This is a genomic window from Nonomuraea sp. NPDC049758, from assembly GCF_040674635.1.
In the GTDB taxonomy this organism is placed as follows: domain Bacteria; phylum Actinomycetota; class Actinomycetes; order Streptosporangiales; family Streptosporangiaceae; genus Nonomuraea.
On the sequence record NZ_JBFAMZ010000020.1, the window covers coordinates 110,426 to 201,629 of the forward strand.

Genomic DNA, 91,204 nt, shown 5'->3' on the forward strand with positions numbered 1-91,204 from the left:
GTCCGATAAGCGGACAACATGGAGGGCGGATGCCGTACTACCGCGTCGTTGGGGAAGTGCCACGCAAGCGGCACACGCAGTTCAGGCGGCCGGACGGCGGCCTCTACGCCGAGGAGCTGATGGGCGAGGAGGGCTTCTCGTCCGACTCCTCGCTGCTCTACCACCGCCACCTGCCCACCGCGATCATCAAGGCCGAGGCGGTCACGCCCGCGTCCGCGACGCGGCTGGAGCCCAACCTGCCGCTCTCCCCGCGCCATTTCCGCACGCAGGAGCTGTCCAGCGCCGGTGACCTGGTCGACGGCCGCATCCTGCTCGCCGGCAACGCCGACGTCCGGTTGTCGTACGCCACCAGCGACCGCCCCAGCGAGCTGTACCGCAACTCCATGGGCGACGAGTGCGTCTACGTGCAGCGCGGCTCGGTCCGCTTCGAGTCCACGTACGGCGTCATCGAGGCCGGCGAGGGCGACTACGTCGTCGTCCCGACCGGCACGATCCACCGCTGGGTGCCCGACGGGCAGGTCAACGTGCTGGCCATCGAGGCGTCCGGGCACATCAGGCCGCCCAAGCGCTACCTGTCGCAGTACGGGCAGTTCCTGGAGCACGCGCCGTACTGCGAGCGCGACCTGCGCGCCCCCACGCAGACCCTGCTCGCCGAGGGCGAGGAGGTGCCCGTCCTGGTCCGCACGCGGGGCGGCCTGACCAGGCTGGTCTACCGCAACCACCCCTTCGACGTGGTCGGCTGGGACGGCTACCTCTATCCGTACGCCTTCAACATCGACGACTTCGAGCCGATCGTGAAGAAGACGCACGCGCCGCCGCCGGTGCACCAGACGTTCGAGGGGCCCGGGTTCGTGGTCTGCTCGTTCTGCCCGCGGCCGCTCGACTACCACCCCGAGGCCATCCCGATCCCGTACAACCACCACAACGTGGACTCCGACGAGTTCATGTTCTACGTGGGCGGCGACTACACCGCCCGCAAGGGCTCGGGCATCGACGTCGGCTCGGTCTCGCTGCACCCGGCCGGGTTCACGCACGGCCCGCAGCCCGGCGCGGTCGAGGCGGTGATCGACGCGGTCGCCCGCGGCGTCACCACCACGAGCGAGATGGCCGTGATGGTCGACACCTTCCGCCCGCTCGACCTCGGGCCGGGCGCGCTGTCCTGTGAGGATCCCGGCTACGCATGGACCTGGGCACGATGAATCTCTTCAGCGAACTGGTCGACGACGCGGGCCTGTTCCCGCCGACGTCGCTGCACATGGACGAGGCGCTGGCCCGCAACCAGCGCGACCTGGAGCACGGCAACGGCGTGCTCACCCACCGCTTCCTCTGTCCGGCCAGCCGGCTCGACCGGCTGCGCGGGCACGCCTACCGGCCGCGGCGCATCGGGTTGATCGTGGACACGCCCGAGCTCCCCGACTTCGGCGACCTGCCGGTGGACTTCGTCGAGATCCCGCTCGGGGCCGACGAGTCCGTCGCCGAGCTGGCCCGGCGCCTCGGCCTGCCCGCGCACGTGCGGCTGTTCGTCGAGGTCCCGCCGGACCGGAAGGTCGCCGGGGTGCCCGACGGGGTGGGGCTGAAGGTGCGCTGCGGCGGGCTGAAGGCCGAGGCGTTCCCGTCGGTGGAGCACCTCGCGGCGTTCGTCCGGGCCTGCGTCGAAGCCGACGTCCCGTTCAAGGCCACGGCCGGGCTGCACCACGCGGTGCGGCACTTCGACCCGAGCCTCGGCGTCGACCGGCACGGCTTTCTCAACCTGCTGCTGTCGGTCTGCGAGGCCGTGGAAGGCCGCGACCCCGCGCCCGTGCTGCGCACCACCGACGTCGGCCATCTCGTGCGGCTGGCCGGCGCCGTGACCGAGGAGACCGCGAAGCGGGCGCGGCGGCTGCTGGTCAGCTACGGCTCCTGCAGCACCGGCACGCCCATAGAGGACCTGCAGACGCTAGGAGTGATTCAGTGAGCTGGGGAGTGGACAACCTGCCCTACGGCGTGTTCTCCCGTCAGGGGGAATCGCCCAGAGTGGGCGTCAGGTACGGCGACAAGGTGCTCGACCTGGCCGCCGCGCTGCACGACGAGGTGTTCGCCGCCCCCTCGCTCAACCCGTTCATGGCGAGGGGCCGCTCGGCCTGGCGCGACACCAGGACCCTCATCCAGAACAAGCTGACCGGCGACTCCTCGGTCACCGAGAGCCACCTGATCCCGCTCGACCAGGTGCGGCTGCACATGCCGTTCGAGGTGGCCGACTACGTCGACTTCTACTGCTCGCTCGACCACGCCGGCAACATCGGCCGGATCTTCCGTCCCGACGCCGAGCCGCTGCTGCCCAACTGGCGTCACCTGCCCGTCGGCTACCACGGCAGGTCGGGCACGGTCGTCGTGTCCGGCACGCCGGTCCGGCGTCCGCACGGCCAGCTCAGGGCCGGGGTCTACGGGCCGTGCGCCAAGCTCGACATCGAGGCCGAGCTGGGATTCGTGGTCGGCGTGCCGTCGGAGCTGGGCTCGCCGGCCGGGGCGTTCGAGGACCACGTGTTCGGGGTGACGCTGGTCAACGACTGGAGCGCGCGCGACATCCAGGCGTGGGAGTACGTGCCGCTCGGGCCGTTCCTGGGCAAGTCGTTCGCGACCTCGGTCTCGCCGTGGGTCACGCCACTGGAGGCGCTGCCCCGGATCCCGGGCCGCCCGCAGGACCCAGAGCCGCTCGACTACCTGCGCAGGCAGGGCGACTGGGGCCTGGACATCGCCGTCGAGGTCGTGCTCAACGGCGACGTGATCTCGCGCCCGCCGTACCCGAGCATGTACTGGACGCCCGACCAGATGCTCGCCCACATGACCGTGAACGGCGCCTCCCTGCGCACCGGAGACCTGTTCGCCAGCGGCACGATCTCCGGCCCGGAACGCGACGAGCGCGGCTCGCTCATCGAGCTGACCTGGAACGGCGCCGAACCGATCAAGCTGTCCGGCGGCGACACCCGCACCTTCCTCCAGGACGGCGACACGGTGACGATCCGGGCCACCGCGGGCGGCCTGACATTGGGCGAGGTGTCCGGAACCATCGGATAAGTAACTCAAGGTGCTTCGACCGTCACTCACCGCTAACCTGGTAAGTCCCCTTCCCTCGGAAAGCCCTCGGAGAGTGACGTGCGGCGTGCCGCGATCCTGTGTGTCGCCTTCCTCCTGGCCTGCTGCGGCTGCGGTCCCGTCGGCGACTCCCCGGCCGCGCCCGCGGTCGTGCACGTCTCCCCCGCCTTCGACGCCAAGCGGGCCCGTCCCGACAAGGGGCTGGTCATCACGGCGCAGGGCGGCCGGCTGACCCAGGTCCTGGTCTACGAGGGAGGCGAGCACGTCCCGGGCCGGCTCGACGCCTCGCACACCAGGTGGCGCTCCGACTGGACGCTCAAACCCGCGACCGAGTACACCGTCACCGCCACGGCCGCGGGCGAGAACGGCCCGTCCACGGTCTCCATGGGCCGCTTCCGCACCCGCGCCGCCGAGCACACGTTCGGGGTGGCCGCCACCGCGCCGCTGCCCGGCGAGACCGTCGGCGTGGGCATGCCGGTCGTCATCGACTTCGACACCCCGATCCAGGACAAGGCGGCCGTCGAGCGGTCGCTGGAGGTCACCACGAAGACCCCGGCCGAGGGCGCCTGGCGCTGGACCAGCGACACGCAGGTGGTCTACCGCACCCGCCGGTTCTGGGCCTCGGGGCAGCAGGTGATGGTCAGCGCCCACCTGGCCGGGGTGCGCCCGGCCCCCGGCGTCTACGGCACCCTCGACTCCACCTTCGCCTTCACCGTGGGCCGCAGGCAGACCAGCACGGTCGACGCCCGCACCCACCAGATGGTCGTGCGCCGCGACGGCCGGGTGGTGCAGCAGATGGCCATCAGCGCCGGCATGGCCACCACGCGGGAATACACCACCACCAGCGGCATGCACCTGACCATGGACAAGGGCAACCCGGTCCGGATGATCTCCCCCGGCCGCGCCAAGGGCGACCCCGGCTACTACGACCTGCTGATCGAGCACGCCGTGCGCATCTCCAACAGCGGCGAGTACGTGCACGCGAAGGACAACGTCTGGGCCCAGGGAAGGGAAAACGTCAGCCACGGCTGCATCAACGCCCGCCCCGACCAGGCGGCCTGGTTCTACGCCGGTTCGCTGCGCGGCGACCCGGTGCTGATCACCGGCACCGCCCGCCAGCTGGAATGGGACAACGGGTGGGGCTTCTGGCAACTTCCGTGGGAGAAGTGGATCCTGGGAAGCGCTCTGACCGCCCCGGCGACCGGCCGGTGACGGGTGCCCTGCGGACGAATGGGGGATTACGGTGGTAAGGGGGAACCAGTCACACACACAGGCCCGTTATAGGTTCAGGAGGGCCGGAGCATGGATGAATGGGTCATCTGGATAATCCTCGCAGTCGTCCTCGGTGTGGCCGAACTGTTCACTCTCACGGCGGCCCTCGGGCTCCTGGGCGTGGCCGCTCTCCTGACCGCCGTGACGGCCGCCGTCGGGCTGCCCGTCCCCTTGCAGATCCTCGTGTTCGCCCTGTCGTCCGCGGCGGGAATGGTGGTCATCCGGCCGCTCGCCGTCCGCCATCTTCAGCAGCCGCCGTTGCAGCGTTTCGGCGTGGAGGCGCTGGTCGGCAAGCCCGCGTACGTGGTCTCCGAGGTCACGGGCCGCGACGGGCGGGTCCGCATCGGGGGTGAGGAGTGGTCCGCACGCGCTTATGACGAGACCCTGGTGATCCCCACTGGGGCAACCGTCGACATCATCGAGATCGAGGGCGCCACGGCCCTCGTGTATCCACGGGAGTGACCACATGGACCCGTTGCTGATAGCCGGACTGCTGATCATCCTTTTCGCCGCGTTCACCGTGCTCAAGGCCGTGCGGATCGTGCCCCAGGCACGGGCCCGCAACGTGGAGCGGCTCGGCCGCTACCACCGCACGCTCAAGCCGGGTCTCAACTTCGTCATCCCCTACGTCGACCGCGTCTATCCGATGATCGACCTGCGCGAGCAGGTGGTGACCTTCCGCCCGCAGCCGGTCATCACCGAGGACAACCTGGTCGTCGAGATCGACAACGTCCTGTACTTCCAGGTCACCGACCCGCGGGCGGCGGCGTACGAGATCGCCAACTACATCACGGCCATAGAGCAGCTCACCGTCACCACCATGCGTAACGTGATCGGCTCGATGGACCTGGAGAAGACGCTCACCTCACGCGACACCATCAACAGCCAGCTGCGCGGCGTGCTCGACGAGGCCACCGGCAAGTGGGGCATCCGGGTCAACCGCGTCGAGGTCAAGGCCATCGACCCGCCCAAGACCATCAAGGACGCGATGGAGAAGCAGATGCGGGCCGAGCGCGACAAGCGGGCCGCGATCCTCAACGCCGAGGGCCAGCGCCAGTCGCAGATCCTCACGGCCGAGGGCGACAAGCAGAGCCGCATCCTGCGGGCCGAGGGCCAGCGCTCGGCCGCCATCCTGGAGGCCGAGGGCCAGTCGCGCGCCATCGACCAGGTCTTCCAGGCCGTCCACCGCAACGACCCCGACCCCAAGCTGCTGGCCTACCAGTACCTTCAGGTGCTGCCGCAGCTCGCCCAGGGCAGCGGCAACACGTTCTGGGTCATCCCGAGCGAGGTCACCTCGGCGTTGCAGGGCGTCTCGAAGGCGTTCACCGAGGCGCTGCCGAAGTCGGCCGCCACCCGCGAGGAGCAGCCCCGGCCGTCGGAGGAGCTGGACCGGGAGATCGCGGCGGCCTCGGAGGCGGCGGCCGAGGCGGTCGCCGACGCGCAGGAGGCCGAGAGCCCCAAGGGTCCCCGCCAGATCGCCCAGGCCGTGAACGAGCCGTCCCCGTTCCCCGACCTGGAGCGCGAGCGCGACCCCAAGGACACCGGCCGCTGACGTCCGCCGGAGCCGCGCGGGTTCCCCCGCCCGGCCCCGGCGCCGCTCAGCGCTGGCCGTTGTCGAAGTACGCGGCCAGCTCCGGGTCCAGCGGCGGCACGTCGTACGGCATGCCACCGTCGCGCAGCGACATCGTGGCCATGTATCCGGCGGCGACGCTCATCCTGGCCGCCACGGGTGAGGTGTCGGTCGCCCCGCCCTCCGTGACGAACCGGCAGAACTCGGCCATGATCTGCGGGTCGGCCCCGCCGTGCGAGCCCTGCGCGGCCGGTACCCGGTAGGCGATGTCGCAGTCGTCCCGGTAGGAGGTGGGGCCGGTGTTCCACACCTTGACCGTGTCACCCGGGCCGTCGCCGAAGTTCTCCAGCCGGCCCTCGGTCCCGATGACCGTGTAGTTGCGCACGTAGTCGGGGCTGAAGTGGCACTGCTGGTAGGCGGCGATGACGCCGTTGTCCAGGCGCATGTTCATGACCGACACGTCCTCGACGTCGATCACGTGGTGCAGGTCGCGCCGCTGCGTGGGCGGCCACTCGAACTCCCGCAGCCAGCCCTCCGGCCGGGGCGTCCCGGGCTCGCGGCGCGGCAGGTCGCCGTAGACCATCAGGTCGCCGAGGGCGTTCACGCGGGTGGTGTAGCCGCCGGCCAGCCAGTGGATCACGTCGAGGTCGTGCGCCGCCTTCTGCAGCAGCAGGCCCGTGGTACGGGTGCGGTCGGCGTGCCAGTCCTTGAAGTAGTAGTCGCCGCCGTAGGACACGAAGTGGCGTACCCACACGGTCTTGGGCTCACCGATCACACCCTTGCGGATGATGTCCCGCATCAGGCGCACCACGCCCATGTGGCGCATGTTGTGCCCCACGTACAGGCGGCTGCCCGTCTCGCGGGCGGCCCGCAGGATGTTGTCGCAGCCCTCGACGGTGATGGCCATCGGCTTCTCCAGGTAGACGGCCTTGCCGGCCTGGAGGGCGTCGATGGCGATGCGCTCGTGCGTGTCGTCGGGGGTGTTGACGACGATCGCGTCGAGATCCGGCCGGTCGAGCAGCTCGCGGTACTCCCCGGTCAGGAACTCCGCCTCGAACCGCTCCGACTGCTTCTTGAGCACTGCCGGGTCGGAGTCGCACAGCGCCGCCACGACCGAGCCCCCGCCCGGCCGGTGGGCGGCCAGGGCGAGACTCGTCCGCAGGCCGAGCCCGATGACTCCGATGCGCAGGTCTTCCACAAGTGTCCTTTCAAACGGTAGAACGATCAGCCCTTGGCGATGGAGGCCTCGTACTCGGCCCGCATCGCCTCGCCGCCCCTGCCCAGCCACTTCTTGACGAAGGCGGGCCAGTCCGACATCGACTTACGCCCGGTGACGATGTCCACGACCATGTCGGAGGCCATGGTGCTCAGCTCGCCGTTCTTCTGGGTGTAGGTGTCGGAGAAGTGGCCGGTGGTGACGCGCTCCTGAAGCATAGGAGCGATCTTGGTCTCGAAGTCGTGGATGAGCTTGGTGCGCTCGGGCTGGCCGGGCAGGAACAGCGCGGACGGCGACCCGATCACGAACGAGAGCGGCTGCTGCGTGGTGGGCACCTCGGCCTTGCCCTTGTCGGTGAAGGCGAGGTCGCCGTCCTTCTTGGTGAAGTGGGTGCCCTCGACGCCGAAGTTGACGCGCTCGTACTCCTCCGTGCCGAACGGGGCGGCCAGGTAGTTGAGCACGCCGAGCAGGGTCTCGATGCGCTTGGCGGCCACCTTCTTGCTGATCGAGGTGAAGCCCACCGAGCCGAGCCCCGCGTTGTAGACCGGCTTGGACGACGGCGTCGCCGCGAACGGCACGATCGCGCCCAGGTTGTACTTCTGGGTCTTGGCGTCGTTGAGGAAGCCGGGGAACGACTCGACGTACGCGCCGATCTGGCCGTTGGCGACCTTGTCCTTGATGGTGGCCAGGGCGGGGTCGGGCCAGAACAGGTTGGCCTTGAAGCACTTGACCGCCAGCTCCAGCGCCGCCTGGTACTCGGGCGTCTCGAACTGGTGGATCAGCTTGCCGCCGGTCAGCTTCCAGGTGTTGGGGGCGCCGTACCAGTGGCTGAACATGTGCACGTGGTTGTAGTAGCTCGGTTCGAGCGGGTACTTGTTCTTCTTCACGTCGAGCAGCTGCTTGGCCTTGGCCAGGAAGTCGTCGGCGCCGGTGAACTCGGTGCCGCCGACCGGCTGCCAGTAGTCCTGGTTGACCAGGAACACCTGGCCGAAGCGGCTGTAGGCGACCGCCACGCCGTACAGCTTCCCGTCGGTGACCGCGGACTTCCACGTCACGTCGCCCAGGTTGGCCAGGTTCGGGTACTTCTTGATCGCGTCGCCGCTGAGGTACGACGTCAGGTCGTGGAACTTGGCCGCCAGCAGCTCGGGCACCCGCTGCAGGCCCTGGTTCGGCGGGAACCAGACCAGGTCGGGCAGGTCGTCGCTGGCGATGATGGCGTTGAACTTGTCGGGGTAGCCGTCACCCACGACGATGTTCATGCTCCACTCGGAGCCCAGGGCCTTGCTCAGCTCCTGCAGGTAGGTGTTCTGGCCGGGGGCGGGCGGCGCGACGTCCCACGTCTGGGTGAGCGAGGTGATCTTCTGGCCGTCGCCCGGGGCGGTGGCGACCGACTTGACCAGCTCGCTCGGGTACTTCAGGTACGCGGGGTCCTGGCCGGCGTCGATCGGCAGGTCGGGCGTGGGGATCTTGGCGGCGGTGTACGTCGGCAGCGTCAGCTTCTTGGACAGATCCGCGCCGCCCTTCTTCACGCCTGCGGGGCCGCTCTCGCCGCCGCAGGCCGCGAGCCCGGCGACCGTGGCGCCGGCGAGCGCGAGTCCGAGGAATCCACGACGGGACATGATGGATGACATGGTTGCTCCCGGGTTCTCAGCCCTTGATGGCGCCGGTGAGGACGCCCTTGGTGAAGTACTTCTGGAGGAAGGGGTAGGCGAGCAGGATCGGCACGAGCGCGATGATGAGCACCGCCATCTGCACCGACGAGGCGGGCAGGTCACGCACGATCGCGACGTCTGAGCCCGTGGCCGAGGTGCCGCGGAAGATGAACTGCCGCAGCACGACCTGGATGGGGTGCTTGGTCTGGTCGTTGATGTAGAGGATCGCGTTGAAGAACGTGTTCCAGTACGAGACCGCGTAGAACAGGCCGACGACGGCGATCACCGCCTTGGACAGCGGGATCGCGATCCGCCACATCATCCGGAACTCGCCGCACCCGTCCATGCGGGCCGCCTCGAACAGCTCCTCGGGCAGGTTCTGGAAGAACGACCTGACCACGACCACGTTGAACGCGTTGACCAGCACCGGCACGATGAGCGACTGGTAGGTGTCGATCATGCCGAGTTCCTTGACCATGAGGTAGCTCGGGATCATGCCCGGCGTGAACAGGAACGTGGCCAGCACCATGAGCAGGATCGGCTTGCCGCCGAGCATGCCGCGCCGCGACAGCGCGTAGCCGAGGAAGACCGTGCAGATCAGGCTGAGCGCGGTGCCGGTGAGCGTGATGCCGATGCTGATCAGCACCGACCGGGTGACCGCGCCGCCGGACAGGATCAGCGAGTACGCCTCGAAGGTCGGGTGCGAGGGCCAGAGCACGTAGCTGCCGCCGTTGGCGATGCTCTCGGCGCGGCCCATCAGGCTCGTGCCGACGGCCAGCCCGAACGGGTACAGCACGGCCACGGTGATCGCGGTCAGCACGACGAACTTGAGCGTGCGCCCGGCGATGGTCGGGCGTTCCATCCACGGCGGCCTCATCGATAGATCCCCTGCTCTCCGAAGCGGTGCGCGAGCTTGTTGGCCGCGTAGATGAGCGCCGCGCCGATGAGGCCCTTCATGAGGCCGGCGGCGGTGCTCATGCCCCAGTCGCCGTCACGGATGCCGTGGTAGTAGACGTAGGTGTCGATGACCTCGGCCGCTCCGGCGCCCACGGCCTCCCGTTGCAGGACCATCTGCTCGAAGCCGACGGACAGGATGTCGCCCAGGCGCAGGATGAGCATCATGAGGATGACCGAGCGGATGCCGGGCAGCGTGACGTGCCACAGGCGGCGCTTCCAGTCGGCGCCGTCGATGGCGGCGGCCTCGTACTGGCTCATGTCGATCGCGGTGATCGCGGCCAGGAAGATGATCGTGCCCCAGCCGCAGTCCTTCCAGATGACCTGGGCCGTCACGAGCAGCTTGAACGTGTCCGCGTTCGACATCAGGTTGCCGATGGTGATGCCGTGCGAGTTCAGGAACGAGCTGACCGTGCCGGCGCCGCCGATGACCTGCTGGAACATCGCCACCACGACCACCCACGACAGGAAGTGCGGCAGGTAGACGACGGTCTGGATGAACCGCTTGACGCGGTGGCCGATCAGGGAGTTCAGCAGGAGCGCGAGCGCGATCGGGGCCGGGAAGTACAGGACGAGCTGGAGCGCCGTGATCTGCAGGGTGTTGCCGACCGCGCTCCAGAACTCCGGCTCCTCCAGCAGCATCACGAAGTTGTCCAGGCCCACCCAGGGGCTGCCCGCGATGCCGAGGAACGGTGCGTAGTCCTTGAAGGCGATGACATTGCCGAGCAGCGGCACGTAGAAGAAGGCCACGAAGTACAGGACGCCGGGCAGGCACAGGGCCAGCAGCGTCCAGTCGCGCTTCAGCCGCTCAAGCAGGGTGACAGCGGCCACACGCTCACCTCCAGTCGGTCGGGATGGCTGGAGGCTAGTACCGATTTATGCAAATAACTAGGTTAAAGCGATCAGATCTGAGCATGCTTGCTGGATCGATGTCGCACAGCGACATGTCTGTGACAGAACGGTTATCTAATTAGCCAAGTTGGCTACGTAAAGAGCAAGCGATCTGCCTGATCGAGGGCAAACCGGACGGCGCCCAGCGTGATGCACTCGCTGCCAAGCCCCGACGCCACGACCTCCGGCGGGTAGAGGCAGTACTCCTCGAACAGCTCGCGTACCGGCTCGACCAGCAGGTCTCCGGCCGAGGACAGGCTGCCGCCGATGACCACCATGTCCGGGTCGAGCGGGTTGACCACCGTGACGAGCCCGGCGGCCAGACCGCGCGCGAACTCCCTGACCGCCTGGCCCGCCCGCTCGTCGCCGGCGCGGGCCCGGGCGATCGCGAACTCGGCGCACTGCCGGCTGGAGCGCAGCTCGCCCGGCTCGACGGACATCGCGTAGTCGAGGACGTACCGGAAGGCGGTCCAGTTGTCGTTCGGCTGGGCCCCGATCTCGCCGCCCGCCGCGTGCGCCCCCCGGTACGGCCGGCCGCCGATGAGCAGGCCCATGCCGATGCGGTCGCCGGTGAACAGGTAGACGACGTCGTCGCGGCCCTGCGCGGCGCCCCGCCAGTGTTCGGCCAGGACGGCCAGGCGCATGTCGTTCTCGACCAGCACCGGCGCGGGGATCCGGGCCGACAGCTCGCCCTGCAGGTCGAGGCCGGTCCAGTCGGACAGGGCGATGCTCTTGACGACGCGCCCTGAGCCGTCGACCGTGCCGGTGGTGCCCACGCCGACGACGGTGACGTCCGCCAGCGCCAGCCCGGCCTGGGCGGCGGTCTCCGTGGCCAGCCCGACGATCTGGTCGAGCCGCTCGGCGGCGGGCATGTCGCGGTGGTTGGGCGCGCGGCGGGTGACGGCGATCGTGCCGTTCAGGTCGGCCAGCATGGCGCGCAGGCTGGAACCGCCGATGCCGACGCCCAGCACGTGCCCCGCGGAGGCGCGGAACCGGAAGCGTTTGGCCGGGCGTCCCCTCTGGCGGTCGCCGGCCTCCTCCTCGCACTCCTCCGCCCAGCCCTCGGTGACCAGGTCGTCGACGATGACCTCGGCCGTCGGCCTGGACACCCGGGCGGACCTGGCCAGCTCCGACAGCGTGGCCACGTCGGCCTCGCGCAGCACGCGCAGGATGGCCGCCGAGTTGAGCTTGCGCAGAAGCGAGGCGTCGCCGCTCTGCTGTCGCACCGATACCTCCGAGTCGCCGGGCGGGTCATCTTCAAGCTTATTTCGTAATTGTGCCTGGTCCCGCTGCCGCGTGAAGCTGAGCTGTGGGGGCACTTAAGAATCCCTCGATGGACATGTTCCGAGGGGAGCGGGCACAGTGCGTTAGGTTCGGAACAGGGGGAAGTGAAGCGATGAAAGCGCTGGTCAAGCAGAAGGCCGAGCCCGGCCTTTGGCTGGTGGACGTGCCGGAGCCCGAGGTCGGGCCGGGCGAGGTGAAGATCCGGGTGCTGCGTACCGGCATCTGTGGCACCGACCTGCACATCCGCAAATATGACGACTGGGCGCGGCACACGCTGAAGCTCCCGCTCGTCGTCGGGCACGAGTTCTCCGGCCACGTGGTCGAGGTCGCGCCCGGCGTGGAGGACATCGCCGTCGGCGACCTGGTGAGCGGCGAGGGCCACATCGTCTGCGGCAAGTGCCGCAACTGCATGGCCGGACGCCGTCACCTGTGCCGCAACACGGTCGGCCTCGGCGTCAACAGGGACGGCGCCTTCGCCGAGTTCGTCACGCTGCCCGCCTCGAACGTGTGGGTGCACCGGGTTCCCGTTCATCCCGACGTGGCGGCCATCTTCGACCCGTTCGGCAACGCCGTGCACACCGCGCTGTCCTTCCCCCTGGTCGGTGAGGACGTGCTGATCACCGGCGCCGGCCCGATCGGGCTGATGGCGGCGGCCGTGGCCGCGCACGTCGGCGCGCGCAACGTGATGATCACCGACGTCAGCGACGAGCGCCTCGACCTGGCCGGCAAGCTCGGCGTCACGCTCGCGCTCAACGTCTCCAGGGCGACGATCGACGAAGGCATGCGCCAGCTCCACCTGCGGGAGGGCTTCGACGTCGGGCTTGAGATGTCCGGTAACCCTGGGGCCATGCGTGACATGATCGCGAACATGACGCACGGAGGGAAGATCGCGATGCTCGGTCTCCCCGCCGAGGAGTTCGCCGTCGACTGGGCCACCGTGGTGACCTCGATGCTCACCATCAAGGGCATTTACGGCCGGGAGATGTACGAGACCTGGTACAACATGTCAGTCCTGCTGGAAAAGGGTCTCGACCTCTCCCCCGTGATCACCGATCGGTTCCCGTACCACGACTTCGACGCCGCCTTCGACACGGCCGCGAGCGGCCGTACGGGCAAGGTCATCCTCGATTGGAGCGCTTGATGTTCACGAACGTGCGCGAGCAGCTGCGTGCGACGCTCGACGAGATCACCGAGGCCGGGCTGCTCAAGCCCGAGCGGGTGATCACCACCCCGCAGAGCTCCCAGGTCGGCGTGGCCGGGCGCGAGGTGCTGAACTTCTGCGCCAACAACTACCTGGGCCTGGCCGACCACCCCGAGGTGGTCGAGGCGGCCAAGCAGGCGCTCGACCGCTGGGGCTTCGGCATGGCCTCCGTACGGTTCATCTGCGGCACCCAGGAGGTGCACAAGGAGCTCGAATCCCGCCTGTCGGACTTCCTGGGCATGGAGGACACCGTCCTCTACAGCTCGTGCTTCGACGCCAACGGCGGCGTGTTCGAGACCCTGCTCGACGCCCAGGACGCGGTCATCTCCGACGCCCTCAACCACGCGAGCATCATCGACGGCATCCGCCTGTCCAAGGCCCAGCGCTTCCGCTACGCCAACCGCGACATGGCCGAGCTGGAGGCCAGGCTCAAGGAGGCGTCCGACGCCCGGCGGCGGCTGATCGTCACCGACGGCGTCTTCTCCATGGACGGCTACCTCGCCCCGCTGCGCGAGATCTGCGACCTGGCCGACCGCTACGACGCCATGGTCATGGTGGACGACTCCCACGCCGTCGGCTTCGTCGGCCCCACCGGCCGCGGCACGCCCGAGCTGCACGGCGTCACCGACCGGGTCGACATCATCACCGGCACCCTGGGCAAGGCGCTCGGCGGGGCCAGCGGCGGCTACGTCTCGGCCCGCAAGGAGGTCTGCGAGCTGCTGCGCCAGCGGTCGCGGCCGTACCTGTTCTCCAACTCCCTGGCCCCGGTCATCGCCTCGGCCTCACTGCGCATCCTCGACCTGCTGGAGACCTCCGGCGAGGCCCGTGAGCAGCTGCGTTCGAACACCGCGCGCTTCCGCAGCGAGATGACCAAGGCCGGGTTCGACATCCTGCCGGGCGAGCACCCGATCGTGCCCGTGATGATCGGCGACGCCGCCGAGGCGGGGGCCATGGCCGAACGCCTCCTCGACCTGGGCGTCTACGTGATCGGCTTCTCCTACCCGGTCGTGCCGCACGGCCAGGCCAGGATCCGGGTGCAGCTCTCGGCCGCCCATTCCACCGAGGACGTCGACCGGGCCGTGGCGGCTTTCGTCCAAGCACGCCAGGGTTGAGTATCCTCGCTGCGTGATTGACACGCGGCGGCTGCGCACACTGCGGGCGGTGGCCGACCACGGCACGGTCACCGCCGCCGCGGCGGCGCTCCACCTGACCCCGTCGGCGGTCTCCCAGCAGCTCGTGGCGCTGGAGCACGAGGTGGGCCACCGGCTGTTCACGCGTGACGGCCGGGGCGTGCACCTCACCGCCGTGGGCAAGATCATGCTGGGGCACGCCAACGTGGTCCTGGCCCAGCTCGAACGCGCCGAGGCCGAGGTGGCCGCGTACACCACCGGCGAGGCCGGCGAGGTGACCGTGGCCTGCTTCGCCACCGCCATCAGCGCCGTGCTCTCCCCCGCCATCGCCGCCCTGCGCGCCACCGCGCCGGGCCTGCAGGTCCGGGTGCTCGACGCCGAGGGCGACCACAGCCTGGCCATGCTGCTCGACGGCGGGGCCGACCTGGCGGTGACGGTCGAGTACCGGGGCGGCCCCGACGCCGCCGACCGCCGGCTGTCGCGCATCCCGCTGTACGCCGAGCCGTTCGACCTGGTGCTGCCCGAGGGGCATGCGGAGGCGGGGTCGGCCACGCTGGTGTCGCTCGCCGCCGACACCTGGATCGGCCCTTATCCGGGCAATCCCGTGCACGACGTCATCACGTTCGCGTGCCAGCAGGTGGGGTTCACGCCCAACGTCGTCCACTGCTCCGACGACTTCCGGGCCGTGGTGGCGCTGGTGGGGGCCGGCGCGGGGGTGGCACTCGTGCCGCGGCTCGCGTTGCGGGACATGGCGCTGTCCGGGGTGGTGGTGCGCCAGACGCCGGGGCCCGACCGCCGCGTCTTCGCCGCGATCCGCCGCGGGGCCGACGCCCATCCCCTGCTCCGGCCGCTGTTGTCGACGTTGCGCACGGTCGCCGCCTCCCTCACCTCCGACTGACCGCCCCTCCCGAACCCGAGCGCCGCTGGAAGGCGATCTTGCGGGTTAGCGTGGGCGTATGGGGAGGGACATGCCGTATCGGGACCTGTTCCGGCTGCCCGGGGTCGGGGCGCAGGCCGGGTCCGGCTTCCTCTCCCAGCTCACCCAGCAGGTCGCGCCCGTGGGGATGGTGCTGGTCGTGCAGGACGCGACCGGGTCGCTGGCGCTCGCGGGCACGTGCGCGGCGGCGTTCTCGGTGGGCGCGGGCATGGGCAGGCCCGTCCAGGGGCGGCTCATGGACCGGCGCGGGCCTCGGCCGGTGCTCGCGGCGACGGCGGCCGGGTGGCCGGTGTGGACGTCCGTGGTGCTGGCCTGGGTCGCCGGGGCCGGGCTGCCGCCGATCTCGGTGAGCATGCGCGTCGAGTGGGGGCGGCGGGTGTCCGACGGCGCCCGTACGGCCGTCCACAGCCTGGTCTACCTGGTGCAGGAGCTGGCCATGCTGGCCGGGCCGCTGCTGTTCGGGCTGGTGATCGCGGTGGCCTCGGCCTCGCTGGCGCTGGGGGCGGTGGCGGTGGCGGCGGGGGCGGGCACGCTGGCGTTCTCGCGGGCGTTGCGGGCCGGCGGGGCGGCGTCCGTACGGGAGGGCGGGCGGGTCTTCGCGGACCGCCGGATGCCGGTGCTGCTGGCCGTGGTGCTGCTGCTCGGCGGGACCATCGGGGCGTTGCAGGTGGGCGTGCCCGCGCTGTCGGCCGCCCGTGGCGTGCCCGCCGCCACCGGGGTGCTGGTGGCGGCGCTCTCGCTGGGCGGCATCGCGGGGGCGGCCGGGTACGGGGCCCGCACATGGCGTCCTCGCCGGCGGCGCGGCTGGTGGACCGGTTCGCGCCCGGGGCGCAAGGGGAGGCGTTCGGGTGGTTGTCCACGGCCGTGGGGGTGGGGGGCGCGGCCGGGTCGGGGGTGGCGGGGGTGGCCGGGCAGTGGTTCGGGGCGCCCGCGCCGTTCCTGGTGGGCGCGGCGTCCGCCCTGCTGGGCGCCCTGCTAGCGGTCCCCCTGCTCGGCCGGAGGAGGGCGTGACGGCGGTCCCCCTGCTCGGCCGGAGGAGGGCGTGACGGCGGTCAGGAGCGTGCCGTGGTGACGGCCTCGGTGAAGCGGGCGTAGCGGTCGAGCTCGGCCGCCACGGGGTCCAGCACGTAGTTCCCGGCGACCTCGCCGATGGCGGCGCGCAGGGCGCGGGCCGTCCGTCCGGCCCGGCGCCGCCCGCCCGCCCACGCGGCCAGCCTGGACAACAAGGCGATCACCACCCCGGCCAGCGCGCCGCCCGCCAGCAGCACGGTCGGCCACGGCACCGCGCCCACGGTCGGGAGCGGCGGCTGCGGCAGGCGCAGGTAGTCCATCCCGAACAGCACGCCCAGCCACAACGCGCCCGCCACCATGACGGCGAAGACCAGCCACTGCAGCACGTTCACCATCCGCCACCACCGCGGCCTGCGGGTCGTGCCCGCGGTGGTGCGGCCCACGGCCCGGTCCACCGCGTCGGCCAGCTCCGGGGAGCGCGAGCGCGCGGCCTGCCGCACCGCCGCCGCCCACGGGCCGGGCAGCTCCGCGGCGGCCGCCTCGCCGACGTCCCTGATCGCCGTCTCGACCTGCGCCCGCTGTACGGCCGACGCCGCCGGCACGGACGTACGCCCCACGATCTCCTTGCCCGGCTTCCCCACCCCGATCCTGAGCCTGCGCAACGGGTCGGGACGGAACCTGCGCAACCAGCGGGTGACCGGCCAGCCGGTGGCGACCACGGCCCGGTGCCGGTGCCCCTTGGCCACGGCCTCCAGGACCAGCGGCACCCCGGCGGCCTGGGAGAGCGCGCCCGTGAGCCGCCGGTCCAGCCCGGCCGCCCGCCGGTCGCCGGGGTCCGGCCGCGCACCGTCCGCGGCCAGGTGACCGGCGGCGGCGGTGACGTCGGCGGCCAGGCGGGCGGCCCACGACTCGCGCTCGGCGACCCGGTCGGCGAGCACCGAGCGCAGCTCCGGCAGGCCCGCCCCGGTCCTGGCGGAGACCGGCAGCACCGGCACGCCCGCCAGCCCGTCCTCCTCCAGGAGGCGGCGCAGGTCGGCCACGCAGCGGTCCACAGCCTGTGGAGGCAGGCGGTCCACCTGGTTGAGCACCACCAGCATCACGTCGCGGTGCCCGGCCAGCGGGCGCAGGTAGCGTTCGTGCAGCGCGGCGTCGGCGTACTTCTGCGGGTCCACGACCCAGACGAGCAGGTCCACCAGCGCCACCAGGCGGTCCACCTCAAGGCGGTGGGAGAGCCGGATGGAGTCGTGGTCGGGAAGGTCGAGGAGGACGAGACCCGACATCCCGGGCGCCTCGGCGGCGGAGTGGCGGCGCGGGACGTCCAGCCAGTCCAGCAGCGGGCCGGCTCCCTCGCCGTCCCACAGGGCGGCCTGGGCGGTGGACGTCGTCGGCCTGGTGACGCCCACGGCGGCCAGGTCCTCGCCGGCCAGGGCGTTGTAGAGCGAGGACTTGCCGCTGCCGGTCGCGCCGGCGAGCGCGGCCACGGTGTGGTCGACGGAGAGGCTGCGGCGGGCGCCGGCCCGTTCGGCGACGGACCGCGCGGCGGACACGTCCTGCTCCGGGAGGCGTCCTTCGGCCAGCTCGGCGGCCTCCAGCAGGGCGGCCAGCCGGGAGTCGAGCGAGGGGCCCTCCTTGCGGCGCAGCAGCTTCACGGCCCCTCCGAGCGGTCGCGAGCGGGCAACTCGGCCGTGGGAGCGGGAGGAACGGGGAGTTCCGCCGTCGGGGCGGAGGCGGCGGGGAGTTCGGCGCGGTGGTCGCGGACCGCGCGGGCCGCCGCGCGCAGGGCGTCGGCCGTGCCCCTGGGCGGTTCGACGGTCTCCAGCCGGTCGGTGAAGCGGGCTGCCTCCTCCGCCAGCAGCACCCGCACCCGTTCGCGCAGGTCCTCGCGGGCCCGCGTGGTCAGCGAGCGCACGGCCTGGTCGCCGAAGACGGCCTCCAGCAGCTTCTGCGACAACACGCTCGTGCCGCCCGCGATGCCGACCTCGATCCCGGTGAGCCCGCCGGTCGAGGCGAACACGGCCAGCATGAGCAGCAGCCCCGCCCCGTTGACCCCGAACGAGGCCAGCCGGGCGGTGGTGCGTTTCTCCGCCCCCTCCTCGCGTACGAGGTCGAGGACGAACTCCTGCCAGCCGCGCACCGCCGCCTCGGCCCGTCCGGCGAGGTCGGGTGAGGCCCGGCCGAGCCGCGCGGCCTCCATGGCGCCGAGCCGGTCGAGCAGCCCGCCACCGCCCGGCGCGGCCGACCACCCTTCGAGCGCGCGTTCGGCGGCGCCGTCGGCCGCGCCCCTGATCAGCGACTCGACGCCGCTCTCCAGGGCGTCCTTGAGCTCGACGGCGGGGGCGCGGCCGGTGAAGAAGCCGACGATCCGGTCACGCAGCCACCCCACCCGGCTCTCCAGGGAACGCATGAGGTCGCCGGTGCCGATGAAGTCCTGCCAGCGGGCCAGCACCTCGCCGCGCAGCAGGGAGCCGTCGCGCATGCCCTCGTCGAAGTCGGCCATGCCGCCCGCGTACGCGCCGGTCACGATCGTCCGCAGCCCGTCGAAGGCGGCCTGCTGGCGTTCGACGGCCGTGGCCAGCGCGGGGACGCGGGTGTCCAGGCTGTCCAGGGCGCCCGACAACGTCTGGCGGACGACCCGGGACCGCTCGGCGGCGTCGGCGGCCAGCCCCGTGAGCCAGCGGACGATGGGCCGCACCGACTCCTCCGGCAGCCGCGCCTTCTCGTCGGGCAGCGCGGCCTCGGGCACGGTGAACAGCCGGGTGCCCGGCAGGCCGTTCTCCACCAGGAGCCGGTCGAGGTCGCGCGAGACGGGCTCGACGGCCTCGGGTGCGATCCGGTCGAGGACGACGGCCAGGGCCGTGCTGCGTTCGCGGGCCGAGCGCAGGAAGCTCCAGGGCACCTCGTCGGCGTACCGGGCGGCGGTGGTGACGAACAGCCACAGGTCGGCGGCGGCGAGGAGCTGCGCGGCCAGCTCCCGGTTGGAGGTCACCACGGAGTCGATGTCGGGGGCGTCGAGCAGCGCCAGCCCGGCGCCCAGCGCGTCGGAGGCGACCACGCGCAACGCGCCCGCGCCGCCGCCGCCGGAGTCGCCGGTGGCGCGGGACAGGCCGGGCAGCACGTTCTGGCCCGTGAACCAGTCGCGGTCGGCCGGATTGACGACGAGCGTGGGCACCAGCGTGGTGGGCCGCAACACGCCGGGCTCGGCCACGTCGGCCCCCACCAGCGAGTTGACCAGCGTGGACTTGCCCGCCCCGGTGGACCCGCCGACGACGGCGAGCAGCGGCGCGTCGATCGCCCGCAGCCGCGGCAGCAGGTAGTCGTCGAGCTGCCCGGCCAGCTCGCGCAGGGCACGCCGGTCCGCCGCGGCCTCGCCGATCGCCAGCGGGAACAGCTCGCGGTCGAGCGGGCGGCGCAACGACTCCAACGCCCCCAGCAGATCCATAGGTGCCAACCCCGCTTCCCGCGGTACGCCGCTCGACACCTCGCGCCCGCAGGTCCACGCTACGGTGAGTGCCCGGGACGGTCCACCGGCCGGGGCCGCGCGGCGGGGATCAACCGGCGGGCGGCGGCTCCCTGAGCACGTACCCGACGCTGCGCAGCGTGTGGATCAGGCGGGGCTCGACGTCGTCCACCTTGCGCCGCAGGTAGGAGACGTACGACTCGACGACGCCGGCGTCGCCGCCGAAGTCGTAGTTCCACACGTGGTCGAGGATCTGCGCCTTCGACAACACGCGGCCGGCGTTGACCATGAAGTAGTGCAGCAGCTTGAACTCCGTCGGGGACAGCCGCACCTGGCGGCCGGCCCGCCAGACCTCGCGGGCGTCCTCGTCCAGCTCCAGGTCGGCCACCTTCAGCCGGCTGGCCGGCGCCCCCTCCGTCCTGGTACGGCGCAGCACCGCCCGGATCCTGGCCTGCACCTCCTCCAGGCTGAACGGCTTGGTGACGTAGTCGTCGCCCACCCGGAGACCGGCGATCTTGTCCTCGGTGGCGTCCCGGGCGGTGAGGAACAACACGGGCGCGTCGATCCGCCTGGCCACCTCGAACCCGTCCAGGTCGGGCAGCATGACGTCGAGCACCACCAGGTCGGGCGCGGCGCGTTCGGCGACCTCGACGGCCTCCTGCCCGTCGGCCGCGGTCAGCACCTCGAATCCGGAGAAGCGCAGGCTGGCGGAGAGCAGGTCCCTGATGCTGGGCTCGTCGTCCACCACCATGATCAACGCCTCGCGGAGCTCGGGTTTTGTCACGATTCCAGGGTGACCCAGGCACCTGAGGGTTAGCTGAAGGCTCACTCCAAGGCGAGTGGGAGTTCGACCCGGAAGGTGGAGCCCTCCTCGGGCGAGCTGGTCAGCGTCACGGTCCCGCCGTGGGCCTGGACGAGCGCCTGCACGATGGCCAGACCGAGCCCGCTGCCGCGGTCCTCGGAGGAACGGCGGCGGCTGCGCGCGGAGTCGGCGCGGTAGAAGCGTTCGAAGACCCGCTCGACCTGCTCGGGCGGCAGGCCGGGGCCGCTGTCGGCGACCTCGGTGAAGACGGTGTCGTCGGTCGCCCCGGCCCGGACGACGATGGGCGTGCCGGGCTCGGTGTGCACGATGGCGTTGGTCATGAGGTTGCTGATGACCTGCCGCAGGCGCACCTCGTCGCCGGAGACGATGAGCGCAGCGCCGCCGACCACGTCCAGCTTCACCGTCCGGTCGGGGGCGAGGATCCTGGCGTCGTGCACGGCGTCGGCGACCAGGGCCAGCATGTCCACCGGGCGCATCTGGAGCGGGCGCTGCTGGTCCACCCTGGCCAGCAGCAGCAGGTCGTCCACCAGCAGGCTCATGCGCCCGGCGGCCTTCTCCACGCGCTGCATCAGCTCGGCGGGGTCGGCGCCGGGGTTCTGGCGGGCGTACTCGGCGAAGCCGCGGATGGAGGTGAGCGGGGTGCGCAGCTCGTGGGAGGCGTCGCCGACGAACTGGCGCATGCGGTCCTCGGAGCGGCGGGCCGCCGCCTCCGACGCCGAGCGCGCGGCGAAGGCGGTCTCGATCTGCGCCAGCATGCCGTTGAGCGACCTGGCCAGGCGGCCCACCTCCGTGCGGGGGTCGGCGTCCGGCACCCGGCGGCCGAGCTCGCCGCCCGCGATGGCCTCGGCCGTGCGCTCGATCTGGCCGAGCGGGCGCATGCTGCGGCGCACGATCGTGACGCCCGCGACCGCCAGGATGAGCAGGATGCCGCCGCCGCCGAGCAGCTCGATCAGCACGAGCCGCCGGGTGATGGCGTCCACCTCCTCCAGGTCCACCGCGACGACCAGCGTGCGCCGCTGGATCTCGCTCTGCAGCACCCGCCACTCGCCGTCGCCGCCGGCGGCGGGCGCGGTGTAGGCGTCCACGCCGGGCGACTCGCGCAGGACGGGCTTGGGCTTGGCGTCCACGTCGCGGTCGCGCAGCATCGGGACGAACGCCTCACCCGGCTCCTTGACCAGCGCGATCGCGTCGGACTCGATGAGGATCGGGCGGTCGGGGGTCTCCCTGTCCCGCCGCCAGTCGCTGACGACCTTCTTGTGCATGCGCACGCTGAGCAGGTTGAGCTGGCTGTCCACCCGGTCCATGAGGTAACCGTGCAGGACCGAGACGCTCACCAGGCCGACGAAGGTCATGCCGCAGCCCAGCAGGGCCAGCATCGCCGCGATCAGCTTGACCCTCAGCGGCAGGGCTCTCATCAGGGGCTCGGCGGCAGGCGCAGCACGTATCCGACGCCCCGCAGGGTGTGGATGAGCCGGGGGCTACGGTTGTCGATCTTCCGGCGCAGGACGGACACGTACGACTCCACGATGCCCACCTCGCCCCTGAAGTCGTAGTCCCAGACGTGGTCGAGGATCTGCGGCTTGGACAGCACTCGGCCGGCGTTGGTCATGAAGTAGCGCAGCAGCTTGAACTCGGTCGGCGAGAGCGAGACGGCGTTGCCGCCGCGCCAGACCTCGTGGCTCTCCTCGTCCAGCTCGATGTCGGCGAAGGTCAGCCTGGGCGGCGCGGCCTGCGCGTCCCCGCTCGTGCGCCGGAGCACCGCGTGGATCCTGGCCACGACCTCCTCCAGGCTGAACGGCTTGGTGACGTAGTCGTCGCCGCCGATCGTGAGCCCGCGGATCTTGTCCTCGGTCTCGTCGCGGGCGGTCAGGAACACCACGGGCGTGTGCAGCCCGCCGCTCCGCATCCGCCGGACGATCTCGAACCCGTCCAGGTCGGGCAGCATGACGTCGAGCACGACGAGGTCGGGCCGGTGCCGTTGCACGGCGTTGACGGCGTCGAGGCCGCTCTTGGCCGTGGTCACGTCGAAGCCCGCGAACCTCAGGCTCGCGGCGAGGAGTTCGAGGATGTTGGGGTCGTCCTCGACTATCAGCAGGCGTGATTCCATCACCTCCAAGGATGCCCTCATCGGGAGAGTGCTGGGACAATTCCGGCAATATGCCGGGCAATTGCCAGGCTTGACGTCGCCGCGGGCGAGGGCGCGTTGCGGACCAGCACCACGCTCCCGTGGACGTCGACCACGAAGTCGTCCACCAGCCGGCCGTCCCTGGCGACGGCCTGGGCGCGTACGCCGCCGCCGGTCCTGACGAGGTCGGCGGCGGTGAGCTCGGGCACGTACCGCCGGGCGGCCCGGACGAAGGCGCTCTTGACGAGCGAGCCGTAGACCTCCTTGATCCCGGTACGCCAGTGGGTGCGAGCCATGCGAAGTGTCCCCGGCCAACGCATAATTTGACCGAAATTTCGTACATCTCGCCATCGGTAGCCTTCGTAGGCCAGGGCCAGCACCGCGTTCGGCCCCACCAGGACCTCGTCGTCGATGTGCCTGGTCAGATGCACGCCAAGGAACGGGTACCGCGGGTCGGGCACCGGGTAGATCAGCCCGCGCACCAGCTCCCTGGCCGCCCCGGCCAGCGCGTAGTACTCGCCCCGGAACGGCACGATCCGCACGTCCCCCTCCGCCCCGGCCATCCTGGCGACCGCGTCCGTGCCGAGACCGCCGCAGACCACCAGCCGGTCGAAGGCGAACCGCCGCCCCCCGGCCAGCACCTCGACGCCCCTCGACGTCTCGCGGATCGCCCGGACGGGGTGCGACAGGCGGACCGAGCCGCCCGTCCCGGCCACGTCGAGGGCGAGCGCGCGGGCGACGGCGGGGAAGTCGGCGATGGCGGTGTGCGGCGAGTGGATCGCGGCGACGCCGACCGCGTGCGGCTCGATCTCGCGCAGGCCGAGGCCGTCCAGCTCGGTAACGCCCGGCACGCCGTTGGCCCGCGCCCGCTCGGCCAGCGCGCGCAGCGGCGCGCGCTCGGCCCGGGTGCTCGCCACGACCAGCTTGCCGACCTCCCGGTAGGGCAGCTCGTGCTCGGCGCAGTACGCCTTGAGCAGCGCCACGCCCTCCCGGCACAGCCTGGCCTTGAGCGAGCCCGGCGGGTAGTAGATCCCGGCGTGCACGACGCCGCTGTTGTGCCCGGTCTGGTGGTCGCCGACGCGCGGCTCCTTGTCCAGCACGGTCACCTCGGCGCCGCGGGCGGCGGCCAGCTCGCGCGCCACGGCCAGTCCGACGATCCCGGCGCCGACGACACCGATCTTTTCCGTCACACACCTGATTTTCCTGGTAAAGGCCACCCTGCCGCCATACCTGGGCGAATCGAACATGAGTACGATGGCCTCCATGTACGTCCCGCCAGAGTGGCCCGCCGAGGTCCGCCCGCCGAGCGTCCCCGACTGGGAGACCTCGGCGGTGGCCTGGCTGCTCGACGCGGTGCCGCCCGACTACCGGGCCCACGAAGTGCTGAGGCGGCACCCGGTGGCCCTGGCCAGCATGGCCAGGCATCACGTCCGGTCGGCGGTCGAGGCCGCCCGCGCGGGCTATCGTGGCGCGGCCGTCGATCTCAAGGGCCACCTGCCGCCGCACGCCATCGAGGCCGTGCTCGACACCTACCGCGAGGAGGGGCCGCGGCTGGTGCGCCTGTCACGCTCGATCGAGGTGGTCGAGCGCGCGCTGCGCGGCGACATGTTCACCGCGACCATGCGCCGCCCCTGACGGCTCACCGGGTGCGGCGCGCGATGAAGGTGATCACCCCGGTCGCGCCCGCGGCCGCGGCCAGCCAGATCAGCACGTCTTTGGCGGTCAGGCCGCTCGGCTCGCCGGTGTCGGACGGCCGCGCGCTCTCCTGGGCGGCGACGGGCTTCGGCGTGGGGGTGCTGGTGGCCTGGGCGCCCTCGGGCAGCGGCACCCGGTAGACCGGGCTGTTCGGGCCCTCCGAGCCGACCAGCAGGGCCTTGCCGTCGGCGGTGTAGGCGATCGACTCGGCCTGCCGCAGCTCCGGCATGGGCACCCTGGCCAGGGTCTCCCCCGACGGGCGGTAGAGGGTGGCCGAGAAGTACGTGCGGATGACGTAGGAGGAGCCGTCGGGGGCGTAGGCGGCGTCCGTGGCCATGATCGGGGCCGCGGCGACCCGGCGCAGGATGTTGACCTTGTCGGTGCGGAGCTTCTTCGGCGCGGCGTAGACGGACCCGGAGAACTCCTTGGACACGACGTACAGGCGGCCGGTGCGCGGGTTGATCATGATGCCCTCGGCGTTGCGGCCGCCGCCGGCGTAGCGGAAGCGGTAGCGGGTGGCCGGCAGCGTGGCGTCCCGGAGCGTGCGCGGCTCGGCGACCTTGTAGATCGACACGTCGGGCCAGGCGCCGTCGAGGTTGTCGCCGATGTCGGCGAACCAGAGCGTGCCCTGCCCGGTGTCCGGGTCCCTGGTCGCGGCCATGGCCTCCCAGTCCCTGGCCTCGGCGCCGCGCAGGTGGAAGGTGGCCTTCGTCCGCCCGTCGGCGCCGACCGCGTAGAACACGGGGGCGGCGGAGCTGTCGTTGTGGGTGTAGAAGACGTTCTCGTGCGTGGGCGACACGGCCAGGCCGCTCGACTCGGTGATGCTGCGGTCCTTGAACGTGAACAGCTTCTCCGGCCCGTCGTCGTCGGCCCACGCCGGAGCCGCCGACAGCGCGAACGTCGCCGCCACGGCGGCCAGGACCCGGAACACGACATCCCCCACCTCGCCATCATGCCCCACGGCTGCGCCCGGGACGCTCAGGCCACCGCCTCGGCCATGCCCACGCGGGCGCTGTGACGGCGGAACCCGGCACCCTGGAGCACCAGGAGCAGGCCGTTGGCCGCCGCCATGGCCACCCAGAGCCCGGTGATGCCCCACGTCCGCGCCACCGGCACGGCGGCCGCCAGGAGCACGCCGTAGCCGAGGACGAAGTAGGCCAGGCTCGCGCCGGACCTCTTGAGCGCGGTCAGCCCCATGCCCTGCACCGCCTGCGCGGCGTCGGCCAGCGACGACACCAACATCAGCGGCAGCAGCGCCAGGGCCCGCTCGCGTACGGCGGCGTCGCCGGTGAACAGCCCGAGCACCCGCTCGCCGAGCAGCAGCAGCACCAGGGCCGCGGCCAGCGTCCCGGCGACGGCGAGCAGCGCGGCGGCGCGGTTGGCCCGCCGCGCCGCGGCCGGGTCGCCGGCGCGGGCCACCTCGGGCACCGACGCCTGCGCGACGGACAGCGAGACCAGCATGATGAGGCCGGTGAGCGTGGTCAGCACCGCGTGCGCCGCGGTGTCGCGGGCGCCGGTCGCGCCCGCGGCGAACGTGACCACGCCGAGCACCCCGAACTTGATCAGCACGGTCGCCGCCAGCGGCACGCTGACCCTGGCCAGCCGGACGATCTCGGCCACCCTGGGCCGCCCCTGACCGATCGGCCGCCCGAGCGCCCGGCGCAGCAAGCGGCTGGCCACGACCGCGGCCACCACCCCGGCGACCACCCAGGCCACGCCCACGCCGTCGAGGCCGAGCCGCGGCGCCAGCACCGCGGTCAGCACGCTCAGCAGCACGCCGAAGGTCAGGCTGGGCCACAACACGTCACGGCTGCGCCCGAGGGCCACCAGGATCGTGCTCGCGCCGCCGGTCGTGGCGAAGACCAGCAGGTAGGCGGCCAGGAACCAGGGCAGCACGCCCAGCTCGCCGACCACCTCGCCAGGCACCCCGCTCACTCGCGCGAGCGCGGGCACGCAGATCACGGCGAGCGCCCCCAGCGTGCCCGTGACCAGGCTCAGCCAGCGCGCGTCCCGTACGACGGGCACCGCCGCGCCCGGATCGTCCCGGTACGGCGCCACGAACGGCCCCAGCCCCCGCAGCGCGCCCTGCACGGCGGCGGTGGCGGGGGTGAGCACCGCGGTCACCACCGCGAAGGCGGCCAGCGCGACCGTCTCGTGGTTGCCGAGCACGGACGTGACCACCAGCGTGCCCACCATGCCGGTGACCATCGCCAGGAAGACCGGCAGCGCGGCGCGGAGCATGACGATCACGACGACCCCGCGCAGATCATGAACTCAGCCTATGGCCTGGAGCGCACTCCAGGTATTTAGTGTGGACCCCATGGACTATGTCAACCTCGGACGCAGCGGCCTCCAGGTGAGCCCGCTCTGCCTCGGCACGATGAACTTCGGCCCGCTGACCTCGGAGGAAGACTCCTTCGCGATCATGGACAAGGCCCACGACCTGGGCATCAACTTCTTCGACACCGCGAACGTCTACGGCTGGAAGAAGGGCGAGGGCATCACGGAGAACATCCTGGGCCGCTGGTTCGCCCAGGGCGGCGGCCGGCGCGAGCGCACGGTCATCGCGACCAAGCTCTACGGCGACATGGGCGACTGGCCCAACGAGCGCCGCCTGTCGGCGCTGAACATCCGCCGGGCCTGCGACGCCTCGCTGAAGCGCATGCAGACCGACTACATCGACATCTACCAGGCCCACCACGTCGACCGGAACACGCCTTTCGAGGAGTTCTGGGAGGCCATGGAGGTCCTGCGGCAGCAGGGCAAGGTCATCTACGTGGGCTCGTCCAACTTCGCGGGCTGGCACATCGCCAAGGCCCAGGAGACGGCGGCGCGGCGCGGCACGTTCGGGCTGACCAGCGAGCAGAGCCACTACAACCTGCTCACCCGGGCGGTGGAGCTGGAGGTGCTGCCCGCCTGCGAGGACTACGGCATCGGCGTGATCCCGTGGAGCCCGCTGGCCGGCGGCCTGCTCGGCGGCGTCCTGCGCAAGATCGACAAGGGCCGGTCCGCCTCCGACACCATGGTGCGGGAGCTGGACAAGCACCGGGACAAGATCGAGGCGTACGAGAAGCTCTGCGACGAGCTGGGCGAGGACCCGGCGTACGTGGCGCTGGCCTGGCTGCTGCGGCAGCGCGCGGTGACCGCCCCGATCATCGGCCCGCGCACGCTGGAGCAGCTCGAAGGCAGCATGCGCACGCTGGAGATCGAGCTGGACGAGGCCATCCTGGCCCGCCTCGACGAGATCTTCCCCGGCCACCGCACCGCCCCGGAGGACTACGCCTGGTGACGGCGTGACCGGCCGGGCCCGGCACGACCACGGGTCCGGCCGCACGGGGCGGCTCAGGTCAGCAGGGCGCCGAGAAGGACGATCAGGAACAGCAGGCCGAGCACGAGGGGCAGCAGCCAGGGGCGAGGACGGTCCACGCGATGGAGCCTAGCCCTGCTTCACCGGTGCGAGCGCCCAATCGCCGAGTGACTCGTACCTCACCTGAGGCCCGGTGTGGCTGCGGAACAGGTGCAGCCGCTCGGCCCGCCACGGCGACCCGGCGAACCCGGCCAGCGACTCCACCAGCTCTCTGAGGTCGACGTCCGTCCGGGCCCTGGCCAGGGTGAGGTGGGCGTGGAACCGTTTCTCGTCGGTCTGCACGGCCCCCGCGCGGCGGCCGGCCGCGCGGGCCGAGTCGGCCAGCCGGGTCATGGGGTCGCCCGCGACCCCGGCCCAGAGCACCCTGGCCCGCCGCGCCGAGGAGAACGCCCCGGCCCCGGCGAGGGCCACGTCGAGCACCGTGTGCCGGTGGGCGGCCCGCTCCAGGCGCACCTGGAGGTCGGGCAGCGCCCGTTCGGGCACCTCGCCGTAGAAGGCCAGCGTGACGTGCCAGGTGGGGCGGCCGGCCCAGCGCAGCCCCGGCACCCGCCCGACGTACGGCGCCACGGCCCGCTCGACCTCGTCGAGCGCCTCCTCAGGCGGGACCACGGCCGCGAAGAGCCTCATGTCATGCGATTGTCCCCGGACGGGGACGGATCACGCCATCGCCAGCGCCGGCCTGGCCATCCGGTTGCCGATCAGCTTGGTCACCATCACCGCGAGCCCGGTGCCCACCAGGACGAGCACGCCCGACAGCAGCACGCCCGTACGCGGCCCGCCCAGCTCCGACAGCCACCCGATCAGCGGCGCCCCGATGGGCGCTCCCCCGGTGAAGACCAGCATGTAGATGCCCATGACCCGGCCCCGCATCTCGGGGGACGTGGCGATCTGCACGCTGGCGTTCGCGGCCGTGTTGATGGTGATCAACGCGATGCCGGTCGGGACGAGTAGCAGCAGATAGACCGGGTAGAAGGGGGCCAGCCCGGTCAGCACCTGGAACAGCCCGAACCCGATCGCCCCGGAGAAGAGCACCTTGCGCGAGAGTCTGGCCCGCCGCGCCGCCAGCAGCGCGCCGCCCAGCGCGCCCACCGCGAACATGCTGGAGGCCAGCCCGAACGACGACGCCCCGGCGCCGAACACCTCACGGGCCATCAGCGCGATCGACATCGAGAACGACTGCGAGAACATCGACACGAAGGCGATCAGCAGTATCGGCATGAGGAGCTCCTCGCGCCGCAGCACGTACCGCAGGCCCTCCCTGAGCTGGCCCTTGGCCCTGGGCACCGGCTCGGACAGGTTGAGCTCGGACTTCCGCATGAAGACCAGGCTGGAGATCACCGCGCCGAAGGTGAGCGCGTTGATCAGGAAGATCGGTCCGGTGCCGCCCAGCACGGAGATCAGGATGCCGGCCAGCGCGGGGCCCACCACGCGGGCGAGGTTGAAGATGGAGCTGTTCAGGGCGATGGCGTTGGGCAGGTCCTGCCGTCCGACCATCTCGACCACGAACGCCTGCCTGGTCGGCACCTCGACGCAGGAGATCAGGCCGAGCAGGAACGCCATCACGAACACGTGCCAGACCTGCGCGGCGCCGGTCATGGTCAGCACGCCGATGGTGAGCGCGAGCACCGCCATCATCGACTGGGCGGCGATGAGGATGGGCCGCTTGGGGTACCGGTCGGCGAGCACGCCGCCGAAGAGCCCGAACAACAACATCGGCAGGAACTGCAGGGCGGTCGCCAGGCCGAGGGCCGCCGCGCTGCCTCCCACGCCGTGCGGGCCCTTGGTCAGGTCGAGCACCAGCCAGTCCTGGGCGGTGCGCTGCAGCCAGGTGCCGACGTTGGAGACGGCGCCACCTGCCGCGAACATGCGATAGTTGCGAACCTTGAGCGACCGGAACATCCCGGTCTTGGGTTGCTCAGGCTCTATATCTTGCTGAGCTTCTCCAGGATCGGCGCCGCCTGCCGCAGGATCGACCGCTCCTCCGGCGAGAGCTCCTTCAGCCGCTGTGTCAGCCACGCCTCCTTGCGGCGGCGTTCCTCCTTCAGCAACGTCTGGGCGGCCTCGGTCACGGTCACGGTCACCTGACGCCGGTCGGTCGGGTGCGGGGTGCGTGCGACCAGGCCGCGTTCCTCTAGCGCGGCGATCACGCGCGTCATCGAGGGCGGTTGCACCTTCTCTAGCTCGGCCAATTCGCCGGGGGTTATCCCGGAATGCCGTTCCACGGCGGCGAGCGTCGCGAACTGGGTGGGCGTCAGCGAGTGCGCCGCCGCCTGACGCCGGAGTCGCCTGGTCAGCCTTGCCATCGACACGCGCAGGGCTGAGGCCAGGCCCGCGTCGCTGCGCAGGTCCATCTTGGGCTGGTTGTTCATTAGCACGTCTCATTACCTTTGCTAACTATATGCGAAGGCAAGATATTTCCCTAGGTCAGGTTCGTCTCACTCCTTGATACCCCGAAGCCGCCCCACATGCGCGGGGCGGCTCCTGGACGTCGAGGTCAGAGACCGATCGCGGCCCGGATCGGGCCGATCGCAAAGTACAGGACGAACAGCGCGGTGACGCCCCACATGAGCGGGTGGACCTCGCGCGCCTTGCCCCGCACGACCTTGACCAGCACGTAGCTGATGAAGCCGGCGCCGATGCCGTTCGAGATGGAGTAGGTGAACGGCATGACGACGATGGTGAGGAAGGCCGGGATGGCGATCTCGTAGTCGTCCCAGTCGATGTCGCGGATGGCGGTCATCATGAGGAAGCCGACGACGACCAGCGCGGGCGTGGCGGCCTCGTAGGGCACGACGGCGACCAGCGGCGCGAAGAAGATGGCGATCAGGAACAGCGCACCGGTGACCACGCTGGCCAGACCGGTCCGCGCGCCCTCCCCGACGCCGGCGGCCGACTCGATGTAGGTGGTGTTCGACGAGACCGAGCCGGCGCCGCCCGCCGCCGCGGCGATCGAGTCGACGAGCAGGATCTCCCTGGTCCGCGGCAGCGTGCCGTCGGCCTGGACCAGGCCCGCCTGGCGGCCGACGCCGACGATCGTGCCCATCGTGTCGAAGAAGTCGGTGATGAGCAGGGTGAACACGAACAGCACGGCCAGCAGCACGGAGATCCGGCTGAAGGCGCCGATCGGGTCGAACTCCGTGAACAGCGTCAGCGGGTTGTGGAAACCGAAGATCTTGTCGGCCGAGGGCAGGGCGGGGACGTTGAGCTGCCAGCCGCCGGGGGCCTCCGGCGTGGCCCTGTCCAGCTTGGTCAGCGTCTGGACGACGATCGCCAGCACGGTCGAGCCGACGATGCCGATCAGGATCGCACCCTTGACCTTCCGCGCCACCATGGCGGCCGTGGCCAGCAGGCCCACGATGAACACGAGCACCGGCCAGGAGGTGAGCTGGCCGCCGATGCCCAGTTCCAGCGGCGTGCCCGCGGCCTTGCGCACGAAACCGGCGTCCACGAAGCCGATCAGCGCGATGAACAGGCCGATGCCGACGCTGATGGCGGTCTTGAGCTGGGCCGGGATGGCGCGGAACACCGCCGTCCGCAGGCCGGTGAGCACCAGGATCGCGATGATGACGCCTTCGAGGAAGACCAGGCCCATGGCCTCCTCCCAGGTCATCATCGTGGCGATGTTGAAGGTCACGAAGGCGTTCAGCCCGAGCCCGGCGGCCATCGCGAACGGCACCCGGCCGACCAGGCCCATGATGATCGTCAGGACACCGGCCACGAACGCCGTGCCCGCGGCGACCAGCGGCACCTGCGGGGACGTGCCGTCACCGATGACCTGGCCCTCGATGTCCTTGCCGTAGGCGAGGATGATCGGGTTCAGCACCACGATGTAGGCCATCGTGAAGAACGTGGCCAGGCCGCCGCGCACCTCGCGGGAGACCGTCGAGCCTCGTTCAGAGATTGCGAAGAAACGGTCTATTGCATTACGTATGTCACTCACGCGCCGAAGAGTGACAGTAGTGGTGAGCTGGGAAAAGTGTCCGCAATCGGATCGAGACCCGATTGGAAGCTAGGCTGGACACGTGAAGCAGCAGTGGCGCCCCGATCCCGAGCCGATCAAGACCAACGACACCGCCGCCGTCGGGGCCGGCACCGCCCTGTGGGCCGTCGCCCTGGTCGTCCTGCTGATCTTCCGCCCGGCCCCCGAGAACACGTGGTGGATCTGGACCTGCGCCACCGGGGTCGGCTTCGGCCTCTTCGGCATGTGGTTCGTCAGCCGCCCGCGCCGGGGTTGACATTCATCATCTTCCGGACATCTCCGAAGTCATCAGGAACCCATGTCTCCCTCCACTACCTGGGCGGACACCGTCCCGGCAGGCTGGTCAGCATGAAGAAGGCGATGTTGACGATCCTGCTGGGCGCCGCCGTCCTCGCCGGTTGCGGCACCACAGGTGAGCCCGCGAAGCAGGCCGGGCCCGGCAAGGGCACCGTCGCCTGGAGCCCGTGCACCGGGCTGACCGGGCCCGACGGCAAGCCACTGCCCAAGGACGAGGCCGTCCAGTGCGGGACCGTACCGGTGCCGCTCGACTACGGCGACCCCGGCGGCCAGAAGATCGACCTGGCGCTGATCCGGATCAAGGCCAACGGCGACCCGCTCGGCTCGCTGGTCTTCAACTTCGGCGGGCCCGGCGGGTCGGGCGTCGACACGCTGGCCCAGGCCGCGAAGGCGTTCGGCAGCCTGGGCACCCGCTACGACCTCGTCAGCTTCGACCCCCGCGGCGTCGACCGCAGCGCGGGCGTCAGGTGCGGCGGCGAGCTCGACGCCCTCCTCGCCGCGCCCTCGGGGGCCGACGGCGAGGCCATGTCGAAGAAGTTCGCCGCCGCCTGCGAGAAGGACTCGGGCAAGATCCTTCCCCACGTGGGCACCGTGAACGCCGCCCAGGACCTCGACCGCATCAGGGCCGCGCTCGGCGACCGGCGGCTCAACTACTTCGGCTTCTCCTACGGCACCCACCTCGGCGCCGTCTACGCCACCCGCTTCCCCGCGAACGTCGGCCGTTTCGTCCTCGACGGCGCCTTCGACCCCACGGTCACCTTCGAGCAGCGCGCCGTCACCCAGGCCACCGGCTTCGCCCACGCCTTCGAGGCGTTCGCCAAGGACTGCGTGGCCCAGACCTGCGACCTCGGCCAGGACCCGGCCGCCGTGAAGAGCGCCGTCGAGAAGCTGCTCGACGGGCTCAGGAGCAAGCCGCTCAAGGTCGGCGACCGGCAGCTCACCTACGGGCTGGCCCAGCTCGCCGTGATCACCCCGCTGTACGCCAAGTCCGCCTGGCCGGTGCTGGAGCAGGCCGCCGCGGCCGGGATCAAGGGCGACGGCGCCACCCTGCTCGCCCTGGCCGACGCCTACACCGGACGGCGGCCCGACGGCACCTACTCCACCATGATGACCAGCCTGCAGGCCATCACCTGCGCCGACACCACCGAACGCCCGACCGCCGCCGACATGGCCCGGGTGGACGACAAGATCCAGAAGATCTTCCCCATCCTGTCGGCGGACGGCACCGCCACCGCCTGCGGCCACTGGCCCACCCCCGGCGACGACGCGGCCAAGCGCATCGACGCCACCGGCTCGGCGCCCATCGTGGTCATCGGCGGCAAGGGCGACCCGGCCACGCCGTACGAGTGGGCCACCGCGCTCAACGCCAAGCTGAAGACCGGCGTGCTCATGACGTACGAGGGCGAGGGCCACGGCGCCTACCTGAGCGGCGACGGGTGCGTGACGCGCACGGTGGACGCGTACCTGCTGAACGGCAAGGTGCCGGCGGCCGGCACCACCTGCGCGGCCTGACCGGGAAGGCGCCGGGAGCGGGCGCCACCTGCGCGGCCTGACCGAGGAGGGGACCGGGAGCGGGCGCCACCTGCGCGGCCTGGCCGCGGTGGGCCGCCCCCGCGACGGGAGGCGGCCCGCCGGTCTCAGGACAGGTCGGCCTCGGCCAGCAGCAGCGGCACCGCCTCCGGGTCGCGCAGCAGCGCGGCCACGGCCAGCCGGTCGTTCCACTGGCCCGTGGCCCAGGCCAGCCCGCGGGCCAGCCCGTCGACGCCGGTGCAGTGGACCGCGCCCTCGAAGAACCGCCACGTGCAGGCCACGCCGTCGACCAGCAGCTTCTCGTGCTCGACGTACGTCTCGGGCGCCGTGGGGAGCAGCGAGCGCACCTGCGGCGGCACCGCGCGCACCTCGCCCTGCGAGGTCACCTCGCCGCTGGCCAGCTCACCGGCCAGCGGCAGGTCGAGCAGCTCCGACAGCGCCTCGGCCAGGTCGTAGGAGGCCAGCACCAGCGGCCGGTCGGTGACGAGCTGCAGCAGGTCGGGGGCCTCGACCACCACGGCGTCCTCGGCGGCGGCCACCACGATGTCGCCGCCGAGCACCGCGCGCACCCGCGAGGGCGGCTCGACCCGGGCCGGATCGACGGCGGCCAGCGCGATCCACAACGCCCGCAGCTGCGCCCGGTCGACCTCGATCGCCGAGTCGGCCATCAGCTCCAGCAGCTCCTCCGGGCCGCCGTGGGCGGCCAGCAGCTCGGCGAGCGTGGTGCGCACGCCGATCATCGACAGCGCCGCCTCGTCGAGCCCGGCCGGCGCGTCGGCGTAGAGGCCCTGCAGCAGCGGGTCGGCGCCGGGCAGCCGCAGCTCGAGCGGCTTGCGGCCGCCGAGCACCGGATGGTTGGCCAGCCACCACGCGGTGTAGGAGGGCACCTCCACGCCCTCGACGCGCAGCGGGTGCAGCGCGGCCCGCAGCGGCGGCCGGGTCAGCAGCGGCAGCGCGGCTGCCCAGTCGGCCACCAGCTCAAGGTCGCGCACCGCCGCGAACTCGGCCACCACCGGCGGCACCGCGAGGTCGGGCAGCAGGTCGAGCACGTGGTCGAGCCAGTCGGTCTCGCCGTCGAGGTCGTGGTCGCAGTCGTCGGGGTCGAGCAGCACGTCGGAGTCGTGGGCGACGGCGAACCCGTCGAGCACGCCCGCCGCCGCCAGCACCCGCGCCCCGTAGGTCTCCTCCAGCTCGGGCGCGGCCACGCCGAGGTGGGTGTCGGGGGCCAGCAGCCCGGCCAGAGCGCCGTCGGCGAGCATCAGCTCACCGGCCGCGTAGAGCTCGCCGTCGGCGCCGCGCAGCGCCAGCTCGGCCAGCCACGGCGCCTCGCCGGGAACCAGCCCGGACGCCGCCACCAGCGACAACACGGCCTGCGCGACCGGCTCGGGGTCGGCGCTGTCGAGCGACTGCGCGACGGCGGCCTTGGTCAGCGGGTCTTCGAGCACCGTGCGCGGGGTGGCCTCGGCGGCGCCCAGCCGCAGCAGCGCCGGATGGGCCGCCTCCGGATGCACGATGCGCAGCCCGAGCGGGGTGAGGTCGAGGTCGGCGCCGCCGTCGGTGAGGATCAGCGTGCCGCGCGGGCCGCGCACCACGCGGCCGTCGGTCAGCGGCACCGGCAGCGCGCCCAGCGACTCGGGGTCGTCGGCGGGCAGCACCGCGTACAGGGAGCGCCACCAGGACGGCTCACGCGCCTCCACGGCCTCCCCGGACAGCAGGTCGACCACGTCGGCCAGCTCCACCCGGCGCACGCCCAGGGCGACCATGGCCGGATGCCTGGCCGGCCATCCGGCGGGCAGCAGCCCCGGCACGAAGTCGGCCACGGTGTCGAGCAGCTCGGCGGTGGCTCCGGCCACGACGGCCGCCTCCCGGCCCGCGACCACCCAGCCGTCGCCCTCGGGCTCGCGCGCCGGGTGCTCGACCCGCCACTCGGCGTCGGGCTCGTAGACCTCGGCCTCGGCGAAGGAGGGGGTCTGGACCGCGGGCGCGGGCGCCGACAACGCGGGCAGCAGCGGCGCGGACGGCAGGCGTTCGAGCACGGCCCGCCGCACGCGCGCGTCGAGCTCGCCCTTGCCCATGAGGGACGGCACCAGGTCGAGCAGCCTGGACGTGCGAGGCAGCTCGCCCAGCAGCCGGACGTAGGCGTCGGCCACCCGCTCGACCAGGAAGTCGGTGAGCGGCCCCTTGGCGACGTGCCGCCGGTCGGTGGCCATCGGGAAGGACGCGATCAGCAGCGCGGGCAGGTCGACGGGCTCGTCGCTCGGCGTCGGGGCGTGCACGACGGGCGGCACGGCGGCGGGCAGCGGGCCCGGCTCGCCGGTGCCGGTGACGGGCACCGCCCAGCGCAGCGACCAGAAGGGCCGCGCCCGCTCCTCGGTGGGCCGGTCGGCGAACAGCCTGGCGACCTCCTCGGGGGTGAACTCGCCGGAGTCCGACACGACGTGCCAGCCGTCGGCCACGACCGTGCGGGTGGCGCCGTCGAGGTCGATCTCGATGGCCTCCAGCGCGGGCAGGCCGAGCAGCAGCGCCGGGCTGGTCTCGGCCAGCATGACGCGGACGGCGTCGACCGCCGCGGCGTCGCGCAGCGGCAGCCGGACGAGCGTGTCGAACCCGTCGGGCACCTCCAGCGGCGGCGCGTCGAACGGCAGCCTGAGCAGCGGCACGTGGCCCGCCCGGTCGGCCAGCTCGCCCGCCAGCACGGGGACGCCCGCGACCAGCTCGGACGTGCCGGCCCGCGACCAGCGCACCGAGCCGCCGCCGCGCGAGCCGATGGCCGGCTCGTCGCAGACGGAGACGACGGCCGCGAAGCCCACGCCGAACCGGCCGGCCGCGCCGATCTCGTCGCGCTTGCCCGACACGCGCAACGTGGACAGGCCCTCCACGCCGGTCGCGTCGAGCGGGGCGCCGGTGTTGGCGGCCGTCAGCACGTCGCCGCGCAACGTCAGCCGCAACACCCCTGGCACCCCCGCGCGCAGCGCCGCGTCGGCGGCGTTCTGGGCGAGCTCGACGATCAGCCGGTCGCGGTAGCCGCCGAGCGCGAAGTCCTCCTCGGCGTTGGCGTCCTCGCGGAAGCGGGCGGGCGAGGCCGTCCAGGCGGAGAGGACGGCGGCTCGCATCCGGTCAGTGCCAAAGGTGTCGGTCATCGATCACGATCCTGGTCGAGTGAAGAGGGGCCAGGGTAGGTTAGCCCCCCTGACCGACGAAACCGCCGTGCTCGTGCTCGCGCCCGTGCTCCGGTCAGGAGTGGCCGAGCTCCTCGGTGGCGGATCCGTCCACCGAGCCCTCTTCCTCCTCGATCAGGTCGTAACCCAGGTCGTCGAGGATCGGGATGGCCTGCTCGACCGGCGGGGGCAGCACGGCCGCCTCCGAGTGGGCGCCGCAGCCGTGGTCGGCGGCGACGACCTTGCCGTCGTCGGGGGCGTACTCGTTGGTGCAGACGCCGAACGACAGCCGCAGCTCACCGGAGAGCAGCCAGTAGAACCCGCAGGTGGAACACTGCGCGGGCGCGGCGTGTGCGATCGGAGTGTGCGGCCCGTGCTCGCCCGCGTGCCAGCGTCTGGCAGCCCGGTCTCTGCCGATGGCCGAGAGCACACGGGCTCGGCCCAGGCCGTACTCGAAAACCATCTGGCGGTCGGCATCTTCGTCGAGCTCGGTGAAACCGGGCGCCAGCCTGTCGTCGTCGTCGGGGGTCGGCAGCAGGTCGCCGACGCCCAGGTCGCCCGGCCGCAGCCGCTCGCTCCACGGCAGCCACTCCGGGGCGAGCAGCGCCCCCGAGCCGGGCAGCAGCACGGCCTCGCTGACCGTGACCTTCTTCGCGCGCGAGGCGCGGGTGACCGTGACGGCCCACCGCCAGCCGCGATAGGCCCGGTCGAGGCAGGCGAAGTAGTGGGTGACGATCCGGTCGCCCTCGCTCTCGAAGCCCAGGTGCTCGCCGGCCTCGCCCGGGTGCGCCAGCTCCTGCGCCGCGGCGCGCGCCAGATCGACTGCGGCGACGCAGGCCTGGTCGGGAGCGGGGACGCGGGCCCGGGTGCGGCTCATCGGGCCGCCTCCGCCTGAAGGTGCTGTTCGCTCACACTTCATTCTCACCCATAGGCGGACCTGGCAGACCCACAACCGCCGATCCGAAGCTGAGAAGAGGGGTGAATCGGGTAAGACTGGTAGGCGTGGGGGGTGGCTGGGAGCAGGCTCGGGACATCTCGCGGCGGATGGGCCAGGCCATCGGCGGCGCGGGACGCGCCGGCGTGCGCGCGGGCCGGGCCACCGCGAGCGGCACCGTCCGGGCCGGCCGCGCCACGGCCAGGGGGGCGCGCAAGGCGGGCAGGGCGACCAGGAAGCTGACGTACGCGGGCGGCGCGGGCCGTACCGGGCTCGGCCGGCTGATCGAGCTGTCGGCCGGCAACAGCGCCGCCGACGCGCTGGTCACGGTGGCCCTGGCCAGCACGGTGTTCTTCGGCGTGCCGGTCGGCGAGGCGCGCGGGTCGGTCGCGCTCTACCTGGTCATCACGATGTTGCCGTTCGGGCTGCTCGCGCCGTTCGTGGGGCCGATCCTCGACCGGTTCAGGTCGGGGCGCCGCTACGTGATGGCCGGCACGCTGTTCGGCCGGGGGCTGCTCTGCTTCGCCATGGCCGCCGCCGTGGGGGCGGGCGACCTGCCGACGCTGTTCATCGGCGCGCTGGGCGTGCTGGTGTTGTCGAAGGCGTACAACGTGTCCAGGGCGGCGATCATGCCGAGCGTGCTGCCCGCCGACATCACCCTGGTCTCGGCCAACGCGCGAGTGGCGCTGTTCACGCTGGTGGCGGCCGGGGTGGCGGTGCCGGTCGGGGCGGGCCTGACCGCGTGGCTGGGCAGCGCCGTGGTGCTGCGCGTGGCCATGCCGGCCTTCCTGCTGCTCGGCGTCGCCGCCGTACGCCTGCCGCGGCACGTCGACTCGCCCGACCAGGACGAGGAGGGCGTGGCGCCGCGCTGGCGCACCCTGCTCAAGGTGGGCCCGGCCGTGGCCGAGGCGGTCTGGGCGAACGTGGCGCTCCGGATCTTCTCCGGTTTCCTGGTGTTCTTCCTGCTCTTCCTGGTCCAGGACAAAGCGGTGCCGTGGCTGGCCGCGCCGGCGGCGGCCGCCTCGTTCTTCGACGTGCCGAGGACGATCGCGCTGCTCGCCCTGGCCGCCGGACTGGGCGGCCTGGCCGGGGCCGCGGTCGCCAACTGGACGCGCAACCACTCCCCCCAGGTGATCGTGCTGGTCACGCTGGCGGTGACGGCCGCGACCACGATCGCCACGGCCGTGCTGTTCGGCCTGTGGACCGCGCTGGCGGTCTCGCTGGTCACCGCGTTCGCCCAGGAGCTGGGCAAGCTCGCGCTCGACGCGATCGTGCAGCGGGAGATCGGCGAGGAGGTGCGCTCGTCCACGTTCGGGGTGGTGGAGGCGGTGCTGCAGTTCGCCTGGGTGTTCGGCGGCCTGCTCGGGCTGGTGTTGTCGCTGACCCGCAGCTCCCTGGCCGGCTTCGTCGCGCCGGCGGTCGCGCTGACCGGCGCGCTCGGCTGGCTGCTGGTCACCAGACGCGGACGGGTGCGGGCGGCCGAGGCCAAGCTGGCCGGGCAGCGGGCCGAGGACCCCGATCAGCAACGGACCGAGACCCTCGACCGCACCAAACCCCTGACGAACCCGGGCGGTTAGGCGTCGAGGTCGTCCGCGACGGCCCTGAGCACCTGGGCGATCTTCTTGGCGTGCGCCGCCTCGGGGTGCTTGCCCCGCTGGTAGGAGGTGGAGACGCCGTCGAGCAGCTTGATCAGGTCTTCGACGATGACGACCATCTCGTCGGGCGTCTTCCGCTTGCCCTTGGGCTTCGTCTTGGCCAGGGTCGGCGGCTGGTCCAGGATCCGGACCGACAGCGCCTGCTGGCCCCGGCGTCCCTCGGCCACGCCGAACTCCACCTTCTGGCCTGGCTTGAGCGGGCCGGCGTTTGTGGGAAGCGCGGAGGAATGCACGAAGACCTCACCGCCGTCGTCACGGGTGAGGAAGCCGAAACCCTTGTCGGCGTCGTACCACTTGACCTTGCCACTCGGCACAGGAGGACCTCGTTCAAACAGTCGAAAAGGATGAATGGATGTAGGTTATGCCCCGAAGCGCGCGGAGGCGACCGGGAAAATGCCCGGCAATTACCGTAGTTCGTCGCGCGCACGCCATCCGGCGAACCAGTCGGCGAATTCGGTCAGGTCGGCGAGCGCCACATCGGCTCCGTGCTCACGCAGCTCTCCCACCGTGTAAGGGCCCGTCGCGACGGTCACGCTCGTGGCGCCGCCCGCGCGTGCCGCCTCGATGTCGGCGACATGGTCACCAACATAAGCCGCCGCGCCGAAGCGCGCGAGTGCCGTTCCCTTGGCGGCTCCGAACACCGATCCGACCACTTCGTCCACGGCCAGCCCGAGCAGTTCGACGGTGCCGGCGGCGTCGCGCGGGTTCTTGCCCGTCACCACGATCACCCGGCCGCCGCGGGCCCGTACGGCGGCGATGGCCTCGTACGCGCCCGCCATCGCGGTGTGCACCGGAACGCCCACCGCGGGATAGATCTCCCGGAACAGCTCGGCGGCCGCGGGAATGGCCTCCGCCGGCATCCAGTTGGCCAGCTCGTACTCCAGCGGCGGCCCCAGCCGGGTGATGATCTCACCGCTGTCGATGCGCACGCCCAAACGGCTTGACAGCTCGTCGTAAACGGCCGCGATGCCTGATCGTGTGTCGGCCAATGTCATGTCCAGGTCGAAACCCACTGAGGTAGTCACCCGTGCAGGATGCCAAACGCCGCATCAACGTCGGTAACGACCCTTGTTGTGGGACTCTGGGAATGGGCAGAAAGGAATTACTTATCGGAGAGGAGTGACCGTGTCAGAGACCCCCCGCACGCCCGGCACGGAAGACCGGCTCGTCGCCGCCGCTCCCCGTCCCCATCGGCCCGCCCGGCCGCGCGGCACGCCGGTGACGGCCTGGCGGCGGGTCGTGTCGTTCGTGGCGTACGCGGTGCGGCTCGCGTCCAGGCTGGCGGCGCTGTCCTTGGCGCTGCACGCCGTCTTCACGGTGTTCCGGGCCAACCCGGCCAACGGCTGGTACCAGCTCGTCGAGTCGCTGGCCTCGGGGCTCTCGCTGGGCCTGGCCAACCTGTTCCAGCTCGCCGACCCGCGCTGGACCACGCTCGTCAACGACGGGCTGGCCGCGCTGGTGTGGCTCGTGGCCGGTTCGGCGGTGGCGGGCCTGGTCAGGCGCACTGCGGCCTGACGACTACTCTCGTTGCGGAGGTATCTGCACAGACATGACCAGATCGACCCGTGAGCGGATCATCGACGAGGCCCTGCGGCTGTTCGCCGAGCGTGGCTACGCCGCCACCTCCGTGGCCGAGATCGAGGCCGCCTCAGGGCTCTCCCCCGGCGCGGGCGGGCTCTACAGGCACTTCAAGTCCAAGTACGAGGTGCTCGCGGCCGCGATCAACGAGCATGCCGCCCGCACCAGGAGCCAGGTCGCCGAGAGCCTGGCCGAGCTGAGCACCATGGAGGCCGCCGCCGGCCTGGAGGACCGCCTGTCGCTGCTGTGCCGGGCGGGCCTGGCCAAGGTGCGGGAGGAGTCGGAGCTCACCCGGGTGTTCTTCCGGGACCTGAGCCAGTTCCCCGAGCTGGTCGCGGTGGTCCGCGAGGGGCTGCTGCAGCCCATGTTCGACGCGATCACCACCTGGTTCCGCGCCCAGCCCGAGTACGCCGACGCCAAGGTCGACTGGACGGGCATCGCCGCGGTGCTCGGCGGCTCGGTGGTCCACTACCGGCTGTTCCAGGAGACCGTGGGCGAGATGCCGGGCCACGCGGAGAAGGACCAGTTCGTCGCCGCCTGGGTACGTCTGGCCGTCGGACTGCTCCCCAGCCCCGCGCCGGTCAGCTGACGTCGAGCAGCCGGTAGGCCAGCCAGGCGACGCCCAGGGCCGTACCGATCATGAACATGACCCCGCTGACCTCGAAGAACCGGGCGACGAACGCCGCCGGCCCCGGCTCCGCCGCCTGGAACCCCCCGACGAGCACGCCGCCGGCCGTGTAGCCGAGCAGCGGCGCCCCGGCCCCGGCCAGCTTGTCGCCCGCCGTCCACGTGTCGCTGAACAGCACGGCCGCCGCCCCCGCCGCCCACACCAGCACCGGCACCTGGAAGATCGCCACCGCCGGCAGCCCCACCGGCACCAGCAGCGCGGCCAGCGCCAGCACCACGAGGGCGGCGAGGTCGCGCGGCCGGCCCCTGACCACGCTCCCTGCGCCCCTGCGGCCGGTCACCGCCGGACCGGTCGCGGGCCGGACGGCTGGGAGGCGCAATGTGGGCCGCGGCCCGGCGGGCGTTTGCGAGGCGAGTTCGGCGGGCGGGCCCATGGGTGGTTCTACGGCGGGGGCCGCGGGCGGGACGGCCAGGCGGCGGGCCTCTCGTTCCACCAGAGCCACCGGGTCGCCGAAGCGCGTCAGCACCTTGGCGACGTCCCGGGCGTCCTGGCTGCCCCGCCGCTCCGCCTCGATCCTGGCCCGCAGCCGCCGGGCGAAGTCGAGCCGCTGGTCGGGCCTGAGCACGCCGTGCGCCGCGTCGGCCGCCCTGCTGACGTAGTTCAGCACCATTTGGTCCGCGCGCTCTATCACGTCTGGCAATGCTGCCCCGATCAGGCGGGACATACCATGGCAACGATGGAGTTCACGGAGTGGATCAGGGGGCGCACCGACGAACAGCTTCGGGCGCTCGTCTCCACGCGGCCTGAGTTGATCACTCCGGTGCCCGCGCATCTGGAAGGGCTGGCCGCGCGGGCCGCCAGCCCTTCGGCGATCGGCAGGGTGCTCGACCGGCTCGACCGGTTCACGCTGGCCGTCGTCGAGACGCTGGCCGTACAGGACGGGCCGGTGACGAAGGCGGCGCTGCGCGGCCTGGTCGGGCGGGCGCTGGCGGCGGGCAGGCCCGAGCCCGCGCTGACCGCGGCCCTCGACCGGCTGCGTGACCTGGCGCTGGTCTTCGGCCCCGACAACGCGCTCGACCTCGGGCCCGGCGTGCGCAAGGTCCTGGAGGAGCCCGCCGGGCTCGGCCCCAGGGTCGTCGACGTGTTCCGGCACCACCCGCCCGAGCAGCTCGACGAGATGGCCGACGACGTCGCCCCCGGCACCGACGGGCCCGGCAAGGAGCGGCTGGCCGCCGCGCTGTCCGCGCCCGAGGCCCTGGTGGCGGCGGTCTCGCCCGAGGCCAGGGGCGCGCTCGACCAGCTCGTGTGGGGGCCGCCGACCGGACGGGTGCCCAACGCCAGGCGCGAGGTGCGCGTGGCCTCGGCCCGTTCGCCCATCGAGGAGTTGCTGGCGCGCGGGCTGCTCGCGGCCACCGGCGAGGAGAGCGTGACGCTGCCCCGCGAGGTGGGCCTGCACCTGCGCGGCGGGCGCGTCCACCGCGACCTGCTCGCCGTGCCGCCCGCGCTGGGCGGGCCCGCGCGCGACCGCGAGCTGGCCGACCGTACGGCGGCGGGCCAGGCGTTCTCGTTCGTCAGGTCCGTGGAGGAGCTGTGCGAGCGGTGGAGCATCGATCCGCCGGGGGTGCTGCGCACCGGCGGGCTCGGCGTACGCGACATGAAGCGCACCGCGACCGACCTCGACCTGCCCGAATGGGCGGCGGCGCTGGTCGTCGAGGTGGCGCACGCGGCGGGGCTGGTCGCCGCGGGCGGCGGCGTCGACGGCGAGTGGCTGCCGACCTCCGGCTACGACCTGTGGCGGGTCAGGGCCACCGCCGACCGCTGGGTGACGCTCGCCGCGACCTGGCTGCACATGGACCGCGTGCCCGGCCTGGTCGGCGAGCGCGACGACCGCGACCGGCCGCTCAACGCCCTGCACACCGACCTGCGCCGGGCCTCCGCGGCGGGGGTGCGCACGGCGGCCCTCGGCGTGCTGGCCGCCGCGCCGGGCCTCGCGCCCGACCGCGACTCGGTGCTCGAACGCCTGGCCTGGGAGCAGCCGCGCCGGCGCGGGCCGCTGCGCGAGCAGCTGACCGAGTTCGCGCTGCGCGAGGCCGAGCAGATCGGCGTGACCGGGCTCGGCACGCTGTCCGGCCACGGGCGGGCGCTGCTCGACGGCGGCGACGCGGCCGGCCTGCTCGCGCCGCTGCTGCCCGAGCCGGTCGACCACGTGCTGCTGCAGGCCGACCTCACCGCCGTCGCCCCCGGGCCGCTGACCAGCGAGCTCAACCGCTGGATGACGCTCACCGCCGACGTCGAGTCCAAGGGCGGGGCGACCGTCTACCGGTTCGGCGAGGGCTCGATCCGGCGGGCGCTCGACGCCGGGCACGGCGGCGAGGAGCTGCTGGCGATGCTGGCCCGCCATTCGGCCACGCCGGTGCCGCAGGCCCTGTCGTACCTGGTGACGGACGTGGCCCGGCGGCACGGGCGGATCCGGGTGGGCACGGCCAGCGCCTACGTCCGGTGCGACGATCCGGCGCTGCTCGACCAGATCACCGCCGACCGCCGCGCCGCCGCGCTGCGCCTGCGCCGGCTGGCCCCCACGGTGATCGCGTCCCGCTCGTCCAGGGCGGCGCTGGTGGACTCGCTGCGGGCCATGGGGTACGCGCCGGTCGCCGAGTCGCTCGACGGCGACGTGATCATCTCCCAGCTCGACAGCAGGCGTACCGAGGGGGTGGCGCCCGTACGCGCCGTGGCCTCGGTCAGCGGGCTCGATCCCGAGGTGGCCTCGGCGGCCGTCCGCGCGCTGCGCGCGGGCGACGCCGCTCACCTGGCACGCCGCGAGCCGGTGGACGCCCCGGGCGGCGCGGTGCCCCGGGGGCCCGCCACCGCCACGATCTCGGCCCTCCAGGACGCCATCAAGCAGGGCGTACGGGTGTGGATCGGCTACCTCGACTCGCAGGGCAACGCCACCTCGCGCATCCTGGAGCCGGCCCGGATGGAGGGCGGCTACCTGACCGCGTACGACGAGACCAGGGCGGCCGTCCACCGTTTCGCCCTCCACCGCATCACCGGCGTCGCCGGCCTCTGACCCGCCTTCCCGGCCCGCGTCCGGGTCAGGGGTGGCGGGTGAGCGCGTGGGCCGCGAGCCGGGCCGCGGGGCCGTCCCCGGCGGCCAGGCGGCGCAGGTGGGCCGCCGCGTCGGCCGGGTAGCGCAGCGACAGCCCGCCGCACAGCCCGGCGACCGCCGCGGCCGCCCGCGGGTCGGCCGGGTCGCGGGCCCAGGTGAGCGCCAGGCGCAGGGCCTCGGGGGCGAGGGCGTCGTCGGCGCACATGTACGACAGCGCACCGCCCGCCGCCAGCCGTTCGCCCGCCCGCCCCCGGGCCCACACCTCCAGGAACTCCTGCCGCGCCTCCCTGAACGACCAGGCGGCCAGCAACGCCACGCCCTCGGCCGCCCGCGCGCGCACGTCGTCCCCCTGGAGGGCCAGCGAGCGCACCCACTCGCGCAGCGGCTGCCACAGCCAGTAGCCGTACCGGGCGACCAGCTCGCCGAGCACCTGGCCGCGGTGGTCCGGGACGCGGAAGACGACCAGACCGTCCTGCACGGCGATCAGCGGGTGCGGCGCGCAGGTCGGGCCCGGCCCCGGCTCGTGGGTCTCCCGGCTCCGCTCGAACGCGGCCAGCAGTCGGGCGAACTCCGGCTCGGGCAGCCCGTGCGCGAACGCGAGCGCCGCCACCGCCCGCACCTCGTGCATCGGCGGCTTGGTGTCGAACCAGGCGGCCACCTCCTCGCCCGCGGGCTCGTCGTCCCGCACCAGGCGCGTGGCCAGGCGGACGACCTCGGCGGGCGTACGCAGCGCCAGCGCGCGGACCCGGGCGGTGGCGGCCCCGGCCGGGGCGCTCCGGCCGCCGAACGCGCTCAGGTACAGGTCGAACAGCTCGCCGGGGTCGGGGGCGCACCACGGCTGCTCCACCTCGACCGCCTGCGACGGGACGCCGTTCCGGGTGATCACCAGGTACGACCCCAGCTCGGCCAGCTTGCGGGCCAGGTCGAGCAGCTCGCTGCGGTCGGTGCTCCCGGCGATCCAGTCGTGCAGCAGGTACGCCCGCCCCGGCCCGTACTCGGTCCTGGCGAGCAGGTCGGCGGCGCTGCCGGCCGGCGAGAGCACGGTGATCCTGCCCTCGGCCAGCGACATGCGCGACAGCAGGGCGATGGCGCCGAGCCGCTTGCCCATGTCCGCCTCCCCCACCAGGACGAGCAGATGCCGCATGGACAGCCGGCGCACCGCGTCGGCGAAGCCGGCGGGCTCCAGGTAGGAGCGCAGCAGGGTGTCGGCCGCGCGCCGGTCGAGGTCGCGGACCACCGGGACGACCAGGGGCCGGAGCTGCTCGTTGACGGCGATGACAAGCTCGGTGAGCGTTTTGTCGTCGAGGTCGCTCTCGCCTGCTTCAGGCGTGTCGATCACGAAGTCACCTCGGGCCTGACTGGGACGTTGACTGTGGAAAATGTCTTTCGCGAACTTCTTTGTCCGGCGGCTTGTTTCCCCGGCTTATGGATTGACCGCGTGCCGCCCGGCAGACACCGTTCTGACCAGGCATTCCTCACGAAGCTCGCGGCCACGGCCGCCGGCGCGCGCATGTCGATCATGTCCTCCATTGCTCTGGGCGACGGGCCGGTGACAAGAACCGCGACAGGCCATCTGGTAGCACGGAACCCTAGTTATCCCACCAATACACGATCTAGCGCCACCCGAAAACTCGAATGACCTTCTAGGCCGATATTGGACATTTACTCGGCATGAGAGCATCGTCCACAATCGTCAGTCAAGGGTCGACATGAGAACGTTCAGGGTTGACTGCGCGCGGCGGCTCCGATCAGGTTGTGCATGTGACCGAGCAAACGCTGGGCCAGCTGGCCGAGGAGTCATGGAACCGCTTCGACGACCACGACTCGGTGTTCTACGAAGGGGTCTGGCACCGCAGCCACGCGCTGGCCGGACGCGCGCGCCGGATGTGCGGCGGGTTCGTCGAGGCCGGGGTCCGGCCGGGCGACCGGGTGGTCGTGATGATGGCGACCTCCCCCGAGGTCCCGATCGTCTACCAGGCGTTGTGGGCGGCGGGCGCGGTGGTCACGCCCGTGGTCTTCCTGGTGGGGGCCGAGGAGCTGCGGCACATCCTGCTCGACAGCGGCGCGTCCGCCGTCGTCACCTCGCCCGAGCTCGTGGAGACCGTGCGGGCCGCCGGGGTGGACGTCCCGATACATGTGGACACGGCCGAGCTGGAGAGCGCCACCGAGCACGGACGGGTGCGCAGGGACCCCGGTGACCTGGCCGCGCTCATGTACACCGGCGGCACCACGGGCGTCGCCAAGGGGGTCATGCTGAGCCATCGCGGGCTCTGGCAGGTGGCCAAGGACGCGTACGAAATATCCCATCAAGAGGGGAAAAATCGTGCGATCGTGCCTGTGCCGCTCTCGCATGCGTACGGGTTGATCATCACCGTGGCCGGCCTGCACGCGACCGAGCCCCAGCAGGCCGTGCTCATGCGCTGGTTCGAGCCGGAGGCGTTCCTGCGCCTGGCCGCCGAGCAGCACGTCCAGTACGGCACCGTGGTGCCCGCCATGATCCACATGCTCCTGGCCCAGCCGCTGGAGTCGCACCCGCTCCCCGACCTGGCCTACCTCACCTGCGGCGCGGCGCCGCTGGGCCGGGAGGCGCTGCAGGAGTTCGAGCGCCGGATGCCGGGCACCCAGATCCTGGAGGGCTACGGCCTGACCGAGACCAGCGCCGTCACCACCTTCAACCCGCCGGGCAGGCGCCGGCCCGGCAGCGTCGGCCTGCCGCTGGCCGGCTACACGATCACCATTCGCGACGCCGCGGGCGAGGCGGTGGAGTGCGGCGACGTCGGCGAGATCTGCGTCAGCGGCGACTCCCTGATGCTCGGCTACTGGGGCGAGCACGAACCCGACCCCGAGGGCACCGCGCTGGTCGGCGGCGAGCTGCGCACCGGCGACGTCGGCTGCGTGGACGACGACGGTTACCTCTACATCGTCGACCGCAAGAAGGACCTGATCATCCGCGGCGGCTTCAACGTCTTCCCGCGCGACGTCGAGGACGCGCTCAACCAGCACCCCGACGTGGTCATGTCGGGCGTCGTCGGCCGGCCCGACCCGCGGCTGGGTGAGGAGGTCGTGGCGTTCGTCCAGCTCAGGCGGGGGGCCGCGGAGAACGCCGAGGAGCTGATCGAGTGGGCGCGCGACCGGGTCGGACGGGTGAAGTACCCGCGCGAGGTGCGCTTCGTCGAGTCGATCCCGGTCACCAGCGTGCTCAAGCTCGACAGGAAGGCCCTGCGCGGGCGGTTGTGACCGTCCGCGCACACCGGGTCGGGCGCGCCCGTATTCCGTGATAAACGTTGACCTGTCTGGAGGTGAACGTGAGTCAAGAAGATCCGTCCGGCTACCCGCAGCTGCCTTACGGGGCGCCCTACGGCGAGCAGCCGCCTCCGCAGTACGGCTACGGCTACGGCTACGGCGTGCCGCCGCGGCGCGACGAGGGCCCGCAGGCCGCCGCCATCGTCGCCGTCGTGCTCAACTTCCTGTCCCTCGCCTCCTGCCTCAACGTGCTCGGGCTGCCCGGCGGCATCCTGGCCGCCGTGGCGCTGACGCGGGTCCGCGAGCAGCCGAGGAGCGCCCGTTCGCTGCTGGTCTGGAGCTGGGTGCTGTTCGGCACCGGTTTCGTGCTGAACATCGGGCTCTTCCTCTTCCTGGGCCTCACCGGCCGCCTGGACGACTGATCGATTACCCGTTCCGGGACTGTTCCTGCCGTCGTGTGTGTTGGATAAGGGTCAACCGTAGGAAGGGATGTCCGTGAACGACGGCCCGCTCATCGTCCAGTCGGACAAAACGCTGCTGCTCGAGGTCGACCACGAGAAGGCCGACGCGTGCCGCAAGGCGATCGCGCCGTTCGCCGAGCTCGAACGAGCGCCTGAACACGTCCACACCTACCGCGTCACGCCGCTCGCCCTGTGGAACGCGCGCGCCGCCGGCCACGACGCCGAGCAGGTCGTCGACGCGCTGATCGGCTTCAGCCGCTACCCGGTGCCGCACGCGCTGCTCGTCGACATCGCCGAGACCATGGCCCGCTACGGGCGCCTGCGCCTGGAGAAGGACCCGGTCAACGGGCTGGTCCTGACCTCGACCGACCGCGCGGTGCTCGAAGAGGTGCTGCGCTCGAAGAAGATCCAGCCGATGCTGGGCGAGCGCCTCGGCGCCGACTCGGTCATCGTGCATCCGAGCGACCGCGGCAACGTCAAGCAGGCGCTGCTCAAGCTGGGCTGGCCCGCCGAAGACCTGGCCGGCTACGTCGACGGCGAGCACCACCCCATCAAGCTGCTCCAGGACGGCTGGGAGCTGCGCAACTACCAGCGCGAGGCGGCCGACGCCTTCTGGCACGGCGGCTCCGGCGTCGTCGTGCTCCCCTGCGGCGCGGGCAAGACCATCGTGGGCGCGGCGGCCATGGCCCACGCCCAGGCCACCACGCTGATCATGGTGACCAACACGGTCAGCGCCCACCAGTGGAAGACCGAGCTGCTCAAGCGCACCTCGCTGACCGAGGACGAGATCGGCGAGTACTCCGGCAACAAGAAGGAGATCCGCCCGGTCACCATCGCCACGTACCAGGTGATGACGACCAGGCGGAAGGGCGTCTACAGCCACCTGGAGCTGTTCGACGCGCGCGACTGGGGCCTGATCGTCTACGACGAGGTCCACCTGCTGCCCGCGCCCATCTTCCGGATGACCGCCGACCTGCAGGCCCGCCGGCGGGTGGGCCTGACCGCGACGCTCGTGCGCGAGGACGGCCGCGAGGGCGACGTGTTCTCCCTCATCGGCCCCAAGCGCTACGACGCGCCGTGGAAGGAGATGGAGAACCAGGGCTGGATCGCGCCGGCCGACTGCGTCGAGGTGCGGGTCACGCTGACCGACGAGGAGCGGCTGGCGTACGCGATGGCCGAGGCCGAGGAGCGTTACCGCTACTGCGCCACCACGCCGTCCAAAACGTACGTGACCGAGGCGCTGGTCCGGCGGCATCTGGGCGAGCAGGTGCTGGTCATCGGCCAGTACATCGACCAGCTCGACGAGCTCGGCGAGCACCTCAACGCGCCGGTCATCAAGGGCGAGACCAGGGTCAAGGAGCGCGAGCGGCTCTACCAGGCGTTCCGCGACAAGGAGATCCAGGTCCTGGTGGTGTCGAAGGTGGCGAACTTCTCCATCGACCTGCCCGAGGCGGCCATCGCGATCCAGGTGTCGGGCACGTTCGGGTCGCGGCAGGAGGAGGCCCAGCGGCTCGGACGGGTGCTGCGGCCCAAGGCCGACGGCGGTGGCGCCCGGTTCTACACGGTGGTCAGCAGGGACACCGTCGACCAGGAGTTCGCCGCCCACCGGCAGCGATTCCTGGCCGAGCAGGGATACGCCTACCAGATCATCGACGCCGACGACGTGCACGGCGAGGTGTGACCGGTTGAATGCCCGGCCGCTCGTTGCCTGAGCGGCCAGGCACGGCGTTTATGTCACGTCCACGAGACTCCACGGGTCGTCGACATCGAACCACCCCCCTCACCTGCGTACTATCACGCCGCCTGCGACATACCCCCATGATCCGACAAACGCACCTGAAATGCCCGACTTTTTCGGTATTCCCACGTTCACTCAGAGATACGGTCTTTGCCGGGTTCGCTAGCCGGCCAGCAGGCCGCCGAGGAACAACACCGCGCCGGCGACGAGCCAGGCGGCGACCCCCGTCCCCATCAGCCGACCGAACGTGCGCGGGTCCTTCCGGGACGCCGGCACCAGCCAGGCGGCCAGCGTGGCGCAGGCGGCCGGCACGGCGAACAACCCCGACACCGTGAGGACCGTGCCAAGACGCCGGGAACACGCCGCCGGGGACTCACCGCCCGCGCAGAACGCCTCCAGCCCCCAACCGGCGAAGACCGACATCCCCCAGAGCGCCGCCAGCAGGAAGCTCGCGACCGTGGGGATCATCGGCGAGAGGACCAGGCGAAGCCGCGCCACCTTCCCTCCTTACCCCGCCGCGCGCCGGTAAATGCTTTGGAGGCACCGCACGGCCGCCGTTAAACTAGTCGATTCGCTGCCTTGACCACCTCCGTTTTCGACCATGGGAGGCGCTTTCGCATGCCCACACACCAACTGGCTCCCGACATACCCTCCGACGTGCTCGCCGCCGAGCAGGCCCACCTGGCCGAGTCCAGGGCCGCGCTCAAGGCGATGCGGGCCCACGCCCAGTCGTTGTCGGCCGACGCGGCCGGCGACTGGGTCTCGCAGCAGATCCTCCAGTCGCTGCTGGACCAGCGCGTGGCCGCCCTGGCCGACCATCCGGACACCCCGCTGTTCTTCGGCCGCCTCGACCGCGAGGGCGGCGACGACCTGCCGGGCACCCTCTACGTCGGCCGCCGCCACGTGCACGACGGCACCAGCAGGCCGCTGGTCATCGACTGGCGCGCGCCGGTGTCCCGCGCGTTCTACCAGGCCAGCCCGGCCGACCCGATGGGCGTCGTCCGCCGCCGCCGCTTCGGCTACCACGGCGGCGCGCTGACCGCGTTCGAGGACGAGCCGCTCGGCGAGGGCGGCGAGGTCGGCCCCTCGAAGATCCTGACCGAGGAGATCGAACGCCCGCGCACCGGCCCGATGCGCGACATCGTGGCCACCATCCAGCCCGACCAGGACGAGATCGTCCGCGCGACGCTGGCCCAGACCGTGTGCGTCCAGGGCGCCCCCGGCACCGGGAAGACCGCCGTGGGCCTCCACCGGGCCGCGTACCTGCTGTTCACCCACCGCGAGCGGCTGGCCAGGTCGGGCGTGATGATCGTGGGCCCGAACCGGGCGTTCCTGTCCTACATCTCCTCCGTCCTGCCCGCGCTGGGCGAGGTCAAGGTCGACCAGACCACCGTGGCCGGGCTGCTCGGCGAGCACGCCGCCGAGGAGGACCCGATGGTCTCCGCGGTCAAGGGCGACGCCAGGATGGCCGCGGTGCTCGAACGGGCGCTGTGGATGCACATCGTCAAGCCCGAGGACGGCCTGGTGTTCACGAAGGGCGCCTACCGCTACCGGGTCGCCGACTACGAGGTGCGCGAGATGGTGGCCTCCCTGCGCGGCACCACCCGCTACTCGCCGGGGCGGGCCGCGCTGGCCCAGCGCCTGGCCCACCAGGTGCTCGTACGGATGGAGCAGCGCGGCGAGTCGCCCGACGACCGGGTCCAGGACGCGGTGGCCAGGTCGAGGCCGGTCAAGCAGCTCGTCGACGCGGTGTGGCCGAAACTGACGCCGGAACAGGTTCTGCACCGCCTGTTGTCCGATCCGGAATTCCTCACAAAAGCCGCCAAAACTGATTTGTCGCCTGACGAGCAGGAAATGCTGCTTTGGCGGAAGCCTTATCGGAGCTGGAAGTCCGCCAAATGGTCGGCCGCCGACGCCGCGCTCCTCGACGAGCTGCGCGACCTCATGGAGCGCACCCCGTCCCTCGGCCACCTCGTCGTGGACGAGGCGCAGGACCTGTCCGAGATGCAGCTGCGGGCGCTCGGCCGGCGCTGCCGCAACGGCTCGGCCACCGTGCTCGGCGACCTGGCCCAGGGCACCACGCCGTGGTCCACCACCTCGTGGGAGACCGTGCTGAAGCACCTCGGCCAGGACGAGGGCGAGGTGACCGAGCTGACGCTCGGCTTCCGCGTGCCGCGCGAGGTGCTCGACTACGCGGCCCGCCTGCTGCCCTCGATCGCCCCCGCGCTGGCCGCCCCGCGGTCGCTGCGTCCGGGCGCCGGCTCGCTCACGGTCCGGCCGGGCGGCACGGTCGCCGAGGCCGCCCGGGAGGTCCTGGCCAGGGAGGGCTCGATCGGGCTCATCGTCCCTGACGCGATGGTGGCGGCGGTCTCCGAGTCGCTGTCCGGCCTGCCGCACGCGGTGCTCGACCCCGACGCGACGCAGGAGCACCGCCTGCTGATCGTGCCCGCCACGCTCGCCAAGGGCCTGGAGTACGACCACGTGATCGTCGTGGAGCCGGCCGACATCGTCGAGGCCGAGCCCCGCGGCCTGGCCCGCCTGTACGTGGTCCTGACCCGCGCGGTCACCTCGCTCACGGTGCTGCACGACAGGCCGCTCCCGGCGCAGCTCGGAACCTGACGGAGGGCGGGCACGGCCGCTTCTAGGATGGCCTGAAGAAGCTGTCGACCTAGGAGGATGCCGTGCCCGCACCGCTTCCGCATGAACACCTGCCCCCGGTCCCCGCGCTCGTGGTGGAGAGCGACGACATCCGCGACGGCGAGCGGCTGAACGACCTCCACGTCTTCGACGACTGGGGGATGACCGGCGGGAACGTCTCGCCCCAGCTGCGCTGGTCGGGCGCGCCCGAGGGCACCCGCGGCTACGCCGTCACCTGCCACGACCCCGACGCCCCCACCGGCAGCGGCTTCTGGCACTGGGTGCTGTTCGACCTGCCCGGCGAGACCACGGAGCTGCCCAGGGGCGCGGGCACCGGCCCCGACTTCAAGGGCCTGCCCGCCGGCGCGGTGCACGCCCGCAACGACTACGGCACCAAAGACTACGGCGGCGCCGCTCCCCCGCCCGGCGCCCCCCACCGCTACGTCTTCACGGTGCACGCGCTCGGGGTCGACGAGCTGGGCGTCGGCGGCGACGCGAGCCCGGCCGTGGTCGGCTTCAACATCACCGCCAACACGCTGGCCCGCGGCCACATCGTCGCGCACTTCGGCGTCTGAGACCGGCACAACACCGCGGCGAAGGCGCCCCGTTCGCGTTCGGGGCGCCTTCGCCGTGGTGCCGCGTCGGGTTCCGTACGCCCGGCGCCACCAGACGGGGTTCAGTCGCCCTGCACCAGCTCGTCCGCGAACGTGAAGTCCCCGGGGGCGTTGGACGACAGGTCCTCGCTCTCGCCGCCCGACTGGCCCTCGAAGGCGTCCGAGACGTCCTCGCGCTCGCCCGACATGTCCACGCCCTCCTCCGAGACGTCCTCGCGCTCGCCCGACATGTCCACGCCCTCCTCCGAGACGTCCTCGCGCTCGCCCGACATGTCCACGCCCTCCTCCGAGGCGTCCCCGCGCTCGCCGGACCGCTCGTCGGCCTCGTCCGTCGACCGCTCGTCGACCTCGTCCGACGACCTGTCCTCGCCTTCCTCCGACGACCTGTCCTCGCCCTCCTCCGACATCTCCCCGCGCTCGTCCTGCGACGTCCACCTGGACGGCGAGGCGCAGTAGTCGCGGTCGTACAGTTCCAGGTAGCCCGCGCAGTAGGGCACGTCGACGTACTCCAGGGCCTCGTCCAGGTAACCGTGGTCGTCTGCCTGGGCGGGCATCGTCATGGCGGCCGCGGCGGCCAGCATGACGGCTCCGAGCCCGAGAACGCGCGCGGTGCGGGAATTCATGTAACTACTCCTTTGTGCGGTGAATCGTCACTTCGTTTCGTTACTTTCCGTAGTCAATAACTACTAAACGTGACGGGACCGGACACAACAAAAGGCGGCCGGATCCTTGGAGATCCGAACCGCCTTCTGATGCGTCAGCGACCAGGCGAGGCCTAGAAGTCCATGTCGCCGCCGCCGGGCATGCCGGCCGGAGCAGCAGGGGTCTTCTCGGGCTTCTCGGCGATGACGGCCTCGGTGGTGAGGAAGAGCGCCGCGATGGAGGCGGCGTTCTGCAGCGCGGAGCGCGTCACCTTGGCCGGGTCGATGATCCCGGACTCGAACATGTTGACGTACTCGCCGGAAGCGGCGTTGAGGCCCTCGCCCGGGGTCAGGTTGCGCACCTTCTCCACGACGACGCCGCCCTCAAGACCGGCGTTGACCGCGATCTGCTTGAGGGGCTCCTCAAGAGCCTTCTTCACGATCGCCGCGCCGGTGGCCTCGTCGCCGTTGAGCTCGAGCTTGTCGAACGCCTTGGCGCCGGCCTGCAGCAGCGCCACGCCACCGCCGGGGACGATGCCCTCCTCGACGGCCGCCTTGGCGTTGCGCACGGCGTCCTCGATGCGGTGCTTGCGCTCCTTGAGCTCGACCTCGGTCGCCGCGCCGGCCTTGATGACCGCCACGCCACCGGCCAGCTTGGCCAGGCGCTCCTGCAGCTTCTCGCGGTCGTAGTCGGAGTCGGTGCGCTCGATCTCGGCGCGGATCTCGTTGACCCGGCCGGAGATCGCCTCGGCGTCACCGGCGCCGTCGACGATGGTGGTCTCGTCCTTGGTCACCACGACCTTGCGGGCGCGGCCGAGCAGGTCGAGGGTGGCGGTCTCGAGCTTGAGGCCGACCTCCTCGGCGATGACCTGACCGCCGGTCAGGATCGCGATGTCGCCCAGCATGGCCTTGCGGCGGTCGCCGAAGCCCGGGGCCTTGACGGCCACGGAGCGGAACAGGCCGCGGATCTTGTTGACCACCAGGGTCGCCAGGGCCTCGCCGTCGACGTCCTCGGCGATGATCAGCAGCGGCTTGCCGGACTGCACGACCTTGTCGAGCAGCGGCAGCAGGTCCTTGTTGGCCGAGACCTTGCTGTTGACGATCAGGATGTACGGGTCTTCGAGAACGGCCTCCATGCGGTCGGAGTCGGTCACGAAGTACATCGACGTCATGCCCTTGTCGAAGCGCATGCCCTCGGTGAGCTCGAGCTCCAGGCCGAAGGTGTTGCTCTCCTCGACGGTGATGACGCCTTCCTTGCCGACCTTGTCCATCGCCTCGGCGATGAGCGAGCCGATCTCGGGGTCGGCGGCGGAGATGGAGGCGGTGGAGGCGATCTGCTCCTTGGTCTCCACATCCTTGGCCAGCTTGGAGAGCTCCTCGCTGACCCGCTCGACGGCGGCCTCGATGCCCTTCTTCAGGGCCATCGGGTTGGCGCCGGCGGCCACGTTGCGCAGACCTTCGCGCACCAGAGCCTGGGCGAGCACGGTGGCCGTGGTGGTGCCGTCGCCGGCGACGTCGTCAGTCTTCTTGGCGACTTCCTTGACCAGCTCGGCGCCGATCTTCTCCCACGGGTCCTCGAGCTCGATCTCCTTGGCGATGGAGACGCCGTCGTTGGTGATCGTGGGAGCGCCCCACTTCTTCTCCAGCACGACGTTGCGCCCCTTGGGGCCCAAGGTCACCTTGACGGCGTCGGCGAGCTGGTTCATACCGCGCTCGAGACCGCGCCGGGCGTCCTCGTCAAACGCGATCATCTTGGCTGCCATAAGGCTAGACCTCCCAGATGCAGGGTGGCGTGTCCTGGACCGAGCCGACGCCCGCGACGGCATAGGCCTGCATCTCCGTTCGGCAGACCCCATCGTCTCGATCCGAGTTGTTGGCACTCTGCCACACAGAGTGCCAACGAACTGTTTAGCACTCTACCCTGCCGAGTGCAAGCCACGGGCACCCCACCCCAGCTCATCGGGCAGGTCATCGGGTGCGCCGGTTCGCACGGCGAGCCGCCCCTGAGGCGCGGCCCGCCGTGCGAAGCCGACGGAGGAAACAGTGGCGAGCCCGTACGGACTGCGCTGCCGCACGTCCCGCCTTGGTGCATACCAGCGAGGGTGAATCAGACCGTGCGGACGGACTCCGCCTGCGGCCCCTTCTGGCCCTGCGTGATCTCGAACTCGACACGCTGTCCCTGTTCGAGAGAGCGGTACCCGTCCATCATGATCGCTGAGTAATGGACGAATACATCCTTACCACCGTCTACCGCGATGAAGCCGTAGCCCTTGTCCGCGTTGAACCACTTGACGGTGCCCTGCGCCACTTCCGACTCCTCTTACTGGGCTCGCAGATCTCGCCCATTCCTTCGCGAGACCCGTAATCGCATGACTTTTGGGAAAATCAGCCAGACGATCGCCCTCGACCATACCTGTGGCACGGGGTTTGGCAACAGAGTCAACCGACAAAACGCTAATTTCATCGAAGGCTGAGTCGTTCGAGGTTGAATTTGGTTCTAAAACAAGAAGGCGCCCACAAGGGGCGCCTTCAAGAGTCGGTGGTCCGGCGGTCAGCCGCCCGCGACGGCGGGGATGATGGAGATCTGAGTGCCTTCAGGGGCGGGAGTGTCCAGGCCCTCGGCGAAACGGACATCCTCATCACCAACGTATACGTTGACAAAACGACGAATCTTGCCCGATTCATCCAGAATTCTCGCGCCGATCCCCGGGTAGTCGGAGTCAAGCTTGGCGAGAACGTCACGAAGAGTCGCCCCTTCGCCACTCACCTCGGCGTTACCCCCGGTGTAAGTGCGCAGAATGGTGGGAATCCGCACAGAAACGCTCATGGTTTTTGTTGCCTTTCCTGGATTGTCAGACAGTCGCGCGGAACGCGTCGAGAGAGGGCCGGATCACGGCGGTGGGCCGCGCGTCGTCGCTGATCGCGTCGAGCGTCTTGAGGCCGTCGCCGGTGTTCAGGACCACCGTCTCGGCCTCGGGGTCGAGCCTGCCCGTCTCGACGAGCTTCTTCAGCACGCCCACCGTGACGCCGCCCGCGGTCTCGGCGAAGATGCCCTCGGTGGAGGCCAGGAGCTTGATGGCGGCGACGATCTCGGGGTCGGTGACGTCCTCGACGCCTCCGCCCGTGCGCCGGGCGATGTCCAGCACGTACGGCCCGTCTGCGGGGTTGCCGATGGCCAGCGACTTGGCGATCGTGTCCGGCTTGACCGGCTGGACGACGTCGTGCCCCGCCTTGTACGCCGTCGAGACCGGCGAGCACCCGGCCGCCTGGGCCCCGAACACCTTGTAGGGGGTGTCCTCGACCAGCCCGAGCGCGATCAGCTCCTTGAAGCCCTTGTCGATCTTCGTGAGCTGGGAGCCGGAGGCGATGGGGATGACGATCTGCTCGGGCAGCCGCCAGCCGAGCTGCTCGGCGATCTCGTACGCGAGCGTCTTGGACCCCTCGGCGTAGTAGGGCCGCAGGTTGACGTTGACGAACCCCCACCGCTCGCCCAGCGGGTCGCCGATCAGCTCCGAACAGAACCGGTTGACCTCGTCGTACGTGCCGTCGATGCCGATCAGCCGGCCGCCGAACACCCGGGCCATGGCGATCTTGGCCGCTTCGAGGTCGGCGGGGATGAACACGCACGCGTCGAGGCCGGCCCGCGCGGCGGCGGCGGTGACCGCGCCGGCGAGGTTGCCCGTGGAGGAGCAGGAGAGCGTGTGGAAACCGAAGTTCCTGGCCGCCTCGACGGCGATGGCGACCACCCGGTCCTTGAAGGAGTGGGTGGGGTTGCCCGAGTCGTCCTTCACGTGCAGGGAACGGATGCCGAGCGCCTTGCCGAGGTTGCCGGCCTTGACCAGCTTCGTCCAGCCCGGGTTCATGTTGGGCTTGCTCGCCACGTCGGCGGGGACCGGGAGCAGGGAGCGGTAGCGCCAGATGTTGGCGGGGCCGGACTCGATGTCCGCGCGGGTCACCTGGCCGAAGGAGTAGGCCGCTTCGAGCGGCCCGAAACACTCCAGGCAGGCGAAGCTGGGACCCAGGGGGTAGCGCGTGCCGCACTCGCGGCAAGACAGAGCGACGGCAGGACCAAAGTCGAGCGACATGAAGCGAGGCCTTCCCTCATCTTCGCCCGCGGCCACCTTGACCGCGAACCGGAATTGGCACCTTGTCCCGGTCGGCCTCGCCAGGTCGCGAGCACAAGCCGGGAGGGTTGCCGGGGCTTCGCAGGGCCGGTCCCTCCACCCCTCTGGATGAGCAATATTCAGTTGTCGAAAAGGACTCTACCTTCTCAAGTGGCGGAAACGACCACCCGTCTCACCATGTGAGCGAACGCGTCTCACCGATAGTCCTCCCCGAGGACTCCCTGCACGTACTTGCGGGCCTGGTGGATGCGGGACTTGGCGGTGCCGAGCGGGATGTTGAGCTGCTCGGCCACCTCGTTGTAGTCGAGCTGGACGATGTCGCGCAGCACCAGCGCCTGGGCCAGGTCGGGCTTGTCGGCCTCCAGCGCCTCCATCGCGTCGAGCAGGTCGAGCCGCGAACCGGCGATCACGCTGACCCGTCGCGCGTCCGGCTTCTGCATCGGCAGCTCCTCCGACGTCTGCTCGGCGGCCCTGCGCTTCAGCGAGCGGTACGTGGTGCGCGCGCAGTTGGCGGTCACGATGTGCAGCCAGGTGCTGAACCTGGCCCGCCCCTCGAACCGGCCGATGTTGCGCGCCACGGCCAGCAGAGTGTCCTGCGAGGCTTCTTCCGCGTCCTGGTGATAGGGCAGGATCCGGGCGCAGTGGCGCATCACGTCAGGCTCGATCCTGGCCAGGAGCTCGCCGAGCGCGCGATGGTCTCCGGCCGCGGCCGAGCGGGCGAGTTCCTCGGTTAGCTCATCTAGCGCCATAGCTGGGATCCTATGGGCGAAGGGAGCCCAAATGAACAGCGTTCTCGTGGCGTCCAACCGCGGGCCGGTCTCCTTCACCGTCGACGACGACGGTGAGCTGACCATGAAACGCGGTGGTGGCGGCCTCGTCTCGGGCCTGTCGGGGGTGGCCAAGGAGCACGGCGTGCTGTGGGTGTGCGCCGCGCTGTCCGACGGCGACCGCAGCGCCGTGCGCCTGGCCCCGGGTGGCCGGCTCGACCGCGGCGGCTACGACACGGGCGCCCTGCGGATGCTCGACATCCCCGCGGCCACCTTCCACCGCGCCTACAACGCCGTGGCCAACTCGACCCTGTGGTTCGTCAACCACCTGCTGTACGACATCCCCAACTCCCCCAGTTTCGGCACCAAGTTCCGGCGCGAGTGGGAGTCCTACCGCGACTACAACGGCGCGTTCGCGCTGGCGCTGGCCGAGGAGGCCGGGCACGGCGCGCGCGTGATGGTCCAGGACTACCACCTGACGCTCACCCCGGCGATGCTCCGCGCCGAGCGGCCCGACCTGCGCATCGCCCACTTCAGCCACACGCCGTGGGCGCCTCCCGAGTACTTCTCCCTGCTGCCCGACGCGGTGACCAGGGAGGTGCTCGACGGCATCCTGGGGGCCGACCACGCGGGCTTCCTCACCGCCCGGTGGGCGGCGGCGTTCATGGACTGCTGCGAGGCGCTGCTGGGCGGGCGGGTGGACCGCGCGGCCGGCACGGTCACCCACGAGGGCCGGACGACCCGCGTCGGCGTGCACAGCCTGGGCGTGGACGGCGCGGCGCTGTGGGCGCGGGCCTGCGAGCCCGACGTCGAGTCGCACATGGCCGCGCTGGCCGAGCAGGTGGCCGGACGCCGGCTGATCGTCCGCATCGACCGCACCGAGCTGTCCAAGAACATCGTGCGCGGGCTGCTGGCCTACCGGGAGTTCCTGGCCGCCCATCCGGAGTGGCACGGCAAGGTGGTCCACCTGGCCTTCGCCTACCCCAGCCGGCACGACCTGCCCGAATACCGCGAGTACACCGCGTCGGTGCAGCGCTGCGCGCGCGAGATCGAGGACGAGTACGCCACCGAGGACTGGGACCCGGTCATCCTCAACGTCAACGACGACTACCCGCGCTCGCTGGCCGCCTACCGGCTGGCGGACGTGCTGCTGGTCAACCCCATCCGCGACGGCATGAACCTGGTCGCCAAGGAGGGGCCGGTCCTGTCGCCGCGCTGCGCCCTGGTGCTCTCGCGCGAGGCGGGGGCGGCCGCCGAGCTGGGCCCGTACGCGCTGGTGGTCAACCCCTACGACGTGAGCGGCACGGCGGACGCGCTGCACGAGGCGCTGGTGATGCCCGAGGACGAACGCCGGCGGCGCCGCGACCGGCTGCGCGAGGCGGCCACCGCGCTGCCGCCGCACAAGTGGCTGGAATCCCAACTCGACGCCCTGCTTTAACATGAGAAGTCGGGTTCACTGCCAATGACGGAGGCTGCCGGGTGTCGACGGTCTCAGTGCCCATCAGACTCGTCCGGGACCGTCCGACCTGGCTCATCTACTTCCTGCTCGGCACGTTCGCCACGTTCGTGTACGGCCTGAGCGCCGCCCTCCCGCTCCTGCGCGCCGACCAGCGCACCACGGCCACCGTCGCCGGGCTGCACGGCACCGCGATGGCGGTCGGGACGATCGGCGCCGGGCTCGCGCTGCCCCCGCTCACCAGGCTGCTCGGCCGACGCTCGACGTGCTGGTTCGGCCTGGCCGGGATGAACGCCGGCGTGCTGCTGGTCATGGCCGGCTCGGCGCTGCCCCTGACGCTGCTCGGCTACGGCGTGGCCGGCGGTTTCGGCTCGGTCATGCTCTACGCGGCGATGGCCGAGCTCAGCGACCACCACGGGCCCGCGGGGCCAGCCGCGCTCAGCGAGGCCAACGCCGTGGGCGTGCTGGTGGGGATGGTGGCGACGTTCGTGCTCAGCCAGGTGGCGCAGAGCGCGCTCGGCTGGCGGGCCGCCCTGCTGGTCACCCCGGCCGTCAGCGCCCTGCTCGCGCTGTCGCTGGGCCGTTCCTGGCCCGCGCCCCGGCGGGCCGGCGGAGGGCGGGGCGACGCGGCCGCCGGGGCGGCCGTCCCGGCGCGGGAGGGCGGCGGGTGGCGCTTCCATCTGGCCGGGGGCGTGCTGTTCTGCTGCGTGGCGCTGGAGTTCACGTTCAACCTGTGGGCCGCCGACCTGTTCGCCCTCAGGACGGGCGTGCCGGCGGCCGTCGCGGCGACCGGGCTGACGGCGTTCGTCTGCGGCATGGCGGCGGGCAGGTTCGCCGGCGCGCAGCTCGCGCTGCGGCTGCCGGCCACGCCGCTGCTGGCCGGCGCCCTGGGGCTGATGGCCCTCGGCTGGGTGCTGTTCTGGGCGAGCACCGCGCCGATCCTGTCGTACGCGGGGCTGGCGCTGAGCGGGCTGGGCGCGTCGCTGCAGTTCCCGCTCGCGCTGAGCACGCTGATCGCCGCCTCCGGCGACCGGGCGGACCGGGCGGCGGCCGCCTCGCCTGTGTGGGCGGGCGCCGCCATGGCGATCGGCCCGCTGCTGCTCGGCGCGCTGGCCGACGGCTACGGCACCGGGAACGCGTTCCTGCTGGTGCCCGTGGTCATCGGCCTGGCGGTCGCCGGGGTGCTCATCTCCAGTCGGCGTACTTGAGCGTGTCGGCCAGGCCGGGGGTGTTCCACTGGTCGACGACGAGAATCTGGCTCTTCGGCAGGTACCACTCGCGCTGCGTGAAGCGGGCCTTGACGCCGCCGCCCGAGTAGCTGACGCACGTGGCCTGCCAGGCGTTGTAGGCGGCCTTGTGCCCGGCCCCCATCTGCCGGTAGCCCCTGGTGACCTTGGGGCCGACGACCTCGCCCCACTTGCGGTTGATCGGGCAGGGCTGAACGTCGCTGGCCGGATAGTACGGGTCCTTGCCCGTGTAGGGCCCGAACCCCTCGGCGCCCCGCTTGATCGCGGCGGGACCGAGGACGTAGAACGCGTCGCACTCGGGCGAGCCCCAGCCCTGCGGCTTGGCGCACCGGCCGGTGACCACCTGGACGACGTCGCCGCCCTTGCGGTGGACCACCCACTCGATCGGGATGTAGAGCGTCAGGCCGCCGCGCAGCTTGAGCTGCTGGGCGGGGGCGGCGGAGGCGGCACAGGGGACGGCGAGCACGGCCGCCAGGGTGGCCAGAGCCGCGGCCGAGGCGGCGGCGAGAGATCGTCGTGACATGCGCACCAACGTAGGACCCGCCACTTGCAGCCCAATCACGAACGGCTGAAAGCCGCGAGCCGGCCCAGACGGCGCAAGGCCGCGAGCCGGCTCACGAACGGCTGGACTCTAGGGACGGGTGAAGGCCGTCGTCAGCTCCCGCAGCAGCGCCACCACGCCGTCGGGCCCGTCGACCACGATGTCGGCCCGCTCGGCCAGCGCGGTCACCTCGGCCGAGCCGCTGCACACGGTCACGCCGGGCAGCCCCGAGGCGCGTACGGCGTCGAAGGCGGCCAGGTCGCCGAGGTCGTCGCCGACGAACATGACGGACCTGGCGTCCCGCTCGGCCAGGAACAGCCCGAGCGCGTGGCCCTTGTCCATGCCGGGCGGGCGCAGCTCCAGGACCATGCGTCCCGGCTCGATCACCAGGCCGTGTTTCCCGGCCAGCTCGGCCAGCGGCTCGCGCAGCACGGCGAGCGCGCCCTCGGGGTCGGGGGCGCGCCTGGTGTGCACGGCCACCGCCCTGCCCTTGTCCTCGATCACCACGCCGTGCAGGCCGAGCGCGTCGAGCAGCAGGGGCAGCTCGGCCCGGACGCGCGGCACGCCGGGTGGCGGCGGCGGCGCCGAGACGCGTCCGTGCTCCCACCGTTCGAAGCCGTAGTGGCCGAGCACCACGAGGCCGGGCACGTCGGCCAGGCCGGGCCCGAGTTCGAGCACGGTGGCCGCCGGCCTGCCGGTCACGATGGCCACGGCGCCGACGTGCGCGCCCAGGTCGGCGAGCACGGCGGGGGCCTCGGGGTGGATCTTGGCGGAGGCGGGATCGGGCACGATCGGCGACAGGGTTCCGTCGAAGTCGAGCCCGATCACGGCGCCGGACGGATCTTTAAGGATCGCTTCCATACCAGGGATGTTCCTCACGCGGCTGCCGTACCCAGCCGGTCAGGGACGCATGCCGAGCCGTCTCGCCGCACGGTCGCGCTGACGGGTGGAGCGCAACCTTCGCAACCGTTTGACCAGCATCGGGTCCTGCTCCAGCGCCTCCGGTCTGTCGATCAACTCGCCGAGCAACTGGTAGTAGCGGGTGGCCGAGAACCCGAAGGTCTCCTTGATGGCCTGCTCCTTGGCGCCCGCGTGCCGCCACCATTGGCGTTCGAAGGCGAGGAGTTCGAGATCGCGGTCGTTGAGGGATGTCTGGGACGGTTCCTGGGCAGCACTGTCACCGCTGAGCGGTGCTCCCATGATGTCCTCCTCGGGAAGGGGCGTGCGACGATCACATCGCACGCTTCGCGGCCCGTGGCCAATCGTAATGTGCGATCTGCGGCTGTTCACGGCGGATTGCCGGACGTACAGTCACGAAATGTGACCCCAGTCATCACGCTCCTCACGGACTACGGGCTCGAAGACGGCTATGTGGCCGCCTGCCACGGAGTGATCGCCGGGATCGCGCCCGAGGCGCGGGTGATCGACGTGTGCCACCTCGTCCCGTCCGGCGACGTACGGCGGGGCGCGGCGATCCTCGCCCAGACCATCCCCTACCTGCCTGAGGGCGTCCACATCGGCGCGGTCGATCCCGGCGTGGGCGGCGCGCGGCGGTCGGTGGCGGTCGAGGCGGGCGGCCGGGTGTTCGTCGGCCCGGACAACGGCCTGCTGTCCTGGGCGGTGCACGCCAGCGGCGGCGCGCGGGCCGCGTACGCGCTCGGCAACGAGGAGCTCTTCCTGCGGCCGGTGTCGCCGACCTTCCACGGCCGGGACGTCTTCGCGCCGGTCGCCGGGCGGCTGGCCGGCGGCCTGGACCCGGCCGAGCTGGGCCCCCGGGTGCCGGTCGAGCGGCTGGTCACGCTGCCCGCGCCGACCTCGCTGCTGCGGGAGGGCTCGGTCGAGGGCGAGGTCGTCTCGGTCGACCGCTACGGCAACACGCAGCTGTCGATCGCGGCCGGCGACCTGCAGGCGCTGGGCGTCCAGGTGGGCGACACGCTGGGGGTGTGGCTGGGGCGGCGGCAGCTCGCGATGCCCTTCCGGGCCACGTTCGCGGCGGTGCCGCCGGGCGAGCTGGTGGCGTTCACGGACTCGGCGGGGCTGATCGCCATCGCGGTCAACTACGGCGACGCGGCGCAGCGGCTGGGGCTCCCACCTGGGGCGCATGTCCGACTCTCGCCGACACCCTAGGGCGAATCGCCGCATAACATCAGTTACTCCGCGTATCGGGCTGTTTACCGAAGCGTCGGAACGAATCATCGGCGGCGTGCCAGAATGCACGGCAGATCGGGCGTCCCTCCCCTCCCGTTCGAGGTTGACGTGTACCAACTGTCCGTCGTGCTGCTCTCCATCCTGTCCGTGTTCTGGCCGCAGGCCGACGCGCCCGTGCCGGAGCGCTGGCACGCCTGGCCGGTGACGCGGATCTTCCCCCTGGTCGTGCCGGGCCTCAGCCCGTCGGGGGCCAGGGTGACGTACGTGCTGGCGGGCGTGGCTCCCGAGGCGCCGTGCCGGGTGGCGTTCCAGCCCGCCGCGGTGCGGCCCGGTTGCCTGACCGCCCTGCGGGCCACGTACGCCGACAGCACCCAGACGTACGTGGCCACCGTCGGCATCGCCGTGCTCGGCGTGCCGGGCCCCGGGACGTACCGCGGGGCGCGCCCGGCCACCGTGCGGCCCGTCGCCTTCCCCGGCGGGCCGGCCGAGCGGTTCGGCCGGCGGCAGTACGTCACCGGGGCGCTGGCCGGGTCGGGCGACCCCTACCTCGTGGCGACGGCCGCGGGGTACGCCGACGGGCGGGCGTACCGGCCGGGCGACCGCGCCGCGCCGCGGCTGCGCGCGGTCGCGCGGCAACTCGCCGAGGCGTTGTACCGGGCGCTGACCCGATGAGGGTGCTCGCGTCCCTGCTGCCGGCTCTGATCCTGGCGGCCGGGGTCGCGGGCGTGGCGTCCAGCGCCACCGACGACGTGCGGACGGCGGCCTCGCCGAGCGTCCCCGGCGGTGTGGGCGCCGCCGCGCGGGCCCGGCAGTGGCAGCTCGGAGCGCTGCGCGCGCCCAAGGCGTGGCGGGCGAGCCGGGGCGCGGGCGTGCTGGTGGCCGTGCTGGACACCGGCGTGAACGGCCGCCACCCCGACCTGCGGGGGGCCGTCACCCAGGGCCCCGACCTGACCGGCGCGCCCCCGCGGCTCTGGGGGCACCACGGCACCGCCATGGCCGGTCTGATCGCCGGCCGCGGGCACGGCCGGGGGCGCGCGGAGGGCGTGGTCGGCGTGGCCCCCGCGGCGCGGGTGTTGTCGATCAGGGTCACCCTGGAGAACACCGACCCGCTGCGCAACGAGCAGCGCGCCGGCCGCCGCGACGCCCTGGCCGCCGGCATCAGGTACGCGGTCGACCACGGCGCGGACGTGATCAGCATGTCCCTCGGCGGCGGCAGCGGCGCGTGGGAGGGCTCGGCGGCCGAGGAGGAGGCCGTGCAGTACGCGCTCGCCCGCGGCGCGGTCCTGGTGGCCTCGGCGGGCAACGACGGCGACACGGCCAACAGGAAGAACTTCCCCGCCGCCTACCCGGGCGTGATGGCCGTGGGCGCGGTGGACCGGCGGCTCAGGGTGGCCCCCTTCTCCAACCGCCAGGACTACCTGTCGGTGGTCGCGCCGGGCACGGACGTCGTCACGGCCGACGGTGGCGACGGGTACGTGGTGGGCGACGGCACCAGCTCGGCGGCGGCCATGGTCGCGGGCGTGGCGGCCCTGGTGCGGTCGGCCCATCCGGAGCTGTCGCCGTACCAGGTGCGCACGGCCATCGAGCGCGGCACCAGGAGACGGCCAGCGGGCGGCCACAGCCCCGCCTACGGGCACGGGGTGGCCGACGCGCCGCTCGCCCTGCGGGAGGCCCGGCGGCTGGCCCACGGAAGGGTCTCACCGGCCGCCCGGCCCGGCCCGTACTTCGGGCGGGGCCCGGCCCGGCCGCCCGCCTCCAGGGCGCCGGTCGTGGCCGGGATGGTGGTACTGGCGGCGGCCATGTCGGCGCGGGTGGTCGCGACCCGGCGGCGGCGCCGGAGGGATTCACCCTAGCAAGCGCTTGTGTAATACTCCTGGCTATGACCTTAGCGATCGACGGCTGGTTCGCCATCGACGGGGACGGCGCCACCCACCTCATCGGCACCGCCTGCCTGACCTGCGGGACCGTCGCCTTCCCGCCGCAGCCCGGCCTGTGCCGCAACCCGCGCTGCGCGGGCGAGGAGACGGCCGAGGTCCGGCTGCCGCGGCGCGGGCGCGTCTGGTCCTACACCGAGGCGTGTTACCCGCCGCCGGAGCCGTACGTGGCGGCGGAGCCGTACCGGCCGGTCACGCTGGCCGCCGTCGAGCTCGACGACGCCGGGCTGGTGGTGCTCGGCCAGGTCAAGGACCTCACGGCCGGCGATCTGGAGGTGGGCATGGAGCTGGAGCTCGTGCACGGGCCGCTGGCCGACGGGCCGCTGGTGTGGATGTGGGGGCGGGCCTCGTGAGCGCGGTGGTGGTGCTCGGCGCGGGCATGCACCCGTGGGGCAAGTGGGGACGTCCCTTCGCCGAGTACGGCGTCGCCGCCGCCCGCGCCGCCCTCCGCGACGCCGGCGTGGCCTGGACCGACGTCCAGTACGTGGTGGGGGCCGACACGATCAGGAACGGCTACCCCGGCTTCGTCGCCGGCGCCACCTACGCCCAGGCGCTCGGCTGGACGGGCGCCAGGATCGCCTCCTGCTACGCGGCCTGCGCGTCGGGGGCCCAGGCCGTGGACATCGCGCGGACCAGGATCATGGCCGGGCTGTGCGACGTCGCGCTCGTGGTGGGCGCGGACTCCACCCCCAAGGGCTTCTTCAAGCCGGTCGGCGGCGACCGGCACGACGACCCCGACTGGCTGCGCTTCCGCCTGCTCGGCGCGACCAACCCCGCCTACTTCGGCCTGTACGCCCGCAGGCGCATGGCCCTGTACGGCTCCACCAGCGAGGACTTCGCCGCCGTCAAGGTCAAGAACGCGCGCGCCGGCTCGCTCAACCCCATGGCCCGCTACCGCCGCCCGGTCACGGCGGCAGAGGTGCTCGCCTCGCCCATGGTGGCCGACCCGCTGCGCCTGATGGACATCTGCGCCACCTCCGACGGCGGGGCCGCGGTCGTGCTGGCCTCGCAGGCGTACGCCAGGCGGCTCGGCGCGACGGCCCCGGTGCGCCTGGCCGCCGTCTCCACGGTGACCCCGACCTTCCCCAACACGATCCTGGAGCTGCCGAACTTCGCCACCGAGTCCTGCGCCGCCGTTCCCGCGCCCGAGAGGCCCTTCAGGGCCGCGATCGCGCACGCGGCCTACGAGGAGGCCGGCCTGGGCCCCGAGGACGTCTCCTTCGCCGAGGTGTACGACCTGTCCACCGCCCTGGAACTGGACTGGGTCGAGGACGTCGGCCTGTGCCCGCCGGGCGAGGCGGACAAGCTGCTGCGGGCGGGCGAGACCGCGCTCGGCGGCCGGGTGCCGGTCAACCCGTCGGGCGGCCTGGCCTCCTTCGGCGAGGCGATCCCGGCCCAGGCGATCGCGCAGCTGTGCGAGCTCACGTACCAGCTGCGCGGCGCGGCGGGCGGGCGGCAGGTGCCGGGCGCGCGCGTCGGCCTGGCGGTCAACCAGGGGCTGTTCGGCCACGGCTCGGCGATCGTGGCCACCACGTGACAAGGCCCTCCGGGAGGGTTCTCCCGGAGGGCCTCACGATCGCTCGCGGTCAGCCCGCGTGCACCACGTCGTGCGTCTCGGCGAAGTGACAGGCGCTCTCGTGCCCGGTCCCCGTCCGGATCTGCAGCAACGGCTCCTCCTCCGCGCAGATCTCCTGCGCCTTCCAGCAGCGGGTGCGGAAGCGGCAGCCCGACGGCGGGTTGGCGGGCGAGGGCGGGTCGCCCTGCAGGATGATCCGCTCGCGCTGCTCCCGGCCCTCGGGGTCGGGAACCGGCACCGCCGACAGCAGCGCCTGCGTGTACGGATGAGCGGGCTTGTCGTAGATCTCGACGTCCTTGCCGAGCTCCACGAACTTGCCCAGGTACATCACGCCCACCCGGTCGGAGATGTGGCGGACCACCGACAGGTCGTGGGCGATGAAGATGTAGGCCAGGTTGAACTCGTTCTGCAGCCGCTCCAGCAGGTTGATCACCTGGGCCTGGATCGACACGTCCAGCGCCGAGACGGGCTCGTCGCAGACGATGATCTCCGGCTGCAGGGCCAGGCCGCGGGCGATGCCGATGCGCTGCCGCTGGCCGCCCGAGAACTGGTGCGGGTAGCGGTTGATGTGGTCGGGGTTGAGCCCGACGACCTCCAGCAGCTCCTGCACCTTGCGGCGGCGGTCGCCCTTGGGCGCCACCTCCGTGTGGATCTCGTACGGCTCGCCGATGATGTCGCCGACGGTCATCCGGGGGTTCAGCGAGGTGTACGGGTCCTGCATCACCATCTGGATGTTGCGGCGCATGCGCTTGAGCTCGCCGCCCCTGGCCTTGGCGATGTCCTTGCCGTTGATCTTCACCGAGCCCGAGGTCGGCCGCTCCAGCGCCATCAGCACCTTGGCCAGCGTGGACTTGCCACAGCCCGACTCGCCCACGATGCCCAGCGTCTCGCCCCTGTTCAGGTCGAACGAGACGCCGTCCACGGCCTTGATCGCGCCGATCTGCTTCTTGAGGACGATGCCCTGGGTCAGGGGGAAGTGCTTGACCAGGTCGCGAACCTCAAGGATGCGCTCACTGCCGTTCGCCATCGAGGACCTCCCTCCAGTAGTGGCAGGCGCTGCCACGCGTGCCGCTGATCTCGTAGAGCTGGGGGGCGGCGGTCACGCAGTTGTCCTGCCGGTACGGGCACCGGGGATTGAACGCGCACCCGCTCGGCAGGTCGAGCAGGTTGGGCGGCAGGCCCTTGATCGCGTACAGCTCCTGGCCCTTGAGGTCCACCCGGGGGATCGACTCCAGCAGGCCCTTCGTGTACGGGTGCGCCGGCGACCGGTAGATGTCGTGCACCGGGGCGTTCTCCACGATCCGGCCGGCGTACATGACCGAGATCTTGTCGGCCACGTCCGCCACGACGCCCAGGTCGTGGGTGATCAGGATCATGCCCATCTGGCTCTCGCGCTGCAGCTCGGCCAGCAGTTCCATGATCTGTGCCTGGACGGTCACGTCCAGGGCGGTGGTCGGCTCGTCGGCGATCAGCACCTCGGGGTCGAGCGCGATCGACATCGCGATCATGATGCGCTGCCGCATGCCGCCCGAGAACTGGTGCGGATAGTCGTTGACGCGCTGCCGGGCGGCCGGGATGCGGACCTTGTCCATCAGCTCGACGGCCTTGTTCATGCCGTCGCGCTTGGACATGCCGCGGTGGACCCGGAACATCTCGCTGATCTGCCAGCCCACGGTGAACACCGGGTTGAGCGCCGAGAGTGCGTCCTGGAAGACCATCGCGATGCGCTGGCCGCGCACCTGGGTGCGCGCGTCCTCCGAGAGCTTGAGCAGGTCGGTGCCCTTGAAGCGGATCTCGCCCTTGGGGATGACGGCCGGCGGCATGTCCAGGATGCCCATGATCGCCTGAGCGGTCACGGACTTGCCCGAACCCGACTCGCCGAGCACGGCCAGCGTCTCACCGGGGTTGACCGTGTAGCTCACGCCGTTCACCGCGCGCACGACGCCCTGACGCGTACGGAACTCCACGTGCAGATCGTCAACCGCGAGCAGCGGTTCGTCGCCCAGCCCTCCCTCGGCGGGCAACACGTCTGTCGACGTCTTCTTCACTTGATCCCCCCTTCTACCTGAGCTTCGGATCGAGAGCGTCACGCACGGCGTCGCCCAGCATGATGAACGCGAGCACCGTGATGCTCAGGAACAGAGCCGGGAAGAACAGCGGCAGCGACGCGTCGAGGAACCGCGGCCGGGCGTCGGCGATCATGAGGCCCCACGAGATGTCCGGCGACTGCACGCCGACCCCGAGGAACGACAGCGCCGCCTCCGCCGCGATGTAGCCGCCGAGGTTGATCGTGCTGACCACGATCACCGGCGCCAGCGAGTTCGGCAGCAGGTGCTTGAACATGATGCGCCACTGGCCCGCGCCCACCGCCCGCGCGGCGACCACGAAGTCCTGGCTCTTGGCCGTGATCACCGAGGCCCGCATGATGCGGAACACCATCGGCCAGCCGAGCACCGCCAGGGCCGCGATGACCAGCATGATGCTGTTGATGCCGCTGTCGCGGAAGGTGGCCGCGATCAGCAGGGCGCCCAGGATCGGCGGGATGGCGAAGAAGATCTCGGTGACCCGGGAGGAGACCGAGTCGATCAGGCCGCTGCGGAAGCCGGCGAACAGGCCGAGCAGGCCGCCCACGATCATGGTGATGATCGTGGTGGTCACACCGATCACGATCGAGTTGCGGGCGCCGTAGATCGTCCTGGCGAACACGTCACACCCCTGGCTGTCCTTGCCGAACGGGTGCCCCACGCTGGGGAGCTGCCGGGCGGTGGACAGGTCGCAGGTCTGGGCGTTGGTCGGGTCGATCGAGGTGAACAACGACGGCCAGAACGCCATGACCAGCAGGATCGCGATCAGCACCGCGGAGATGATGAACATCGGCCGGCGGCGCAGGTCGTACCAGGCGTCGGTCCACAGGCTGGCGGGCTTCTCCTGCTTCTGCTTGCCGCGCCTGCCCTGCTTGTCGGGGGACGGTGGCGCCGGGGCCTCCGTGACCAGCGACTTCGCTTCCGGCAGCATGGGCCCGACGTTTGCTTCGTTACTCATAGCGGATCCTCGGGTCGAGCACTGCGTACAACATGTCGACGACCAGGTTGGCCAGGATGTAGATCAGCACCAGCACGGTCACGATGCCCACGACGACCGGCTGTTCTCGCAGCAGGATCGAGTTGAACAGCTGGTTGCCGATGCCCGGCAGGTTGAAGATCGTCTCCGTGATGACCGCGCCGCCCATCAGGTTCCCGAGGTCGGCGCCGAGGTAGGTGACCAGCGGGATCAGGGCGTTGCGGAGCCCGTGCCTGCCGATGACGCGGCGTTTGGCCAGACCCTTGGCGGTGGCCGTGCGGATGTAGTCCGCGCGCAGCGTCTCCACCAGGCTCGTCCGCGTCAGCCTGGTGAGATAGGCGATCGACGTGCCGGCGAGCACGAAACCGGGCAGCAGGTAGCTGCGGAATCCGGCCGAGATGCCGGCCACGGGGAAGATGTCGCTTCCCGTCCACAGCTTGAGCTTGACTCCGAGCACGAGCTGCAGCACGAAGCCCGTCACCAGCGTGGGGACGGAGATCAGCAGCAGCGTCGAGGCGAGGATGGCGGTGTCGGAGGCCCTGCCGCGGCGCAGCGCCGCCCACAGGCCGAGGCCGACGCCGATGATGGCCTCCATGACGAGCGCGGTCAGCGCGAGGTTCAGCGTGACCTGGAACTTGCCGGCCATGAGCTGCGAGACCGGGATCCTGGAGAAGGTGGTCCCGAAGTCGCCGTGGAGGAGCACGCCGCTGAGGTAGTACCAGTACTGCAGCAGCAGCGGATCATTCAGGTGGTACTGGTCGCGCAGGACCTCGGCCACAGCCGGGTCCAGGCGCTTCTCGCCCGCCAGTGCCTGGATGGGGTCGCCGGGCAGGGCGAAGACGATCGCGAAGATGAGTAGCGTGGCGCCGAGCAGGACGGGTATCGCCTGCAGCAGTCGCCTGATGACATAACGGCCCATTCAAGCCCTCCGGTACATGCGTGGAGGCAGTCACCCTCGTAGCCGCGGTTTGCCCGGCCCCAAAGTGACTGCCTCCAAGCTCAGTCCTCCGATGGGCGGACGGCAAGAGCCGTCCGCCCGGCGAATGACGTCAGGCCTTCTCGATGTCGGCCCACTGAACCTGGTTGAGCAGGTTCAGCTTGACGCCCTTGACCTTGGGGGAGTGTCCGAAGTTGCTCCGGTAGAAGTACACCGGGATGTACGGCATGTCCTTGATCAGGATGTCGTCGGCCTGCTGGTAGAGCTTGAGGCCCTCGGCGGCGTCGGCGGCCTGGTCGCCCTTGGCGACGATGTCGTCGAACTCCTTGTTCTCGTAACCGCCGTAGTTCGAGCCGGTCGAGATGGCCTGGGTGCCGAAGATCGGCGTCAGGTAGTTCTCGGCCGACGGGTAGTCGATCGACCAGCCCATGCGGAACAGGCCCTTGTACTTCTTGGCGTCCAGGTCGTCCAGGATGGCCTTGAAGTTCTCGAACGGCTTCGGCGTGACCTCGATGCCCAGGTTGGCGCGGAGGTTGTTGGCGACGGCCTCGATCCACTCCTTGTGGCCGCCGTCGCCGTTGTAGCCGAGCTCCAGCTTGGCCGGGCCCTTGGCGTCGGCGTAGAGCTTCTTCGCCTCGGCCGGGTTGTACGTGCAGGCCGTGCAGGCGCCCTGACGGTAACCGGGGATGGCCGGGTTGATGAAGTCGTCGGCCGGGGCGCGGGTGCCCGCGAAGACCGTCTCGGTGATGGTCTTGCGGTCGATGGCCATGGAGATGGCCTTGCGCACGTCCGGGTTCTTGAACTCGGGGTTGTACTTCAGCGGGACGCCGATGTAACCGACAGAGGCGTCGGGCTCGTCGAAGTAACGGTCGCCGAGGACGGACTTGGCGGTCGCGATCGCCGAGGCGGGCAGCGAGTCGTCCACGTCCAGGTTCTCGGCCTGGAGGTCCTGGAAGGCGGTCTCGGCCGAGCTGTAGATCTTGAACTGCAGCTTGGTCCAGTTCTTCGGCTTCTGGCCGGGGAACTTGTCGTAGACCGTCATGTCGATGGTCTGCGCGCCGCCCTTCTTGTAGGGCTTGTCGACCTTGAACAGGCCCTGGCCGATCGGCTGCTCGCCGTAGGCCTGGGTCACCTTGCCGTCGGCGCCGAGCGCGGAGGCCGGCAGCGGGTAGAAGGCGGTGTACCCGAGCATCGTCTTGAACTGCGAGAACGGTGCGGACAGCGTCACCTCAAGGGTGCTGTCGTCGACAGCCTTGAGGCCCTTCATCTCCTTGGCCGTCGGCGTCTTGCCCTCGCCCGGGTGGACGTCGGCGAAGCCGTCGATGCGGGAGAAGAAGGCGGAGGAGCTCATGGCGTTGTCCTGGTTGGCGCCATAGTTCCAGGCCCGCGCGTAGTCAGCCGCGGTGACCGGCTTGCCGTCGTGCCAGGTGTAGCCGGACTTGAGCTTGATCGTCCAGACCTTGCTGTCCTGGGTGGTGATCGACTCAGCGGCCTCTTCAACCGGCTGCTTGTTCTCGTCGTACTTGACGAGCGGCGAGAACACCGCGGCGAGGACTTCGGAGCCCTCGGTCTCGGTGGTGTTCAGCGGGTTGAGGAGCTCCTGAGGCTCACCGATCTCCATGCGGACCGGCGTTTCGCCGCCGCCCGCGGCAGTGCCGCCGTCCGAGGCACCGCCGCCACACGCGGCAACCGCGAGGGCGAGCAGCGCGGTACCGGCGACGATCTGTGCGCCCTTAGTAACACGCATGGTGAAAAAAATCCTCCCTCTACAGGTGGGCGACAGCGCTGAGCTGCGGTGATGGTAAGCAGCCTGACGGGGGGTTCCTGGTATCCCCCGGATTTGGCTGACATGGTCAAACCAGCCGACGCCCTGCCAGTCGATCGCGACTATCCCTTACTACTTGCCACCAGCGAGTCTCTGGCGCGTTGCAGTTCGGTCACACGTGCGCCAATCCAGCGTCACAGACATTCTTCCTATAAGACTACAAACACCCCAGGGATGCTCAAACAGGTCAAGCCTCGACGTGAACGGCGGATGAAAATTACCCCCTACAGGACCGTGGTCGCGCCCTTCCCGCCATGGCCCGCCCCGCTGGGCTACGGTTGAGCGAGTCTTGACGGCACCTTGGAACCTGGCGCCCCAAGACTCCGTCCAAGCATCTGCCGCGTCCCTCGCGGCAGGCACCCCACCGACCTGGATCCAATAGAGTCCTAGCCATGAGCCAGCCGGAATCCGCTGTCGCGGACGCCCAGGCGGGCGGCCGAAGCGGGCAGGAGCCGCTGGCCAAGCTCGCCGAGAGATACGGACTTCGCCGTGCCATCGCACGGCCGAGGTTCCCTGTCTATCTGCGCCAGCTCTGGGAGCGGCGACACTTCATCCTGACGTACGCGACGTCCCGCAACGTCTCGAAGTACTCCAGCTCGGCCCTGGGCCAGCTGTGGCAGGTGCTGACCCCCCTCCTCAACGCCGGCATCTACTACGTGATGTTCGGCGTCATCCTGGGCGGCCGGGGCGGCATCGAGAACTACCCGGCCTTCCTGCTGACCGGGATGTTCGTCTTCACCTACACCCAGCGCGTGGTCACGGCGGGCGCCAAGTCGATCTCCGGCAACCTGTCGATGATCCGCGCCCTGCACTTCCCGCGCGCGTCGTTGCCGCTGGCGTACACGATCCAGGAGCTGCAGCAGCTCGCCATCTCCATGGGCGTGCTCCTCGTCATCGTGACGGCCACCGGCGAGTGGCCCACCTGGTTCTGGCTCATGATCCCGGTGGTGCTGGCGCTCCAGACGATGTTCAACATCGGGGCCAGCCTGGTGATCGCGCGGATGGGCGCCCAGATGCGCGACCTCAACCAGTTGCTGCCGTTCATCACCCGCACCTGGCTCTACGCCTCGGGCGTCTTCTTCTCGATCCAGGACAAGGTGGTCGGGTCCGCGAAGCTGCCCCAGTGGGTCGCCGACGTGATGTACCTGAACCCGACGGCTTCCTACATCGAGTGGATGCGCGACATCCTGATCAAGAGCTACCACCCGCAGAACGGGCACTACCCGCCGACCATGGTGTGGGTGTCTTGCGTATTCTGGGCAGTGTTCTCACTCGGCTTCGGTTTCTGGTACTTCTGGCGGTCCGAGGAGAGGTACGGGCGTGGCTGAACTGACCGAGGAGCTGTCACAGGTGAAGGGCGAGGAGCCCGCCGTCCCCGGCAAGGACGTGAGGGTGCACCCCAACCCGGAGCCCCGGGGCAAGAGTCCGCTCGACGTTCCGACGGGCACCCCGACCGTCATCGTCGACGACCTGCACATCGTCTACCGCGTCTACGGCACGGCCACCGACAACGAGAAGGGCAACGCGGTCAACGCCCTCACGCGCCTGCTGAAGCGCCAGGGCCGTCCGCAGATGAAGGAGGTCCACGCCGTCAAGGGCGTGACCTTCGTGGCCTACCACGGCGACGCCATCGGCATCGTGGGCCGCAACGGGTCGGGCAAGTCCACGTTGCTGCGCGCCATCGCCGGCCTGCTCCCGCCGCACGAGGGCGCCGTCTACACCGACGGCCAGCCCTCGCTGCTCGGCGTCAACGCCGCGCTCATGCGCGAGCTGACCGGTGAGCGCAACATCGTCCTCGGCTGTTACGCCATGGGCATGACGCCGGCGGAGGTCAAGGAGAAGTACCAGGAGATCGTCGACTTCTCCGGCATCGACGAGTTCGTCCAGCTGCCCATGTCCACGTACTCGTCGGGCATGGGCGCGCGGCTGCGCTTCGCCATCTCCTCGGCCAAGACCCACGACGTCCTGCTCATCGACGAGGCCCTGGCCACGGGCGACCGCGAGTTCCGCAAGAAGAGCGAGGCCCGCATCCGGCAGATCCGCGAGTCGGCCGGCACGGTCTTCCTGGTCGCCCACGACCTCAAGGTCATCGAGGAGACCTGCAACCGGGTCATCTGGCTGCACAAGGGCAAGATCCGGATGGACGGCGACCCCAAGGAAGTCATCGCCGCCTACAACAAGGGCTGAGCCCCGCCCGCTTTTCGATCACCTGCGCGAAACGTGGGTGACTCGCGCGCCGAAACACTGACAGCGTGACTGCCGTTCCGATAGTATTCGAACGCGAATTCGATCCAAGGAACGCTGATGGAGTGGGGGCGCGCGATGGGAGAGCTTTCGGCCGCGATCGACCACCTGGCCATCGAAGACGTGGCCGAGATCCCCAGGATGCAGCTCGCCGAGCAGCTGCTGGAGCTTCACTGGCAGATGGCCCGGTTGCAGGCCCAGATAGCCCGGCGCACCGGCGTCCGGCTGCCCTAGCGGCCCGCGCCGGACAAGGGGGGCAAGAGAAGGCCGCCGACCCCGTGGCGGGGCCGGCGGCGGGCTCGGCGTGGCGCCGCTGCCCTGCAGTCAGCGGCGGCTCGCGCGCGTGAACCCCCGGGCTGGAGCGCATCCGCCCAGACCCGTGGCGGGCCCGTCCGCCCGAGCGGCGGACCCACGACCGACGCGCGGCAGTGCCGTCGGGGCGCTCGGCACCTTGTGAGCGCACCCCATCGGCCTGTCCTGTCGGTGCGACGACGCCCCCGTCGTTCCGCGGGCGTCCACCGACGCCGGGGAGAGCGGGAACCCGCCGTCGCGGGAACAACCTGGCACCTGAACGCGGGCCACCTCACGGCCGTCACGGCCGGTTCGCGAGCGTCGGCACCTGGGACGCCGGCGAACCGTCGCACGGCCCTCGGCGGGGCCGCGTGCGCGCGTCGTCACGTCATGTCCGGGACGCGCCCGCGCGGGTCACGTCCGCGACACGTCCGGGACGCGCCGCGCTCGCCTCAGTCGCGCACCCAGGAGCCCCGCACCGAGCTCGTCAGCGCGTCGCTGCTCCAGCCGAGGGCGGAGACCATGTCGCTGTAGGAGCCGGCGGCCTTGGAGCCGTTGGCCGAGACGAAGCCCGCGGTGTCCTGCATGAGCGGGGTGATCTCGTCGACGGACGCGGTCCGGGTGGTGCCCGGCAGCGCCTCGACGACCGGCGCGGCCTCGACGGGGGCGACCTGCCCGACCATCGGGGCCAGCTCGCCGCCGGACGCGTGCGGCAGGGCCATCCTGGCGGCGCGGGTGAGCCCGCCCATCCCGGACTCCATGGACAGGTCGCGCAGGCCCTTGGTGGCGCCCGTCATGCTCGTGGTGGCGGCGCCGGCCGTGCCGGAGCCCGTGCCGGGCAGCAGCGCGCCGCCGCCCACCTTGCCCATCGCGCCGCCGACCGAGGCCCCGGCCAGGGCGGTCATCGTGTCCATGGCGCCGCGCAGCGGGGCGCTGGTGCCGGTGAGCCCGCTGTTGCTCTGGGGCGCGCCCTTGACCAGCGGCTGCGCCATGCGGGCGCCGCCGAGCAGCGGCAGCGACTTGGCCAGGCCCCGGCCGCCGCCGCCGATCGCGCCGCTGCCGAGGATGGGCGACAGCTCGGGCAGCGGGCCGCTCGCCTGGGTGACGTCCTCGGCCGCGTTCGGCGTCATCGCCAGGCTGGCGCGCCGGTTCTCGTCGGCGATGTCGCGCGCCCTGGCCTCGCCGGCGGCGTCCGCCGACTTGGCCTTGGCGGCCCCGGTCAGGCCGCCGAGGCCGCCGCCCAGGCTGCTGAGCAGCCCGCCGCCGAGCAGCCCGCCGAGCAGGTCGAGCGGGCCTCCGCTGGTGCCCCCGCCCAGGCCGTCCAGCGGGACGATCTTGGCGGTGTGAGTGAATTGAACTTCTGCTTGAGCTGGCACGGCCAAAGCCGCCGCCAAGCCGAATGCTGTGACGGCAACGGCCGCCTTGACTACTCGATTCATGATTGCCTTCCCGGCTCGTGATCGATCGCTCTCGAATGCGGTGGAAATGCGAATCGATAACCCCCGAATGCCGTGGCGCACACGCTATGGGCACCACACGAAGCGTGCTGTCACGGCTGAGCTACGGAAGCAGTTGTATCACTGACGGTGATCGCCCGCAGGCGGCCGGAAAGCCCATGTAGCAGGGTTTGCAGCCCGGTTACCGAGTAAAGGGGGAGCGTTGAGCGGAGAGACAAAACGGGAAATACCCCGGTTTTGATTTCGATTCCGCGCGGACCCGATCGCCATCGGGACCGCGCCGCCGACGTGCGCCCGCACGGCCCGCGAACAAGTGGTCGCATTAACAAATGTCACGGGCCGGGGGCGCACAATTCAGGGACGGTGGCGCGAGAACGCGACCACTCAGATGGGCAGCAAGGCGTCGGCCGGCTCGAACGGAAAACGCTCGGCGAACGCCGGCCGCAGATCCGTCAGCCAGACCGCCGACGGGTCGTACCGGGCGAAGAACGGCCGCCCGACCAGCTCCGGGTCGCGGGCCTGGATGAGATGCAGCACGAAGACGCGCTCACCGGCGATCTCGGTCACGCCGTCCACGCACACCTTGCCCGGCGTGGCCGACATGGACGGCCCCCGGACCGTACGGCAGAGCCCGGAGACGGTCGAGTAGGCGTCCCTGAAGATCTCGTACGCACGGGCCAGCGGGACCGCGAAGTAGTCCTGCGGCCCGGTGTCGCGCTCGACGAACATGTAATAGGGAATCAACCCCATCCGCAGCTGCCGCCGCCACATCGACGACCACACGGCTGGATCGTCGTTGATGGACCTGATCAGCGGCGCCTGGGTCCTGATCGTGGCCCCGCTGCCGAGGATGCGTTCGACCGCCGACTCCACCAGCGGTGACTCCAGCTCCCGTGGATGCGAGAAGTGGGCCATGAACGCCAGGTTCTTGCCGGCCTTCACCACCTCCTGGAACAGGCCGAGCGTGGCGTCGGCGTCGGGATCGGTGGTGAAGCGCTGCGGCCAGTAAGCCAGCGCCTTGGTACCGATGCGGATCGATTCGAGCTGGTCGAGGCCGAGCAGCGGCTCGATGTAGCGCCGGATGACCGGCTCACCCATGATCATGGCGTCGCCGCCCGTGATCAGGACGCTGGTGACCTCGGGGTGGTGGCGGATGTAGGACACCATCCGGTCGATGTCGTCGGAGGCGAACTTCAGGTCCGCGTCCCCGATGAACTGCGCCCACCGGAAGCAGTAGGTGCAGTAGGCATGACAGGTCTGCCCCTGTTTAGGGAAGATCAGCACTGTCTCTGGATATTTGTGCTGCATGCCGGGCACCGGCTCGTCGCCCATCCTCGGGACGTTGAGCTCCTTCTGCCCGGCGGGATGCGGGTTGAGCTGCGCGCGTACGCGGTTGGCCTCGGCCTGGATCTCGCTGTTGGGCGCCTCGGCCTTGAGCAGATCGGCCAGCCTGGCCACGTCCGCGGCCGGAAGCATGTCCTCCTGCGGGAAGACGAGGCGGTAGATGGGATCGTCGGGCGCCGCCGACCAATCTATGAGTTCATCCACGACATACGCGTTCGTCCGGAAGGGCAGCACCGTGGCCACGGCGCGAACCCTCAGCCGCTCCTCGTCGTCCAGCCCCGCCCGTCGCAGGAGCTCGTCGAGGTGCTTGGACGTGTACGCCTTGAAGCGTCGGGTGCCTGCCTGGTTCAAGATCACTAGGCCTTTCCCATCTTTTTTGTTCGATCGCGTGTAAACCTCACGACCCAGTCGCGCGTCTACGGTTCTTAATATCCGGACGCGACGCGCCGCGTCTCCGGTTCCACTGGGCTCCAAGTTTCCTTGCAGGTTTGACACTCGCGACATATCGCGATTCGACATACACTGATTCATCGTGACCGAGGATCTCGATCTGCGCGCCTCCGACGCCGACCGCGACCGCGTCGCAGCCCTGCTGGGCGACGCGCTCGCCACCGGAAGACTCACCAGCGTCGAGCACGCCGACCGTCTGGAGATCGCCTACACGGCGAAGACGATCGGCGAGCTCGTCCCCCTCACCCGGGACCTGCCCGAGGTGTCCGCCCCGTCCGCCCTGCCCGAGGCCATCGAGCACCAGGTGATCAGCTCGAAGTTCAGCAAGATCGTGCGCAAGGGGCGCTGGGTCGCCTCCCGGCGCACCAAGCTGTCGGCCCGCTTCGGCGCCCTCGTCATCGACCTGTCCGACGCCGTGCTCCCCGGCCGGGAGATCACCATCGAGACCGACGCGAAGTTCAGCAAGATGATCGTCAGGGTGCCGGAGAACGCCCACGTGATCGACGAGGGCAGCTCGATCTTCGGCAAGCGGAACGTCAGCGGCGGCTCGGCGGGCGACGGCCCGCTGATCCGGGTCACCGGCTCGTCGAAGTTCTCCAAGGTCATCGTGACCCGCGGCCTCGACGACTGGAACCTCCACTGACGGGGCCCCGCGACTGGAACCGCCGCGCCGGGGAAGCAGGGAGGTCCACCCGCCGGTCGACCTGACATCCGGCCTGCCTACGATGCGGACATACACGAGCCCGCGTACCGGCCCGGCCGGGCGACGGCGGGCTCGTCTGTCCCACGAGGTGACCATTGTCCGACAGCAGGCCCGTCGCGCTCGACGCCATGGGCGGCGACCACGCTCCCCACGAGATCGTGGCCGGCGCGGTCCACGCCGTACGGGAGCGCAAGCTGCCCATCGTGCTCGTCGGCTCACCCCGCATCCTGTACGAGGCGCTGGCCGACCACGACGCCACCAAAGAGGTCCCCATCGTCCGGGCGGAAGAGGCCCTGGCCATGGACGAAGGCGCCCTGGCCAGCCTGCGCCGCCCGCGGTCCAGCATCGCCATCGCCTGCCACCTCGTCCGCCGCGGCGACGCCTCGGCCGTGGTGTCGGCCGGCTCGACCGCGGGCATCGTCGCCACCGGCAGGCTCCGGCTCAAGGCCCAGCAGGGCGTCCTGCGACCGGCCATCGCCGTGGCGCTCCCGACGCTCCCCACCCCCACCCTCCTGGTGGACGCCGGCGCCAACGCCGAGGTCAAACCGGAGATGCTGGTGCAGTTCGCCCACCTCGGCGCGGCCTACGCCGAGCTGGCCTACGACATCCCCGAGCCCCGGATCGGCCTGCTCACCATCGGCAGCGAGGCGGAGAAGGGCAACAAGCTCGTCAAACGCGCCCACGAGCTGCTGCAGTCCTCCCCCGGCATCCGCTTCACCGGCAACGTCGAGGGCCACGACCTGCTCACCGGCAAGGTCGACGTCATCACCACGGACGGCTTCACCGGCAACGTCGCGCTCAAGACCATGGAAGGCGCGGTCCGGTACGCCTTCGGCGAGCTGGCCGAGACCATCGGCGAGAGCAGAATCGCCAAGTTCGGCGCGCTCATGCAACGCGGCCGCCTGCGCGAGCTGCGCAGACGCCTCGACGCCGAGGCCCACGGCGGCGCCGTCCTGCTCGGGCTGAACGGGACGGTGGTGATCGCCCACGGCTCCTCCAGGGCGCCCGCGATCAGCGCCGCCTGCCAGGTCGCGGCCGACCTCTCCGCGGGCGGCATCGTCGCCAGGATCGGCGACCGGGTCGCCGCCACGCATCGCTCACACAGACTCTGGTGACGCCGTAGTGTGTGAGACCGATCCACAGGAACGGGGGAAATGTGGACGGCCTCACCTCAGCACAGGTCGCGGGGGCGAAGACCAACGAGGTGCCGCGGCGGTCGAGCAGATCGCTCAGCGCGATCATCAGGGCGAACGTGTTCACCCTGTTCAACCTGGTCATCGGCGTGCTCTGGGCGCTGATCCTGATCTTCGGCGAGTGGCAGGACGGCCTGTTCGGCCTGGTGATCGTGGCCAACGCGCTGATCGGCATCGTCCAGGAGCTGCGCGCCAAGCGCACCCTCGACAAGCTCGCCGTGATCAACGAGGCTCCGGTCCGCGTCCGCCGCGACGGCCGTGAGCAGCAGGTCGAGCCGCACCGGGTCGTCCTCGGCGACCTGGTCCTGCTCGGCTCCGGCGACCGCCTGCTGGTCGACGGCGAGGTCGTCGGCTCCGACGGCCTGGAGGTCGACGAGTCGCTGCTGACCGGCGAGGCCGACCCGGTGCACAAGAAGCCCGGCGACCAGGTGTTGTCGGGCAGCTTCGCGGTCGCCGGCGCCGGCGCGTACGTCGCCACCCGCGTCGGCACCGACGCCTACGCCGTGCGGCTGGCGGAGGAGGCCAGCAAGTTCCACCTCGCCCACTCCGAGCTGCGCGAGGGCGTGGCGAACTTCATCAAGTACATCACCTGGCTGGTCGTGCCGATCGGCGCTCTGCTGATCTACAGCCAGCTGCACAACTCCGCCGACTTCTCCACCGCCATCACCGGCGCGGTCGCCGGCATCGTCACCATGATCCCCGAGGGCCTGGTGCTGATGACCTCGATCGCGTTCGCCGTCGGGGTCATCCGCCTCGGCCGGCGCAAGTGCCTGGTCCAGGAGCTGCCCGCGATCGAGGGGCTGGCCAGGGTCGACGTGCTCTGCCTGGACAAGACCGGCACCCTCACCGCCGGCGGCATGGACCTCGACCAGGTGCTCCCGCTGCGCGACGGCCAGCCGGTCGAGCCCGCGCTGGCCGCCCTGGCCCACCTCGACGCCCGTCCCAACGCCACCGCCCAGGCCATCAGGGCCCGCTACCCCGCTCCCGCCGACGGCTGGTCGGCGGCCTCGTCCGTGCCCTTCTCCTCGGCCCGCAAGTGGAGCGGCGCCGACTTCGGCGGGCACGGCGCCTGGCTGCTGGGCGCCCCCGACGTGCTGCTGCACGACGGCGACGGTTACGACAAGGCCGCCGAGCTGGCCGCCACCGGCACCCGCGTGCTCGTCCTGTGCCGCACGCCCGACCTGCGGGCCGCCCAGGACGGCGGGCCCGTCGAGCCCGTCGCGCTGGTCACCCTCAGGCAGCGGATCAGGCCCGACGCGCTCAAGACCCTCGGCTACTTCGCCAAGCAGGGCGTCACGGTCAAGGTGATCTCCGGCGACAACCCGGAGGCGGTCTCCGCCATCGCCATGAGCCTGAAGATCCCCGGCGGCGACCGTTCCATCGACGCCAGGACGCTCCCCCAGGACGACCCCGACAAGCTCGGCGAGCTGCTCGACTCCCACACCGTGTTCGGCCGGGTCAGCCCGCAGCAGAAGCGGCAGTTCGTCGGCGCGCTGCAGGCCCGCGGGCACACCGTGGCCATGACCGGCGACGGCGTCAACGACGTCCTCGCGCTCAAGGACGCCGACCTCGGCATCGCCATGGGCGCGGGCAGCCCGGCCACCAAGGCGGTGGCCCAGGTGGTGCTGCTGGACGACAAGTTCGCCACGCTGCCGCACGTCGTCGGCGAGGGCCGCCGGGTGCTGGCCAACATCGAACGCGTCTCCAACCTCTTCCTCACCAAGACCTTCTACGCGATCGTGTTGTCGCTGGCCGTCGGCGTGGCCGGGGTGATGTTCCCGTTCGCGCCCCGCCACTCCACCCTCACCAACGCGCTGACCATCGGCATCCCGGCGTTCTTCCTGGCGCTCGCGCCCACGTTCGAACGGGCGCGGCCGGGGTTCGTCCGGCGGGTGCTGCGCTTCGCCGTGCCGGCGGGGGTGTTGTGCGCGGTCGCGGTGCTGCTGTCGTTCTGGGCCGCGCACAGCGGCACCTCCACCCTGACCGAGGACCAGACGTCCGCGGTGATCACCCTCTTCCTCACCACGTGGTGGGTGCTCGTGCTGATCACCAGGCCGCTCAACTGGTGGCGGATCACGCTGCTGGCGTCCATGGCGGGGCTCTTCGCGCTCGCCCTGTCGCTGCCGCCCGTCAGGCGCTTCTTCGCCCTCGCGCCCGGCGACCTCAGCAACGACCTGACGGCCGTCGGCATCTCCCTGGTGGCCGCTGCGGCGATCAGCATCGCGGTCAAGGTCGCCGGTACCCTTAGAACATGACCGACCCGCAGCTAGTGCTCACCGAGCGCGTCCAGCAGGCGCTGGCCAACGCGTTCGGCGCCGAGCACGCCGACGCAGACCCGCTGATCCGGCCCTCCCAGTTCGCCGACTTCCAGGCGAACGTCGCGATGAGCCTGGCCAAGCGCCTGCGACGGTCCCCGCGGGAGGTCGCCGAGGCGATCAAGGCCGAGCTGTCCGACTTCCCCGGCACGGTCGAGGTCAGCGGCCCCGGCTTCCTCAACATCACGCTCGCCGACTCCTGGATCGAGTCCCAGGCCGCGGGCATGCGCGACGACCAGCGCCTCGGCGTCGGCACCAGCACGCCCGCGCAGACCATCGTGATCGACTACTCCGCGCCCAACGCGGCCAAGGAGATGCACGTCGGCCACCTGCGCACCACCATCGTCGGTGACTCCCTGGCCCGCCTGCACGAACACCTCGGCAACAAGGTGATCAGGCAGAACCACCTCGGCGACTGGGGCACCCCGTTCGGCATGCTCATCGAGCACCTGCTCGACATCGGCGAGCCGGCCGCGGTCGCCCAGCTCGAAGCGGGCATGGGCACCGAGTTCTACCAGGCGGCGCGGGCCAAGTTCGACGCCGACGAGGGCTTCAAGCAGCGCGCCCGGGTCCGGGTCACCACCCTCCAGTCGGGCGACCCGGCCACCATGCGCCTGTGGCACGTCTTCATGGACGCCACCGTCCGCTACTTCAACAAGGTCTACTCCCTGCTCGGCGTCACGCTGACCGACGCCGACCTCGCCGGCGAGAGCATGTACAACCCCATGCTGGAGAAGACCTGCGCCGACCTCGAATCGTCGGGCGTCGCCGTCCACAGCGAGGGCGCGCTCTGCCTGTTCCCGCCCGGCTTCACCGGCTCCGACGACAAGCCCCTGCCGCTCATCATCAGGAAGAGCGACGGCGGCTACGGCTACGCCTCCACCGACATGGCGGCGATCCGCTACCGCGTCCACGACCTGAAGGCCGACCGCATCCTCTACGTGGTGGGCGCCGACCAGGCGCTGCACTTCCGCATGGTGTTCGCCTCCGCGCAGATGGCCGGCTGGCTGCCCGACACCGTCTCGGCCGAACACGTCCAGATCGGCATGATGCTCGGCAAGGACGGCCGCCGCTTCAAGACCAGGTCGGGCGAGTCCATCAAGCTGATGGACCTGCTCCAGGAGGGCGTCGACCGGGCCTCGGCGGCCATCGCCGAACGCGGCTACGACGAGGCCACCCGCAACGAGATCGCCCTCGCCGTCGGCATGGGCGCGGTCAAGTACGCCGACCTGTCGGTCAGCCACGACAGCGAATACGTCTTCGACTACGACCGCATGCTGGGCTTCACCGGCAACACCGGCCCCTACATGCAGTACGCCACCGCCCGCATCCGGTCCATCTTCCGCAAGGCGGACATGGAGCCGGCGGCCGCCACGTCCTCGATCCTGCTGGCCGAGCCCGCCGAGCGCGCCCTGGCCCTGCACCTGCTCGGCTTCGGCACGCTCATCGAAGAAGTCACCGCCCGCTCCGAGCCCCACCGGCTGTGCAACTTCCTCTTCGAGACGTCGAGCCTGTTCAGCACGTTCTACGAGCAGTGCCCGGTGCTGCGGTCCGACGTCGAGCCCGAGACCCGCGCCTCGCGGCTGGCCCTGTGCGCGCTGACGCTGCGCGTGCTCGAAACCGGCCTCGACCTTCTGGGCGTCCCCGTCCCCGACCGTATGTAACAGGCAGTTGGCTCAAAGTCTCCCGTTCCGTCATGGGCGCGCCTCCACCGGGTTGGCGCGCCCTAACGGCTAGGCTTTACGCGGTCATGAACTGAGGCCGAAATGGGGGAGTTCTCTGCCTTGAGCACGGACCTGACTGCGAGCCCCCAAGCAGCGACGGAGTTGCAACGCTACGCCGAGGCGCTGCTGGCGCACCTCGCCGCCAATGGCACCGCTCCTCCCGCCGCTCCGGGCTTTCGCGACATACCCGGCCACTGGCTGCCCCCTGCCGTCGAAGCGCTGGTCGCCATCCTCGCCGGCGACGACCCGCTCGAACCGCTGAGCAGGGCCGCTGGCCGTGACCAGCAGCAGACCGCGCTCTTCCTGTGCCTGGCCCTGGCGGTGTCCGGGCAGGGCAGCCGGATCCACGCCTCCTGGCTCGGCACGGCCTTCGGCGAGCTGTCGCTCGACCGTCCCGTCACCCACGGCCAGCGCTCGCTCTGGCTGGCCGCCGCCCGCGGCGCCTACGGCCCGGCCGGCAAGATCTTCGTGCTCCGCAAGCTCGACGCGCTGGCCGTGCAGGAGCACGCCGACGTCGAGGAGTGGGTGCAGGCGCTGGTGCCCGGCGAGCCCGCGGTCGTCGTGCCGCCGTCGCTGGCCGACTTCCCGGAGATGGCCGAAATCCCCGATCTGGCCCGTCCGGCGGTCGCGGCCGCCCGCCTGGCCAGACTGCGCGGCCGCTGCGCCGAGATCACCTCGGCCCGGCAGGCCGACCACGACTCCGCCGCCCCGCTCAGCAACAGCTCGGCCAGCCCGGCCGCGTCCTGGGCCGAGGACGAGCCGCTGGCGGTCCTGCGCACCCAGATCGGGCAGGGCGGCCCGGCCGGCCCGATGGCCTCGCTGATCTCCCACCTGCTCGACGACCTGCGCCCCGGCGCCGACCCGCACCTGGCCGCCATCGCCCTGCACGTCGCCGCGCCCATCCTGCGCGGCCTGGCCGAGGAGCTCGAGGCCGACAGCCGGCTGACGCCGCCGGCCACGCTGACCGTCCCGCTGCTCGGCCACCGCATCCACCTGCGCCCCGAAGGCCCCGACGAGACCTCGATCGCCACGGCGGAGCACGCCATCCTCACCGAGGGCGTCGTGCCGCGCGGCCGGCCATGGGCCGCGTTCGTGCTGATCGTGGCGGGTGTCGCGTGCCTGGCCGGAGCGGCGTTCAGCGCCTCGCTCCTGCTGGCCGCCGCCGGGGTGGCCATGCTCGGGCTGGGCGGCTGGCAGCTCTGGCAGCGCCACAAGACGATCGTCGCCGACGCCCGTTACGTGGCCGGCCAGGTCAACGAGCTGAAGGAGCTGGCCGAGGGCGCCGTCTGGGCCCTGCACGCCTACGCCAGAGAAGCGGACGCACGCGCGAAACAGGCCGCTGACGATGCAGCCGAGCTCACCCGGCTGATTCGTCGCGGCCCGCGCGCTGCTTAGACCCGATCAGGTCGTCTCGATCTCCACGTGCGCCGGCGCGAGCAGGAACACGCGATCGGCGATGCGCTCGATCCGACCCTCGCAACCGAACGCGAGCCCGGCGGCGAAGTCGACCATCCTCGTCGCCTCAGGCATCGCCATGCCCGTGACGTCCATGATCACCGTCTGCCCGTCACGGAAGTGCTGACCGATCAACGGTGCGTCGTTGTACTTGAGCGGCTGGACCATCACGATTCGCGACGCGTCGACGTTCGCGCGCCACCGCCGGGCGGCCCGCTCCGTCGCCGGAACGTACTCGTCCTCGTAGTGCTCGTCGTCGTCATAGCCGTCGTCGTAGTGATCGACCCCGCTCAGGCCAAGGTAGTTCACCACCTTGCGCACTGCCCCCATCGGCTTGTCCTTTCCTCAGGAACTCACCGTAATCGGCACGTCCCTACACATTGGACGGTAACCGACGATTCCGCATTCGCCACGCGACACGCCCAGCCCTAATTCCATTTTGTACAGCTTGCAACCCGCTTGCATCTGGATATCCGTCCCCCCCGTATAGCATCGGCCACATGCGCCTGTTCACTGTAGACGCCTTCACCGACACAGCTTTCAAGGGTAATCCCGCAGGTGTCTGCCTGCTGGACTCTCCGGTTACTGATGGGTGGATGCAGAGCGTAGCCGCCGAGATGAACCTCTCCGAGACCGCCTTCCTGCTCGGCGATTCCCTGCGGTGGTTCACCCCTGTGGTCGAGGTCACTCTCTGCGGTCATGCCACGCTGGCGACCGCTCACGTTCTGTATTCGACCGGCGCCGCGACCGGCCCCGTCGAATTCCGCACGGCCGGCGGAACGCTAACCGTGAATCGCGCCGCCGGAGACCTCATCACGATGGATTTCCCGGCCAAGGAGGTGACGCCCGTCACGGTTCCCGACGGCCTGGAGAAAGCGCTCGGAGCCACCCCGGTGCGGGTCGGGAAAAGCGACCTGGACCTGCTGGTCGAGGTCGATTCAGAGGAGACGGTACGCACCCTGCGCCCCGACATCCCGGCCCTGTCGGCAGTGGAGGCGCGCGGCGTCATCGTCACCGCCCGCGGCACCGGCACTGATTTCGTCTCACGATTCTTCGCTCCCCAAGTGGGCGTCGCCGAGGATCCGGTGACGGGCTCGGCCCACTGCGCCCTGTCGCCGTACTGGTCCGCGCGGCTCGGCCGCACGGCTCTGACCGGTGCGCAGCTCTCCGCCAGAGGCGGCCTGGTCCACACCCGCCTCGACGGCGACCGCGTCCATCTCGCCGGCCATGCCGTGACGATCCTCACCGGCACACTCCTCACGCCCGGGTAAAAACTTCCTTACCTTCCTTGCTTCCCCCTGCTCAGCTCTCTAACCTACAAATCGAGTTGGAGGTTAGCTATCACGACAGAAGCAGGAGGTTCGGAACCATGCTGCTGACTTCGATCGACCCGTTCTTCCAGGAGTTCGAGCGCCAGTTCAACCGGCTGGCCCGCCAGACCTTCGACAACGGCGGCGCCACCACGATGCCGCTGGACGGTCTGCGCCGCGACGACGACGTGGTCCTGCGCTTCGACCTGCCCGGCATCGACCCGGACTCCATCGAGGTGACCGTCGACCGGGGCGTCCTCACCGTCAGCGCCCGCCGCGAGGAAGAGATCGCCGAGAACGAACGCCTGTTCGTCCGCGAGCGCCCGATGGGCACGTTCACCAGGCGCGTCTACCTGTCGGAGCACCTCGACAGCGACCGCATCGACGCCGGCTACGCCAACGGCGTGCTCACCGTGCGCATCCCGGTCCTCGAACGCGCCAAACCGCGCAAGGTGGAGATCCGGCGCAACGACACGAAGGCCATCCGGGCCTGACCCGGCACCCGGGGGCGGGGCAGCCCGGCCCCGCCCCCGAACCCCGAGGAGGCCACGATGCCCGCGCTGCCCTTCGACGACGAACACGCCCCGCTCTACTCCCTGGGCCAGGTCGCCGAGATGCTCCAGGTCCGCCAGGCCTACCTCCGCCGCCTGGACGAACACGACGTCATCAGCCCAAGCCGCTCGTCCGGCGGCCAACGCCGCTACTCCCGCAGCGACATCCTGATCGTCCAGCACGTGACCGACCTCGCCGACCAGGGCATGACCCTGATCGCCATCCGCCGCATCCTGGAACTCGAACGCGAACTCGCCGACGTCCGCCGACAACTCAGAGAAGCCCGCATCCGCCTCGGTGATCCCACTTAGCATGCGGCGCCCCTGGGCGGGGTGCGCTTCCCGTCCTCTCCCCCCACAAGGCCAGCGGACCCTAAGGGAGACCGCGACGACGGGCACCAGCCCTCCAGAGCCTGCCCAGACCACCGGCGCCGAGGCGGCCACCCTCCGCCATCCCCATTGCCTGCCGCATCACCGCAGGTAATCGCGCCCCCCGATCCCCGGTCCCCCGCTACCGGCTACCGGCTACCGGCTACCGGCTACCGGCTACCGGCTACCGGCTCAAGCATCGCCCCCAGACCCCCGCTACCAGGTCGCCCAGGCACAGACGCCGCCCTGTCTTGTCGGGCATAGGATGCGCCCCTACCGCACCACCGCCGGACCCCGACAGGACTCGCCCGCCATGAAATCCCACCACGAACACCTTCGCACCCGGTTCCGAACCGCTCCGCTCCAACCCCCGCCCCCACCCTGGCGCCCCCTGCCACCAGTAGCGGTCGGAGGCTTGACCGGCGTCGGCTTCGCCGTACACCCCGAATCGGGCGAAGACCTCATCCTCGTGACCTCTCACCAGGGACGCGGCATCCTCAACTGCGTCACCGGCCATCGCACAGCACGCGACCCCGACCCAGAACCAGCCTGGCCGGACGACTACACCCTCACCTGCCAAGGCATAGGACCTCTGACAGGCACCCCCATCAAGATCTCCGGCCTCCTGGGCGGCGGACTGCACACGACCACCACGAATGGATGGTCCATCGATGTCGTCACCCCCGACTGGCCCATCGAAAGCGTCCTACTCTCCAGCGGCGGAGACCCCTACCGCGACGAACCCGGATCAACCTGGTGGCACATCCACCGCGAAGAGGGCTGCGAGCTCCGCGCAGCCGGCTTCTCCCCCACGGGCCGCACCCTGGCCATCGCCTCCAGCTGCACACTAACCCTCTTCGCCCACCCCTGACCTCCAGCCAACTGCCACGGCCTCAGAACGGCGAACCGGCAGAGCCTCACCAAGCTCGCGCTGACACCCAGCCCAGGTCCCCTGCCAACACAAGCCCGGCCCCTGGAGTACACAGCTATCCCACCAGTCCGGACAGTTGAGTGGGGCCATCCGACAGGCCGGCAACAGCACTGATGGGCGTGGACGTGACCTGGGCGACAGAGACAAAGCCCCATGCATGAGCAGGACTTCGCTGACAGCACCTCGTACCGGTCATCGCGAAGTCCCGGTCACCACCGAAGATAGGTCTGCTTCTTTGGCGCGGCTCCCACGGCTCGCTACTGGCTGTTGCGGCTGCCAGGAGCCGCTCGTAGGGCACGCAGCACCCTGACCGCGCCTCCTCCCCCACAGAGTGACAGCGTGGCCCATAATCGCCTGGTGAGCTGGGTGGCGAACGTCATGGTGTCGGTTGATGCGGTGGACCGGCCCAACGTTGAGGCGTTGAGCAACTGGTTGCGGGTCGAGGCTCCGCGGCGGGACCGACCAGGAATGGGATGTGGGTTCCTGACCGAGACGACCGGCCAGGATTCGCGATGGGGTGGCTGGAAGTTCCCCGAATGCAGCGTGTGGGCCCGGGCGCTCAATCACGCTGATCTGCCCGCGGTTCGTGATCGAGTCCAGAGCATCCCCTGGCGATGCCCAAACGCCGTCCAGGTGTTCTTGATGGCTCAAGAGGAGTCGTTCTTTCGGGTGTGGATGCTGCGGAACGGCATGCTGAAGCAGCATGCACCCACGCACCCGGGCGAGGAGGATGAGAGCTTCTTCACTGGCGATTCCAGGTGATTCCGGCCATTTATGTCGAGGCAGGCACGGGCGCGTTCGCAGCCGATGGGTCCACGCAGGCGACGGTGAAGCTGAACAGTTCCTGGTCCACCTACGCAACTTCGACACCTGAAGCCTGTCTGCGGTCGCGACGTTAACGCCACCTTGCGCAAGCCTGGTGAGAGTCGACCTGCAGCGGAGGCGTAGGGCCGGCCAAGGACGGGCCCAGAAGAGCATCGTCCCAGGAGCCGGATATGAACCCCCTCAGTCTCCTGCAAGGCAGGGGCCAGATAACGCCCCCTCAACCTCCTTCGAAATGGAGCAGGGCACGATCCCTCAGTCTCCTTGGAAGTGTGCCAGCTCGGACTGAGCAGAGGCGGAACCGACTGGGATCCGCCGAATGCGGTACCTGCGCCCTGCAACAGCGCACCCCGAGCCGATCCACCAGTCCACCCAGTACCCGCCACGGGCCGGCCCCCCCCTGAACCGGCACCGCCCACCACCAGCGCCCCGCCACCACACCACACCACACCCGGAATGGAAGAACCACCCCCGGAAATGCAGAAAGGGCCCCGACCGAAGTCGGAGCCCTTCCAAAAGATTGTCCGGCGGTGACCTACTCTCCCACACCCTCCCGAGTGCAGTACCATCGGCG

84 protein-coding genes and 1 riboswitch are annotated in these 91,204 nt (G+C 71.1%); of the genes, 43 read left to right on the plus strand and 41 right to left on the minus strand.

Features of this window, described 5'->3' with window-relative positions; genetic code table 11:
• The first annotated feature begins 29 nt into the window (after positions 1-29).
• The 6 genes from AB0J46_RS39800 (at position 30) to AB0J46_RS39825 (ending at position 5,896) form a co-directional block, all read left to right on the plus strand.
• On the plus strand, positions 30-1,199 hold the full coding sequence (locus tag AB0J46_RS39800) for a homogentisate 1,2-dioxygenase domain-containing protein (RefSeq protein WP_358298814.1): 1,170 nt from the start codon (positions 30-32) through the stop codon (positions 1,197-1,199).
• A complete protein-coding gene (locus AB0J46_RS39805; protein ID WP_364339852.1) occupies positions 1,196-1,954 on the plus strand; it encodes a hypothetical protein in 759 nt (252 codons plus the stop codon). The genes AB0J46_RS39800 and AB0J46_RS39805 overlap by 4 nt, the downstream gene beginning before the upstream one ends.
• Positions 1,951-3,054 carry a fumarylacetoacetase gene (gene fahA / locus AB0J46_RS39810; RefSeq protein WP_364339854.1) on the plus strand — a complete coding sequence of 368 codons (1,104 nt, stop codon included), beginning with the start codon at positions 1,951-1,953 and terminating at the stop codon, positions 3,052-3,054. The genes AB0J46_RS39805 and fahA overlap by 4 nt, the downstream gene beginning before the upstream one ends.
• A gap of 78 nt (positions 3,055-3,132) precedes the next feature.
• Positions 3,133-4,284 (plus strand): Ig-like domain-containing protein, encoded by a 1,152-nt coding sequence (locus AB0J46_RS39815; protein WP_364339856.1) that lies wholly within the window; start codon positions 3,133-3,135, stop codon positions 4,282-4,284.
• A 90-nt stretch (positions 4,285-4,374) separates the two neighbouring features.
• Entirely contained in the window at positions 4,375-4,806 is a 432-nt protein-coding gene (locus tag AB0J46_RS39820; RefSeq protein ID WP_352324976.1) for an NfeD family protein, read from the plus strand.
• Between the two features lie 4 nt (positions 4,807-4,810).
• On the plus strand, positions 4,811-5,896 hold the full coding sequence (locus AB0J46_RS39825) for an SPFH domain-containing protein (RefSeq protein ID WP_352361641.1): 1,086 nt from the start codon (positions 4,811-4,813) through the stop codon (positions 5,894-5,896).
• A gap of 46 nt (positions 5,897-5,942) precedes the next feature.
• On the opposite strand, the gene AB0J46_RS39830 is transcribed toward AB0J46_RS39825, so the two are convergent.
• The 5 genes from AB0J46_RS39830 to AB0J46_RS39850 form a co-directional block, all read right to left on the minus strand.
• The gene (locus AB0J46_RS39830; RefSeq protein ID WP_364339858.1) at positions 5,943-7,112 is read right to left on the minus strand and encodes a Gfo/Idh/MocA family oxidoreductase; all 1,170 of its coding nucleotides are present in this window, start codon (positions 7,110-7,112) and stop codon (positions 5,943-5,945) included.
• A 26-nt stretch (positions 7,113-7,138) separates the two neighbouring features.
• Positions 7,139-8,761, minus strand: a complete 1,623-nt coding sequence (locus AB0J46_RS39835) for a hypothetical protein (RefSeq protein ID WP_364339860.1) — start codon at positions 8,759-8,761, stop codon at positions 7,139-7,141.
• A 16-nt stretch (positions 8,762-8,777) separates the two neighbouring features.
• Positions 8,778-9,644 carry a carbohydrate ABC transporter permease gene (locus AB0J46_RS39840; protein WP_357976246.1) on the minus strand — a complete coding sequence of 289 codons (867 nt, stop codon included), beginning with the start codon at positions 9,642-9,644 and terminating at the stop codon, positions 8,778-8,780.
• Positions 9,645-9,655: 11 nt separating this feature from the next.
• Entirely contained in the window at positions 9,656-10,567 is a 912-nt protein-coding gene (locus AB0J46_RS39845; protein ID WP_357976243.1) for an ABC transporter permease subunit, read from the minus strand.
• 152 nt (positions 10,568-10,719) lie between these two features.
• The gene (locus AB0J46_RS39850) at positions 10,720-11,853 is read right to left on the minus strand and encodes an ROK family protein (RefSeq protein ID WP_364339862.1); all 1,134 of its coding nucleotides are present in this window, start codon (positions 11,851-11,853) and stop codon (positions 10,720-10,722) included.
• Between the two features lie 170 nt (positions 11,854-12,023).
• On the opposite strand from AB0J46_RS39850, the gene tdh reads away from it, so the two are divergent.
• The 4 genes from tdh to AB0J46_RS39870 all read left to right on the plus strand — a co-directional run bounded on the left by tdh (position 12,024) and on the right by AB0J46_RS39870 (position 16,158).
• Entirely contained in the window at positions 12,024-13,052 is a 1,029-nt protein-coding gene (gene tdh / locus AB0J46_RS39855; protein ID WP_358298798.1) for an L-threonine 3-dehydrogenase, read from the plus strand.
• Complete coding sequence (locus AB0J46_RS39860) at positions 13,052-14,224, plus strand: glycine C-acetyltransferase (RefSeq protein ID WP_364339864.1); 1,173 nt, start codon at positions 13,052-13,054, stop codon at positions 14,222-14,224. The genes tdh and AB0J46_RS39860 overlap by 1 nt, the downstream gene beginning before the upstream one ends.
• A gap of 13 nt (positions 14,225-14,237) precedes the next feature.
• Positions 14,238-15,140, plus strand: coding sequence for a LysR family transcriptional regulator (locus AB0J46_RS39865; protein WP_364339866.1), 903 nt, complete (start codon positions 14,238-14,240; stop codon positions 15,138-15,140).
• 70 nt (positions 15,141-15,210) lie between these two features.
• On the plus strand, positions 15,211-16,158 hold the full coding sequence (locus tag AB0J46_RS39870) for an MFS transporter (protein WP_364339868.1): 948 nt from the start codon (positions 15,211-15,213) through the stop codon (positions 16,156-16,158).
• 73 nt (positions 16,159-16,231) lie between these two features.
• On the opposite strand, the gene AB0J46_RS39875 is transcribed toward AB0J46_RS39870, so the two are convergent.
• The 6 genes from AB0J46_RS39875 to lhgO form a co-directional block, all read right to left on the minus strand.
• Positions 16,232-17,839, minus strand: coding sequence for a YfjP family GTPase (locus AB0J46_RS39875; RefSeq protein ID WP_364339870.1), 1,608 nt, complete (start codon positions 17,837-17,839; stop codon positions 16,232-16,234).
• Entirely contained in the window at positions 17,836-19,629 is a 1,794-nt protein-coding gene (locus tag AB0J46_RS39880; protein ID WP_364339872.1) for an ABC transporter, read from the minus strand. The genes AB0J46_RS39875 and AB0J46_RS39880 overlap by 4 nt, the downstream gene beginning before the upstream one ends.
• A 109-nt stretch (positions 19,630-19,738) precedes the next feature.
• Positions 19,739-20,398, minus strand: a complete 660-nt coding sequence (locus AB0J46_RS39885) for a response regulator transcription factor (RefSeq protein ID WP_352361783.1) — start codon at positions 20,396-20,398, stop codon at positions 19,739-19,741.
• A 74-nt stretch (positions 20,399-20,472) separates the two neighbouring features.
• Positions 20,473-21,885: a HAMP domain-containing sensor histidine kinase gene (locus tag AB0J46_RS39890; RefSeq protein ID WP_358298788.1), complete on the minus strand. Its 1,413-nt coding sequence runs from the start codon at positions 21,883-21,885 to the stop codon at positions 20,473-20,475.
• Positions 21,885-22,577, minus strand: coding sequence for a response regulator transcription factor (locus AB0J46_RS39895; RefSeq protein WP_352361663.1), 693 nt, complete (start codon positions 22,575-22,577; stop codon positions 21,885-21,887). Before AB0J46_RS39895 ends, AB0J46_RS39890 begins: the two co-directional genes overlap by 1 nt.
• Positions 22,578-22,594: 17 nt before the next feature.
• Positions 22,595-23,785: an L-2-hydroxyglutarate oxidase gene (gene lhgO, locus AB0J46_RS39900; protein WP_364339874.1), complete on the minus strand. Its 1,191-nt coding sequence runs from the start codon at positions 23,783-23,785 to the stop codon at positions 22,595-22,597.
• Positions 23,786-23,858: 73 nt separating this feature from the next.
• Here lhgO and AB0J46_RS39905 point away from each other — a divergent pair, with 73 nt between their 5' ends.
• Entirely contained in the window at positions 23,859-24,230 is a 372-nt protein-coding gene (locus AB0J46_RS39905; protein WP_364339876.1) for a hypothetical protein, read from the plus strand.
• A gap of 4 nt (positions 24,231-24,234) precedes the next feature.
• Here AB0J46_RS39905 and AB0J46_RS39910 read toward each other — a convergent pair whose 3' ends face one another.
• Together AB0J46_RS39910 and AB0J46_RS39915 are read right to left on the minus strand one after the other, a co-directional pair.
• The gene (locus tag AB0J46_RS39910) at positions 24,235-25,233 is read right to left on the minus strand and encodes a hypothetical protein (protein ID WP_364339878.1); all 999 of its coding nucleotides are present in this window, start codon (positions 25,231-25,233) and stop codon (positions 24,235-24,237) included.
• A 35-nt stretch (positions 25,234-25,268) separates the two neighbouring features.
• Complete coding sequence (locus AB0J46_RS39915; RefSeq protein ID WP_364339980.1) at positions 25,269-26,531, minus strand: MATE family efflux transporter; 1,263 nt, start codon at positions 26,529-26,531, stop codon at positions 25,269-25,271.
• Between the two features lie 79 nt (positions 26,532-26,610).
• On the opposite strand from AB0J46_RS39915, the gene AB0J46_RS39920 reads away from it, so the two are divergent.
• Complete coding sequence (locus AB0J46_RS39920; protein ID WP_364339880.1) at positions 26,611-27,579, plus strand: aldo/keto reductase; 969 nt, start codon at positions 26,611-26,613, stop codon at positions 27,577-27,579.
• Between the two features lie 147 nt (positions 27,580-27,726).
• On the opposite strand, the gene thpR is transcribed toward AB0J46_RS39920, so the two are convergent.
• The 4 genes from thpR to AB0J46_RS39940 all read right to left on the minus strand — a co-directional run bounded on the left by thpR (position 27,727) and on the right by AB0J46_RS39940 (position 31,597).
• Positions 27,727-28,284 (minus strand): RNA 2',3'-cyclic phosphodiesterase, encoded by a 558-nt coding sequence (gene thpR, locus AB0J46_RS39925; protein WP_364339882.1) that lies wholly within the window; start codon positions 28,282-28,284, stop codon positions 27,727-27,729.
• Positions 28,285-28,314: 30 nt separating this feature from the next.
• Positions 28,315-29,523 (minus strand): MFS transporter, encoded by a 1,209-nt coding sequence (locus tag AB0J46_RS39930; protein ID WP_364339883.1) that lies wholly within the window; start codon positions 29,521-29,523, stop codon positions 28,315-28,317.
• Positions 29,524-29,579: 56 nt separating this feature from the next.
• Complete coding sequence (locus AB0J46_RS39935; RefSeq protein WP_357696577.1) at positions 29,580-30,026, minus strand: MarR family transcriptional regulator; 447 nt, start codon at positions 30,024-30,026, stop codon at positions 29,580-29,582.
• 125 nt (positions 30,027-30,151) lie between these two features.
• Positions 30,152-31,597, minus strand: a complete 1,446-nt coding sequence (locus AB0J46_RS39940; protein WP_364339885.1) for an NCS2 family permease — start codon at positions 31,595-31,597, stop codon at positions 30,152-30,154.
• A gap of 82 nt (positions 31,598-31,679) precedes the next feature.
• Between AB0J46_RS39940 and AB0J46_RS39945 the strand changes: the two genes are divergently transcribed.
• Together AB0J46_RS39945 and AB0J46_RS39950 are read left to right on the plus strand one after the other, a co-directional pair.
• Complete coding sequence (locus AB0J46_RS39945; protein WP_364339887.1) at positions 31,680-31,892, plus strand: DUF2530 domain-containing protein; 213 nt, start codon at positions 31,680-31,682, stop codon at positions 31,890-31,892.
• 92 nt (positions 31,893-31,984) lie between these two features.
• Positions 31,985-33,445, plus strand: a complete 1,461-nt coding sequence (locus tag AB0J46_RS39950) for an alpha/beta hydrolase (RefSeq protein ID WP_364339888.1) — start codon at positions 31,985-31,987, stop codon at positions 33,443-33,445.
• A 125-nt stretch (positions 33,446-33,570) separates the two neighbouring features.
• On the opposite strand, the gene AB0J46_RS39955 is transcribed toward AB0J46_RS39950, so the two are convergent.
• Positions 33,571-36,603, minus strand: a complete 3,033-nt coding sequence (locus AB0J46_RS39955; RefSeq protein WP_364339890.1) for a hypothetical protein — start codon at positions 36,601-36,603, stop codon at positions 33,571-33,573.
• A 94-nt stretch (positions 36,604-36,697) separates the two neighbouring features.
• Positions 36,698-37,498: a DUF3027 domain-containing protein gene (locus AB0J46_RS39960; protein ID WP_357976190.1), complete on the minus strand. Its 801-nt coding sequence runs from the start codon at positions 37,496-37,498 to the stop codon at positions 36,698-36,700.
• Positions 37,499-37,623: 125 nt separating this feature from the next.
• Between AB0J46_RS39960 and AB0J46_RS39965 the strand changes: the two genes are divergently transcribed.
• Entirely contained in the window at positions 37,624-39,132 is a 1,509-nt protein-coding gene (locus AB0J46_RS39965; protein ID WP_364339892.1) for an MFS transporter, read from the plus strand.
• Here AB0J46_RS39965 and AB0J46_RS39970 read toward each other — a convergent pair.
• A complete protein-coding gene (locus AB0J46_RS39970) occupies positions 39,129-39,524 on the minus strand; it encodes a cold-shock protein (protein ID WP_352320910.1) in 396 nt (131 codons plus the stop codon). The two genes, AB0J46_RS39965 and AB0J46_RS39970, sit on opposite strands and share 4 nt — an antisense overlap.
• A 90-nt stretch (positions 39,525-39,614) precedes the next feature.
• The gene (locus AB0J46_RS39975) at positions 39,615-40,223 is read right to left on the minus strand and encodes a haloacid dehalogenase-like hydrolase (protein ID WP_364339894.1); all 609 of its coding nucleotides are present in this window, start codon (positions 40,221-40,223) and stop codon (positions 39,615-39,617) included.
• A 112-nt stretch (positions 40,224-40,335) separates the two neighbouring features.
• On the opposite strand from AB0J46_RS39975, the gene AB0J46_RS39980 reads away from it, so the two are divergent.
• Together AB0J46_RS39980 and AB0J46_RS39985 are read left to right on the plus strand one after the other, a co-directional pair.
• Positions 40,336-40,725 carry a hypothetical protein gene (locus AB0J46_RS39980; protein ID WP_364339896.1) on the plus strand — a complete coding sequence of 130 codons (390 nt, stop codon included), beginning with the start codon at positions 40,336-40,338 and terminating at the stop codon, positions 40,723-40,725.
• A 34-nt stretch (positions 40,726-40,759) separates the two neighbouring features.
• The gene (locus AB0J46_RS39985) at positions 40,760-41,377 is read left to right on the plus strand and encodes a helix-turn-helix domain-containing protein (RefSeq protein WP_357976178.1); all 618 of its coding nucleotides are present in this window, start codon (positions 40,760-40,762) and stop codon (positions 41,375-41,377) included.
• On the opposite strand, the gene AB0J46_RS39990 is transcribed toward AB0J46_RS39985, so the two are convergent.
• Positions 41,370-42,107, minus strand: coding sequence for a hypothetical protein (locus tag AB0J46_RS39990; protein WP_364339898.1), 738 nt, complete (start codon positions 42,105-42,107; stop codon positions 41,370-41,372). The genes AB0J46_RS39985 and AB0J46_RS39990 overlap by 8 nt on opposite strands.
• 45 nt (positions 42,108-42,152) lie before the next feature.
• Between AB0J46_RS39990 and AB0J46_RS39995 the strand changes: the two genes are divergently transcribed.
• Positions 42,153-44,483 (plus strand): helicase-associated domain-containing protein, encoded by a 2,331-nt coding sequence (locus AB0J46_RS39995; protein WP_364339900.1) that lies wholly within the window; start codon positions 42,153-42,155, stop codon positions 44,481-44,483.
• Between the two features lie 25 nt (positions 44,484-44,508).
• Here AB0J46_RS39995 and AB0J46_RS40000 read toward each other — a convergent pair whose 3' ends face one another.
• Positions 44,509-45,861, minus strand: a complete 1,353-nt coding sequence (locus tag AB0J46_RS40000; protein WP_364339902.1) for a hypothetical protein — start codon at positions 45,859-45,861, stop codon at positions 44,509-44,511.
• A 422-nt stretch (positions 45,862-46,283) separates the two neighbouring features.
• On the opposite strand from AB0J46_RS40000, the gene AB0J46_RS40005 reads away from it, so the two are divergent.
• From AB0J46_RS40005 to AB0J46_RS40015, 3 genes are all read left to right on the plus strand, one after another.
• Positions 46,284-47,759, plus strand: a complete 1,476-nt coding sequence (locus AB0J46_RS40005) for an AMP-binding protein (RefSeq protein WP_364339904.1) — start codon at positions 46,284-46,286, stop codon at positions 47,757-47,759.
• Between the two features lie 68 nt (positions 47,760-47,827).
• On the plus strand, positions 47,828-48,187 hold the full coding sequence (locus AB0J46_RS40010; RefSeq protein ID WP_364339906.1) for a hypothetical protein: 360 nt from the start codon (positions 47,828-47,830) through the stop codon (positions 48,185-48,187).
• Between the two features lie 67 nt (positions 48,188-48,254).
• Complete coding sequence (locus AB0J46_RS40015; protein ID WP_364339908.1) at positions 48,255-49,907, plus strand: DNA repair helicase XPB; 1,653 nt, start codon at positions 48,255-48,257, stop codon at positions 49,905-49,907.
• A gap of 219 nt (positions 49,908-50,126) precedes the next feature.
• Here AB0J46_RS40015 and AB0J46_RS40020 read toward each other — a convergent pair whose 3' ends face one another.
• Entirely contained in the window at positions 50,127-50,462 is a 336-nt protein-coding gene (locus AB0J46_RS40020; protein ID WP_364339910.1) for a hypothetical protein, read from the minus strand.
• A 120-nt stretch (positions 50,463-50,582) separates the two neighbouring features.
• On the opposite strand from AB0J46_RS40020, the gene AB0J46_RS40025 reads away from it, so the two are divergent.
• Both AB0J46_RS40025 and AB0J46_RS40030 read left to right on the plus strand, forming a co-directional pair.
• Positions 50,583-52,583: an AAA family ATPase gene (locus AB0J46_RS40025; protein WP_364339911.1), complete on the plus strand. Its 2,001-nt coding sequence runs from the start codon at positions 50,583-50,585 to the stop codon at positions 52,581-52,583.
• Between the two features lie 62 nt (positions 52,584-52,645).
• Positions 52,646-53,176, plus strand: coding sequence for a YbhB/YbcL family Raf kinase inhibitor-like protein (locus AB0J46_RS40030; RefSeq protein WP_358298742.1), 531 nt, complete (start codon positions 52,646-52,648; stop codon positions 53,174-53,176).
• Positions 53,177-53,277: 101 nt separating this feature from the next.
• Here AB0J46_RS40030 and AB0J46_RS40035 read toward each other — a convergent pair whose 3' ends face one another.
• The 6 genes from AB0J46_RS40035 to AB0J46_RS40060 form a co-directional block, all read right to left on the minus strand.
• Positions 53,278-53,838 carry a hypothetical protein gene (locus tag AB0J46_RS40035; RefSeq protein ID WP_364339913.1) on the minus strand — a complete coding sequence of 187 codons (561 nt, stop codon included), beginning with the start codon at positions 53,836-53,838 and terminating at the stop codon, positions 53,278-53,280.
• 152 nt (positions 53,839-53,990) lie between these two features.
• Positions 53,991-55,619: a chaperonin GroEL gene (gene groL, locus AB0J46_RS40040; protein ID WP_357696638.1), complete on the minus strand. Its 1,629-nt coding sequence runs from the start codon at positions 55,617-55,619 to the stop codon at positions 53,991-53,993.
• A 344-nt stretch (positions 55,620-55,963) separates the two neighbouring features.
• The gene (locus AB0J46_RS40045) at positions 55,964-56,164 is read right to left on the minus strand and encodes a cold-shock protein (RefSeq protein ID WP_106250594.1); all 201 of its coding nucleotides are present in this window, start codon (positions 56,162-56,164) and stop codon (positions 55,964-55,966) included.
• 243 nt (positions 56,165-56,407) lie between these two features.
• Positions 56,408-56,683: a MoaD/ThiS family protein gene (locus AB0J46_RS40050; RefSeq protein ID WP_352361720.1), complete on the minus strand. Its 276-nt coding sequence runs from the start codon at positions 56,681-56,683 to the stop codon at positions 56,408-56,410.
• A 25-nt stretch (positions 56,684-56,708) separates the two neighbouring features.
• Positions 56,709-57,941, minus strand: coding sequence for a threonine synthase (thrC, locus tag AB0J46_RS40055; protein ID WP_364339916.1), 1,233 nt, complete (start codon positions 57,939-57,941; stop codon positions 56,709-56,711).
• A 13-nt stretch (positions 57,942-57,954) separates the two neighbouring features.
• Positions 57,955-58,095, minus strand: a riboswitch (SAM riboswitch).
• 79 nt (positions 58,096-58,174) lie between these two features.
• Positions 58,175-58,729: an RNA polymerase sigma factor gene (locus tag AB0J46_RS40060; RefSeq protein WP_189654051.1), complete on the minus strand. Its 555-nt coding sequence runs from the start codon at positions 58,727-58,729 to the stop codon at positions 58,175-58,177.
• 31 nt (positions 58,730-58,760) lie between these two features.
• Here AB0J46_RS40060 and AB0J46_RS40065 point away from each other — a divergent pair, with 31 nt between their 5' ends.
• The gene (locus AB0J46_RS40065; protein ID WP_364339918.1) at positions 58,761-60,185 is read left to right on the plus strand and encodes a trehalose-6-phosphate synthase; all 1,425 of its coding nucleotides are present in this window, start codon (positions 58,761-58,763) and stop codon (positions 60,183-60,185) included.
• Between the two features lie 41 nt (positions 60,186-60,226).
• Positions 60,227-61,411 carry a hypothetical protein gene (locus AB0J46_RS40070; RefSeq protein ID WP_364339920.1) on the plus strand — a complete coding sequence of 395 codons (1,185 nt, stop codon included), beginning with the start codon at positions 60,227-60,229 and terminating at the stop codon, positions 61,409-61,411.
• On the opposite strand, the gene AB0J46_RS40075 is transcribed toward AB0J46_RS40070, so the two are convergent.
• The 3 genes from AB0J46_RS40075 to AB0J46_RS40085 all read right to left on the minus strand — a co-directional run bounded on the left by AB0J46_RS40075 (position 61,389) and on the right by AB0J46_RS40085 (position 63,191).
• A complete protein-coding gene (locus tag AB0J46_RS40075) occupies positions 61,389-61,973 on the minus strand; it encodes a hypothetical protein (protein WP_364339922.1) in 585 nt (194 codons plus the stop codon). The two genes, AB0J46_RS40070 and AB0J46_RS40075, sit on opposite strands and share 23 nt — an antisense overlap.
• A gap of 108 nt (positions 61,974-62,081) precedes the next feature.
• Positions 62,082-62,852, minus strand: a complete 771-nt coding sequence (otsB, locus tag AB0J46_RS40080; RefSeq protein ID WP_364339924.1) for a trehalose-phosphatase — start codon at positions 62,850-62,852, stop codon at positions 62,082-62,084.
• Between the two features lie 39 nt (positions 62,853-62,891).
• Positions 62,892-63,191, minus strand: a complete 300-nt coding sequence (locus tag AB0J46_RS40085) for a DUF3263 domain-containing protein (protein WP_364339926.1) — start codon at positions 63,189-63,191, stop codon at positions 62,892-62,894.
• A 120-nt stretch (positions 63,192-63,311) separates the two neighbouring features.
• On the opposite strand from AB0J46_RS40085, the gene AB0J46_RS40090 reads away from it, so the two are divergent.
• The 5 genes from AB0J46_RS40090 (at position 63,312) to AB0J46_RS40110 (ending at position 67,610) form a co-directional block, all read left to right on the plus strand.
• Positions 63,312-64,118 carry an SAM-dependent chlorinase/fluorinase gene (locus AB0J46_RS40090; RefSeq protein WP_364339928.1) on the plus strand — a complete coding sequence of 269 codons (807 nt, stop codon included), beginning with the start codon at positions 63,312-63,314 and terminating at the stop codon, positions 64,116-64,118.
• 129 nt (positions 64,119-64,247) lie between these two features.
• Positions 64,248-64,811: a hypothetical protein gene (locus tag AB0J46_RS40095; protein WP_364339930.1), complete on the plus strand. Its 564-nt coding sequence runs from the start codon at positions 64,248-64,250 to the stop codon at positions 64,809-64,811.
• On the plus strand, positions 64,808-65,992 hold the full coding sequence (locus tag AB0J46_RS40100) for a S8 family serine peptidase (protein WP_364339932.1): 1,185 nt from the start codon (positions 64,808-64,810) through the stop codon (positions 65,990-65,992). Before AB0J46_RS40095 ends, AB0J46_RS40100 begins: the two co-directional genes overlap by 4 nt.
• 26 nt (positions 65,993-66,018) lie before the next feature.
• Positions 66,019-66,426, plus strand: coding sequence for an OB-fold domain-containing protein (locus AB0J46_RS40105; RefSeq protein ID WP_364339934.1), 408 nt, complete (start codon positions 66,019-66,021; stop codon positions 66,424-66,426).
• Positions 66,423-67,610, plus strand: a complete 1,188-nt coding sequence (locus AB0J46_RS40110; protein WP_364339936.1) for a lipid-transfer protein — start codon at positions 66,423-66,425, stop codon at positions 67,608-67,610. The genes AB0J46_RS40105 and AB0J46_RS40110 overlap by 4 nt, the downstream gene beginning before the upstream one ends.
• A 49-nt stretch (positions 67,611-67,659) precedes the next feature.
• On the opposite strand, the gene AB0J46_RS40115 is transcribed toward AB0J46_RS40110, so the two are convergent.
• The 5 genes from AB0J46_RS40115 to AB0J46_RS40135 all read right to left on the minus strand — a co-directional run bounded on the left by AB0J46_RS40115 (position 67,660) and on the right by AB0J46_RS40135 (position 73,393).
• Positions 67,660-68,676: a dipeptide ABC transporter ATP-binding protein gene (locus tag AB0J46_RS40115; protein WP_352361743.1), complete on the minus strand. Its 1,017-nt coding sequence runs from the start codon at positions 68,674-68,676 to the stop codon at positions 67,660-67,662.
• Positions 68,660-69,697 (minus strand): ABC transporter ATP-binding protein, encoded by a 1,038-nt coding sequence (locus AB0J46_RS40120; protein ID WP_364339938.1) that lies wholly within the window; start codon positions 69,695-69,697, stop codon positions 68,660-68,662. Before AB0J46_RS40120 ends, AB0J46_RS40115 begins: the two co-directional genes overlap by 17 nt.
• A 13-nt stretch (positions 69,698-69,710) precedes the next feature.
• Positions 69,711-70,691, minus strand: a complete 981-nt coding sequence (locus AB0J46_RS40125) for an ABC transporter permease (protein ID WP_364339940.1) — start codon at positions 70,689-70,691, stop codon at positions 69,711-69,713.
• On the minus strand, positions 70,684-71,628 hold the full coding sequence (locus tag AB0J46_RS40130; protein ID WP_357999824.1) for an ABC transporter permease: 945 nt from the start codon (positions 71,626-71,628) through the stop codon (positions 70,684-70,686). The genes AB0J46_RS40125 and AB0J46_RS40130 overlap by 8 nt, the downstream gene beginning before the upstream one ends.
• Positions 71,629-71,758: 130 nt before the next feature.
• Positions 71,759-73,393: an ABC transporter substrate-binding protein gene (locus tag AB0J46_RS40135; protein ID WP_364339942.1), complete on the minus strand. Its 1,635-nt coding sequence runs from the start codon at positions 73,391-73,393 to the stop codon at positions 71,759-71,761.
• A 470-nt stretch (positions 73,394-73,863) separates the two neighbouring features.
• Between AB0J46_RS40135 and AB0J46_RS40140 the strand changes: the two genes are divergently transcribed.
• The 3 genes from AB0J46_RS40140 (at position 73,864) to AB0J46_RS40150 (ending at position 75,949) form a co-directional block, all read left to right on the plus strand.
• Entirely contained in the window at positions 73,864-74,799 is a 936-nt protein-coding gene (locus AB0J46_RS40140) for an ABC transporter permease (RefSeq protein WP_352320850.1), read from the plus strand.
• Positions 74,792-75,658 carry an ABC transporter ATP-binding protein gene (locus AB0J46_RS40145; RefSeq protein WP_352361753.1) on the plus strand — a complete coding sequence of 289 codons (867 nt, stop codon included), beginning with the start codon at positions 74,792-74,794 and terminating at the stop codon, positions 75,656-75,658. The genes AB0J46_RS40140 and AB0J46_RS40145 overlap by 8 nt, the downstream gene beginning before the upstream one ends.
• Positions 75,659-75,793: 135 nt before the next feature.
• Entirely contained in the window at positions 75,794-75,949 is a 156-nt protein-coding gene (locus AB0J46_RS40150; RefSeq protein ID WP_185845322.1) for a hypothetical protein, read from the plus strand.
• 509 nt (positions 75,950-76,458) lie between these two features.
• On the opposite strand, the gene AB0J46_RS40155 is transcribed toward AB0J46_RS40150, so the two are convergent.
• Together AB0J46_RS40155 and AB0J46_RS40160 are read right to left on the minus strand one after the other, a co-directional pair.
• Positions 76,459-77,382, minus strand: coding sequence for a hypothetical protein (locus AB0J46_RS40155; protein WP_364339945.1), 924 nt, complete (start codon positions 77,380-77,382; stop codon positions 76,459-76,461).
• Positions 77,383-77,847: 465 nt separating this feature from the next.
• Positions 77,848-79,164 carry a lysine 2,3-aminomutase gene (locus tag AB0J46_RS40160; RefSeq protein WP_364339947.1) on the minus strand — a complete coding sequence of 439 codons (1,317 nt, stop codon included), beginning with the start codon at positions 79,162-79,164 and terminating at the stop codon, positions 77,848-77,850.
• 175 nt (positions 79,165-79,339) lie between these two features.
• Here AB0J46_RS40160 and AB0J46_RS40165 point away from each other — a divergent pair, with 175 nt between their 5' ends.
• The 5 genes from AB0J46_RS40165 (at position 79,340) to AB0J46_RS40185 (ending at position 86,587) form a co-directional block, all read left to right on the plus strand.
• Positions 79,340-79,900: a DUF1707 domain-containing protein gene (locus tag AB0J46_RS40165; RefSeq protein ID WP_364339949.1), complete on the plus strand. Its 561-nt coding sequence runs from the start codon at positions 79,340-79,342 to the stop codon at positions 79,898-79,900.
• A 155-nt stretch (positions 79,901-80,055) separates the two neighbouring features.
• The gene (gene plsX, locus AB0J46_RS40170) at positions 80,056-81,075 is read left to right on the plus strand and encodes a phosphate acyltransferase PlsX (RefSeq protein ID WP_364339951.1); all 1,020 of its coding nucleotides are present in this window, start codon (positions 80,056-80,058) and stop codon (positions 81,073-81,075) included.
• Between the two features lie 41 nt (positions 81,076-81,116).
• A complete protein-coding gene (locus AB0J46_RS40175; RefSeq protein WP_364339953.1) occupies positions 81,117-83,408 on the plus strand; it encodes an HAD-IC family P-type ATPase in 2,292 nt (763 codons plus the stop codon).
• A complete protein-coding gene (gene argS / locus AB0J46_RS40180) occupies positions 83,405-85,132 on the plus strand; it encodes an arginine--tRNA ligase (RefSeq protein ID WP_364339955.1) in 1,728 nt (575 codons plus the stop codon). The genes AB0J46_RS40175 and argS overlap by 4 nt, the downstream gene beginning before the upstream one ends.
• Positions 85,133-85,294: 162 nt before the next feature.
• A complete protein-coding gene (locus AB0J46_RS40185; RefSeq protein WP_364339957.1) occupies positions 85,295-86,587 on the plus strand; it encodes a hypothetical protein in 1,293 nt (430 codons plus the stop codon).
• A gap of 6 nt (positions 86,588-86,593) precedes the next feature.
• On the opposite strand, the gene AB0J46_RS40190 is transcribed toward AB0J46_RS40185, so the two are convergent.
• The gene (locus AB0J46_RS40190) at positions 86,594-86,977 is read right to left on the minus strand and encodes a cell division protein SepF (protein WP_352320833.1); all 384 of its coding nucleotides are present in this window, start codon (positions 86,975-86,977) and stop codon (positions 86,594-86,596) included.
• A 170-nt stretch (positions 86,978-87,147) separates the two neighbouring features.
• Between AB0J46_RS40190 and AB0J46_RS40195 the strand changes: the two genes are divergently transcribed.
• From AB0J46_RS40195 to AB0J46_RS40215, 5 genes are all read left to right on the plus strand, one after another.
• Complete coding sequence (locus tag AB0J46_RS40195; RefSeq protein WP_364339959.1) at positions 87,148-87,918, plus strand: PhzF family phenazine biosynthesis protein; 771 nt, start codon at positions 87,148-87,150, stop codon at positions 87,916-87,918.
• 98 nt (positions 87,919-88,016) lie between these two features.
• The gene (locus AB0J46_RS40200) at positions 88,017-88,451 is read left to right on the plus strand and encodes an Hsp20/alpha crystallin family protein (RefSeq protein WP_364339961.1); all 435 of its coding nucleotides are present in this window, start codon (positions 88,017-88,019) and stop codon (positions 88,449-88,451) included.
• A 57-nt stretch (positions 88,452-88,508) separates the two neighbouring features.
• Positions 88,509-88,820 (plus strand): MerR family transcriptional regulator, encoded by a 312-nt coding sequence (locus AB0J46_RS40205; RefSeq protein ID WP_364339963.1) that lies wholly within the window; start codon positions 88,509-88,511, stop codon positions 88,818-88,820.
• Positions 88,821-89,292: 472 nt separating this feature from the next.
• Entirely contained in the window at positions 89,293-89,748 is a 456-nt protein-coding gene (locus tag AB0J46_RS40210; protein WP_364339965.1) for a hypothetical protein, read from the plus strand.
• 417 nt (positions 89,749-90,165) lie between these two features.
• Positions 90,166-90,570 carry a hypothetical protein gene (locus tag AB0J46_RS40215; protein WP_364339967.1) on the plus strand — a complete coding sequence of 135 codons (405 nt, stop codon included), beginning with the start codon at positions 90,166-90,168 and terminating at the stop codon, positions 90,568-90,570.
• Positions 90,571-91,204 lie beyond the last annotated feature (634 nt).

Coding starts and splice junctions, on each gene's coding strand:
- AB0J46_RS39985 (WP_357976178.1), top strand. CDS start 40,760: ATGACCAGATCGACCCGTGAGCGGATCATCGACGAGGCCCTGCGGCTG.
- thpR (WP_364339882.1), bottom strand. CDS start 28,284: ATGAGGCTCTTCGCGGCCGTGGTCCCGCCTGAGGAGGCGCTCGACGAG.
- AB0J46_RS39860 (WP_364339864.1), top strand. CDS start 13,052: ATGTTCACGAACGTGCGCGAGCAGCTGCGTGCGACGCTCGACGAGATC.
- AB0J46_RS40140 (WP_352320850.1), top strand. CDS start 73,864: ATGAGCCAGCCGGAATCCGCTGTCGCGGACGCCCAGGCGGGCGGCCGA.
- AB0J46_RS39805 (WP_364339852.1), top strand. CDS start 1,196: ATGAATCTCTTCAGCGAACTGGTCGACGACGCGGGCCTGTTCCCGCCG.
- AB0J46_RS40135 (WP_364339942.1), bottom strand. CDS start 73,393: ATGCGTGTTACTAAGGGCGCACAGATCGTCGCCGGTACCGCGCTGCTC.
- AB0J46_RS39800 (WP_358298814.1), top strand. CDS start 30: ATGCCGTACTACCGCGTCGTTGGGGAAGTGCCACGCAAGCGGCACACG.
- AB0J46_RS40060 (WP_189654051.1), bottom strand. CDS start 58,729: ATGGCGCTAGATGAGCTAACCGAGGAACTCGCCCGCTCGGCCGCGGCC.
- AB0J46_RS40075 (WP_364339922.1), bottom strand. CDS start 61,973: ATGTCACGACGATCTCTCGCCGCCGCCTCGGCCGCGGCTCTGGCCACC.
- AB0J46_RS40085 (WP_364339926.1), bottom strand. CDS start 63,191: ATGGGAGCACCGCTCAGCGGTGACAGTGCTGCCCAGGAACCGTCCCAG.
- AB0J46_RS39895 (WP_352361663.1), bottom strand. CDS start 22,577: ATGGAATCACGCCTGCTGATAGTCGAGGACGACCCCAACATCCTCGAA.
- AB0J46_RS39840 (WP_357976246.1), bottom strand. CDS start 9,644: ATGGAACGCCCGACCATCGCCGGGCGCACGCTCAAGTTCGTCGTGCTG.
- AB0J46_RS39915 (WP_364339980.1), bottom strand. CDS start 26,531: ATGCTCCGCGCCGCGCTGCCGGTCTTCCTGGCGATGGTCACCGGCATG.
- AB0J46_RS39885 (WP_352361783.1), bottom strand. CDS start 20,398: ATGGTGGTGGACGACGAGCCCAGCATCAGGGACCTGCTCTCCGCCAGC.
- argS (WP_364339955.1), top strand. CDS start 83,405: ATGACCGACCCGCAGCTAGTGCTCACCGAGCGCGTCCAGCAGGCGCTG.
- AB0J46_RS40035 (WP_364339913.1), bottom strand. CDS start 53,838: ATGAATTCCCGCACCGCGCGCGTTCTCGGGCTCGGAGCCGTCATGCTG.
- AB0J46_RS39920 (WP_364339880.1), top strand. CDS start 26,611: ATGGACTATGTCAACCTCGGACGCAGCGGCCTCCAGGTGAGCCCGCTC.
- otsB (WP_364339924.1), bottom strand. CDS start 62,852: ATGGAAGCGATCCTTAAAGATCCGTCCGGCGCCGTGATCGGGCTCGAC.
- AB0J46_RS40190 (WP_352320833.1), bottom strand. CDS start 86,977: ATGGGGGCAGTGCGCAAGGTGGTGAACTACCTTGGCCTGAGCGGGGTC.
- AB0J46_RS39930 (WP_364339883.1), bottom strand. CDS start 29,523: ATGTTCGCGGCAGGTGGCGCCGTCTCCAACGTCGGCACCTGGCTGCAG.
- AB0J46_RS40205 (WP_364339963.1), top strand. CDS start 88,509: ATGCCCGCGCTGCCCTTCGACGACGAACACGCCCCGCTCTACTCCCTG.
- AB0J46_RS39935 (WP_357696577.1), bottom strand. CDS start 30,026: ATGAACAACCAGCCCAAGATGGACCTGCGCAGCGACGCGGGCCTGGCC.
- AB0J46_RS39820 (WP_352324976.1), top strand. CDS start 4,375: ATGGATGAATGGGTCATCTGGATAATCCTCGCAGTCGTCCTCGGTGTG.
- AB0J46_RS40130 (WP_357999824.1), bottom strand. CDS start 71,628: ATGGGCCGTTATGTCATCAGGCGACTGCTGCAGGCGATACCCGTCCTG.
- AB0J46_RS40125 (WP_364339940.1), bottom strand. CDS start 70,691: ATGAGTAACGAAGCAAACGTCGGGCCCATGCTGCCGGAAGCGAAGTCG.
- AB0J46_RS40050 (WP_352361720.1), bottom strand. CDS start 56,683: ATGAGCGTTTCTGTGCGGATTCCCACCATTCTGCGCACTTACACCGGG.
- AB0J46_RS40025 (WP_364339911.1), top strand. CDS start 50,583: ATGCCCACACACCAACTGGCTCCCGACATACCCTCCGACGTGCTCGCC.
- thrC (WP_364339916.1), bottom strand. CDS start 57,941: ATGTCGCTCGACTTTGGTCCTGCCGTCGCTCTGTCTTGCCGCGAGTGC.
- AB0J46_RS39880 (WP_364339872.1), bottom strand. CDS start 19,629: ATGGATCTGCTGGGGGCGTTGGAGTCGTTGCGCCGCCCGCTCGACCGC.
- AB0J46_RS39905 (WP_364339876.1), top strand. CDS start 23,859: ATGTACGTCCCGCCAGAGTGGCCCGCCGAGGTCCGCCCGCCGAGCGTC.
- AB0J46_RS40150 (WP_185845322.1), top strand. CDS start 75,794: ATGGGAGAGCTTTCGGCCGCGATCGACCACCTGGCCATCGAAGACGTG.
- AB0J46_RS40100 (WP_364339932.1), top strand. CDS start 64,808: ATGAGGGTGCTCGCGTCCCTGCTGCCGGCTCTGATCCTGGCGGCCGGG.
- AB0J46_RS40105 (WP_364339934.1), top strand. CDS start 66,019: ATGACCTTAGCGATCGACGGCTGGTTCGCCATCGACGGGGACGGCGCC.
- AB0J46_RS39955 (WP_364339890.1), bottom strand. CDS start 36,603: ATGACCGACACCTTTGGCACTGACCGGATGCGAGCCGCCGTCCTCTCC.
- AB0J46_RS40015 (WP_364339908.1), top strand. CDS start 48,255: ATGTCCGTGAACGACGGCCCGCTCATCGTCCAGTCGGACAAAACGCTG.
- AB0J46_RS39995 (WP_364339900.1), top strand. CDS start 42,153: ATGGAGTTCACGGAGTGGATCAGGGGGCGCACCGACGAACAGCTTCGG.
- AB0J46_RS40200 (WP_364339961.1), top strand. CDS start 88,017: ATGCTGCTGACTTCGATCGACCCGTTCTTCCAGGAGTTCGAGCGCCAG.
- AB0J46_RS39870 (WP_364339868.1), top strand. CDS start 15,211: ATGCCGTATCGGGACCTGTTCCGGCTGCCCGGGGTCGGGGCGCAGGCC.
- AB0J46_RS40115 (WP_352361743.1), bottom strand. CDS start 68,676: ATGGCGAACGGCAGTGAGCGCATCCTTGAGGTTCGCGACCTGGTCAAG.
- tdh (WP_358298798.1), top strand. CDS start 12,024: ATGAAAGCGCTGGTCAAGCAGAAGGCCGAGCCCGGCCTTTGGCTGGTG.
- AB0J46_RS40195 (WP_364339959.1), top strand. CDS start 87,148: ATGCGCCTGTTCACTGTAGACGCCTTCACCGACACAGCTTTCAAGGGT.
- AB0J46_RS39890 (WP_358298788.1), bottom strand. CDS start 21,885: ATGAGAGCCCTGCCGCTGAGGGTCAAGCTGATCGCGGCGATGCTGGCC.
- AB0J46_RS39960 (WP_357976190.1), bottom strand. CDS start 37,498: ATGAGCCGCACCCGGGCCCGCGTCCCCGCTCCCGACCAGGCCTGCGTC.
- AB0J46_RS39950 (WP_364339888.1), top strand. CDS start 31,985: ATGAAGAAGGCGATGTTGACGATCCTGCTGGGCGCCGCCGTCCTCGCC.
- AB0J46_RS39825 (WP_352361641.1), top strand. CDS start 4,811: ATGGACCCGTTGCTGATAGCCGGACTGCTGATCATCCTTTTCGCCGCG.
- AB0J46_RS39835 (WP_364339860.1), bottom strand. CDS start 8,761: ATGTCATCCATCATGTCCCGTCGTGGATTCCTCGGACTCGCGCTCGCC.
- AB0J46_RS40065 (WP_364339918.1), top strand. CDS start 58,761: ATGAACAGCGTTCTCGTGGCGTCCAACCGCGGGCCGGTCTCCTTCACC.
- groL (WP_357696638.1), bottom strand. CDS start 55,619: ATGGCAGCCAAGATGATCGCGTTTGACGAGGACGCCCGGCGCGGTCTC.